The following is a 107,526-nucleotide window of genomic DNA, read 5'->3' as shown; positions in this document are numbered from 1 at the left end:
ATCCCCGACGGCGCGCCCGAGGACGCCATGGACCTCGTCCGGGAGTTCTACTGAATGCCACGAGCTACTCCGACGTCGCTCCGAGAGTCCGTATCGGTCGAAAACGTCGTCGCCTCGACCAGTGTGGGACAGGAACTCGACCTCGATAGCGTCGCGTTCGACTTGGAGGGAGTGGACTACGACCCTGAGGCGTTCCCTGGGATCGTCTACCGGACGGACGAACCCGATGCAGTCGCACTGATCTTCCGGTCGGGGAAGATCGTCTGCACCGGTGCGTCGAGTGTCGACGCGGCCCGTGGTTGCGCAGAGACCGTGTTCACGCGGTTCGAGTCACTCGACATCCGGACGCCGGCGGCCCCGGGCGTCACGATCCAGAATATCGTCTCCTCCGGTGACCTCGGGACGACGCTGAATCTCAATGCTATCGCTATCGGACTGGGGCTCCAGGCAGTCGAGTACGAACCGGAACAGTTCCCGGGTCTGGTCTACCGACTCGACGATCCCGACGTCGCCTTGCTGCTGTTCGGGTCGGGCAAGGTCGTCGTCACCGGCGGCACGGACCCGGCGGACGCGCCTACGGCGCTAGAAACTGTCGGCTCGGACCTCGAGTCGCTCGGGCTGCTCGATCGATAGCCCCATCGTCGCGCACGGTGTCCCCGCCGCCGACGGGAGAAGACCTTTTTACCGGTCCCCTCTTGACAGAAGTATGGGTCTCTTTCGTAGCGTCCAGGCGGTCACGGGAGCCTCGGGGACGGGTCCCGTCGACTGGACCGCGGTCGCCGAGGCGGCAAAAGCGTCGACCGAGCCTGGCTCTATCGCACTCTCGACTGAGGAACAGGAGGGGTACGCAGACGACGTGCGCGAGGCACGCGGCCGCATCCGCGAAGTGGCCGCCATCGACTTCGACGTACCCGAATCCATCGAGATCCAGAACCGCCACCACTGGATCGACGCCAACATCGACACCTTCCAGCGCGTGATGGCGCCGCTGGGTGACCAGGTCGGGCTGATTCCGGGCCTGGCTCGCATGGTCAACACCGGAACCATGTCCATCGCGCTCGCCTTCCTCGGCAACAACGTCCTGGGGCAGTACGACCCGCTCTTGCTCGCCGAGAGCGACGCCCACTCGCTGTACTTCGTCCACCCCAACATCGGCAAAGTGGCGACGATGCTCGACGTGCCCGAGCCACGCTTCCGGCGCTGGATCGCCTTCCACGAGGTCTCCCACGCCGCCGAGTTCGGGGCCGCCCCGTGGCTCGCCGACCAGCTCGAGGCCGACCTCCAGCGCGCGGTCGACGCGCTCGGCGAGGGCAGTCTCGACCGGGAGGCGCTGGGGAGTCTCGATACCACGATGACGGCCGTCGAAGGCTACGCGGAACTCGTGATGGATCGGGCTTTCGACGGGGAGTACGCCGATCTGCGACGGAAACTCGACGAGCGCAGACAGGGCCGGGGTCCCGTCTCGCAACTCGTGCGCCGACTGCTGGGGCTGGGGATGAAGCGTCGACAGTACGAGCGGGGCAAGCAGTTCTTCGAGACCGTCGCGGACGAACGCGGCGTCGAGGGTGCCTCTGCGGTCTGGGAGCGCCCCGAGAATCTGCCGTCCGACGCCGAACTCGACGACCCGCGCGCCTGGCTGGACCGCGTCCGCTAACTACCGGTTGCGCTGTTCTGTCCGCCGCTCGTCGCGGTCTTCGCTCTCGAACCGCCGTTCCAGGTGCCCTTCGGTCTCGGAGAGGCTGTCGGGGACCTCCTGATCGCGAAACCCGTCCGCGCTGGGGATGGCGAACCGCGTGAGGAGCGCGCCCAGCACGAGGCCGCCCACCACCGCGCCGGCCAGGACGACCGGACTCGGGTTACCCTGGAGCGTGATGAGCCCCGACGAAATGCCCACGAGGACGACGAAGCCGATCTTTAGCCGCCGGGTGAACGACGCGCGTTCGTCGTTCGAGACCGGTCCGACCATCAGACCTCACCTGCCGTGCTGACGTGCATCCCGACGAACTGCCACTCGGAGGGTGCTCCCGCCTGGTCGCGTCGTTCGAGCGTCCCGCTCCAGCGCGTATCGAACTCGTACTGAATCCCCCGCTCGGTGTCGGTCCAGTTCATTTCGACTGCGTCGCTGAACCAGGCGTGGCGCTCCCGTTCGGTTGTCCGAAGGGCGTGGCTCTCGACGGCCCAGTCGACCGTCGTTGCGGTCTGTTCGCGCAACCCCTCCCGGATGGCGTCGGTCCCGACCAGCCGTTCGGAGGTGCCGAACTTGACGACCGCGTCGTCGCCCGACTGCGCGCCGGCGAAGAACGGCCCGAGCGGTTCGCCGGTCCGGAGCGCGTCGTAGTACGACCGGATCGTGTCGGCGGCGTCCATGGCAGTGTGGTAGACGTGCGCGGACTTCAGTTGCAGGATTCGACCCGGGCCCCAGTCACAGCGAAAGGTTTATCGGCCAACTGGTCGCATGGGGCCGCATGCAGCGCCGTCGGAACGCGGTAGGGAGGGAACGATCGGGGCCGTCCGGTCGTGGATCGACCGCTATCGGATCGCGAGTTTCCTGCTCGTCACGTACGCGTTCACCTGGTCGATCCAGGCGGCACTGGTCGCGTTCGGGATGACCGCGTCGTGGACGCTCTCGATTCTCGTCGGGCTGGGCGGGTTCGGCCCCCCGGTCGGTGCCGCGGTCGTCGTCTGGGCCAGCGAAGGGAGTCTCCGAGCGTGGCTCTCGCAGTTTTTGGTCTGTCGGATCGGTGTGACGTGGCGGGCGGCCGCCCTGCTGCTCCCGCCTGCCGTCCTGGCCATCGGAAGCGCGCTGTTCGTCGCGACCGGTGGCCCCGTGGAGTTCGGTACGATACCGTTCGTCGGCATCTACCTCTTCGCGCTCGCCTGGGGAACCGTCTGGGGTGGCGGACAGGAAGAACTCGGCTGGCGTGGGTTCGTGGTGTCGCTCCTGCAGGAACGCGACAGCGCGTTCGTAACCAGTCTGCTCGTCGGCGCGGCGTGGGCGCTCTGTCATCTCCCATTGCTGCTCAACGCGAACACGACCCACGGCGGGTGGCCCCTCTCCCAGTAACTCGGCTGGACGAGTACCATCTTGGCAGGGCCGATCCTCTGGACCTGGATGTACAACGACGCCAGCGGGAGCGTGCTGGCCGTCGCGGTGTTTCACGCCGGGATCAACGCGATGGGGTCTACCACCCCGCGGACATGGCTGTACTGGCTCCCGACGGTGTCCCAGACCCGTGGCTGACCTTCCTCGCGGAGGGCACCGGCGCGATTCCGCTGGTCGGACTCGCCGTGCTCGTGGTCCTGCTCTACGGCCGGGACAGACTCGCGAACCGCCGGGTGCCAGGGTCCGAGGTGCTGGGGCTCGACCCGGAAACTGACTCGACTATCCAGTCCTCGAACACGACGACCAGTGAGTGAGTACGCTCGGCGTCCAGTGGAACTGCGACGCCGCGACGCCTGGCACCGTGTACGTTTCCGACGGGCGATAGATTTAATTTAATCAGATAGGTATAACGATCTGTGTACGATCTGACTGGATTCCAGCGCGATCTGCTGTACGTCATCGCCGGGTACGACGAACCGCACGGGCTCGCGATCAAAGACGCCCTCGAAGAGTACTACGAGGGCGAGATTCACCACGGCCGGCTCTACCCCAACCTCGACACCCTCGTCGAGAAGGGCCTCGTCGAGAAGGGGAAGAAAGACCGCCGGACGAACGTGTACAACGTCACCAAACGGGGACGTCGCGAGCTCGAAGCACGCCGTGAGTGGGAGGATCGGTACCTCGAAGAGAGCACGATCCGGGCGTAATCACCGGTACTCGATGTCGGTCACGCGACCCTGCCAGGCCTGGAACGCACCATCCGGGGGGTGCCACGTCACCTCCCCAGCCATCGGGACCGACACGCCCTGGCGTGTCGCGTAATCGTGCCAGTGCCCGGTCCAGGGTGTCGGTTCGTATCGGCCGTCGACACTCCGGTACCGTTCGTCGGCGTGGACGCTGGTCACCTCGTCGTCCTCGAACGTGAACGTGAGCGACGCGGTCACGCCGCCGTGTTCGACGGTCGCCCGCGCCGTCTCGTCGTCGATGCCCTCCCACTCGACACCCTCGTTTGGGAGGAGCGCCGTGGGGTACCAGACCGCTTCGGCGAGGTACCGTATCAGCTCGGCCTCCCGGAGCTCGGGGCTCGACCCGGCCGAGTCGATGGGCACCACGCCGAACAGCGAGACGCTCGCACCACTCTCGGCGTCGGCGAAGCGGTCTCGGACGCCGACCGAGACGAACGGCAGATAGCGGACGGTCGCGTCCCAGTAGAACCCGGGCGGGTCGACCGTGACGTGATGGGTCGCGGTGAACGGCTGCCACGGCGAGTCGGCGTCCCCCGGGCGCAACCGGCCGACCTGTCCGATTCGGGCGCCGTCGACGAACTCCTGGCCGGGTTGGAGGACGTTCGAGAAGTAGCCCCGCACTGGTTCCGGAAGGTCCGCCCAGTCGTCGGCCGAGACCGTCTTCCCGCGGTCGATCTCGGCCCTGTCGTGGAGGCGCTCGACGAAACGTACCAGCTCGCGGTCACGCCACCCCTTCGCAGCCAGGGCGGCTCCTGCCAGTACACCGGTGACGCCGACGGCTCCCCTCAGAACGCGCGCCAGTCGCATGGGGTCACCTCCGCGGCGACTTCCTAAAGGATGTCTCTCGGGCGCTCGCGTGGACCGAGCCCCCACCGCCTCGACCATCGATCTTGTCGCACGTTCCCACAGCTCACCGAAAACTTTTATTCCGTCCGACCTGTCGTGGAATCTGGTCTCCGATGGACAGACGGACCTATCTGGGGGCGCTCGGGGGAGCGTCCGTGTTCGGAGCGGGGAGCGGCATCGGCAGCGCGAACACCACATGGTGGTTCTCGGACCCGGAAGTCGAGACCGAGAGCGGCACCGTCGAGGGCGACGACGAGGGCGACGTGAACGCCTTCCGCGGGATTCCCTACGCCCATCAGCCGGTGGGTGAGCGGCGGTTCAGGCCGCCGGAGACGCCCGCGCCGTCGTGGGACGGCACCCGCGACGCCCACGACTACGGGCCACGGGCACCACAGCCCATCCTGGTTTCGGGTTTCCTGGGACTCGACGTCGGCAAATTCGTCGGTAGCGAGGACGGCTGCCTCAATCTGAACGTCTGGACACCCGAAGACGCCGACCCGGGCGAGAAACCCGTGATGTACTGGATTCACGGCGGCGGGTACAATTTCGGGAGCAACCGGTTCCCCGGCGGGGCGCTCGCCGAGGCCGGGGACGTGGTCGTCGTCGCGGTCAACTACCGCCTCAACGCGCTGGGCTTTTTTGCCCACCCCGAGGTGACGGCGGCGACCCCGTCGGCCCCGACCAACTTCGGCTACCTCGACATCCGCGCGGGGCTGGAGTGGGTCCAGCGCAACGTCGCGGCGTTCGGCGGCGACCCGGACAACGTGACCGTCTTCGGTGAATCCGCCGGCGGACACGCCGTGCTGACCCTGCTGACCGACCCCGAAGCCGAGGGCCTGTTCCACCGGGCGATCAGCGAGAGCGGCCCGATCAACGACCCGCTCTACGGGCTGGCGGAACTGGAGGCCCGCGGGACCGAAGCGGCCCGAGAACTGGACTGTACGGCCGGCAACACGCTCGCCTGTCTCCGGGAGGCAAAGCCCGCGGACCTGGCCGAGGCCTACGGCGTCGCGGGCGCACTCGCCAGCGAGGCCACCGGTGGGCAGACCCCCACAGTGGAACAGCCCGGGCTGATCTTCGGCGTCGACGGCGAGGTCGTCCGGGACCACCCCGCCTCGCTGATCGAGGACGGCGAGTTCCACGACGTACCCGTCCTGCTCGGTGGCAACGCGGAGGAGTACCAGTTCTTCCTCGAGTTCGCCGGCGATAGCGTGCCGGAGTCCGAGGCGGCGTACCGCGACCGCCTCCAGCGAGTCTACGGCGACTTCGGGGACCGGATCGTCGAGGCCTACCCCGTGAGTGACTCCGACTCCATCGAAGCGACCTACATCGACGTGAACACGGACGACTTCTTCCTCTGTTCGGACGTGGCGGTCACCGACGCCATCACCCGACAGGGCGGGACGGCCTACCGCTACCTGTTCGACGATACGCCCACCATCCCGGTGACGCTACTCTCCGAGGACCCCGGTGCGTACCACACCGCCGAACTCTCCTACGTGTTCGGGGAGACGGTCACCCAGCAGGGGCTCCCGACCGGTATCAACGGCCCGAGCGACTGGAAACTCCGCGACCGGATCCAGAGCTACTGGTCGAACTTCGCGGCCAGCGGCGATCCAAACGGAGCGCACCTGCCGGACTGGCCGACGGCGAACGAGACCCAGCGACGGGTCCGCCTCCAGGAGGACTCGATCACCGTCGAGACGGGAACCAGCGACGGCTGTGCGGTGATGCAGGATATCTACGGCTACCTCCGCTCGATCGGTCGTTGACTACTCGAACCCGCGGCTCACGGTGTCCTCGACCAGGTCGTCCAGTTCCGCGTCGAGCAACTCCTCGGCCTCCTCGAAGGTGGCCGAGAGGTCGTCGAGTTCCTCGGGGCGGTCGTCGAACTCGATGTCCGCGGGGCCGAACGCGGGGCTGTCCAGCGTCTCCATCACGTCGTCGAACAGCGCGTCCGGCGTCGTCGGGGCGTCGGCGTGGGCCTTGAGGACCTCCTCCAGTTCGGTCGCCTTGTCCTCGGCTTCGTCCTCCTCGATGGGCCGCTGGACACCGAAGCGGCCCGAATCCTCGCTGGGGAACAGGTCGTCGAGGTCCTCGTCGATGCGCCGGGCGACGCGGGTCCCGACGCCCTGGACCTCGAAGGGGTTCTTGGCGTAGGTCTTGAGCTGGTAGACGGCTGCGTCAGGGTGGCCGACGTACAGGTCCTCGCCGATGCCGCCGGCGCGGTCGCCACCCACGGCCCGCCAGCCGCCGGGGTCCGCGTCGCTCTCCACGACGTCCTCGAGGATGTCCTGCCAGTCTCTGACGCGCATAGCTACTCGATTCGTAGGGCTCGGCCGCCGAAAACGTGTCGATAGCCGGTGGCTCGCCGCCGAGTGATCACCCGAGGAGTCTGCCGCCCTCGGCCAGGTATCGCTGGTCGGCGAGCGCCACGGCGGCCTCGCCGGCCGAGACGTTCGCCGCGAAGTCGGCGTCGGCGCGGTACCAGCCCACGAACGCGCCCTCGCGGTCACGGAGCGAGAGTTCCAGCGCAGCCGTGTCCCAGTCCGCCGTCGCGGAGCCGTACGCAGCGACCACTTCCGAGAGCGCCGACCGCAGGCGCTCGCGGTCGCCGGCCGGCGCACGGACGGTCAGGAAGACGGTCCGGTTGCGTACCGACGCGCCCGCGACGTTCACCGCCGTCCGGTCGGCCGCGGTGTAGAAATCCGTCAACTGCCCGCTCCGGTCCGGATACTGTCCGTTCGGGCCCGTGCGTTCGAGCGTGGCCTGGAGTCGGTCGCCCAGTTCCGCCGCGGAGATGGTACCCTGAAAGTACTGCAGGGGCCAGGATGCAGGCATCCGGAAGCGCGCGAGCGCGCGACCGTCGGTGCCGACGGCCAGCGCGTCCAGTCGCGTGGTCGCCCAGGTCGAGTCGTTCCGCCAGGTCCGGTTGACGGTCCCGCCGTAGGCCAGGCCCAGCACGTACGCGTCCCGGAGCAGACGGCTGTCGTTCGAGACGTAGGTCACCCTGAACGCGCCGTTGGCCGTCGCCACCGATCGGACGGGGAACTGCGAGGTCGACAGTCCGTCGAGGAAGGCCCGGCCGCGCTCCGTGTCGGCGCTCGATGGCGGCGCGGGAGTCACGGCCGGCGGCGTCGGCGTTCCGTCGTCGCCGCCCAGATCCGGCGTCGGGAGCGGCGTCGGATCGCCGCCGAAATCACCGCTGGGGCCGCTACAGCCCGCCAGCACCAGCAAGATTGCCAGCGCACCCGCCGTAACCACGCGCCGAGCCCGTCGCATGATTCGGGGTAGCAGTCGGGTAATAAAAAGCCTGGCCGATCCCCCGTCGGTTTCAAGCCGCCCGGCCTCGCTCGGAGGCGTATGGAGTACGAGGTGGTGGACCTGGATGCGGTCGAGGAGATCGAGATGGCGGGGATCGACCAGTTCCCGGCCGGACACAAACAGCTCACCGCGGCGCTGGGCCTCGATGAGAGCCACGTCAACGTGTGGCGCTACGAACCCGGCGACGAGACGGCCTTTCACGCCCACCGTGAACAGGAGGAGGTGTTCTACGTCCTCGACGGCGAGTTCGAGGTGACGCTCGGCGACCCCGAGGACCCGGAGACCCGGACCATCGGTCCGGGGACGGCGTACGCCGCCGGGCCGGAGGTCGGCCACGGCCACGAGTACGTCGGTGACGACGAGGGACTGGTGCTGGCCATCGGCGCGCCGCCCGTCGACGATACCTTCCGCGACCCCGAGACGCTCTAGTCGTAGAGGGCGAACAGGAGGACGACGGCGGCCCCGAGCAAGGAGACGAGCGCGAGCAGGGGCAGGTCTGTCACCCGGACCCGCCAGACCGCGACGGCGGCGGCGACCGTCACCGCTCCGACGAGGCCCGTCGCGCCGACGTGGACCAGTTCCGTCCGTGCGGTCGTTCCCGTCCGTCCGACCTGCTCGCCGAGCGTGATGGCGTGTCTGGCGGCGTCCCACGCGGCGACGCCGGCGACGGTAGCGCCGAGGATTCCGAACAGGCCGCCGTCGCGGGTGATCCCGCTGAACAGGACGCCGACGAGGACGAGCCCGACGCCCAGCGTCGCGAGTCGCGTCTCCCAGCCACGCCGGACCGGGAGCAGTCCCAGGCCGAGGACGGCGAGACCGTAGAGCCCGGGGAGCAGCTCGGCGTCCCCGATCCGCCCGAGGTCGGCGGCGACGGACAGCTGAATCCCCCCGAGGACGAGCGCGAGGCCAGCCAGGAGCCGGATCACGGGAACCAGCCCCTCACGCCGCCTGAACCCGACGCCGAGGACCAGGAGACCGAGGACCACCAGCAGGATCGACCTGGTCTGTGCCGGCCCGGTCGCGACCAGCGCCACGCTACAGCCAGCCAGCGCGACCGCGAGGACGCTCGCGACGCTGGACGGTCGGTGATCGACCGGTTTTCGGTTCGGACGGTCGGTCCTGTGATCGGTCGCCAGTGACTCCTCGCTCCCGTCGACGGTCCCGCCGTCGGGTCGCAGTCTGCCAGTCATCGTTGCCACCGGTTCCGCGCCGCCGCCACGCTCTTGCGCAGTCGTTGGGCCGGGTCCCAGTCGACCACCCGGACGCCGCCGCGATGGAGCCGGTCGATCCGATTGCGACGCTCGACGGCCGCGAGCCGTTCGCCCGGCGAGTCTCCGCCGGTCACGTCCGGACTGACGACGGTGACCGACTGGCCCCTGGCGGCCTGCTCCATCGCGAAGCCGACGATCTCGTCGTCCGCCAGCGGCGTGAGCAGGAACAGCTGTGCGTTCCCGCCCAGCCGGGCGCTGAGTCTGTCGAACGGGTCCGGCTCGGCATCGTCTTCCGCGCGGGTCCGCTCCCAGTCGGGCGGTCGTGGGGAGAGCGACGGGTGGGTGAGCAGGAGGTGCCGGGCGCGGTCGGCGTGGTCTGAGCCGCGATCTGGGGGGAGCCAGCAGTCCGGGCCGCCGAGCGTCGCCACGCCCGCCCGTTCACCGAGGTCCCAGACCGATTCGAGCAGTTCCCGCGCGGCCGCGACGCTGTGGGAGACTGCGTGTGGCTCGCCGTGCTGGCCGCGGTAGGCGTCCGCTCTCGCGTCGATACAAACGGTCACCGAGACGCTTCGCTCCTGGCGGAACTCCAGGGTAGCCAGCGACCCAGTTTTGGCCAACTGTCGCCAGTCGATCCGGGAGCGGGCGTCGCCGGGATGGTACTCGCGCGTGTGATCGAACTCGACGCCCGCGCCGCTGGCGTCGGTCAGCACGCGCCCCGGATAGGGGTCGGTCGCGCCGTCGACCGGTGGTTCGGAGGGGGCACGGAGACACTCGATCTCGTCGACCGCCTCGACCTCGGTCTCGACCTCGTATTCGCCGCTGAGGTCGCGGGCGATGGCCGTCAGCGGTCGGAACCGGTGTGCGCCGTGTTCCGCCACGACGGCGTACGAGAAGGTTGTGGACTCCCCGGGCCGGAGCGCGGCGGTGTGGCGGGCGGTCCCGTCGACGACGGGCAACATCGCGGGCACGCCGTCGACCAACCGCAGGTCCGAGAGCCAGGAGTCCCCCTCGTTGGTCACGGTGACGGTGACGGTCACGGTCTCGCCGGGGGCCGGGTCGCGCTCGCTCAGGCGGCGGTCGACCGCCAGCGAGACTGCTGGCGGCGTCAGCAGGTGTGGGTAGACCGCGAAGCCGACGCCGACCGACCCGGCCAGCACGATCAGCGGTCGTTTGAAGAGGACGCCCAGCGCGGCTCCGAGCAGTGCCACCGCCACTAAGCCCCGCCAGTGGTGTGTCCGGCGCGTTCGGGTCACGACTCTCCCTCCGCGAGGTCGAGGACGGTGGCCACCGTCCGCTCGGCCCGGCGCTGGAAGCGCGACCCGCCGGGGAGCGCATCGACCAGCCGCGTGCCGAGCGACCCCGGGCCAACCTCGGACAGGAACGACGCGGCGGTGGGCTCGTCGGTCCACTCTCCCCTCGCCACGCGCTCCCGGGCGTCCGGCCTGGAGTGCCCCTCGGCCCGGACGAGTGTCTCGACGGCCGCCGTCCGGAGTCGGTCGCGGACGGCTGCGCGCTTCTCGCCCCGGAGGTGCGCTCTCGGCCCGAGGTCGCCCGCGATCACGCGGTCGATCTCAGCCCCAGGGGGGGTCCCGGCCGGGACCTCCTCGGTCCGGGGCGGCGTCGCGCCGTCGAAGCCCGAGATCGAACGGGCGGCCACGACGCCGAGGCCGGCGAGGACGACCAACGCCCCGACGCCCGCGGCCAGCAGGTAGTCGTGGCCGGGCCGGGCGAGCCAACCCGTCGAGCCGATCTCGGCCAGTCCGTCGAACAGGACCGCAGCGAGCGCCATCGCACCGAGCAAACCGCCGGCAAGGAGTGCGACGCGTCGTCCGGTCACGGTGACTCACCGTTGAGGCCGAGTCGTTTCCGTGCCGACCGGGCGCGACGACGGCGGTCGTCGGTCACCGGCTGGCCGCCGTAGCGGACGGCCTCGAAGTCGAGTCGGAGCCGTTCGATCTCGGTGCGGTCGAACCCGGCCTCGGCGGCCGCGTCGGCACACTCCCGGGTGGTCAGTGTCTCCGGTCGGTCCACGTCCAGGTCCGACAGGAGTTCGTCCCAGCTCTCGAACACGAGGTTGTCGTCGGCGGGTGGTCCGTCCGGGACCGGCCGCGGATCGTCGTCGGTCCCTGACTCGTCGGTCGCGAACAGCCCTCGGAAGCGGTTGCGATAGCGGTAGCAGAGCCACGCGGTCGCCGCGATCAGCGCGGCCAGGACGAGCAGTGTGAGCAGATCCACCAGCGTGAACCGCTCGCCGGGGACGAGGGACGTGCTGTCTCCGTCACCGCTGCCGCCGCTCCCGCGATCGCTGTCGCCGCCGGCGCTCTCGCCGGTCCCACCCTCGTCGCTCTCCGCGTTCCCCGCGCTGTCGTCGGCACCGCCGGAATCGTCGCCGTCGCGCTCGTCGCTCTCCGCTCGGTCGTCGCTCGATCCGTCGTCACCCTGGCTCTCGGCGCCGTCGCCGCCGACGGGCGCGGACGATCCGCCGTCGCCGCCGACGGGTGCGGACGATCGGCCGTCGCCCGCCACGGCGGCTTCGAGCTGAGCGAGGCCCTCCCCGGCGACGGGGATCACCTCGTAGTCCGGGTCGAGGGCGTCCGAGGGGTCGGCCGCCACCGACGAGGACAGCGTCGTGGCCGAGACACCGACCGCACCGAAACACGCGAGCGCCACCACCAGTGTCGTGAGTTGTGTCCGATTCATGTGGGCGGTTGCCCGGGTCGCGTGACCGCGGGCGTGTTCGTCGGTCAGTCCCGTCCAGTGCCCATTGTTATCCACCCTGTACCGTGCGCCAGCCCGTCGCAGCGGGGTGATCCCGCCCCGTAGTAAGCCCAGCGTACCGGGCCCGCGAACCGGTCGGTCGGGAGTCGCGAAGGGGGAGGGCTTTTGTTCGCTCGGCCGGTTCCCCCGCAAGTGCAACTCCGCGGACCAGTCGTCGAGGTCGGGGACTCCCGAACGGTCGAGACCAGTCGGGGTACCAGCGACCTCGCGGAAGTTCGAATGCGGCCCGATGGCGGCGCGAGCGACGCCGTGACGGTCACACTCTGGGGGAAGTGGGCCGAAACCACCGACTACCTCGACCCCGGGATGGACCTGCTGGTGACGAACGCCGAGGAAGACGAGTTCCGGGGCGAGATTCAGTACGCCACCCAGCGGGAGTCGATGGTCGTCGTGGACCCCGGGTTCCTCGTCGACGTGACCGACGTGCGCTCGTGGGTGCAGTGCCCCCGGATGTACTACCTCAACAAACTCTCCGGGCTGGAGCTGGCCTACCCTGTCGTCAAGGGGACCATCGTCCACGAAGTGTTCGGTGACCTCCTCCGAGGCCGGGACCTGGACGACGCTATCGACGAGCACGTCGCCGAGTCGGGCCTCGAACTCGGGCTACTGGACGAGGACCCCGAAGCAGTCGCCGCCGAAGTGCGAGATCACGCCAGCGCCATCGAGGCCTGGCTCCAGCAAGGGACGCTGACAGACACCGATCAGTGGCGCTCCGAGCAGACGCTCGTCAGCGAGACCTACGGCCTGAAGGGCCGGGCCGACGCCGTTCGCCGTGGCGGCCCCGTGGAACTCAAGACCGGGAAGAACACGAAGCGGGAACCCCGTTTCCAGGACAAGATCCAGGCGGCCTGTTACGCCCTCCTGCTCGGTGAGCAGGCCGTCGCGGACGGGGCGGCGACCGCCGCAGACGGCGGTGAGGGAGTCGATCCGACAGCCGGCGACCACGCCGCCGAAGCGCCCGACACCGGGACCCTGCTCTACACCAAGAACGCCGCCGTCGAACGGACCGAGGAGACGGGGGACCTCTCGCCGGCGAAGGAGTTCTCGCTCGGCCCCGGCCTCCTGAAGTTCGTCGTCCGCACCCGCAACGAGATCGCAGCGATGGAACACGATATGAGTGTCCCGACGGGCTTCGAGGCCGACGCCAAGTGTGAGTACTGCTTCGAGCAGGACACCTGCATGGCCGTCTCGGGCCGGCTCGACCAGGAATCGAAGGCCGGCCAGGTCGGCAGTCCCATCCCCGAGGACGAACGGGCGTACTTCGACCGATTCTACCGCGCCATCGAAGCCGAGCGCCGGGCGGTCCACCGCGAGTACACGAAGCTCTGGCGGCAGAGCGGCGAGGAACGGGCCGACGACGACCGTGCGCTGATCGACCTCGAACCCATCGGTCGGACCGAACGCGAGGGCGGCCGCTGGGAACTCCGGGCGAAAGGCACCGGTGCGGTCTCGAAGATCCGCGCGGGCGACGTGGTGCTGGCGAGCGACGGGCACCCGGTTCGCGGCCGGGCGGAGATGGCTCGCGTCGAGCAACTGGGCGAAGAGGTCGTCGTCACGACCGACGAACCCGTCGAGTTGCGGCGGCTGGACGTCTACCCCTCCGAGATCGGTACCGACCGGATGCTCACCGCGCTCCACGACGCCGTCCTCAAGCAGTCCCCCGAGAAGAAGGCGGTTCTATTCGGCCGCCGCGAGCCCGAGTTCGGGGAGGACGACACGGTCTACATCGACAACAACGAGGCCCAGAACGAGGCGGTCTCGCTCGCCGTTCGAGCGGAGGACGTGGCGCTGATCCACGGCCCGCCGGGCACCGGAAAGACCTACACCCTCGCCCGGACCGTGCGTGCGCTCGTCGAGCGGGGCGCGCGCGTCCTGCTCACCGCGTTCACCAACCGCGCCGTCGACAATGCCATCGAAGCCCTGGAGGAGCAGGGATACGAGGACATCGTCCGGGTCGGTACCGAGACCGGTGTCCGGCCGGACATGCAGGAGTACCGGCTCCCGGACAGCGGCGACCCGCAGGAACTGGCCGGCCAGCTCCGTGACGCGTCGGTGGTGGCGGCGACCACCGCGTCCTGTGGCTCGACGGTGATGCGCGAGCAGTCCTTCGACGTGGCGCTGGTCGACGAGGCCGGGCAGTTGACCGAACCGGCGACGCTCGCGGCCGTCTCCCTGGCCGAGAAGTCCGTCCTCGTCGGTGACCACCAACAACTCCCGCCGGTGGTACAGGCCGCCGACGATGACGACGACGGAGCCGCCGCGCCGCTCCAGACCTCCCTGTTCGAGCGGCTGATCGAAGCGTATCCCGACGCGGGGGTCATGCTCGACCGCCAGTATCGGATGTCACAGCGCATCCAGGCCTTCGCGTCCCGCGAGTTCTACGACGGACGGTTGCGCCCCGCGACGGGCGCGGTGGCGGGCCAGCGCATCGACGACCTCGACGGCGTCGAGATGGACGCTCTTCCCCCGACCCTCCGTGACTCGGTGGCGTTCGTCGACCCCGACGGACGGGCGCTGGGTAACACCAACCCAGTCGAGGCGGAATCGGTGGTCGAGACCGTCCAGTTCTACGTCGACGCGGGCGTGCCGCCCGAAGAGATCGGTGTCATCGCACCCTACCGCGCACAGGTCGCCGAGATCAACAAGCGCGCGCCGGCCGGCGTGACCGTCGACACCGTGGACCGATTCCAGGGATCCTCGAAGGAGGTGATCGTCGTCTCGTTCGTCGCCACCGACCGGCTCGACGGCCCCATCTTCGAGGACTACCGCCGGATCAACGTCGCCCTGACTCGGGCGAAGAAGGCGCTCGTCCTCGTGGGCGACGCCGACGCGCTCGGCACCGATCCGGTGTACGGCCGGATGGTCGAGTGGGCGCGCTGACGCCGGTAGGCTCTTTTCGCTCACCGACCCAGACCCGTCCATGTCATTCACGCTCCCGCTGGGCGAGGCCGAAATTTCCGTCTCGCTCCCGGACTGCGACGTGACCGTCGCGGACCCACCGGGTGGCGAGACGGTCGACGTACGAGGGGCGGCCGAGCGCGCCGTGGTCGATCCACACGGCCTGAAACTCGCCCGACTCGCGGACCCCGACGACCTCGTGACCGTCGTCGTGACCGACGTGACGCGCGCTACACCGGACGACGTGCTCGTGGACGTGCTCCTCGGCGAACTCGAACGTGCGGGCGTCCCCCGCGAGCAGGTCACCGTGCTGATCGGGCTCGGTCTCCACCGGCCGATGACCGACGACGAGATCGAGGCAGGGCTGGGCGAGCACGCCGACCTGGCGACGAATCACGACCCCGAGGACACTGTGCAGGTCGGGACCGTCGACGACTGCCCGGTCGAGGTCCACGAGCGCGTGGCCGACGCCGACCTCGTGGTCTCGACAGGGATGGTCGAACCCCACCAGTACGCGGGCTTTTCCGGCGGTGCCAAGACCGTCGCCATCGGTGCCGGGAGCGAGTCGCTGATCCGGTACACCCACGGCCCCGAGATGCTCGCCAACGAGGGCGTCCGCCTCGGCCGGGTCGCGGAAAATTCCTTCCGCGAGGCAGTCGACCGCGCGGGCGACGAAATCGGCCTCGACTTCTGTCTGAACGTGACCCACGGCCCGTCGGGCTTTCTCGGCGCGAGCGCCGGCCAGCCGCGAGAAGTGGTTGGAGACCTGGCCGCCGTCGGCCGAGAGGCCCTCTCGGTGCCGGTAAGCCAGGACTACGACGCCGTGATCGCGGGTGTCGGCGCGCCGAAAGACGCCAACCTCTACCAGACGACGCGGGCGGCGACCTACGTGGTGCTGGGCGATCGCAACCCCCTTCGAGCGGGCGGGCGCGTCGTGATTCCCGCCGTGCTCCCTGAGGGCGCGGGCGAGGGGACCGGCGAACGGCGGTTCTACGACCGGCTCGGCGGAGCAGAGAGCGCCGACGCGCTCTACGAGGAGATGCGGGCGGGCTACGAACCCGGGGCACAGCGGGCGTTCGTCGTCGCGCGGGCGCTCCGGGACCACGACGTGTACGTGACCGACAGCCAGCACCCCGGAATCGTCGAGGACTGTCTGATGCACGCCCGAGAGTCCGTCGCCGAGGCAGTCGACCCCGGGAGTGACGTGCTGGTCGTCCCGGACGCGCTGAACACGTTGCTGGTCGAAAGCGACGATTGAGTCCCCCGTTGCGGATCGAACGAACGCTCGACTGGACACTTATCTGCCACACGGGCGTGGTACCACTCATGATCCGAGATGCCCTCCAGCGACTGGGCGTCCGCCTGGGACTCACCGAAACGGCCGGGAGCGAGGACTCGGACGAGTCCGACGAGTCCAGATTCGTCCCGTCGGTCCTCGACGCGTCAGTGCGGGACGCTCACGCCAGTAGCAACACCGGCCTGGAGTCGGTGATCGCGCAGATGGAGGAGAAAGCACGCCTCCTCGAAGACCAGCGCCGGAACCGCTGACGCTCCCTCCGAATTCTAGAACGAATCCGACACGAGTACGGACCGACTCCGCTCCCATCCGAAAGGGAGTTCGGGCCGACCTCGAAAAATTGAATTTAGTTGAAACGTCCTCGATCGGCCTGCAACATGACGGACGACAGATTCACGCGACGGCGGATGGTGCAGGTGACGGGTGGAATCGCCGCAGTCGGCCTCGCCGGCTGTCTGGACAGCGGTGGCGGAGACGACGGTACGCCCACGGACGGCGGCGGTGGGGGCTCCGACGACGACACGATGGACGAGGAATCCACCGAAGACGACATGTCGGACGGCGGTGAGATGTCCGACGAGGACATGTCGGACGACGGCACGACCGAGGATAGCATGACCGAGAGTGGGATGGACGATGGAACGACCGACGACGACAGCGTGTCCGGTGAGACGACGACCGACGACGGGATGTCCGGCTGACTGGGTTCGTAGCGCCGTCGACGACGATTTCGGCGGAATATCGGGTGGTAACTGTGAGTTATCCGCAGTAGGTCCTGATTTCGACCGGTCAGGTCTGTCGGCCGAGATCGACGGCTGCGTCGGACTGGAGCCACGCGCGGGTGTTCTGGGAGTCGTAGATGACGACGGTACCGTCGGGTGCCTCTTCCTCGACGAACCGGCCCTGGTTTTCTCTTTGCTGCATCACTCGGAGGTAACAGACGGTGCCTATATGAGCTTAATCGAGGATTTCGAGACACGTCGACGGGATGACGTTGCCGGGGGCCCACTGATACCAGCCGGGGTAGCGTCCGCTTTCCTCGCTCTCGGGTAGACGGTGCCCGCCGGTGTCAGCGTACGTGAACGTTACCGCGGTTACCCGCCCGTGGTGACGCTCCGCTCCTCGTCGATCTCGTCGAGGACCCGTTCGTGGAACTCCTGGAGGACCTGGCTCTCGTCTTCCGCGAGGACCACGTCCGAAGCCATCAGCGTCGCCAGCCCGAACGCCCGCGGAGTGGGCGACTCCACCCGTCGGGTGACGATCTCGACGTCGCCCGCCTGCACGTCCCCGAGGACGCTCTCGATGGCTTCCACGTTGAGTTTGTCCGAGAGAATCTCCCGGTAGGTCTCCTCGATCACGGCGAAGTTCGGGAGGTCCTCGGCGAACCCGAGTAGCATGTCACTAGAGACCTGTTGCTGGCTGGCGGATTTCTCGTGGCCCTTGTAGCGCTTGAGGATCATCAGCGCGCGTGTCGCATTGATCCTGAAGTACCGTTTCAGGATATCGGTGCCGGCTAGGCTCGTCCTGAGGTCCGCGCGGACCGCCGTAGGGTCGACGTCTTCGAGCACACCCGCGAGGTCGACCTTCCGGTTGAGCGGCATCGACAGCGTGAACCCGTGATCCGCGACGGCGACCTGGACGTTGGCGTTGGCCGTCTGGGCCACCCGGTAGGCCAGCAGCCGCGAGAGGCCGTCGTTGAACCGCCGGCCGTAGTTCGAGTGAACGTAGTAGTGCCGTTCGTAGGACTCCCGGTCCATCTCGGTCTCGATCACGAGTCGCCCGTCCGTGCTGACGCTCTCGGGACCGGCGTAGGCCAACTGCTCTTCGTACATACGCGTGATGGCACGCACGCTGTCGTCCGACAGCGGGAACTCCCGGAGCCAGCGACGGACGGCCGCGGGTCCGTCGTCGGTCAGTCGGTCCACGAGGTCCCGCTGGAACGAGAGAATCTCTCGGCCCAGGTCGTACGACAGCGGGAGGCGTTCGGAGAACCACGACGGCACGGTCGGGCGGGCGTTCGTCCGATCGACGTAGACCTTCGAGCCGCGACGGTACTCGAACTCGAAGTTGCTTCCCCCGAGGACGAACACGTCGCCGGATTCGAGCGTGTCGAGGTACTCCTCGTCGAGCTGGCCGACCCACTCGTCGCCGTTCCGGGTGATCACGTCACAGGTGAACGAGTCCGGAATCGTCCCGATGTTGGTCATGTAGATGACCCGCGCGAGGCGGCCGCGCTTGCCGATCAGCCGTTCGCCGACCGGGAAGTCGTCGTAGTGGTACTCGCCGTCGGGCGGGTCGTTCTCGTCGCGCCACACCTTCGCGTACACGTTGCGGTCCTCCAACCCGTCGTAATCGGCCGTGAGGTAGCGGAGCAACTGCGCCCACTCCTCGTCGTCGTACTCGCGGTAGGGGTAGGCCCGTCGGAGGATGCCGTCGATCTCGCGCTCGGGCCGTGGCCCGTTGATCGCCATACCGTAGACGTGCTGGGCGGCCACGTCCTGGGCGTCCTCGGGGACGAACACGCGGTCGACGAACCCCTCCTCGGCCTTCTTCAGCATCACCGCGCACTCGACGAGTTCGTCGCGGTCGAGCGCGACGACCCGTCCAGTCACGGTCTCACCCAGCTGGTGCCCGGCCCGGCCGACCCGCTGGAGCAGGGCGGCGACGGACTTCGGAGAACCGACCTGGACCACCAGATCGAGGTCGGGCATGTCGATCCCCAGTTCGAGGCTCGTCGAGGTCGTCACCACGTCCAGCGCCCCGTCTTTGAGCATTTCCTCGACGCGCTGGCGCTCCTCCGTCGAGAGACTGCCGTGGTGACAGCCCGAGTTGTCCTCGTCGTAGTCGTCGTAGCGCTCCCGGAGGTTCTGGAGGACACGCTCGGCCCCCGACCGCGTGTTCGTGAACACGAGCGTCGTCGTGTGGTCCCCGATCAGGTCGTGGAGTTCCCGGTAGAACCGGTCGGTGATCAGGTCCCGCGGGGTGTTGATGAGGTCGTCGGTCGGGCAGGTCAACTCCACGTCGAACTCCCGGACGAACCGCGTGCCGACGATCTCGTAGTCCCGGCTGGCTCCACCAGGTTCGGCGCGACCGACCAGGAACTCCGCCATCGTGTCGAGCGGTTCGACGGTCGCCGAACAGCCGATCCGCGTGGGTGAAGTCTCCGCGAGCGCTTCGAGTCGCTCCAGCGACACCGAGAGGTGGGTGCCACGCTTGTTCTCGGCGAGGCTGTGGATCTCGTCGACGACGACGTGCTCCACCGTCCGGAGTTTCTCGCGGAACTTCGGTGAGTTGAGCAGGATCGCGAGCGTCTCGGGCGTTGTGTTGAGGATGTGGGGCGTCTCCTCCAGCATTTTCTGACGCTCGCTGTCGGGGGTGTCGCCGTGGCGGATCGCGTGGCGTATCTCCACGTCCTCGCCGCGGGCCGCCAGTTTCTCGGTGATCCCCGCCAGCGGCACCTCCAGGTTCCGGTGGATGTCGTTGGCCAGCGACTTCAGCGGGGAGACGTACAGACAGTAGACACTGTTTTCCAGTCCGCCGTCGCGGTCCCGGCGGAACAGTTCGTTGATGATGCTCAGAAACGCCGAGAGCGTCTTCCCGCTGCCCGTTGGCGACGCGACCAGCGCGTTCGTCCCCTCGTGGATCAGCGGGATCGCCTCCTTCTGTGGGGGCGTAAAGTACCCACCGTTCTGCGGGACGAACTCGCCGAACTGCTCTACCCACCACTCGCGGACCGCGGGTTCGAGCAACTCCAGCACGTCACCATCGTCGATCTCGACGGCCGCAGGATCGAAGTCGACGGATTCGGCGGCCAGTCGCTCGCGCTCTCCCATCCTGGCCTCCCTTAGGGCGAGGCTCTCAAGTCGGTTGTGACCGCACGGTGAAAGTGAAACGGCCGTCGCGGGAGACCCGCAGGGGGCACACGCGTGAAAGTATCGAACTACAACGACCGTTCCGGATAGATACACGACCGGTCGTCGAGGTCGACAGTACGTGCATCCACAGACCGGGTTCGGTTTGCCACGACGACGTGGGGCCGGGCGAGACGACGACGTGTGAGAGCTGTGGCGCCGCGATCCACGGACAGTGTGCCAGGTACGAACGGCGGTTCAACTGCCCGACTGTGCCGACGAACTGGACGTCGGTGCCGTCGACTTCTGAGGCCGGATGTGACCGGCGCCCCCGGACCTTTTTGCAGTGCGTGACGACTGGCAGGTATGCGCGTCACCTTTCTCGGGACCGGGAGCGCCATGCCGACCGGCGAGCGCTTCCAGACCGGCATCATGCTCGAAGCGGCGGGGGACCGTCTCCTGGTCGACTGTGGCAGCGGCGTCGTCCACGCGCTCTCGACCACAGACGTAGGCTACGAGGGAATCGACACCGTCCTCCTGACACACCACCACCTCGACCACGTCGCGGACCTCCTCCCCTTGCTGAAGGCTCGCTGGCTGGCCGGTGCGGAGTCACTCGAAATCGTCGGGCCGCCCGGCACGCCGGAACTCGTCGAGGACCTGCTCTCCGTCCACGAGTACATGCAGGACCGCATCGGCCTCACCCTTCGAAGCGTCGACGCCGGCGATGCCTTCGAGATTGCCGGCTTCACTGGCGACGCGATGGAGACTCGCCACTCGATGCCCTGCCTGGCCTATCGTCTCTCTCACACCGGCGACGGTTCGGAGGACACCGAACCGCCGGTGTTCGGCTACAGCGGCGACAGCGAGGCCTTCCCCGAATTGATCGACTTCTTCGACGGCGTGGCCGTCCTCGCACACGACTGCTCGTTCCCCGACGAGGTCGACGTGTCCAACCACCCGACTCCGGCCTCGTTGGGCGACGCGCTCGCGAGCGCGGACGCCGAGATCGGTCGCGTCTACCTCACCCACCTGTACCCACACACAGAGGGGAACCACGAGGCGATGCTGAACTCACTGGCCGACCGCTACGACGGCGACGTGCGCGTCGCCCGTGACGGCCTCTCCTTCGAGATCCGGTGACCGGGGCCCGGAAACCCATACGGAATTCGACATCGCGTGGTGGGTTATCGACACGTCCCCTCTCGATCGATCTATCAGGCGTGATAACTGCGCCGTGTCGTATTTATCCCGGAGAGTGGTCGGGGGCCGTAATGAGTGATAGCCTGCAGCCTGACCACGAAATGTCCGATTCGGATATACTCTCGGAGTCGGATCGCCGCGGCGTCGACGGTGGTAGTCTCGCCGCGGATATCGGGCTCGACGACACGGAGATCGACTGGCGCAAGGAGTTCACGGCTTTCGACGGAGCCACCGCCGCGACGCTGGAGGGGATGAGCGGCCTCTTCGAGGACTGCGCCGACGATCTCGTCGAGGAGTTCTACGACCACCTCACCGACTACGAGCGGACGGTCGAGATATTCGGTCGCTCCAGCAAGACCGTCGAGCAGTTGAAGACTACACAGCGGGAGTACCTCCTCGACCTCGGGCGCGGCGACTACGGGCAGGACTACTTCGAGCGCCGCGCGCGGATCGGCAAGATCCACGACATGCTCGATCTGGGCCCTCGTGTCTATCTCGGTGCGTACTCGATCTACTATCGGTCCCTCCTCTCGGAGATCGGCGAACGGGCCAAGGAAAACGCCACGGCATCGAGCGAGGGCGACGTCGAGGCCGCCGTCGACGACGCCGTCGACGAGGTGGTCGAGCGCACCCTCGCGCTCACGAAGATCGTCAATCTCGACCAGCAGGTCGCGATGGACACCTACATTCAGTCGTACAACCAGCGGGTCGAACGCGAGGCCGAACGCCGACGGGAACAGTCCCGGAAAGTGAGCCAGGACGTGGAGTCGCCGCTGACCGATCTGGAGACGGCCGCCGACGAGGTCTCGGGTAACGCCGACGACATCGACGCGCTCACCAGCGAACAGAGCGAGAACATGGACACGATCGCCGCCGAGGTCTCCGACATGAGCGCGACCATCGAGGAACTGGCGTCGACGGCCGACCAGGTGAAAGCCACGAGCGACGAGGCCGAGCGCCGCGCCGAGACCGGCCAGGAGTCGGCCAGCGACGCCATCGACGTGATGAGAGACGTGAGCGACTCCGCCGACACCGTCGCCGACGATCTCGACGACCTCCGTGACCGGGTCCGGGAGATCGACGAGATCGTCGACGTGATCGACGACATCGCCGACCAGACGAACATCCTCGCCTTGAACGCCTCGATCGAGGCCGCTCGCGCCGGCGAAGCGGGCGAAGGGTTCGCCGTCGTCGCCGACGAGGTGAAGAACCTGGCCGAGGAGTCACAGGCCAACGCCGCAGAGATCGAGACCATGGTCGGCCGGATCCAGGCCGACACCGAGGACACCGTCGAGGGACTGGCCGAGACGAACGAGCGCGTCGAGCGGGGGATCGAAGCCGTCGAGGCCGCGATGGCCGACCTGGAGGAGATCGCCGAGGCGGTCACCGAGGCCTCCCAGGGGATCCGCGAGGTCTCCGCCGCCACCGACGACCAGGCGGCCAGCGCCGAAGAGATCGCCAGTATGGTCGACGAGGCCGTCGAGCGTGCCCGCGACGTGTCGGCCGCCGCCGACGACATCGCGGCCACGACCGGCACCCAGGCCGAACGCGTCGGAGAGATCAGCGACGCGGTCGCGACCCTCACCGACGACCACTGATCAGACCCGATCCAGCGTGATCCAGAAGTCCGCCCCGCCCCGCTCGCTCCCGGTCACGTCGATGTCGCCGCCGTAGGACTCGGTGAGCGCCTTCGCGAACCCGAGGCCGAACCCGGTCCCGTCGCTGTCCTTGCTCTTGACACCCATCTCGAACAGTCGGTCGGCGACGTCGTCGGGCACGCCGCGCCCGTCGTCCGCGATGGAGACCGTAACCCGACCCTCGCGGGCGTCGGCCCGCTGGACGCGGACGTGGACCTCGCCCTCGTTGTGGACGGCGGCGTTGGTGAGGACGTTCGTGAACACCGAATCCAGTAGATCGCCCCCGTACACGCGCACGTCGAACGCCTCGGGGTCGAATTCCACCGTCAGCGTGTCGTACTGATCCCGGGCGTCGGCCACGACCGCCGAGAGGGTCTCCGAGAGCGACCGCGGCGTCGGCTCGTCCTGCCGCTCCAGCGTCGACACGAGGTCGCCGACGCGCCGGATCAGATCCATCGCACCCTCCGCGGTCCGGTGGACGCGCTCGGCGTAGTCTCCCCACTCGTCGTCGACGTTCTGTGCGATCTCGTCGGAGAACGCCGAGATCACCTGCAGGTCGTTGCCCAGGTCGTGGCGCAGGAGTCGGTCGTACATCTCGACCATCTCCTTGCGTTTCTCCAGGTCCCGACGCGCGCGCTCGAGTCGCTCCCGCGAGCGGATGTTCCCGATTGCCGTCGCCGCGTGTGTCGAGAGGATCTCCAGCGGCCGGACGACCTCGTCGCCGAACTCCTGGTTCTCCACGGAACGGGTCACGATGATCGCCACCACGTCGCTGGCGATGGTCGCCGGCACCGCCAGCGTCGCGCCGACGCCGTCTTCGGCCTCGCCGGCAGCCTCGCCGCTCTTGATCGTCGTTTCGCCGCTCTCGAAGGCCTCGTAGGCCACCGCGAGCGGTTCGTCCCCCGCCGAGACCGCGGGGTAGGTGCTGTGGACCACACGCAGGTCACCGTCGCGTACCTCGACGAACGTCGTGTAGGGGAAGCCAAAGAGCAGTGACACGGCCTCCAGGCTCAGCGAGACGACCTCCTCGACGGACTCGCAGTTGTTCAGCGCCTGTCCGTACTTGTTGAGGTCAGCGACCTGTGACGTGAAATCCGCCTCTTGGGAACCCATCTCTCGATCCGTATCGACTCGACCAACGGAATACCCCTTCAAAACGATTGCGACCGTAACAGATCAGGAAACGCCGCAGGGCACCGCCCGCACCGTCGCACTCACTCCAGCCGGTATCGCAACACCGCCGCGATCTCCCCGAGGTTCGCCAGTTGCATCCCGGGGTCGAACTCGCTGGAGAAGACCGTCACCTCGCCGCCCTGCTGTTCGACCGACTCGATCACGTCGTCCACGTCCACGTCCCACTCGCCCTCCCTGGCACGCTCCCGACGCAGGGCCTCGTCCAGCACGAGCAAGTGGTCGACCGCTCCGTAGTCGGCGGCCTTGGCGGTCTGTTCGGGCCCGTAGGCCGCCTTCTCACCCTGGCCGATCTGGTCCATCAACTCGTCGATGAGGTCCGCCTCCTCGGCGATGCGGGTCTGCTCCTGTACCTCGTCGACCGCACCGCGTTTGAGGACCTCGTGGACGCCGCGGTCGCCGACGCCGCTCGTGTCCACCGTGGTGATCAACTCGGCCACGTCGGGGTTCTCGTCCTCGATGTAGTCCAGCGCGTCCTGTTTGGTGAAGCCGGGGCCGGCGAGGATGATCGCGGCCACGTCCAGCCGCGCCAGCACGTCCGTCAGGTCCGAGAACAGTTCCTCGCGGGGGCGGGCGTACTCGCCTTTCCCCGTCGGGGCGGTGATGCTCGCACGCTCCTCCGTGCCGTACTGTGCGACGGTGTGGACGTAGGCCTGCCCCTCCTCGACCGTGGCGATGGCCACGTCGGGATTCTCGGAGGCCTCGACGGCCTCGTTCAGCCGTTCCAGCTGGTCTGACTTCCAGCGTTTCTCGACCTCCAGTTCGTCGCGCTCCTCGACGTTGAGGGTGTGGTGGTGGCCAAGCTGGTCCTCCCGAGAGGCGTCGACGATCTCGCCGCCGACCCGGAGGCGGTTGGCGAAGCGGGCGAACTCGACGGTCTCGACCGCGAGCGTGACGTACATGTGCTCGCGCTCGCCGCCCGTGTCGCGCATCTTGTCGTCGTTGCGCTGGATGCGCCGCGTCGTGTCCCCGCCGACGCGGTCGCCCGGTTCCAGCACGTAGGTGAGGTGCCACAGGTCGTCGAGCGTCTCCGGGACCACGGTGATCCGCTCTTTCCCGCCCTCGACCCGCACCCGGTCGGCGATACGCATACCTGTCCGTGTGGCGCTGTCGGGTAAGTGCCCTCCGGTTTCGGAACTCGCGGTGAAAATCGTCGTGCGATCCGTTCGGCCCGCTCAGTGCCGCGCGACCAGACTCGTCCGCTGGGTCACCGGGTCGATATAGGCGACCAGTGACTCGCCCTCGTCGCTCTCGATGTCGACGACCCAGACGCTGACCTGGCGTTCGACGCCCGTTATCTCGCCGTCGCCGCGGTCGCTCTGTGCCAGCGCCTCCTCGGCGAGTTCCCGCGCGTCCGCTTCGTCGGTCACCGTCTCGTCGGACTCGGGCAGGCGAACGGTCATCACCGGGCAGGTCGCGTGTCGGACCAGTCGCTCCGCGACGCTCCCGATGAGACGGCGCTGGACGCCCGACCGCCCGTGGGTCCCGGCGACGATCAGGTCCGCCTCGGTCTCCTCGGCGTAGTCGATGATTCCCGACGCCGGATCGCCCGTCCGGATCTCCGTCACCGTGTCGACCCCGTGGACCTGGGCCATCCGCTCGATGCGCTCGACCGCGCGCTCGCCTTGCTCTTCCAGTTCGTTCTCCGAGCCGGTGGCTTCCAGCAGTGAACTCGCCGTCTCGTCGACGACGTGGAGGACGTACACCGTGCTGTCGTACTGTTCGGCGAGGTCCAGCGCCTGCATGGCCACGTGGGCCGTCCCTGTACTCCCGTCCGTCGGAACCAGGATACGTTCGTACACGTGTGGACGAACGCGTTCGCTCCTTATATGCTCGCGACAAAGTTCTCAGTGGGCGGGAACTGTCCGCCCCGGGACACCGGCGGTGGTCGGGGACGCGCTCCCACCGCGTCCCGAAAGCGCAATCCGCGAGGGACGGTTCACACCACACGAATGATAGTGGCGTCGGGACCGATCGAGCGGATCGGCGGGCAGGTTCGCCGCGACCTCCGGGCGGACCCCTACCTCGTCGTGATCCTCCTCGTCGCCGCCCTCCTGGCTTGCTTCTGGGTATGGCACCGCGTCCCAAACTTCGTCACCTGGGACGAACGCGACCGCCTGCTCGACTCCCTCGTCGTCTACAGTTCCCTGATCGAGGACCCCAGTCTCGCTTCCCTCCGGGAGTCCGTCGCCTGGGGCCGGGCCCCCTTCGGGGCCACGTTCTACCTCTACACCCTCGCCGTCCTCCCGGTCGTCGTCCTCGCACTCCTCCTCGGCGAGGGCGGCGCGCTCGCCGGCGTCCACTCGCTGAACGTCGAGTACGGCTACTTCGAAACGTGGCAGGCGACGCCGGCCTGGATCTGGACCGGGAGCCTCGTCGCTACCCGACTGGTCAACGCCTGTCTCGCCGTCGGGTCGGTCTACTTGACCTACCGCCTCGGCACCGCCCTCCGGGACCGTGCGACCGGCCGCCTCGCCGCCGCCCTCCTCGCGGTGACCTTCGGCCTCGCCATGCTCGCCCACGAGGCCGGCGAGGACGTGCCCGCCCTCTTCGCCCTCCTGCTCGCGCTCTACCTGCTCGTCCGATCGGTCCAGACCGGCTCGCGCCGCCGGTTTCTCGAAGCCAGCGCCGCCGGCGGCCTCGCCGTCGCGTTCAAACTCACCGCCGGCCTGATCGTCCCCGTCATCGGCCTCGGGTACCTGCTCCGCGCCCGGCGCGACGATCGCCCGCTCCCGGACGCCCTCCGGCGGCCGCGCCTCCTCGTCGGCGGCGCGGCGACCGGCGCCGCCGTGATCGCGCTGGGCTTCCCGACGCTGCTCGTGGGGCACGTCGATCTCGTCATCGAACGCTTCGTGGGGCAGTCGGCGGGCCGCGCCGGTGTCGCCCTCGGGCCCGACGCGCCAACCTGGTGGTGGTTCCTCCGCGGCTACCTCGCCAGCTTCGGCCTCCCGCTCACCGCCGCCGGGATCGCCGGCGTCCTCGCGAGCATCGCCGCGCTCCGCCCCGGTTCGGGCGACCGCGCCACCGCCAGTCCAACGGACCGCGACGCTCGAATCCTGCTTCTCGCCCTGCTCGCCGCCTTCCTCGCCGTGCTCTCGGGCTGGCACGACGTTCGCCCCCACCACCTGCTCCCCACGCTTCCCCTCGTCGCCCTGCTGACCGCCGACGCGCTCGCCCGGTTCCGGGACCGCCGGCCTCCACTCGGCGGGCCGCTGATCGCCGTCCTGCTCGTCACGACCGCCGCCTTCGCCGGCGTCGGCGTGGCCGGTTACGCCACCACTCCGCGGGACGCCGCGACTGACTGGCTCGACCGCACCGCCCCCGAAAACGCCACCATGGCCACCTACCACCACGGGTTCGACGAGACCGCCGTCCCCCACCGGATGTCCGTCGCCCACCGCTGGGGCCCCGCCAGCCACGAGGACCGCAACGTCACCTGCCCCGAGTACGTGCAGCTCTCCTACGAGAACCTGCTGTACCTCCGGGACGTGCCCCCCGCCCAGCGCGAGGCTGGCGTCCGCCGAAACGTCTCCCGGCGTGCCGCGTACGTCCGCGGCCTCTTGGAGGGTGACTACGCTTACGAGGTCGCCGTCGAGTTCGGCCCCCGCCCGCCGAACTACGTCCCCCAGCGACCGACGCCCGGCTCGCTGGTCGACATCCTGCCGATGGGGCTCACCCCCCGCAACGACTTCTACGGCGACGAACAGGAACTCGGACCCGGCCAGTACGTGGTGATTCTGGTTCGGGATGGTGCGTGTTCGAAGCCGGTGCCGGCGTGGTAGGACAGTCCTCGCCTCCAGAGTCCCCCTCGGGCTGGGGCCACGACTCTTATCGACGCACCGCTGGGAGCGACCATCGCGGTCGGTCGCGCTCCCGATCGTCCTGTTCCAGCCTGACCAGTTACTGTCGATCAGTCATCTCGCGCGGAACCACCACGATCGAAGGACTCTGTTGTCACGGACGTTGTATTTCGTATACGACAGTCGTTTAACCTGTCAGCCTTGGGAAAGCGAACGCAAGTATAATATTCGGTCCATCCGGCAGGTTGTTAGGTAGATGGCCTGGCAACAGACTCCACATCTTATTCTCCTGTTTTTCTCTTCCGTGGTCGCCGCGGGGTGGGCACTGTACGGGGTCGGTCTGCTCCGTCGCTCGGAGCGACAACTCCACCTTGTCGCGTTCGTCGTTTTGAGTCTCGCCGCCGCCGAATGGTCGTTCGTGTACGCGTTTCAGGTGGCGAGCCAATCCCTCGGCACGAAGCTAGTGGCATACAGGCTCCTCCACGTCGGTGCTGTGACGGTCCCACCTGCGTGGTTGCTCTTTTCACTCGCTTACGCCGGGTTCGAGGACTGGATCACTCCCCGCACGGTCGCTGGAGTAGCCTTCATCCCAAGCGCGCTACTGATCGCGTTTCTGACCAATCCTGCGTCTATCGCGCTCACGGACGCGACGCTGGTGACGGTGGGCGACCTCGTTCTGTTGGAGACGGGGAACGGGCCGCTGTATACACTCCATCTGTCGTACAGCTACGTTCTGTTGTCGGCGGGTGGCTACATCCTGCTCCGGACCGCACTCAGACAGCACCACACGTTCAGAGGGCCATCCGCGTTGCTCCTGCTGGGCCTCGTGCTTCCGTTTCTCGTCAACGTACTCGAAGTCGCCGGCCTCTATCCACCCGACGGTGTCGGAATCAACTACACGCCAGCGTTGTTGGCGTTTTCGGCGTTCACCTTCGGTATCGCTGTCTTTCGCTACCGGCTTCTGGATCTGAAACCGATCGCGAGAGAGACGACCTTCGACAGTATGGACGAGGGCGTCGTCGTCCTCGACGACCGTGAACGCGTCGTGGACCTCAACCCGGCATCCCGCGAGATACTGGCCCTCGACGGGTACGTGGTCGGTCGCCCCGTCTCCGCCGTGGTTCCACGGTACGAAGAAATCTCGGATACCGAGACTGCTCACACCACACTCACTGTCGACCGTGGCGGCACCCGAACGTTCGTAGAGATGAGACGATCTCCGATCGTCACCGATGACTCTCTCGGCTGGATCGTCATCCTTCACGACGTGACAGCCCGCGAAGAGCACGTCCAGAAGATCGAACGGCAGAACGACCACCTCGACACGTTCGCGAGTGTCGTCGCCCACGATCTCCGGAACCCACTGAACGTCATTTCGATGCGTGCCGACCTCGCGAGAGAGACCGGCGAGGAGAGCCACTACGACGCCATCGGGAACGCAGTGACGCGGATGGACGAGCTTCTGAAAGGACTCCTGACGCTGTCACGTCAGGGCGACACGATCGCCGCTCTCGAACCCGTGGAGATCGATGGCGTCGCGGCCGACGCGTGGTCGGTCGTCGAAACCGACGCGGCAACGCTCACTGTCGATACGAAGATGCGGATCGCAGGCGACGCCGGCAGTCTCAATCAGGTGTTCGAGAATCTCTTTCGGAACGCGATCGACCACGTCGGGCCGGACGTCGCCGTGTCCGTCAGCGCAGTCGACGACGGTGCCGGGTTCGCTATCGAGGACGACGGGCCGGGCATTCCCGAGGAGGCACGTGCCGAGGTGTTCGAGTACGGGCACTCGACTGGTGGTGACGGCATCGGGATCGGACTCAATATCGTGCAACAGATCGTCGATGCCCACGACTGGACGATCCACGTCACGGAGGGAACTGAAGGCGGCGCTCGCTTCGAGATCCTCGGCGTCGACCTCGTCTCGTGACCTCGGACGCCCTGTCGGAAATCACAGCCGAACCGCTTTAGCAACGACGGGAAGGGCCGCCAGCGGACTGGTCGCAGCAGAATGCGCGGGACCGGATCCGAACCGGATGAAGACGTGCTCACTTCGTTGCGCGCGTCTTCCAGGGTTCGAATCCGCTGGCGATCGCTGTCGCTCACGAGTTGTTCGCGACAGCAATGCGCGGGACCGGATTCGAACCGGCGGACCCCTACGGGACAGCGTCCTAAGCGCTGCGCCTTTGGCCTGGCTCGGCAACCCGCGCGCACCCCCACTTTCGGACGCCTGCTTATAAACGTCACGAGCCGGACCGACCGCCCCCGAACGGTTTGCCAACTGACTTACGAGACGAACCGAAATCCCCGATCAAGAGATGCAGGGGGTGCTCTCCACGGTCCCGCGAACGCGGACCGACCTCCACGACTGGATCGAGACCCGCTGGTTCCCCCTCTTGCTCGGTGGCGCTATCGCCCTCCTCGTCGCAGGGACCGGCTACCAGTTCCTCGATCATCCCTGGTACGTCAGCGACGACTCCGCACTGTTCCAGCACGGCGGCTGGTACGTCACCCAGGGCGCGACCCCATACGTCGATTTCTGGGACCTCAAACCGCCGCTGATCTACGCCGTGACGACGCCGCTCGCTTTCTTTTCGGGCGGGAACGTGGCCGTCCTGCACGTCCTGAGCGTCGTCGTCGCCGCAGCGGCCATCGTCGCCGGCGTGACGTTCGTCGGCGTGATCAACTACCGACTCACCGGCGACGGCGTCGCCAGCCTGGCCGCCGGGTGGACGGTGTTCGTCGTCACGACGCTGTTCACCTACCCCTGGGCCGGCATCCGGCCGAAGTACATGGCGCTGTGTTTCGGCGCGCTCGCCCTGCTACTGGCCGTCGAAGACCGCTCCCTCGCGAGCGGTGCCGCCGCCGCCGCCACCGCCGGGTTCTGGCACCTCGGCGCGCCGCTGGCCCTGCTCGTGATCGCGATGGGCTACGCCGACGACGGTCGGCTGGGGCTCCAGCGTGCGCTCGCTGGGGGTGCGCTCGTGACCGTGCTCGTCGTCGCACCGTTCGCGCTCACCGGGAATCTCGTCCCCCTGTTCGTCGAGGTCGTCCTCACGCCGCTCTACGGCGCGGGGGAGTACTCGCTGGCGTCCCGGTTGCTGGAACCGATCTACGAGATCGGCTGGGGAATCGCTATCTTTCCGCTTGGCATCTACGGCTGGTTCCTGGCCAGTGACGGCGACTGGTCGCAGTACTGGTGGGTCGCGGTCGGCGGTATCGGCTACCAGGTCCTCTTTTTCGTCGAGATGGCCGGTGCCATCGACGCGGTCATGGCGGCACCCTTCGCCGCGCTCGGCGTCGGGGCGGTCGCCGCCGAGACGCGAACACCCTCACGCCGGGTCCTGTTGCTCGGACTCGTCGTCCTGCTCGTCGCGTCGAGTTTGCACTGGAACGAGGCCGCGACGACGCCCGTCCGGGACGAACTGGCGGACCTGCAGGAGTCGTTCGGGACCGTGGAGTACGGCCCGCTGGCTGACCGTCCGCCCGGTGTCCCCTCGATGCAGACGATCTACTGGGAACAGCGCCGGCCGGCCACCTGCCACTACCGGATGGACAAGAAACAACGAGCCTTCGTGTACGCGACCGGCGGGACCCTGCAGGAACCCACGTGTGGCCAGTGGCCGTTCGACGACCCGCCGCTCCCGTGGCTGGCCGACGCCGTGACGCCCTGGTGATTCAGGACAGTCGGTCCCTGATGGCGTCGGCGAGGCCGTCCGGGTCTGGGGCGACCGACTCGCCCATCTCGATCTCGTCGCCGACGACGAACTCCCCGCCGTCGATCACGCGGGCACAGATTCCGCCTCGGTCGTTTCCCAGTGACTTCGCAACCCCCTCCTCGCGCGCTACCTGCTCGACGTGCGCACAGGGTGGTCGCGGGCGCGTCCCCTCGAAGGTCGCCTCCCCGACGGTGAACCGCGTGTCGAGCAACTCGTGGACGTCGACGCCACGGGTCACCACGTTCCGGCGGTGGCGACCGTCGGTCAGGTCGATCCCCTCCCGTTCCCGGATGCGCTCGATGGCCTCGGCCTCGATCAGCGTCACTTCACACTCGTCGAACCCGGAGTAGTAGCCGGTGCCGCGCTGGTACCGGTCGCCGTCCAAGCCGCCGCGGACAGCTCGAATCTCCTCGACGGCCGCCACGGGAGCCGATCCCTCGTCGGTCACCCAGATCCGCTCGACGGTGCCTGACATAGGCCGTCGTAGGTGGCGACAGCGTTTATATTTCCGGCCGGTCAACGGACGAGTATGTATCGCGCCAGCGACGAGGTCGACAACGAGGAGTGGCTCGCCGAGCTGGAAGCGGCGGCCGACCGACTCGATCTCGACGACGAGGCGCGGACGCGAGCGGCCGATCTGTTCCTCTCGACGTTGCCCGACAGCGACCGCTCGAAGCGACCGACGATGGCTGCCAGTCTCTACGTCGCGACGCTCGTCACGAGCGACCGTCGCGCGCAGGGCGAGGTGGCCGACGCTGTCGGTGTCTCGCGACTCTCGGTCCAACAGCGGTGGAAGGAGTTGCTCGAACGCGCCGGGTTGGAGGCCCCGGACTGGTGAGTCAGGTTTCCGTCTCCCGTTTCGGCCGTCCGTCCCGGTCGGGCGTGAGATTCCCGTGTTCGTCGATCTCGCCCCTGACGATCCGCGTCGAGGAGATGATCTCGCCGTCGTCCGCGTAGACGTGGTCGACGACCTCGATCTCGAGGGGGTCGTCGCCGTTCTCGCGGCGGATTTCGTTGATGCGGCGACCGCCAGTCTCGGTCTCGGGGGAGACGATGAGCACGTCGAACTGTGATTCGGTGGCGATACCTGTGGGTTCGGTGAGCTGTCTGATCTCGTACTCGCGGTCGAACTCGTCGGCGAATGTTGAGAGTTCCGCGTCGAGGTCGCGTCGGCGTTGCTCGAACGTCCGGACGTGGCGATCCTCGTCGCGGGTCTTCGGTGCGAGTTCGTCGCTCGTGAGCCCGACGGTGACGTCACCGAGATCGAACGCGCGCTCGAAAAGCGCACGGTGCCCATCGTGTACGGGGTCGAACGTCCCGCCCAGCGCGACCTTCATATCTCTCGGCATGGTCCCCTCAGGGTTTAGTGGCTTCGGATTGCCCCGCCCCGACTGGTGTCACTGGTCCGATTCCTCGACGGTGATCGTCACCGGTTCGTCGGTCACGTCCGGCGATTCGGTCGGCTCCTCGTCGAGATGATCGTCCAGATTGAACACCGTGTTCAGCTCCGACTGTACGTCGCCCACGATGCTCGACACTAGTTCACTGGGCGCGATGGCGGTGTACTCGTAGGGATTGTTCCCAGCGCCCCCACTCTCGCGCTTGCTCCGGGTCACGCGCTCCTCGTCGTGGAGTTCCGCGAGCGCCTCGCGAACGGTACTCGGGTACAGGCCAGTGCCATCCGCGACTTCGTCGCTCGTACTGTCGGGATTCTGGCGCAGATAGACGTAGATCCGTGCCCGCGTCTCCGTGTCGAGGACCCAGGACAGCAGGTCGACCACGCCGTCGTCGAAGCGCTCGACCGCCCGGTCGCTCTCCGCTTCGAGTCGGTCGCGGACGGCCTCGTTGTCGGTTACGTCCAGCCCCTCTTCCTCCGGTTCGGATGGCCCGTCGTCTGTGGACATGAGTTGCTTCTATTCCGACGGAAGGAAGTTCCCGGGTAAAAATCCTTGGCTACAATTTCAGCGATCGGCAGAGTGCGTCCATCCCGTCCTCGTCGTGGAGTCGCCGCTGTCGCTCCGCGCCGCTCTCGGCGTCGTAGACCGCCCGTATCCCGCTCACGCCCAGACGCTCGCACTCGCGGTCGACGAGTTCGCCCAGGTCGACGGTCTCGGACAGGTCACGCGAGAGCAGTTCGGCCTCGTGACCGTGTCGGATCGCGCGCCACTTGTTCTCGTCCAGTGGCTCGCGTCGGTGTTTCCGGCCGCTCTCGCCGTCCTCGTAGCGCTCTGACAGATCCGTCACGAGCGCGTGGGTGTACTCGACGAACGCCATGACCGTCTCCTGGTCGGCCTGGCCGTCGGGCGCCCGCACTTCGACGGTGCCCAGTCCCGAGTGTGGGCGCACGTCGTACCAGAGTTCGCCACGGTCGTCGATCGACCCCGTCTCGACCATCGTGCGCTCGAACTCGTCGAACTCGGCGTAGGAGTCGAAGGTCGTCGGCACGCCCGTGTTCGGGAGTGCCTCGAAGATCTTCGCCCGCGCGGAGTGGAGGCCGGTGTCGAACCCGTTCCAGTACGGCGAGTTGGCCGACAGCGCCAGCATGATCGGCAGGTGCCAGCGGATCTCGTTTGCGACCCACACCGCCTTGTCGGCGTCGTCGACCCCGACGTGGACGTGCAGGCCCGCCGTCGTGTTCCGGTGTTGCGGGTACTGGATCCGGTCGAGTTGCGCCTGGTAGCGCGGCTTCTCTGCGTGTTCGAGTTCGCGCCACTTCGCGGCCGGGTGCAGCCCCGCCGCGGCGATGCCGTAGCCGTGGGCCTCGGCGTGGTCGACCAGTGCGGACCGCACGGCCGCCAGTTGCTCGCGGGCCTCGTCGAGGTCGTCGGCACCGATCGTCGGGGTCTGGGTCTCGACGACGCACTTGAACAGTTCGTGGTCCAGCCGGCCGTCCAGGATCTCCGGCGGGTCGCTCTCGTAGACGAGGTCGTCCGTGCCGGAGGTCGGCCGGTTCCGGTCGTCGACGACGAAAAACTCCTCTTCGATACCCAGCGTTCCCATCCGGGTGAACGTCTCGGAAGAGCCCCTCCGGTCCATCTTTCCGCGGGTTGGACTCCCCCCGGCTAAAACGTTCCCCTCCGGAACGCCCGGGGTTACACTCGCGTCACCGCGGTTCTCGGCGCGGCCGTGCCACGACACCGAGGTGGTCGGCGTGATACGGTTCCAGCCGCTCGCGCTCTAGCACCTCGTACCCCTCGGAGAGCGTCTCGACCACTTCGTCGAACACCGCCTCGGGATCGGCGGTCACGTCCTCGCTGCGGGCCTTCACTGCCATGAGGAGGCGACCGTCGTCGTGCAGGAACTCCCGGTTGGCCAGCGCCACCTCGGCCTGCCCCCGGGTCGCCACGTCCTGCACGACGACATCCACCGGCTCGACGACGTGGGCGTACGTCTCGGGCTTGCGTGCGTCTTTCAGTAACGGGAAGAGTCGGTCCCGGTCCTCGGCCACGCCCAGCAGGTCCCGCACGGGCCGGGGCGCGAACTCGACGGCGTAGGTCGGCCCCGCGAAGTCCGCGACGTGGCTCACCGTCGTCCCCGCGGCCGCGCCCAGGTAGAGGACCGTCTCACCGCCCGCGAGACCGGTGTCCATCCCGGTTTCGAGCATCGCGCCGAGCTTGGAGCGTCGCGGGTTCCAGTGTCGCCACCCCGCGCCGTCGGTCGGCTCGCCGTAGGCCGGCGGTCCCTGTGTCGCCAGGCCCGTCTCGCTACCGACGTCCCGGCGCTCGACCCCGTCGGGCAGGTCAGGCATCCTCACCCGCCCCCGCGCCGCCTGCCCGCGCCTGAATCGTCGCGATACGCTCGTCCAGTTCCGCTTCGAGTTCGGGCCGCCGGTCACCGCTGTAGTGGTCGATCCGCGCGGCGATGGAGAGCTTCCCCGCGAGTGCACGGGCCGCGGAGCCGCGGTCCGCTGGCCGGGTCCCTCGAACCGCGTCGTGGGTGTAGATGATCCCGTGTTTGGGCGACGGGGCGTCCCCGCGGAGGTGGGCGAAGAGGGCGTCTTCGGCCCCCAGCACCTGCACCGTTCCGCTGGGTTTCTTGGCCAGTGACTCCAGCCCGCCCGCCAGCGAGAGCAGGCGAGCGGCGAGGACGGGGCCGGCCAGCGCGGCGAGGTTCGGCGCGACCTCGGGCGTCGTCGTCTCCACGTACTCCCGGATGGCGTCGGCTTCTTCGTCGAGTGCGACGACCCGGCGGGCCAGCGAGACGGCCCGTCTGTCCCCCGCCCCTGTCGGATCGCGGTCCGTGAGTTCGCGGGCGTACTCGACGCCAGTGCCCGCATTCTCGAAGCGACTGCTCCCCCACTCCGCCACTCGCTCGGCGAGTTCGTTGGCCTGTCGCCGGCAGTCGTCCATCGCCCGCACGGCGTGGACGAGTTGCTGATCGACGGCCCCCTCGGCCTCCTCGACGGCCGCTCGCGCAGCGTCGAGCGTCGCGTCGCGGAGTCGGTCGTAGTAGTCGTCTTCGTCGGCCACGAAGCCGGTCTCGACGGCCAGCGCAGGCCAGTCGGCGGATGCGTCGGCGCGCCCGCCCCGTATCCGCCCCGCGGCTGTCTCTCGGTCCCCCGGATCGAGGTCGGCGAACCACGCGTCGTCGGTCATGCCCGGTCATCGGACCCCCGCGGCGGTAAAGCTTCGCGATGCGTGCCGGTCAGTCGGGCAGGACCCGCGTCGCAGCGTCCGCGGTCTCCTCGAACAGCTGACCCGCCCAGCCGACCGCGGCCCGGGAATCGTTCTCGACGACGCCACTGATCCCGTTTCTGCTACAGAGGATCAGGATGGCGGTCTGTTGCCCACCGTGGTCGAAGATGCCCAGACCGAACGGGAACGGCGCACCGGCCGTATATCGACGGACGTCCGACTCGGCGAGCAGGAGGGGGAGTTTCTCGCGGTAGCGTGACCGGAGACATGTCAGGACCGCCTGCGTGACCACGAGTTCCAGGTCGAGCCGGTGGTCCGCGACCCGCTCGTGACAGGCGTCGACGAGGTGTCCGAGGACGACGGGTGAGAATCCCCGGAACCGGTCGGCTGTCTCGACGAGGTCGAGGAGATGCTGCAGCGGGCGGTCGGGCTCGTGCGGCCTCGGCCGGACGACCTCCGCACCGTCGAACACGACGGCTTCGCCGCGGTCGCCCCCCGGGAACCGCGACTCGACGGCCGAAGCTTCGTACGCCCCCTCGATAGATTCCCAGAACGAGTTCCGGGCGGTACACAGCAGACACCCCAGTTCCGTCTGCCGGTACCCGTCGGGCGGCGACCGCTCGACGATGTCGAAATCGCCCAGTTCGTCGATAGCTCGGTCCACGGTCGAACGGGACACACCGACGGCGTCGCAGATCTCCGATTTAGAGCGCGGTTGCTCCCGCAAGGTGTCCAGCACATCCGCCCGCTTCGAGAGGACCGAAGCGACCTCGGTCGGCGACGGTCGTGACATGTACCGGCGTATTTCCCGCCGTGATAATAATTTTTCTACGCCAACCGTTCCTCGGCTCGACGACCGAGCGCTCCGTCGGCGCTCCGACAGACGTGCGTCAGACGTTTTCCTCACCACCTGCCGACGGTCGCCGGGTAGTGAGCGGTCCCCTCATCGACCGTTACGTTTCGACGTACAGTAACATAATATCAACGTAAGACACTGTTTCATCCGTGGTCACGATGGACGGTAATCACGACGATACGACAGACGACTGGTCTCGGTCCGGTCACGACGGACGCGGGGACGAGGCCGACCGGGTCGGCGGATTGTGGGAGACGATCGACGAATCGGGGGTCGCGTCCCGGCTCGTCCTCGACGCGGACACGCCGGGCGCGGTCGCGGCGATGTTTCCCGACGCGGCGACCCAGCAGCCGGACCGCGAGATCGACGTCGAGTGGTTGGCGGGGGACGCAGCCAACACCGTCGCGGTCCGAGCCCGTCGGACCGACGAGTACGCCCGGCTGCTCGACGTGGCTCGCAAACGCCGGAGTCGCATCCGCCCCATTCCGGAGACGACGACCGCCGCCCGGGTCACCGACGGTGAACGCGTCCGCACCGTCGTGACGTTCGACGTGGACACGTTGCAGGCCGAGACGGCACACCTCACCGTCAGCCGGCACCGTAACCGAGACAGGCGGCCGACGGCCACCCTGGAGTACACGACCCGGAACAACCGCGATCGGCCCGAAGCCGCCACCGTCTACCGCACGGAGGGCCAGGACCTCGACCTGACGGCCCTCGACGTGGCGCGCGCACTCACGACCGACCGAGACACCGACGGCGGGGCGGGACCCTCCACGGTGTCCTGTGACTGCTGTCGCGTCGCGGTTGGTCTCGTCCGCCGAGTCGGCCTCACTGCCCCGCTGACCTTCACGAGCTCCCTCCTCGGGCCGTCCGTCATCGGGCGGTTCGACACGCCCACCTTCGCCGCACTCGTCTCGCGACTCGACGATCCGGACGAACCGTCTTCGGCACGAGCCGTCTGTGAGCGGCCGGAGATCGGTCTCTGCCCCTGACCGCCGTTCCCGCTGGCTGCGAGAAGTCCACACTTTCTTTAGGCGATAGAGGGTAGCCTTGCCCATGCCAGGTGCCGATATCGAAGGCGTCGACCCGTTCCACCGGTTCGTGTTACTCTCGGTGATCGACCTACGGGCCCGTGACGACGTGCCGGTCCACTCGTTCGACGTGACCGGCGTCTGCGAAGATCTACTCGACGAATTCGACGAGCTCGACGAGATGGTGCCCGGTGGCGTCACGCGCCAGCGCGTCATCAACGCCCTCTCGGAGCTCGAATCCGCCGACCTCCTGGGCGAGAAACGCAAGGAGTCACCGACGGGGAAGGGCCGCCCGGCCTACGCGCTGGACATCGCCGAGGAGAACGTCCTCGACGCCCTCGCGGACGACGACCGGTTCGCGCCGGCCGTCGAGCGAATCCGCGATCGTCGCGAGTAATTGGTTGGGTCGATAATATTTTCTACTCGCCCGACGTTACTGAGAGGCATGGGAACGGTTCTGAGTCGGGTCCGTCGACCCGAATACACGGGGGAGAATCGCTGTGTGCCGTGTACGGTGGTGAACACCGTCATCGCGATCGTCTTGGCCGTCGCCGTCGGGTACGTCGTCACGACTGTCGCGGGGTCGGTCGTCGGCACCACCGCTGGCGGGATGGTGTTCACGCTCTCGGTCGCTGCTATCTACCTGCGGGGGTATCTGGTCCCCGGGACGCCGACGCTGACGAAACGCTACTTTCCGGAGCGGGTGTTGGCCTGGTTCGACAAGGCCGAGACCAGGACACGGACGAGTGGCCCCGCCGAACCCGAGGAGATCGACGTGGAGGCCACGCTCGTCGACGCGGGCGTACTGGAGGAGAAGTCCTACGGCGATCTGGGGTTGACGCCGGCGTTCGCCGCGGACTTCCGCGACCAGGTCGAGCGCGAGCGCGACGAGGAGGCCGACCGCGAAGCCCTCGCCGCAATCGTCGGCATCGACGCCGAGGACCTGGCCTTCGAGGAGTACGGCTCCGCCTTCGTCGCCCACGCCGAGGGGCAAAACGTCGGGCGCTGGGAATCCCGCGCTGCCTTCCTCGCCGACGTGGCTACGGGTCGGGTCCTCCCAGAGTACCACGACGGCTGGGACGACACCGATCCGGCCGGCCGCGGACAGTTGCTTGCCGGCCTCCGACTGTTCGTCGAGCAGTGCCCAGCCTGTGACGGACAGGTCCGGTTCGGCCAGGAGGTCGTCGAGTCCTGCTGTCGAACCATCGACGTGGTCGCCGTCACCTGCCAGGACTGTAACTCGCGGCTGTTCGAGGTCGACGCGTCCGACGTGGCCGCGGCTGCCTGACCCGTCTTCACGGCTCGATACCGATGACGTACCAGATTCGGCACAAACTGCCGTTCCGTAGTGACAAGTTTATGACCCACGGGTTTGCAGGGTACGTATGCGCGACGCGTACCTGATCGGGGCGGGCCAGTCCGATTACGGCTCGTTCCCGGGCGAGAGTTACCGGTCGCTGTTCCGCACGGCGTTCGAGAACGCCTGTGACAGCGTGCCGGCCGGTATCGAATCCGAGGACGTGGACGAGGCCATCGTCGGGACCCTCGGCGTCGGGGGCCGGCAGCTCGGCTTGCCCGGCCCCGCGGTGACCGAACACGTCGGCCTGCACGGCATCCCCGTCACGCGGGTCGAGAACGCCTGTGCCGCCTCGGGGTACTCGGTCCGGCAGGGCGTGCAGGCCATCCGGAGCGGGATGGCCGACGTGGTGCTGGCCAGCGGCGTGGAGATCATGACCGACGTGTCCGGCGACGCGGTGCGTTACTGGCTCGGCGTGTCGGGCGAAACCGAGTGGGAACGCCTCTCGGGCACCACGTTCGCCGGCGTCTACGCCCAGATGGCCAGCCGGCACATGCAGGAGTACGGCACCACCCGCGAACAGCTCTCCCACGTCGCCGTCAAGAACCACGAGAACGGCGCGAAGAATCCCCACGCCCAGCTGGGCTTCGAGTGCTCGCTGGAGGACGCGATGGGGGCGCCGACGGTCGCGGACCCCCTCAACCTCTATCACTGCTGTCCGACGACCGACGGTGCGGCCTGCGTCCTGCTTGCCAGCGAGGACGTCGTGGAGAACTACACGGACGATCCGATCCGGGTCGCCGGCGTCGGTGCCGGCAGCGACCGCGTGGGCCTGTTCCAGCGCGACACCTACACTGCCGTCCCGGCCTCCCAGTACGCCGCCGACCGCGCCTACGAGATGGCTGGCTACGGCCCGGACGACCTGGATTTCGCGGAGGTGCACGACTGCTTCGCCATCGCCGAGTTGATGGCCTACTCGGATCTGGGGCTCTGTGAACCCGAGGAGGCGGGCGAGTTCGTCGCCAGCGGAACGACGAAACGCGACGGCGAGATGCCCGTCAACACCTCGGGCGGCCTGAAATCGAAGGGGCACCCCATCGGCGCGACCGGGGCCGGACAGGTCGTCGAGGCGTTCAAGCAACTCTCCGGACAGGCCGGCGAGCGCCAACTCGACGACCCGCAGATCGGACTGACCCACAACGTCGGCGGCTCCGGCGGTGCGGCGGTCGTCCACGTCTTCGAACGAGGCCTGGGGGGTGATGCCGCATGAGCGACGACGGGATTCACGCCGTCGGTGCGTACGCGCCCGGACTCCGGGTCGCGGCCGAGGAGTTCGCGGAGGCCTGGGGGAGCTTCGAGGCCGCGGGCATCGAGACGAAGGCCGTGCCGGAGGCCGACGAGGACGCGCTCACGATGGGCTGGGAGGCGGCCCGGCGCGCGCTCGCCGCGGGCGACGTCGACGTTGCCGACGTCGACTGGCTCGGGTTCGCCACCACGAATCCGCCGATGGCCGAGGACGACCCGACCGTTCGGCTAGGCTCGTTCCTCGGCGTCGCCGACGACGTCACACGGCAGACGTTCACCGGGAGTACGCGGGCCGGCACCCGGGCGCTGTTCGCGGCGATGGACGCCGACACCGACGGGCTCGCGCTGGTCGTCGCCGCGGACTGCCCGCGGGGCGAACCGAGCGACGCCCACGAACACGCCGCCGGGGCGGGCGCGGCCGCCGTCCTCGTCGGACCGGACGCGCCGGCACCGGTCACCGACCGCGCGGAGTACGCCGAACCCTATCCCGGCACGCGGTTCCGGCGAGCCGGCCGCGGCGAGGTGGAAGGCATCGAGGTCACCAGCTACGACCGCGAGGCGTTCCGGGAGACGCTCGCGGGCGCGGTCGACGCCGTCGACGCCCCCGACGACCCCGACGCCGCGGCCGTCCAGGCCCCCGACGGCGGCCTGCCATACCGCGCGGCCGGTGCCATGGGGCTGGACAACGGGACGATCCACACCTGCGCGACGGTGCAGGACCTCGGCGACACGGGCGCCGCGAGCGTGCCCCTGTCGCTCGCGACGGCGCTCGCGGACGGCACCGAGACGGTGCTCGGCGTGGGCTACGGGAGCGGTGGCGGCGCGGATGCCTTCGTCGTCGAGGCGGGCGAATCCGTCCCCGCCGACCTGGCGCTGGACGGCGGCACCGATCTGACCTACGCCGAGTACCTGCGTCGCCGCGGCGACGTGACCAGCGGCGAACCGAACGGCGGCGCGGCGTACATCTCCGTACCGACGTGGAAGCGGTCGATCCCTCAGCGCCATCGCCTCGTCGCGGGCCGCTGTCCGGAGTGTGGCTCGCTGGCGTTCCCGCCGGAAGGAGCGTGCCCGGACTGCCGCTCTCTCGTGGAGTTCGAACCGGTCGAACTGCCCGATACCGGCGAGGTCGAGGCGGTCACCGCCGTCTCGCGCGGCGGGGAACCACCCGAATTCGCCGTCCAGCAACAGAAGAGTGGGGAGTACGGCGTCGCCATCGCGGCCTTCGAGGCCGACGGGGAGTCCGTCAGCATGCCCCTGCAGGTCGTCGGTGCGGAGACCTCGCCCGACGTTGGCGACCCGGTCGCGACCGTCGTCCGGCGGATCTACACGCAGGAGGGCGTGATCCGGTACGGGCGGAAAGCGCGCGTCGAAGACGGTGCGTAGGCCGGAAACTCTCGTAAACGTTTAACCCCTCGGACGCGCGGGTCTTGCCATGCGAGTCACAGTTATCGGCGCAGGGACGATGGGCGCCGGGATCGCCCACGTCTGTGCAGCAGCCGGCCACGACGTGAGCATCCGCGACATCGAACCGAACGTGGTGATGGACGCCATCGACACGATCACCAACCGGCTCAGCGCTGGCGTCGAACGCGGCTACCTCACCGCCGCGGAGAAAGAGCAGGCCGTCGACGACCTCGACGGGACGACCGACCTCGATTCCGCGCTCGAGGGCGCGGACCTCGTGATCGAAGCCGTTCCGGAAGATCTGGAGCTCAAACGCGAGACTTTCGCCGACACCGAAGACCACGTCGACGAGGAGACGATCATCGCCACGAACACCTCTTCGATGTCGGTCTCCTCGATCGCGGCGGCACTGAAACACCCCGAACGCTCGGTCGGCCTGCACTTCTTCAACCCGCCCCACAAGATGGGCCTGATCGAGGTCGTCCTGGCCGACCAGACCGACGAGGAGACCGCCGACCGCGCCGAGGAGTTCGTCGACGGCCTCGGGAAGGAGCCAGTCGTCGTCACGGACACGCCCGGGTTCGCGTCCTCTCGCCTCGGCGTCGCGCTGGGTGTCGAGGCCATGCGGATGGTCGAGAACGGCGTGGCCAGCGTCGAGGACATCGACGCCGCGATGGAACTCGGGTACAACCACCCCGTGGGCCCGCTCGAACTCACCGATCGCGTCGGGCTCGACGTGCGACTCGACATCTGTGAGTACCTCCACGAGGAACTGGGCGACCGGTTCGAGCCGCCCGAGATACTCCGCGAGAAAGTCGAGAAGGGCGACACTGGCAAGAAGGTCGGCCGTGGCTTCTACGTCTGGGAAGGCGGCGAACCGAAGGACGTGGCCGACGACGAGGACTACGACATCGAGGACGTGATCTGAGGCGATGGCGGACGCCGCGGAGGCCAGCGGCGACGAGTTCGAATCCGACGAGCGCCGTCGGCCCCGCGAGGGCGACGAATCGGACGACGAACCACCGACGCTGGGTGACCTGCTCGACGAACTCGACGAATACGAGGAGTCGTTGACCGACCCGGCCCGTCGGGAACGGATGCAGGAGATCATCGAGACCGCGACCGAAGTCGAAGAGCCCGCGGTGTTCGGCCGGACGATCGTCGGGTTCGACCGTGCGGACCTCGTGGAGGCGACGCTCGGCGCGCTCCTGTTCGGAATCCCGATGATGGTCGAGGGCGGCACCCAGGAGGTCGGCGCGTTCGTCGCCACTCGTCCGGTCTACCTCGTCGGGACCCTCGCCTTCGCCGTCGCGACGACGGTGGGTATCCTCTACGTCGCCGAGTTTCAGGACGTGCGGATCTACAAGCCGTTGCTGGGCTTCCTTCCCCGCCGCCTCGTTGGCGTGCTCGGCGTCTCGCTCCTGCTCTCGCTGGCGATGAGTACCGTCTGGGGTCGCGTCGACTGGGCGAACCCGTGGCTCGCGTTCTGTACCTGTGCCGTCGCGTTCGTCCCGATGGCCATCGGTTCCGCGCTTGGCGACATCCTGCCGGGTTCGTGAGGTCTGCCGTCCCGGGACACCCTGCCGGCGCCACGGCTACGCCTTTTGTTAAGGGTTATATGTCGGGCTGTCTTCGCGGTAGGTATGAGCGACACTCAGCAAAAGCGAAAACAGAAGTGCATCTCCTGCGGGATCAACATCTCGGGGACGAACGCGGCCGCGTTCAAGTGTCCGGACTGTGGCCATCAGATCTACCGATGCGCCAAGTGCCGCAAGCAGAGCAACCTCTACGAGTGCCCGGACTGCGGGTTCACCGGACCCTGAATCGCAACGGCAATCAACCCCCTGCTGCAATTCACTATCATGGGAAAAGTCGCAGCCAAGATCAAGGTAATGCCGCAGAGCCCGGACGTGGACCTGGACGCCCTGCAGGAACGTCTCGAACAGTCCCTCCCCGAGGGAGCCAAGATCAACGGATTCGAGCGTGACGACGTGGCCTTCGGCCTCGTCGCGCTGTTTCCGACCGTCGTCGTCCCCGACGACGCCGGCGGCACCGATGCCGTCGAAGAGGCCTTCGGCACCGTCGAGGGCGTCGAGTCCGTCGACGTCGACTCGGTCGGCCGTCTCTGACGCCGTCGCTCGCATTCTCGACACCGAAGCCCGATAGCGACGGCTGCCGCTCGCCGGTCCCACCGTTCCACCGACCGGCCCCGGTGTCGCTCCGTTATCGAGATCGATACTGTTCGACGAGTCGCCCGAAACGGGAGCTCGCCTGTCGGACGAGACCCCGCCGATCGATTATCAGACCACATAATGAGGGACGAACGCTTATTGTAATCGGTTGAGGAACGCTGACATATGGATTTCCGGCTCACACGATACCTCCCTGACCGCGTCCGCCGGACGTACATCCGGCAGTTCGTTTTTACTGTCGCGGTGATTCTCCTGTTGCTGGCGGTGGCGTTGCTCGGTGTCGTCGGCGTCCTCGGTGACGCCGAACAGCAGACCGTCTACGACCAGCTCGACACGGATACCGAGCGCAACAGCGGCGCGGTCGACCAGTGGCTCACGCAGTACCGGACCACCGCACGCACGGTCTCGACGTCCAGCTCGCTCGAGGCCGAACCTGGGCCGGCGTTACAGCGAGCCCTCGCGGACACGGAGTCGGGGTTAGCCGACGAGGTTAGCGCCGTCCACTACGTAGACCTCGACCGCGGGTCGGTCGTCGGGAGTACCGCCGATATCGCGACCGCGAGCATGCGGGTCCCCTGGATCACCCGGAACAGTTACGGCCTGGACGGTCCGGACGACGTGTACCTCTCACAGTCCTATCTCGTCGACGGGGAGCGTTACGCCGCGTTCGTCAGCCCCGTGCCCGGCGCGAACCACTCGGTCGCGGTCGAAGTCTCGGTCTCCGACTCCTTCGACTTCCAGAACCAGGTCAACGGCTCTCGCGTGACCGTGATGGACGGCAACGGGTTCATGCTGTACGACGCCAATCAGTCGTCGACGAACCTCTACAGGGGTGCCGGCGAGGAGCGGATTCTCACCAACACGACCGCCGAGGGAGCGATCTTCGAGGCCAACGGGACGGTCCTCAGCTACCAGCCGGTGCCGGGCACCGACCTCCTCGTGTTGATGCGAGCGCCCACCTCGGCCTACGCGGTCGGCTGGCAGTCGCTCCAGTATCTCGCGCTCATCTTCGGACTGGTCGCCGGGAGCATGTTCCTGCTGGGCTTCGTGATCGTCCGGCCCACGGCGACGTCGATCAACCGACTCGTCGACCGGGCAGAGTCCATCGAGAACGGCGACCTCGACGTGTCGATGGAGACGACCAGGAACGACGAGATCGGGACCCTCTTTGCCTCCTTCGCGAGCATGCGCGACTCGCTTTCCGACCGGATCGACGAGATAGAGCGCGCCCGCGAGGAAGCCCGTGCGGACGCCGAGGCCGCGCGTGACGAGGCCGAGGCCGCCCGCCGGGAGGCCGAGGAGTTCAACGAACATCTGGAGGCGACCGCCGACGAGTACGGGTCGGTGATCCGGGCCTGCGCGGACGGCGATCTCACCCGCCGACTCGACCCGGACGACGAGAGTTCGGCGATGGCCGAGATCGCCCGCGCGTTCAACGAGACGCTGAGCGATCTGGAGGAGACGGTCGCCCGCGTCCGGTCGTTCGCCGACGACGTGGCGGAGTCGACGACCCGTGCGGTGGAAGCGACGGAGTCTTCCCGTGAACGCAGTCGGACCGTCTCCGAGAGCGTCCAGGGGATCGCCGAGGACGCCGTCGAACAGAACCAGCAGCTCACCGGCGTCACCGACGAGATGAACGATCTCAGCGCGACCGTCGAGGAGGTCGCGGCCACGGCGAACACCGTCGCCGACCTGGCCACCGAGACCGAGGCCGCGGCCACCGAGGGGGCCGCGGCCGCCAGCGAGGCCGCCGCGGAGATGGCCGCCATCGAGACGGCCACCGAGGAGACCGTCGCGGACGTGCAGGCGCTCGACGACGAGGTCGACCGTGTGGCCGAGATCGTCGACCTGATCGACGACATCGCCGAGCAGACCAACGTCCTCGCGTTGAACGCCTCCATCGAGGCGGCCCACGCCGACGGGGACGGCGACGGATTCGCCGTCGTCGCCGACGAGGTGAAAGAACTCGCCGGACAGACACGGGAGGCGACCCAGGAGATCGACCACCTCCTCACACAACTGTCCGAACAGACCCGCGAGGCGGTCGCCGACATCGAGGCCATGCAGGACGACGTGGAGAGCGGCGTCGAGACGACCGAGGGTGCGCTGAACGCGCTCGAGGACATCGCCGACAAGGTCGAGCAGACGACCGACGGCGTCCGCGAGATCAGCGATGCGACCGACGATCAGGCGGCCTCTGCTCAGGAGGTCGTCTCGATGACCGACCAGGCCACCGAGGTGAGCGAACGGACCGCCGACCGCGCCGGCGAGGCGGCAGACACCGCGACGACGCAGGCCGATCAACTGGAGTCGGTGACCGAGACCGCCCGAACGATCGCCGATCAGGCCGCGGACCTTCGCGCGCTGATGGACGAGTTCACGGTCGACGCGACCGACGTGGCGGTCGACGCCGCGAACCCCGACCTGGCGACCACCGACGACTGACCGGAGACGCGCCCGGGGTCTCTCCGTCCGCACGAACGGGCAGCACCGGGTCTCCCACTGTGGCACGAACGGGTGGAGCCGGTAGGTGCGGAGCGACCCGTGAGCCGCCCGTGCCGTCGCTGGCGGCGGCGGAACGCACGTTTTATAAGCCCGACCACACAACCGACAGCCACGAATGCCCAATTCGCACGGTCCACTGAAGAAGACGCGCCACAAGCTGAAAAACGACCCCCGTGACCGGGGTACGTCCCCGCCCCAGCGGTCCGTCCAGGAGTTCGAGGCGGGTCAGAAGGTCCACCTTCGCATCGATCCGTCGGTCAACGACGGTCGGTTCCACCCGCGGTTCAACGGTCACACGGGAACCGTCGAGGGTAAGCAGGGGAAGGCCTACAAGGTCCTGATCGAGGATCAGGGCAAAGAGAAGACGATCATCGCAAAGCCCGCCCACATCAGCGTCCAGGAATGACGATCTTCAAGGAGAAGGTCGGCGAGGAGTACCTGACGCTCGCCGAGACCAAGGAGATCCTCGAGTCGCTCGAACGCGAGCGTGCCGCCGACGAGGATCGGGAGATGCGCTACGAACTGGCGCGGGCCATCGAGCACGTCAACCGGTTCGCCACGCTCGACCCCGAGGAGTCCCAGGAGTTCGTCGACGAACTGCTGGAACTGGAGAAGGTCGACGAGGCGACCGCCTACAAGATCGCCAACACGACGCCGAAGGACCGCGACGAGTTGCGCGCAATCTACGCCCAGGAACGGTTCTCCCTCTCGGGCGACGAACTCGACGACATCCTCGACGTCGTCGCGAAGTACGTCTGAGTGCCCCGTCGGCTGGGGCTTTTATGTATCCCGTCGCCGTATCGGCGTGCATGAGCGATTCCGAGAGCGGCGACCCGGCCGCCGACACGGAGCGCGAGACGGGTGTCGTCCTCGACTTCCTGCCACACGGGCGCACGGAGGACGACCGCCCACAGTACGAGAAGTCGCCGCTCGCGTACGTCCTGACCGAGTCCGACTTCGAGCTGTTCGAACTCCGGGTCGACGACGACGCGGACGTTCAGATCGGCGACCGAATCCCCGTCGAACGCGGTGCGGACAGCCCGGTCGAGCGTATCCGGACCATCGAGTACGAGGACCTCCCCAGCGGCGCGCGCTCGGAACTGGAGTACGTCGTCGAGGAGATCGTCACGACCAACGAGGGCCGGTTCGTCGACTTCTACAACGACGCCCAGCCGATCACCCTGCGACTCCACCAGTTGAACCTGCTGCCGGGGATCGGCAAGAAGCTCCGCAACAACATCCTCGACGAGCGCGACCGCCGCCCCTTCCAGAACTTCGAGGACCTCCAGGCTCGCGTCAGCGGCCTCCACAACCCCAGAGCGGTGCTGGTCGAGCGCGTCCTCGAAGAACTCCGTGAGGAGGACCTGAAATACCGGACGTTCGTCGGTACCGACGACCAGGACTGACACGTTTTTGGTCGGCGAGGTTCAGGTTCCGGCAATGACTGGTGGCCCCGCCGACGACGCGCCGACGCCCGGTAGCCGCGACCCCGACGCCCTGCTGGCCCGCGCCGGCGTGCGCGGCGACCCAGACCGGGATCAGCACTTCCTCGTCGACGACCGCGTCCTCGACCGTCTGCCGGGCTACGCCACCGAAATCGACGCCGACACGAGCCACGTCCTCGAAATCGGCGGCGGGACGGGCGCGCTCACCGACCGACTGCTCGCGGTCGCCGACCGGGTGACCGTGATCGAGCGCGACCGCGACCTCGCCGCCTTCCTCCGCGAGGAGTTCGTCGCCGAGATCGAGGGCGACCGGCTCACCGTGATCGAGGGCGACGCCCTCGACGTGGATCTCCCCGACTTCTCGCTCTCGGTCTCGAACCTGCCCTACGGCGTCTCTAGCGAGATCGCCTTTCGACTCCTGCCCCGTGACTGCCCGCTCGTGTTGATGTTCCAGCGGGAGTTCGCCGAGCGCATGGCCGCCGACCCGGCCACCGACGAGTACGGTCGGCTCTCGGTGACGGCCGGGCACTACGCCGACGTAGCGGTCGTCGAGACCGTTCCGAAGGAGGCGTTCTCGCCGCCGCCCGCCGTCGAGAGTGCCGTCGTCCGTGCACGGCCGCGGGACCCGGACTACGACGTGCCGGACGACGACTTCTTCCTCGATTTCGTCACGGCCGTGTTCACCCAGCGCCGGAAGACGATGCGCAACGCCGTCCGGAACACGGCGCACATCTCCGGCCTCGGTGATCCCGACGCCGTCGTCGACGCCGCCGACGAGGAGTTGATGGGGCGGCGCGCGGGCAAGGTCACGCCGGCGGAGTTCGCGGAACTGGCACGGCTGGCCTGGGAGGTGGGCGAGCCGTGACGCTCGCGGGGGCGGTCGTCGACACGATCCAGAACGTCCTCGACACGCGGACGCTCCGGATCCTCGCGACGATTCTGATCGTCGGAGCGTGGGCCGCGCTCTCGATCACGGTCAAACAGATGGGGCCTGTACTCCACGACAGACTCTCACTGAACAAGCCGCTCGTGGAGGGGGCACAGGCGGCGCTGGTCATCGTGGTGACCGTCGCGGCCGGGGCGCTGGTGACGATAATCTGGCGGGCGTCCGACGAAGCGGCGGGGGTGCTCGCACTCGTCCAGGCGGACCCGCGCTCGCTCGTCAGGCTGTTCATCACGCTCCTGCTGTTCGTGTTCGCGTACGCGCTGACGGTCCTCGTCAAGCGGATCATGAAGGACCTGTCCGAACAGCGGTCGGCCATCTCGATCCACCAGCGCGAGGTCGGCTACCACCTGGCACAGGTGAGCGTCTACCTCTTTGCGATCCTCGGCGCGTTCTCCATCTGGGGCGTCGACCTGAGCAACCTCCTGCTCGGGGCGGGGTTTCTGGGCGTCGTGGTCGGTCTTGCCGCCCGTCAGACGCTGGCCGCGGTGCTCGCAGGGTTCGTCCTGCTTTTCTCGCGGCCGTTCGACGTGGGTGACTGGGTGGTGGTCTCCGAGCGGGAGGGTATCGTCACCGACGTGACCATCTTCAACACCGAGATCAAGACGCCCGAAGACGAGTACGTCCTGATCCCGAACGACATCGTCACGAGCAACGCGGTCGTCAATCGGTCCCGCGCGGGCCGACTCCGGGTCGACGTGGAGGTCGGCGTCGACTACGAGGCCGACCCCAAACACGCCGCGTCGGTGGCGCAGGACGCGATGACGGAGCTCGACGAGGTGCTCGAAAAGCCCGACCCGCTCGTCGTCCTCCGGGAGTTCGGCGACTCGGCCGTCGTGCTGGAGTGTCGCTTCTGGATCGACGACCCGAGCGCGCGACGCGAGTGGCAGATTCGCTCGAGCGTCGTCGAGGCCGTCAAGACTGCGTTCGACCGGGAGGGGATCAAGATCCCTTTCCCCCAGCGGGAACTCATGGGCCGCGAGGAAGCGTCGGGACTCAAACTCGCCGGCGGCGAGCGGGCGGCGCTGTCCGCAGACGGTGACGTCGACGATGGCGAGACGGCCAGCGGGAGCGGTCGGGCCTCGCCGGACGGGGACGAACCGCCCGAAGCCGAGACGGACGGCGAGTCGCCGGAGGTCGACGAGTCGTGACCGACCTCGCCGAGCGCCGGGACCTGGAGCAGGTGTACCAGCCAGCGGAGGACTCGCGGTTGCTGGCGGACACTGCCGCCGAGCGGGTCCGGGAGGGGGAACTGGTTCTGGACGTTGGCACCGGGAGCGGCTACGCCGCGAGCGTGACCGCCGACGCCGGGGTCGACGTGGTGGGCGTGGACGTCAACCCACTCGCCTGCCGCGAGGCCCGCGCGAACGGCGTCCCGGTCGTGCAGGCCAACCTGACCGATCCTTTCCGGGACGCGGTGTTCGACTTGGTGGTTTTCAACCCGCCCTACCTGCCGACGCCGCCCGAGGACGAACGCGACGACTGGATGGAGTACGCGCTCTCGGGCGGCGAAGACGGCCGTGCGGTGATCGAACCCTTCCTCGACGACGTGGAACGCGTGCTCGCGCCCGGCGGTCGCGTGTTGCTCTTGCTCTCGACGCTCACGGGTCTGGAGGCGGTCGTCGAGTACGCTGGAGAGCAGGGGCTGGTCGCCGAGGAAGTCGCGGCGGAGAAACACCCGTTCGAGCGGCTGGTCGTGCTATCGATCGCGCCGGCCGACGTGGCGGACGAGCCGGCCTGATCCGGTCCTGTCGCTCGCCACGAACCACGTCGAAAAGAGCCGGGCTGGTCGAGCCCGAATCGGTCTCTCGCTACCCCCCGAAGACCGCTTACAGGAGGCCGCTGTTCAGGAGGAGCTCGGAGATCTGCTGCTGGAGCTCCGGCGGCAGTTTCTGGACGATCCCGATGAGGAATTCACGGATCGCCGACGAGAAGCCGCCGCTACCCCCTGTCTCTGCTGCTGCGGTTCCAACCCCGAACACCCCCGCCAGGACGGCGAGGATCGCTTTCATGGCAGTTCGTTTCATGCCACCCGTCACTATTCGGACCTGCAGGATAAGTAAGGCGATTAACCACTCGGATTTCCTGCAACAAAACTTATTTCACAAACTTCTACACGTAAAATAGTCTGCGCCGATCAGACAGTTCGATTGTCGGTGTGAGCGGTCCGTCTGCAACCAGGCACGACGGACCGCCGGTGTGACCTCGCCGCCGATCCGACCTCCGTTCGACCGTGTCTATATAACTACTAGACATCAAACCGATTAGCAAATATTAAAGGGCATCATTTCGTACGATGGTCCAATGTCAGAGGTAGTTACGACGACACCGGGATTGTTCCCGTTGCCCGACTGGGCGAAAGACGAGTTATCGGATCTGAAAGGCCACCAGAAGGCCGATCTGATCGACGGGAGCGAGGGAGGTGCTATCGAGGACGCTTACGAGCGTGTTCGCAGTGAGTACGTCGACCACCAGCAGTCGGCCGGCCTCGACCGGGTCGTCGAGGGGCAGGGCCGCTGGGACGACATGATCGCCCACCCGCTCGCGGTCGCCGACGCCGTCGAGACCCGCGGGATCGTCCGGTACTACGACAACAACAACTTCTACAGGGAGCCGGTCGTGACCGACGACCTCGCCGCGACCGGCGACGTGGCCGCCGAACTCGACGCCGCGAGCGAACGGGTCGATTCGGGTCTGCAGGCGGTTCTCCCCGGTCCCTACTCCCTGGCCGATCTCGCGACCGACGAACACTACGGTGACGACGGAGCCTTCCTCGACGCCGTGGCGGGCTTCCTCGCCGACGAGATTTCCGAGTTCCCCGACGTGGAGACGCTGTTCCTGCTCGAACCCTCCCTCGTCGAGAACCCGCCCGGAGACGGCGAAGACGAGCGCGCCAGCGAAGCCATCGACGCCGTCGCGGCGGCCGCCGACGCCGACGTCGTCGCCCACACTTACTGGGGTGCGCTGGGCGAGAAAGTCTACGCGCACCTGATGGACGCCGACGTGGACGCCATCGGCTTCGACTTCGTGGCCAACCACGAGGACAACGTCTACAACATCAGCGAGTACGGCACCAAGGACGACGTGGCGCTGGGCGTCGTCGACGGACAGAACACGCTGGTCGAAGGGCCCGACACCATCGCCGAGCGCATCGAGTGGGTCGACGACAACACTCCCGGAACGGACTTCGAGACCGTCTACGCGACGATCAACACCGAGACGTTCTACCTTCCGGCCAACAAGTACGAGGCGAAACTGGACGCGCTGGCCGCCGTCAACAAAGCGGTGATCTCCGCATGAGTTCCGACAGACATTCCGGTTCACTACGTTGCACGGGCTGTGACTATCGACGCCGTACTCGCATCACGGAGGTGACGCTCGCATGAGCGACACCCGAGAACAGTTCCGTCCGGAGAACCACCCGAACGATCACTTCCTGCTGACGACCGTCGTCGGCAGTTACAAGAAGCCCAAGTGGCTCGACCGCGCCCGCGAACTCCTCGAAGACGAGGACGCCAGTTTCGACGAGGACGACTGGCAGGAGGCCACCGACGACGCCGCCCGTCTCATCACCGAGGAACACGAGCGCACCGGGATGGACGTGATCTGTGACGGCGAGATGCGGCGCAACGAGATGGTGGAGTACTTCGCCCACCTGATCGAGGGTTACGAGTTCAACGGTCGAGTCAAGGTCTGGGGCCACAACTACTTCGACAAGCCCTCCGTCGTCGAGGAGGTCGAGTACGGCGAGGAGTGGCTCGTCGACGAGTTCGAGTTCACCGACTCGGTCTCGGAGCGCCCGGTCAAGGTCCCCATCACGGGACCCTACACCCTCGCGAACTGGTCGTTCAACGAGGTCTACGACGACGAGGAACAGCTGGCCTACGACCTGGCCGACCTCGTCAACGAGGAGATCGAACGGCTGGTCGACGCCGGCGCGACGTACATCCAGATCGACGAGCCCGCGCTCGCGACGACCCCCGACGACCACGCCATCGTCGGTGCCTGTCTCGACCGGATCGTCGACGAGGTCCCCGAGGACGTGCGCGTCGGCCTCCACGTCTGTTACGGCGACTACTCGCGCATCTACCCCGAGATGCTCGACTACCCGGTCGACGAGTACGACCTCGAACTCTGTAACGGCAACTACGAGCAACTCGACGTGTTCACCGAGCACGAGTTCACGAAGGACCTCGCGCTGGGCGTCGTCGACGCCCACGTCGCGGAGGTCGAACCCGTCGAGGAGATCAAAGAGAACATCGTGAAGGGCTTCGAGGTCGTCCCGCCGGAGCGACTCACCGTGTCCCCCGACTGCGGCCTGAAGCTCCTGCCCCGCGAGGTGGCCTACGGCAAGATGGAGAACATGGTCCAGGCCGCACGCGAGGTCGAGGAAGAACTCGACGCCGGCGAGATCGACGTGGGACTGGCCGCGCCGACGAGCGACTGACTCCGTTCCGTTTTTACCGCAGTCACGGATTGGATCCGGTATGGCGTCCCGTATTCGTGCCCTCCTTCGCCGTGTCCGCGCGCAGGTCGTGGACGACCTCCGGTCCGATCCGTACCTGCCCTTCATCGTCTTGCTCGCCGGCGTGTTGTGCAGCTTCTGGTTCTGGCACCGCATCCCCAACTTCGCCACCAGAGACGAGAAGAGCCGCCTGCTCGACGCGATGGTCCCCATGGGACGGATGCTCGCCGATCCCAGCGTCGAGACGCTCCAGCGGAGCGTCGAGTGGAGCCGGGTCCCGTTCGGCCCGACGCTGTACCTGTTCGGGCTGGCACTGTTGCCCGTCCTGCTCGTGTCCATCTTCACGGGCGATCTGTCGGCGTTCACCGAACTGGGCTATCCAGACCCCGAATTCGGCTTCTACCCGGCCTGGCACGCCACGCCCGAGTGGATCTGGACGTGGAGTCTCGTGTTCGTCCGACTGTTCAACGTCGCGTTCGCCGTCGGTGCGGTCTACCTTACCTACCGGCTCGGCACCGAACTCCGGGACCGCGCGACGGGGCGACTGGCCGCGCTCGTGCTGACGCTCACCTTCGGCTTCCTCACCATCGCCCACGAGGGCGGCGAGGACATGCCGGCGCTGTTTTTCTTCCTGCTGGCGCTGTACCTGCTCGTCCGCTACGTCCGGGCCGGCGACGGGACCGCTTTCTTCGCGGCCAGCGCAGCCGGTGGAGCCGCCATCGCGTTCAAGTTGACCGCCGCGCCCATCGTCCTCCTGATCGGAATCGGGTTCGTCCTGCGAGCCTGGGGGACCGAGGAGTCCACGTGGTCGGCGCTGTTCCAGCCGTGGCTGGTCGTCGGCGGCGCGTTGCTGGGGCTGGTCGCCATCCTCGCTGGCTACCCTACCTTCCTCGTCGGCGGCGTGGACCTCGTCCTCGAACGGCTGTTCGGGCAGTCGGTCGCGAGAGGGAATCGCGTCACAGGGCCGACCGCGCCGGTCTGGTGGTGGTTCCTGCGGGGGTACTTCAGCGCTCTCGGCCTGCCGCTTTTCGTCGCGGCCCTGCTCGGCGTCGTCGCCAGCCTCGCTACCCTCCGGGACCGCGCGACGGACACGGCCGCCTACGTCCTGACGGTCCTGCCGCTGGGAATCTATCTGCTGTTGTTCTCGCGCTGGCACGACTTCCGGGTCCACCACCTACTGCCGACGTTCCCGCTGATCGCACTCCTGCTAGCGCTCGCCCTGATCAGGGTGCGCGAGCGGAACCCGAACGTCGGGACGCCCGTGATCGCCCTCCTGCTGATGACGACGGGCATCTATGCCGGAATCGGCGTCGGTGGGTACGCCTCGATGCCGCGCGACCAGGCGACCGCGTGGCTACAGGACGACGCCGACGAGAACGCCACGATGGAGGTCTACCGGCGTGACTTCCAGGATGCCGCCATCCCACACGACATGCGGATCAACCATCTGTTCGGACAGGAGACCGACCGCGAACAGGCGGCGATCGTCGACTGCCCCGAGTACGTCCAGCTGGGCTATCGCGACCTGCTGTACCTGAAAAATGGCACGTACTACCGCAACGGCGAGGACCAGCGTGAGTACTTCCGTGAACTCCTCTCCGGTGAGTACAGCTACCGCATCGTCGCGGAGTTCGGGCCACGCCCGCCGAACTTCGTTCCCGACCGGCCGACGCCGGGGTCGCTGACGGACCTGTTCCACGTCGGGCTGGTCCCACAGACCGACCAGTTCGCCGACGAGCAGGAACTCGCGGAGAACCAGTACACCGTGATCCTCCAGCGGGAGGGCGAGTGCGGGTACGGGCGGTTCCCGCCGTTCTGAGACGTGGGGGCCCGTCCTACCGATCCGGCGCGAGCGACGACACGTCGACCTTCAGCGTCGGGTACCAGCCAGCGACCGCGGGGAGGTAGGTCCCCAACACGCGGTCGATCAGGATGACTGGAACGATCACGTCGCTCGGAACCCCGAGCGCGACGAAGACGGCGGCCGCCGTCGCCTCCGTCACCCCGACCCCGCCCGGCGTGAGCGGGAGGAGCGTGACGCTGTAGGCCGCTACGAGGACGAGCGGGACCAGAATCGCGGGCTCGAATCCCGACCCGAAACCCCACAGCAGGAGCAGGACGCGCAGACCGGGTGCGAGGACCAGCGCGCCGAGCCACCCCGCCCCGTAGTGGGTCCAGATGCGTGGATCCGTCGTCAGCGCGCGGAACGAGACGGTCGACGCGGTCGTGAATTCGAGGACGTTCCGCAGGCGCTCTGCCAGCCCGGGGCCGACCCGGGGGACGCGAGCGACCAGCGCGGCGATCCCCTCGATCAGCCGGTCCAGGAATTCGAGGTTCATCCCCGCGAGCAGCACGAATCCGCCAGCGGCGACGTAGAGGCCGGTGGAGAGGCCGACCAGCGCGAGCAGGCCCCACGGGAGCCGGTCGAAGACGAAACCCACGCCGAGCAGCGCGACGATACCGTAGTAGACTGCGTAAATGCCCGTGTGGACGCCGGCCGTCGCCGTCGCGTCGGCGTAGCTGATCCCGGTCTGACTCCGGATGACGAAGGGCGCGGCGACTCGGCCCGAGAGCCGCGAGGGGAGCAACTGGTTGACGAACTTCACGATCAGGTCGGCGCTGGCGGCGTCCCGGTAGCGCACGTCCCCGAACGGCCGGCTCACGACGTACCAGGTGTAAAAGCGTGCCAGCAGGCCGGCGACGCTCACTGCTAGCACGGCCAGCACCGTCGCGGCGTCGAGGTTCCCGAGCAGGTCGAGGACGTTCCCGACGTCGATCTGACTCACCAACCAGGCCAGCGCGGCGATGCCGACCGCGTACTGCACGAGTGTGATCGCGACCCCGCGACGGGTGCGTTCGGACACGCTAAGGCTCCCCCAGTTCAGTATCGGTGGTTCCGGCCGCGCCGGCCGGGTCGGTCGCGATGCTGTCCGCGACCACGGACCGAGCGGTCGTGAACGCGAAGTCCTGATCGAGGATGCGCTCGATCGCCCGGCGCATCCACTCGCCGGTGTGGTAGTAGACGCGACTGGGGACCCCCTCGACGGCGGGGAGGTCGACCAGTTCCCACGGGTGGACGTACAGGACCGGCGTGATCCCACGCCGGGCGAGCAGTTTCATCCCGAGGATGGTGTACCGCGGGCCGAAGAAGCGAATCCAGGTGCCCGTCAGCGGGAGGCGCAGGCCCGGCATGACGCTGACGGGCAGTTCGGCAAGTCCTTCGGGGGCGTCCGGATCGACCGCCGTCGCGGGCGCGGGTCGGTGGAGGTCGAACTCGCCGCCGTACCAGCCCGGAATCGCCCGGCTCGGGACGACACTGGAGTCGTAGCGGTAGCCCGCCTCGGAGAGTGCCGCGAACTGGTTCGGGCCGATGTCGAACGACGGTGCGCGAAAGCCCGTCACCGGTTCCCCGGTGACCCGTTCCAGAACCTCCTTCGAGCGGGCGATCTCCTCGCGACAGTCGGCGGGTGACAACTCCGAGAGGTGGCGGTGCGTGTGGGTGTGCGAGCCGATCTCGAACCCGGCGTCTGCGAGCGCGGTCACGGCGTCGGGGAACTGTTCGGCCATCCCGGAGACGACGAAACAGGTCGCCGTGGCGTCGTGCTCGCGGAGGGTCTCGCGGAAGAACTCGCCGCCAGCGAGGCCGACGCCGGTCGCGGCCATCTCCCCCGAGGCCGACCGGTAGGCCGGGGTCTGAGAGAACAACTCGACGTCGATGGAGAGGACGGCGCGGTGGCTCATGATCTCCCTCCGCGTGGTCGGGACCGTGGCTGGTGAGACGGACGGGTCGAAGGCGGCGGCTGGAGGGGTGCGAGCGGCGAGGCGTGGGCGACGACGGGCACTGGTGAAGTGGCCCGGGTCGGCTCACTTCAACCTGTCGTTGTCCCGGGTTCGCGGGCGCCGTGGCGGGGTTCTCACCTCGAATGCGGACGGAAAGACATAGTTGCGTCCGTATCGTCGACTCGGGCATGACACGGACGTTCGTCGTGGGCCTCGACGGGGCGAGCTGGCGGTTGCTCGACCCCTGGATCGAGGCCGGCGACCTCCCGAACCTCGCCGCCCTCCGCGAGGCATCGGCCTGGGCACAGCACCGGAGTTGCCTGCCGCCCGTGACCTTCCCCAACTGGAAGTGCTACTCCTCGGGCAAGGACCCCGGTGGGTTCGGCGTCTTCTGGTTCGAGCGGATCGACCTCGACGAGGGCGTCATCGAGGTCGTCAACGGCGGCGACTACGACACCGCCGAACTGTGGGACTACCTCAACGACGCCGGGCAGACTGCCGGCGTCGTCAACATGCCGACGATGTACCCGCCCCGCGAAATCGACGGCCCCGTCGTCGCCGGCGGTCCCGACGCCGTCGAGGGCGAGTACCGCTCGATCACCTCCGGGTACACCGCCCCCGAGTCGCTGGCCGACGACCTCGAAGCCCGCTTCGACTACCGCGTCCACCCCGACCCACTCCTCTCCTCGAACGAGGAACGCGGCGCGGAAGTCGAGGCCATCCTCGACCTGCTCGACGAGCGCTTCGAGGTCGCCGTCGCGCTGTTCGAGGAGGAGGACCTCGATTTCATGCACGTCACCCTCTTCTACCTGAACGTCATCCACCACTTCTTCTGGGACGAGGAGCCGAGCAAGCGCGCCTGGGAACTCGTCGACGAGTGGGTCGGCCGCCTGCAGGAGCTGGAGGACACCAACCTCGTCCTCGTGTCCGATCACGGCTCGGCGGCGACCCAGACGGAGTTCTACGTCAACGAGTGGCTCGCCGAGAACGGCTACCAGGCCCGCACCCAGACCGTCGACGGCCTGCTCAAGCGGGTCGGCATCGACCGCGAGACCGTTCTCTCGGTCGCCAAACGCGCCGGCGCGGTCGACTTCCTCGCGAACGTCATTCCCGAGCGCATCCAGGCACTGGTCCCACAGAGCGCCGGGCTCAAACGCTCCCGGAAACTGGAGGCCATCGACCTCGACCGGACGCAGGCCGTCGCCAGCGCCCAGGGGCCGATCTACCTCAACCCCGACTTCGAAACCGAATCGGTCCGCGAGGAGTTGATGGCCGACCTCGCCGCCGTCGAGGACGAGCACGGCCGGATCTTCACCGACGTGTACCGTGGCGAAGAGGTGTACGAGGGCCCGTACGTCGACGACGCGCCCGGGATCGTCGTCGATCAGCGACCGGGCGTCCACGTCAACGACGGCGTCGGCGGCGGGACGATCCAGACCGGCCCGGACCGCTGGGCCGCCGAGAACACACCCAACGGCATCTTCCTGGCGACTGGCCCGGACTTCGCCGAGACGGGGCAACTCGACGACATCAGTATCCTGGACATCGCGCCGACTCTGCTGGTCGCCAGCGGGTGTGCCGTGCCCGAGGACATGACCGGCGAGGTCCTCGACATCTTCGCCGACGACCGTGACTGGGATCGGCGCGAACCGATCACGCTGGCCGACGAGGACGACAGCCGTGACGACGAAGAGGTCGCGGAGCGGCTGAAGCAACTGGGCTACATGGAGTGAACAGCCGCCGGGTCGCACCCCGTCCGCCCGGTCACTTTTCAAGACCGACCGCGTAGTTCGCCGGCATGGACACGGAGGTAGCTCCGGCGGTCGCGGACATCGCCGCCGAGATCGCCGCGATGGATATCCGTGGGGCGGCGACCATCGCCGACGCCGCGGCCGAGGCCCTCGCCATACAGGCCAAGGAGAGCGACGCCGAGACGGCCGCGGCCTTCCGCACCGAGATGCACGCGGCCGCGGGTGTTCTCTACGACACGCGTCCGACCGCCGTCTCGCTCCCCAACACCCTCCGGTTCGTGTTCCAGAGCATGGACGGCACGACCGTGGAGGGGCTCCGCCAGTCCGCCGTCGACGCCGCAGAGCGGTTCCAGACCCAGCTCGACCGCGCCCAGGACGACCTCGGCGAGATCGGCGCCAACCGACTCCGCGACGGCGACACCGTGATGACCCACTGCCACTCGACGGACGTGCTGGCCTGCGTCGAGGCCGCCCTCGACCAGGGCAAGGACCTCTCGGCCGTCGTCAAGGAGACCCGGCCACGAAATCAGGGCCACATCACCGCCGAGCAACTCCGGGAGTGGGACGTGCCCGTGACGCTGATCGTCGACAGTGCCGCCCGCCGATACCTCGACGACGTGGACCACGTCCTCGTGGGGGCCGACTCCATCGCCGCCGACGGCTCCGTCATCAACAAGATCGGGACCAGCGGGCTCGCGGTGTCGGCCCGCGAGCGGGGCGTCCCGATCATGACTGCGGCCCAGACTATCAAACTCCACCCGGGGACGATGACCGGTCACACCGTCGAGATCGAGATGCGCGACGAGGCCGAGGTCGTCGACCCGGGCGATCGCGACGAGATCGGCGATATCACCGTCGAGAACCCCGCGTTCGACGTGACGCCGCCCCGACACGTGGACGCCATCGTCACCGAGCGCGGCCAGTTCCCGCCGGAGAGCATCGTCACGCTGATGCGCGAGTTGTTCGGCGAGACCTCCGAACGACCGTGGGAGGCGCCGGTGTGAGGAGGACACCGTGGTGCGCGTGATCTGTGCCGGGCACGTCAACTGGGACGTGACGCTCGCCGTGGACCGACTGCCCGGAGCCGACGGCGAGGCGACCATCACCGACCAGTCCCAGTCCCCCGGCGGGAGCGCCTGTAACGTCGCCACCGGCCTGACCGCATTGGGGAGCGACGCCGCGATCCTGGGCAGCGTCGGCCGGGACGAACACGGCCACCTCGCGGTCCGGGCGCTCGACGCGGCCGGCGTCGACTGCACACCGCTGGTGACCGCCGACGCCGAGACCGCGGTGAAGTACCTCGTCGTCGACCCCGACGGCGAGGTTGCGGTGCTGGGCAACGAGGGTGGCAACGAGGCGTTCGATGCCGAGGACCTCGAAGCGGCCACGCTCGCGGCCGCCGACCACCTCCACCTGACGAGCCAGGATCCGGCGACCGCCGCCACGCTGGCCGACCGCGCCCACGACCACGGTCTCCGCGTGAGTTTCGATCCCGGGCGTCGCATCGATGCCCGGGATTTCACCGTCCCGCTCGCCCGGGCAGATCTGGTGTTCGTCAACGAGCGCGAGGCGGCGACGGCCATCGAGGATCACTTCGGTCCGGCGGACGGTCTCGACAAAACGGTGGTCCTCAAACACGGCGCCGCGGGCGCGGAGGTCCTGACACCCTGTGGCCACTACGCGAGCCACGACGGGTTCCCGGTGGCGGCCGTGGACACGACCGGCGCTGGCGACGCCTTCGCCGCCGGCTTTCTGACCGTCTGGTTCGGCGACGCGAACCCGGACTACGACCGCTGTCTCGCGGTCGCGAACGCCTGTGGTGCGCTGGCCGCGGGTGAGCGCGGCCCGGCCGCGCCGCTGTCCTGGGACCGGATCGACGCCCTGCTCGACGGCTAGTTCACCGCGGCGTCTCCGTCCCCCACTTCTCGATGGCCGTCGCGAGTTCGGGTACCTCGTCGGCTTTCGCCTCGATGTCCTCGCCCGCAGCGGCCGCGTCGACCGCCGCCCTGAGCGCCTTCGCACCGGCGTGAGTGCCGTCGGGGTGCCCGTGGACGCCCCCACCGGCCTGGACGCAGACGTTCGTCCCAACCCGGTCGATCAGTTCCGGCACGAGGCCGGGGTGGAGGCCGCCCGACGCGACCGGAAGCACGTCGTTCAGGCCGTGCAGATCCGTGTAGAGCCACTCGTTGATCCCCGCCGTGTCCTCGTTTTCGAGTTTGCCCAGGTCGGCGGTGCCGGTGTGGAGCTGGTCGGCCCCGCAGAGCCGGCTGACCTGTGCGAGCACGCGCATCGACACGCCGTGGTCGGGGATGCGGTCGAACGCGGCGTGCATCGCACGGTGGGCGTGAATGGCGAGCCCGTGCTCGTCGCAGCGCTCACGGACGCGCTGGACCGCCGACCAGCCACAGGTCACCACGTCCACCATGACGTACTCGCCACCGTGTTCGGCAACCATATCGACCCGTTCGAGCATCCGCCGGGTGTCGGCGGTGACGTTGACGAGATACGACTTCTTCTCGCCGGTTTCGTCCTCGGCGCGGTCGCGCTGGGCCAGCGACTCCGTGAGCCGGTCCGCGAAGGGGTTGAAATCCTGATCGGTCAGGTTCTCGTCGTCTTTCAGGAGGTCCAGCCCGCCGGTCCAGGCCTCGTATCCGATCTGTGCGTGCTGATCGGTCGAGAGTCCGACCTTGGGTTTGGGGACCGTCGCGGTGATCGGCCGGTCGCCGGCGTCGAAGATCTCCTCGCGGACGCTCGTCCCGAACTGTGGGCCCGGGAAGGTGGTTGCGAGCGGCTCGGGCCAGTCACAGTCCAGCAACCGGATGCGCTCGACGGCTTTCATCCCCATGATGTTCCCGGCGATACACGAGAGGACCTGCGCCATGTTGCCGTCCTCGAACAGCGCGTCGGGATAGGCCACCGTGATCCGGCCGTCGTCGATCGCGCAGGCCGTCGCCGAGAGGTCGGTGATCGACCCCTCGGCCTGGAGCTCGGCCCAGGTGCCGTTCGAACTCTCGGAGGCGACGCGGCCGGCGGCGTCGGTCATGTCCATGTCGCTGGCCGGGTCGACCGCGAACGTACAGACCAGCTCCGAGTCGCGGGGCTCGTAGTCCAGGTCGAGGAAGTCCTCGTAGTTGATGCCGGGCATGCCACGACCTTGACCGGCGTAGACCCTTAAACTGCCGCCGGATAGCGGTCCGGGCCCGTCGAAATGCTGTCGGGAGCCGAAACGTGTAAGACGCCGGTTGGTGGAACGTGCAAGTACGATGACTACCGCGCCCGCGGTCCGCGTCTCGCGCATGCTCGATCAGATCGACGATCCGGAGCGGGCCACCCTGCTGCGCGGACTCTGGCGGATCTACCAGCTCGGCCGGCGCGTCGCACATGCCTACCGTGCCTACCTCTCGCTCGTCGAGCGTCTCCTCTCGACGTTCGTCACGACCGTCGTCTGTCTCGTCGAGGCGTCCATCGACATCTTCACCGAGTGATTTTCGTCCCGCCGACCCCTCACAGCGTCAGGAGCAGTGCCACCGCAAGCGCCACCGGTGCGGCGTAGATACACCCGACGATCACCAGACTCGCCCGATCCTCGCGGAAACTGAGCCAGTGACCCGCCAGGACCGACAGCACCGCCACGATTCCGATCACCGTCCAGTGCGTCGTGAAACCAGTCGTCCCGGTCAGCGCGAACACGGCGATCAGGGCCGCGCCGGCCGTCGCCACGTAGTCGAAGGCACGCTCCCGCCGGACGGCCGCGCCGACCAGCGCGGCCAGCATCGGCCCGCCGAGAACGAGTCCCACCAGCACCGGGAACACCGAGCCGCCGCCGACCGCCAGCGTCGCCGTCCCGCGCTCGTCGTCGAGCAATCGCTCGCGCCGACGGTCGCGCATACCCCCGCTATCGGGCGGGCCTTGAAATAGTTACTGCCGGCGCTGGCCCGTTCGCGAGTTGCCCGACGGGCGGGGCTGTCGCTCCCGACCGGTAAATACGTGAAGAGGTGGTGGCGATCCGTTAGACGTCCTCGTACACCCACTCGGCGTCCGACTTCTCCCAGTCGACCAGTTCGTCCTCGTCGAAGAACAGGTCGATCTCCCGTTCGTTCGCGCCGGGATCCTCGTGGTCGGAGCCGTGGATGACGTTCTGTCCGAGGTCCAGCCCGAGGTCACCGCGGATGGTGCCCGGCTGTGCCTCGGCGGGGTCGGTCGTCCCCATCATCTGTCGGACCTGTCGGGTGGCGTCGGCGCCCTCCCAGACCATGGCCATCACCGGACCGGCGGTGATGAACTCGACCAGGCCGTCGAAGAAGGGCTTGTCCTCGTGTTCGCCGTAGTGCTCGTGGGCGAGCTCTTCGTCGATCTGCATGAACTTCGCGCCGGCGAGCTTCAGACCGCGCTCTTCGAGGCGGCCGATGATCTCGCCGATCAGGCCGCGCTGGACGCCGTCGGGCTTGACCATCACGAACGTGCGCTCGTCGTGACTCATCTATGCCTCGGCCTCCTCCTCTTCGGCCTCGTCCTCGTCGGCTTCGTCGTCTTCGGCCTCGTCCTCGTCAGCGTCGGCGTCCTCGTCGACGGCCTCGGCGGACTCGGCGTCCGCGTCGGCGGCCGCTTCCTCGGCACCTTCGCCTTCGGGGCCGGGGACGGCGTCGGACTCGGCGTCTTCGAGGTCGGGGGCCGCACCCGTGTCCTCGACGACGTCGGCCTCGGTTGCCGCCGCGTCCTCGGGCTCTTCCTCGGTTTCGGGCTCGTCGGGTTCGTCGGCCGTCTCGGCGGCGCGCTTGCTGCCGGCGGCGCGGCCGGCCTCGGTCCAGCCCATGTCGCGGGCTTCGCGGCCGAGGTCGGCGTTCTTCTCGCACTTCGAGGAGCAGAACATGACGGTCGTCCCGTCGTTCTGCACGAACATGGTGCCCGTGCCGGGTTCGATGTCGTCGCCACAGAAGTCACATTCGCGGGTTCGTGGCATTATTGTCCTCCGATCTGGTCGGCCTCGCGGGCCGTCTCCCGGAGCTGGAGCACGTCGCCCTCGCGGACCGGGCCGAGGACGTTCCGGGTGATGATGCGGCCCTGATTCTCGCCCTCGCGGATGCGACACTTGACCTGCATGGCCTCCCCGTGCATCCCGGTTCGGCCGACGACCTCGATGACCTCCGCGGGCGTCGAGCCGCCGTCGCCTTCAGTTTCTTCTGCGCTCATATCGAGTCACCTACTGGAGGTCCTCGAGCTTCTGGGCGATGTCGTCGACGTCGCCGCTGGCCTCGCCGGCCGTGACGATGGCCGCCGCGGCACTGCCGACCTCCAGCCCGGCCGCGTGACCCACGTCGGACTGGGACTCGACGAACAGATAGGGCACGTCCTTCTCGGCGGCCAGCTCCGGCAGATGCATGACGATCTCCTCGGGCTGGACGTCCTCGGCGACGAAGACGAGGTCTGCGTTCCCTCGCTCGACGGCCTTGGTCGTCTCGTTTGTCCCTTTCTTTACAACTCCTGTGTCCCGTGCGACCTCCAGAGCCTCGAGGGCGTCCTCGGCGAGGTCGGCTGGGACGTCGAAATCGACGTATACTGACATTGGTATTCACCTCCCGCGCGTGGGCTCGCGCTCCCCCGCCTGAGAGTCCACCGAACGTCCGTGCCGGCGGACGGCAAAGTCCTGAGAGGCTAGGAGCATCATCAACCCCGCGCAGGCTGTATCCCTTCATTGGCTATCCCCTGCTAAAAGCGCTTTCGATGCCGCCACAACCGTGTCAGGCGTCCGCATATCGGATCCGAGCCAGTTGCCGTCGAATCAGCCAGCGGCCGCGAATTCTGACAACACGTCGATACGCTCGCAGGCCCCCGCCACCAGTTCCCCGACGATCTCGGCGGCCGGCCGGACCTCGTCGGTCAGGTCGACGCTCTGACCGGCGTACATGGCCATCTTATCGACGGCACCCTCCACGTCCGCGATCGGCGGATCGTCGTCGTACCGCTCGACCGGGTGCCCGTTCCCGTACCGGGCGACAGTCTCGCCTTCGCCCGGGCGCTCGCCGACCGGCGGTTCACCCGCCTCGGTCCAGTCGGCGTACGTGTCGTTTTCGAGCGTCCGGTGGGGCTGTCCGGGCCAGCCACCGTCGTACAGCTCCGACCGGACGGCTTCACGCGCGCCGGCATCCGTCACCGCCTGCTGGTACGCCCGGTGTGCCTGGGACTCGGTGGCCGCGACGAACCGCGTCCCGAGCCACGCGCCGTCCGCGCCCAGCGCCAGCGCCGCGGCCAGTCCGCGCCCGTCCGCGATACCACCGGCCGCGACCACCGGTACCTCCTCGCCCGCCACGTCGGCGACCGCCGGCACCAGCGGCATCGTCGCCACGTCGCTCTGGACGTGGCCGCCGGCCTCCCAACCCTGGCTGACCAGCACGTCCACGCCGGCCGCGACGGCCTCGCGCGCCGCCTCGGCGCTCCCGACGGTCTGTAACACTGTCCCCCCGGCGTCGTGAACCTGTTCGACGTAGGGCGCGGCGTCGCCGAAGGAGGAGGAGACGACCTCCGCGCCCGCGTCGAGGCAGGTCGTCAGGTGGTCCTCTGTCGCGTGGATCGTCGTGTCCGGATCGAGGACGAGGTTCACGCCGAACGGGCGATCCGTGCGCTCGCGGGTCGCCGCGATCACCGACTCCGTGGCATCGAGGCCGAGCCAGCTGACCGCCAGCGTCCCGAGCCCGCCAGCCGCCGAGACGGCGGCCGCGAGATCGGGACAGGAGACACTGCCGATTGGGGCCTGGACGACCGGGACCTCGATGTCGAGCCGATCACAGAGCGGCGTTCGTACCGTCGACATGGCCGTCCTTCCGAGGCCGAACAGTTGAGTGTTCGGGCGATCGGAGCCACGCGACCGTCAGACACAAGCCGGCTGCCCGTCGATGAGGCGTATGCTCGACGGCGTCGTCGGTCCCCTCCGTGACGAGGCCCGCGAGACCGACGAGCGCCGCCTGCTGGTTCTCGCGGGCGACCCGGACCGGACACGCCGGGCGGCCGGCGACGCCCTCGACGCCGCCGCCATCGACCGGTCCGACGCGACGCTGGTCGGCCCCGAACCCGCGCTCGACTGCGAACACCTTCCGCCCGAACGCTCCGCGGACTTGCTCGGCACCACCCGCGAGGCCGTCGTCCTCGACATGCACGCGGCCTGCCGGCCCAACACCATCGGCCGGGCCGTCGGCGTCGTGGACGGCGGCGGCCTCCTCGTCCTGTTGACGCCGTCACTGGACACCTGGCCCGACCGCCGCGACGGGTTCGACGAGGGACTGGCCGTCCCACCCGCGGACCTGTCGGCCGTCACCGGCCGCTTCCGCCGGCGTCTGGTGGAGACGCTCCGGACACACCCCGGGATCGCCGTCGTCGACGCGGACGCCCACCGGGTCGAACGCGACGGCCTGACGGATCCACCGCCGGTGGTGGCCGGCGGTGGCGTCTCGCTCCCCGACGCCCGGACCTTCCCCGATGCCGTCTACGAGGCCTGCTTGACCGACGATCAGGCCGACGCAGTGCTGGAACTCGAACGCCTGCGCGAGGCCGGGCAGGCGGTCGTGATCGAGGCCGACCGCGGACGCGGGAAGTCGAGCGCCGCGGGTCTGTCCGCCGGCGCGCTCGCACTCGCGGGCGAGGACGTGCTGGTGGCGGCACCCGCGTACCGTAACGCCGCCGAAGTCCTCGAACGTGCCCGCGAGCGCCTCACCGCCGCGGACGCCCTCGCCTCCGTCGACGACCCCGACACGCCACACGAACTGACTGCCCCGGACGGGTCGGTCCGTTTCCGGCGGGCGGCCGACGCGGCCGACGGGCCCGGCCTCCCCGGCGATCCCGACGCCGTGATCGTCGACGAGGCGGCCGCGCTCCCGGTCCACGTCCTCGACTCGTTCCTCGACGCGCCGGCGGTGGCGTTCGCGACGACCGTCCACGGCTACGAGGGCGCGGGTCGGGGCTTCTCCGTGCGCTTTCGCGACCACCTCGACCAGACCGATCACGACGTCGGCGAGATCCGGATGACCGAGCCGATCCGGTACGCGGCCGGCGACCCCGTCGAAGTGTGGGCCTTCCGCGCCCTCTTGCTCGACGCCAGTCCGCCGGTCGAGCCACTCGTCGCGGATGCCCAGACCGAGACCGTGGAGTACGTCACGCTCGACGCCGCGGACCTCGTGGCCGACGAGACCCTGCTCCGGGAGGCGTTCGGCCTGCTCGTGCTGGCGCACTACCGGACCGAACCCGACGACCTGGCCCGACTGCTGGACGCGCCGAACGTCGCCGTCCGCGCGTTGTTGCACGACGGCCACGTCGTCTCCGTGGCGTTGCTGGCCCGCGAGGGCGGCCTCGACGACGAGACGCGTGCGAACATGTACGACGGGGCTCGTATCCGGGGGAACATGCTCCCGGACGTGCTGACGACACAGCTCCGGGACGAGTCGGCCGGCGTCCCGGTGGGCTACCGCGTCCTCCGGATCGCCACCCACCACACGGCCCGGTCGCGCGGGCTGGGGTCGCGCCTGCTCACGGAGGTCCGGGCGGAGTTCGCGACCGACGTGGACTGGCTGGGCGTCGGCTACGGCGCGACCCCCGAACTGCTGGCCTTCTGGGCCGCGAACGGCTACGCTCCCGTGCACCTCTCGACGACGCGTAACGACGAGAGCGGTGAGTACTCCGCGCTGATGCTCGACCCCACGAGCGACGCGGGGGCCGATCTGTTCGCGCGCCACGCAGACCAGTTCGTCGCACGCGTCGGTGACGTGCTGGCCGACCCGCTCACCGATCTCGACCCGGACGTGGCGCGGGCGACCCTCTCGGCACTGCACAGAGACGCGGACCCCGAACTCGCCGACTGGGAGTGGCGACAGGTCGCGAGCGCGGCCTTCGGTCCGGGCCTGTTCGACATGGCACCCGGCCTCTACCGCCGCCTGGCCGTCACGTACTTCACCGCCGACGTGGATCTCACCCTTACACCCCGTCAGGAGCGACTGCTCGTCCTGAAGCCCCTCCAAGGCCGGCCCTGGGACGCCGTTGCGGCGACGCTCGACTACCACTCGACGGCGGAGGCGATGCGCGCGCTCGGTGACGCACTGGAACCGCTCGTCGACGAGTTCGGCCCGGACGCGGCACTGACGGAGGCCGACCGATACAGATGACCGGACCCGGACTCACGACCGTTCTCGGCACGGACCTGGTGGTGTGGCTCGCGATCGGCCTGGCGCTCGTCGGCGTCCTGGGGACGCTGATCCCCCTCGTCCCCGGCGCACTGCTCTCGCTCGGGGGTGTCTACCTCTACTGGTGGTCGACGGGGTACACCGACCCCGGCCTGCTCGTGCTGGTGGCGCTGACCCTGCTGGGGCTGTTGATCGTCGTGGTCGACTGGTTCGCCGGCGCGGTCTCGGCGAAAGTCAGCGGTGCAGGGAATCTGACGACGGTGCTCGCCGGCGTCGCCGGCTTCCTGCTGTTTTTCGTCGCCGGCCCCGTGGGAATCTTGCTCGGCGTCGCCGGCATCGTCTTTCTCGTGGAACTGCGTCGGACCGGCGATGGCCCGGCCAGCGCACGAACGGCCGTCTACACGACCGTCGGGATGCTCGCGAGCACCGTCGCGCAGTTCCTGCTGACGACACTGCTCGTCCTCGGATTCCTGCTCGCCATTCTGATCTGAAGCCGCGTTGTTTACGATCGGGGCCGAACCGTTGACATCACTGGACGATAGGTCGGACGAATGTCGGTAGTCCCGTCGTTCGGCCACCGAACAACGGACGAAATTTGTACATGGCGGAAAATATTTGTGAGGGCGAACCGTTTTCCGAAATGTCAACAGTTACCACGGGTCGAGGGCGTCGGGGAGTCGGCGCCGTCGCACTCGCCTCGGGATCACAATGTCAGGGAACTCGTTACGACGGAGCATCGAGGTCGAGTACTGGGTCGTGGACGCGGACGGGCGGCTGGTCGAACCGGGCGATCTCGTGACCGCGTCGCCAGGCGTCGAACGGGAGTTCGTCGAGCCGCTGCTGGAGATCAAGACGACACCCTGTGAGACGACCGCGGCGTTGCGTCGCGAGTTGTTCGAACGGATCGGCGCTGTCCTCCGGCAGGCAGAGGGGACGGGGAAGCGTCTGGTGCCGCTGGCGACACCGATCCGCGAGGGGGTGATCCGTGATCGGCCCAGCGAGCGGACCAGGATCCAGGATCGCATCCTCGGCGACGACTTCGAGTACGTTCGCCACTGCGCGGGCACGCACGTCCACGTGGAGCAGTCGCCCGGCCACGAGGTCGACCAGTTGAACACGCTGATAGCGCTCGACCCCGCGCTGGCGCTGGTCAACTCCTCGCCGTACTTCCGTGGCCGACACCTGGCCGCCGGCGCTCGGTCGAAACTGTACCGCTGGCTGGCCTACGACGACCTCCCACACCAGGGGCGGTTGTGGCGCTACCTCGACGAACGCGACCAGTGGACGCGGCGACTGGAACGGCGCTACGAGGAGTTCGAGCAGGCGGCCAGCGACGCGGGCGTCGACCGTCACGCCGTCGCGGCGAACTTCGATCCGGAGAGTGCCATCTGGACACCCGTCCAGTTGCGGGACCGGTTCGGGACTGTCGAGTGGCGGTCGCCGGATACCGCTCTCCCCAGCCAGGTCGTCCGCCTCGCCGACGCGGTCGCCACAGTCGCGACGGACGCCGCGGACACACCGGTCCGTATCGGCGACGACGCCGGCCGCGTGACCGACGCGGAGATCGTCCTGCCACCGTTCGAGACGGTGATCGAACACGTCAACGCGGCCATCCGGGACGGACTGGACTCCGACGCCGTCCGGTCCTACCTGGAACGTCTGGGATTCGACGTCGGGTCCTACGAGCCGCTCACGCACGCCATCGACGGCGAGGGGACGGTCACGCCGGAACAGGCACGACGGCACCGGCTCGAACAGGCGGACCGACTCGAACGGGACGTTCGACAGACGCCGGTGGTCGGCGACGACTGAACGACCGCACACCGGCTTCGAAGTGCGATGCCGTCCGCTACCGGACGAACGATGAGGGTGGCCGATCAACCGTCGAGTATGCCTACCTGTTCGGCGGCCGACTGCGAGGCGTCGGCCGCCGTGGAACTCCACATCCCCTGGGACGAGAACCGGCTGGTGTGTGCCGGCCACGCACGGGTCTGGGCGCAGAAAGACGGTGTAGTCGCCGATCCGCTCGACGATGCCGACCTCTAGAGGTCGATCTCCATCATCACTTCGTCGATGTAGTCGCCGTCCAGCCTGTAGTGGTCGTGGCGGCGGGCCTCCTCCTCCCAGCCGTGCGCTTTCAGGAACTCGATCGCGGCCTCGTTGGTCGAGGGCACGCTGTTGTAGATGCGCTCGTAACCCTGCTGTGCGGCCCATTCGAGCCCGCGCTGGAGGAGGTGGCTCCCGATACCGTGTTCCCGGTACTCGTCGAGGACGCCGACGGTGAGTTCCGCCGTGTGGGACAGCTTCTCCATCTCCGGGTGTTCGAGGTGGACCCAGCCGACAACGTCGTTCTCGACGCAGGCGACGAAGAACATCCGTGACTCCAGTTCGTTGTGCCGGAGGAGAACCTCCTCGTGGTCGATCATGTCTGCGACGCTCTCGGCGACCACGTATGTCCCCGCGTCGATGGCCGACCGCATCACACCGACGATCCCGGTCATGTCCGCCTGTCGAGCCTGCCGGATGGTGTACTCGATCGCGTCTTCTTCGTACTCCTCCTCGGCAGCCTCGTCGTAGGCGATCTGGAGGTGTCCCGCGTCGGTTTCGGCGAGTATCCCGTCGCGTTTCAGGATCGCTACGTGGTGCCCGAACTCCCGTGCCTCCATGTTCAGGGCGTCACGCGCCTGCGCCTGCGAAACGTCCCCGTGACTCTCGATGTACTCGTAGACGTCTCTGCGCCCGCGGTGACCGAACTCTAACTGTTCTGTGAGTTCCATGAGGTGCGTTACCACGCCACGCTACTTAACTGTTCGTCAACTGGGAGGCTGTGGCCGCCGCTGTCGCCCGCGATTAATCGATCCGATACAGGGGTTGGATTTAATACGGACAGGTTCGTGATGCCACACGATTTGCCGTAGACATCGGCCGTGTGAAATCGTGATGGACGAACGACACCGCTCTGGGACCGACCTGTCTGCCCGCCCGATCCGGGTCTTGCACGTCGACGACGACCCGGCGTTTCTGGACCTGGCCGGTGAGATGCTGGACCGGACGGACGAACCGATCGACGTGACGACCGAGACCGATCCGCGGGCCGCGCTGGACCGACTCGACGCGTCGCCGTTCGACTGTGTCGTCAGCGACTACGATATGCCCCAGATGGACGGCCTGGAGTTTCTCCGACGTGTCCGCGAGGAGCATCCACAACTCCCGTTCGTCCTCTTCACCGGCAAGGGGAGCGAGGAGATCGCCAGCGAGGCCATCTCCGCGGGCGTGACCGACTACCTCCAGAAGGGACCACGGGAAGATCAGTACGCGCTCCTGGCGAACCGGATCGCCAACTCGGTCGAACACCACGTCGCGGAACGCGAGATCGACGAGACGCGGACGCGGTTCTCGAAACTGCTCGAACACTCCGCCGACTACATCTTCATCATCGACGTCGAGGGGACCCTGACCTACGTCACGCCGTCGGTCGAGCGGACCCTCGGGTACGACCCGGCGGAGATAACGGGCGAGAACGCCTTCGACTTCCTTCACCCCGACGACGTGGAGCGGATTCGGGCCGAACTGGTCGACGTTCTGGAGTCCCCGGACACGGAGAAGACGGTCGAACTCCGGACGAAACACCGTGACGGCTCATGGCGCTGGGTCGAGATCCGGGCACGGAACCTGCTCGACGATCCCTGCATCGAGGGCATCGTCGGCAACGTCCGCGACGTGACCGCCCGGAAGGAGAGTGAGGCGGAACTCGACTGGCACCGGTCGGTCATCCGGAGCATGGACGAGGGCGTCTACGTCCTCGACCGGGACTACCGGTTCCGGTTCATAAACTTCCGCGCCGCACACACCGTCGACCTCTCGGCACAGGCCTGGATCGGCGAACACGTCTCCTACCTCGACGAGGTCGGCATCTTCCCCGATTCGGCCGTCGCCGACGTCCAGGCCGCTGTCGACGACATCGCCGCCGGCGAGCGCGACGAGGTCAGACTGGTTCTCGAACCCACCGTCCCCCCGTCGACGGAGTTCCTGGACCTGCGGATCCGGCCGCTGGAGACCGACGACGACGACGACGACGACACCGAGTTCATCCTCGCGACGACCCGTGACATCACCGAACGGAAGCGCAACGAACTCGATCTGGAACGCAAAAACGAACGCCTGGAGACGTTCGCCTCTGTCATCAGCCACGACCTCCGCAACCCGCTGGAGACCGTCTCGACCTCGCTCGACCTGCTCGACGACAGCGTCGAGAGCGACCACCTCGACCGGAGCCACCGCGCCGTCGACCGCATGGAACGACTGATCGACGAGGTGCTGACGCTGGCACGCGAGGGCAGAACTATCGACGACCCGTCGCCGGTGTCGCTCGCCAGCGTCGCCCGCGACCGCTGGGCGTCGATCCCGACCGACGATGCGACCCTCGTGGTCGACACCGACGCGCACGTTCTCGCCGACGTGGGACGACTCGAACAGTTGCTGGAGAACCTCTTCAGAAACGCTGTCGAGCATGGTGCTGGCCACCGGACAGAGTCCGACGACGCCACCGAACCCGCCGACGGAGCCGTGACGGTCCGACTCGCGTCGGTCGCTCCCGGGCACGGTACCGAGGATGGCGGGCCGGCGTCCGATTCGGACTTCGGGTTCGTCGTCGAGGACGATGGCCCCGGCATCCCGCCCGAACAGCGCGACCGTGTCTTCGAGATGGGGTACTCCACGACCGAGGACAGCCCGGGACTGGGACTCACTATCGTCGACGACATCGCGCAGGCCCACGGCTGGTCCGTCACGGTGACCGAGAGTGACACGATTCCGGAGACTGACGACGAGCAGCCGTCGTCCGGTGGGGGTGCCCGCTTCGTCTTCGACGGCGTCGAGACCGTCTGAGTGGGTCGCCGTCGGACGGCGGCCCCGGTGGCGTCACTCGTAGGTGTACCACAGCGCCCAGGCGATCAGCACGCCCTGGAAGGGGAGGCGAACCCAGCGGCCTAGTCCCGGTTCCGCGATGGCCGCCGGCGCACCCTGGATCACCACGCCGGAGGTCGCCATGTAGACGTTCGCAGGAAAGACCGCCAGCAACAGAGCGACCAGTCCCCAGGCCGCGACCCGGCGAGTCCGTGGGAAGATCACGCCGATCCCGAGGCCGATCTCCGCAACCCCGGAGAGGTAGACCAGCGCCGTGGCTGCCGGTAGCTGTGGCGGGACGATCTGGGCGAACAGGTCCGGCACGACGAAGTGAAGCACGCCGGCCACGACGTAGATCGCTCCCATCACGTAGACGAGCGACGTCTTCACCCGCGACAACTCGTAATTCTGCGTGGACATATGCTCGCTCGTATCTGTTCGGGCTTTGATCCTTCGCATCGCCGCGAAGGGGGCCCCAGCACGTCCGGACACGACCGAGCGGCCCGTCAGCCGTCGACCGTCGCCCCGCGCTCCGGGACACCCGTCAGCATCGCCGCGACGTCTTCGACGTTGTGGGTGTCGAGCAGGAGTTCGGCGGCCGCCCGGACCGTCGCGTCGAGGTCGGTCTCGACGCCGTAACAGGCCGTGTACAGCGAGAGGTAGCCGTTCATCGCCTCGTGCAACAGGTCGAACTCCCGCTCGGAGAAGCGCACGCCCCAGTCGCTGGCCCGGGCGTCGACGTAGATCATCACCGCCGGCCCCAGTCCCTCCCGGCAGTAGTCCATCGCCCGCTCCGGTGCCGGCGGATCGGCGGGCGGGTCGAACTCGTCGCGGTCCGTCCGGTACTGCTCGACGATGGACTCGATCCGGGCGTGGTACGAATCGGTTTCAGTCATCGCGAACGGGGAGCTCAGCCCTGTTCGAACTCCACGCCCTTGCCGCCGGCGGGGTGTTCCCACTCCGTATCGGCGACGATGGCGCAGGTCCCACACTCGACGCAGGGCTGTGTGTCCAGGCTCACGAGGTGTTCCTCGTGGCCGTTGGTCTTGACTTTCTCGTCGCGGTAACAGCCCCCGCCGAAGTCCTTCGCGCTGACCGGACAGGCCGACACTGCGGCCCCGCTGGCCGCGAATGAGTTGTCCCGCAACTCGATGTGCGGGTCGCCTACGTCGTAGGTCAGGTCGCCGATGCGGTCGGCCAGGTCCGGCGGTTCCACGTCGTTTTCCTCCCGGACCGGCGTCCCGAGGGCCTCCGCGATGGCCGTCGGCGCGGTCACGTACGGCGTCCGCGTGTCGGGCATGACCGACATCACGAACGGTGAGTTGAACGCCCGCCTGAGCAGGCCCAGCCGGTCGGCCGCCTCGATGCCCAGTCGCCCGAGCGGCGAGTCGACGAGCGAGTCGGTCACCGACGCCACCGCACCGTTCTCACCGACGGCACTCGCCACCGTGTACCGGGTCGGCCGGAGCTTCGCCATCACGCCCTCGTCGCGGAGTTTCGTCTCGTAACGCTGGCCCGCCTCCCCGGGCCGACCGCGGGTCTGGGCCTCGCTGAAGGCCTCGGCGGCCAGCGCACCTGCCGACACCGCGTGGTTCATCCCCTTGATGATCGGCCCCTGCGCCTGCATCTGCCCGGCGGCGTCGCCGACGAGCATGAGCCGGCCCTGGTGTGGCGATGGATTGGCCGCCTTCTTCGAGTCCGGGACGAGTTTCGCCCCGTACTCCAGTTCCTCGTACTCGCCCTGGAGCCACTGGTCCAGCAGTGGGTGGGTCAGCAGGGCATCCAGGAGTTCGTGGGGTTCGGCCGCCTCCGCCACCAGCGAGTCCAGATGGAAGACGGTCCCGATGGACAGCGAGTCGTCGTTGGTGTAGAGGAACCCGCCGCCACGGACACCCTCGAACAGGTCGCCCGAGAACAGGTGGGCCACGCCCTCGTCCTCGTCCACGCCGAACCGCTCGGCGATGGCACTCGCCGGCATGTCCACGATGGCCTTGACGCCCTGGAACCACTCCTCGGGATCCTCCCAGTCCATCAGGCCGGCGTCCCGGGCCAACTCGGAGTTGACGCCGTCGGCAGCGATGATCGCGTCGGCTTTGATCGGGTCCAGTTCCTCGCAGGTCACGCCGACGATCTCGCCGGCCTCCCGGAGCAGGCCGTCGACCCGGACGCCCGTCAGCAAGCCGCCGCCCGTCTCGCGGGTCATCTCGTGGACCCGACCCTCCAGCCAGGAGTCCATGTGTCGCCGGAGGACGGCGTCGGACCACGTCGTGTCGTGTTCGTGGAGATCGGTCAGGTCGATGGTCTTGACATTCCGTCCGGCCACGTTGTGGAGGTAGTACTCCGTGACGGGTCGCTCGCTGGCCTCCGACCGGAACTCGGGGAACAGGCCGTCGATGGTGTACGGTGCGGACTCCTCGGCGTAGATGAGCCCGCCCGAGACGTTCTTCGAGCCGGATTCGACCCCTCGCTCCAACACGAGGGTCTCCACGCCGTTCTGTGCGAGTGTCGCCGCCGCGGCCGCGCCGCCGGGACCGGCTCCCACGACGACGGCTTCGTAGTGTTCGTAGTCGTCAGTCATCGGATGCACCCCCTGCCAGCGCTTGGATGTCAAGTTCGCCTTTCTCCAGGGAGTCGATCAGCTCCGGCAGGATCTCGAACAGATCTCCCTGAACGTAATAATCGGAGAACTCGACGATGTCGGCGTCGGCGTCCGTGTTGATCGCGATGATCGTGTCCGACTCGTCCATGCCGACCTTGTGCTGGACGGCCCCGGAGATCCCCGCCGCGATGTACACGTCGGGTTCGACGACTTGTCCGGACTCCCCGATCTGTCGCTCCTCGGTCACGTACTGCTCGACGTGACCCGCGAACTGGTAGGAGGCCGTGATGACCCCCCGCGAGAGACCCAGATCAGCCGCCTCGAACTGGTCGACCAGGTCGAGTCCGAGTTCGATCCCCTCGGTCGGGTCCTCCCCGATCCCTCGCCCCAGTGCGACGACGACCTCGTTGCCCGTCAGGTCGACGCCGCCCTCGAGCTGGTCGTAGTCGGTGACTTCGACCTTGAACCAGTCGTCTTCGAGGGGCATCTCGTGTTCGATCACCTCGCCCTCGCGCTCGGGGTCGGGCCCGGGCACGTCGAAACTCCCCGGGATCACCGAGGCGCCCTGCGGGTGGAACTCCCGGCCGGGCTTGTCCAGACAGAGGATCGTCGAGTACTCGAACCCGGAGAAGTCCGGGCGCTTCATGTGAAGGACGCGCTGGAACTCGACGGTCTCGCCGGGCTTGCCCGTCTTCGCCGGATTGGAGATGTCCGCGGCCTCGATGAACAGGTCCGAACAGTCCGAGGCCAGCCCGGAGTCGAATTCCGCCTGGGCCAGCGCCGAGAGGTCCCGCCCGTTGTTCGTCGCCGGGAACACGGTGTACCGGGGTTCGTCGTAGTCGCGCCAGTCGTCCTCCTGGCGGTCATCGCGCCCGTACGGGTGGCCGCCGTTGCGCGCCATGTCACAGAAGATCCGGGTGTACGGCGTGTGTCGGAACCGGCCGAGGCGCTCGTCTTCGAGGTAGATCACGCGGTCGGCCCCGTAGGCGACGCACTCCTCGGCCAGCTCGCCCACGCCGTCGCCGATCAGCACGGCGACGACCGACTCGCTCTCCCCGTATTCGTCGTTGTACTCGTCCATCAGCCCGCGGGCCTTCCCGAGCATCTCCTTGGACACGTCGATCAACTGGCCCTGCTGGGTCTCACAGTAGACCCACATGTCCCGGTAGTCGCCGTCTTCGAGCGCGCGAACGTGCTTTTTGTCCGCCGTCGGGTGATCGAGGTCGGGATACTTCTCCTCGGGGTCCTCGACGACCACGTCCTCGTCCTCGCTCTCGTGGTCGCTGTCCTGCAGGGTGTCGAGCCGACCCTCGATCTGACTCTTGGCGGTCTTGCGGTCCTGGCCGTCTCTCTCGCGCTCGAGGAGGTCTTCGAGGACGTCGATATCCTCGATGTCCCGGACCATGTTCGCCACGTCGGCGACGGTCATGTCGTCCAGGTCGGCGTCGCTCGGATCGACGTCCTCGTCCTCGCCCGCGACCTTTTCTAGGCGGTCCTCGATGAGCGTCTTCACTGGCGCGCGGTCCTCGCCGTCTTCCTCGGCCGCCAGCATCTCGCGCAGTTCGTCGGCGTCGTCGACGTCTTTGATCTTCGGTCCGAGGTCCGCGATCTCGTGGTCGGTGGGATCGATCTCCATTGTCAGTCAGCCCCCGCGTACGGTTCGAGTTCCTCGAATACGTCCGCCATCGCCCCCTCGTCGCTCGGGTCGACCATCGTCGCCTCCCGTTCGGGGGGGGCCTTCGGGATCGGGTCGACGCCGGCCACGATGGTCGGCGACCCGTCCAGTCCGATGAAGTCCGGATCGAGGTTCAGTTCTTCCTGGTCGTACACCTCCAGGTGGTCCTCGAAGTTCTCGGCTCGCTTCTGGGTCTCGGCCCGGAGGTCCTTGTGCCGGAGCCGGTGCTCGGCCTTTCGATACGTGGGCTCGAACTCCGGGTCCGCGACGACGAAACACGGCAGCGGCGCTTCGACGGTCTCGATCTCCTCCACGTCACCCTCGACGAGGCGCTTGGCCCGTAGGGTCCGCTCCTCCTCGTCGATGTCCAGCGCGACGACGTGGGTGACGATGGGCCAGTCCTGGCACCAGCAGGTCTGAGGGCCGGTGTGGCCCGTCTCCCCGTCGGCAGTCTTGAAGCCTGCGAACACGACGTCGGGTTCCTCGTCGAGGTGATCGATGCCCGTCGAGAGCGTGATCGACGTGGCCCAGGTGTCGGCCGCACCCATCTCCCGGTCCGAGCAGAGATAGAGGTCGTCGGCGTACACATCGGCCATCCCCTCCTGCAGGACCTCCTTGTACCCCGGCGGGCCCATACTCATCAGCGATACGGTGCCGCCGTGACGAACCTTCGTCTGGAGTGCCGCCTCCAGCGCGTGCTTGTCGTTCGGGTTCATCACGGTCGGTGTCTTCCCGCGCTCGAGGTGCCCGTCCTCGTCGAACGACACCTGTCCCTCCCTGAAGTCCGGAACGCCTTTCGTAAGTACCAGTGTGTGCATAGGTATCACACTATTTGGGTGAACATCACTACCACTGTCGTCCTGGTATTTTGCTATTGTGCTTTTTCTAAGATTTTACAGGTATCTGGAGGGCAAATGGCCACTATCCAGAGGCGGAAAATCGCGGCGCCGGCGGGCAGTCGGCAGGCGGTGGGCGGTCAGATACGGCCCGCGCGCCCGGGGTCCACGTCGATAGCGTCGACCGGGCAGACGTCGACACAGAGCATGCAGTCGATACACTGCTCCTCTTTGGCCGGGTCGGCCTTGATCTCGCTCTCGGGATGGTCGGGTGTGTCGACCCACTCGAACACGTCGACCGGGCAGTCTTCGAGACACGCACCGTCCGCGAGACAGATATCGAAGTCGACAGCGACGTGTGTCCCGTGGATTCCCAGCTCTTCGGGTTCGTCGACTGGCCCCCACACGGCGTGGCCGTCGTGGTCCTCCACTTTCTCGCGGTTCTGCTCGAACTCGGGATCTATGGCCATTGGTACCTATGCCCACCTGCGCCGGGGAACTACTTAAAAGTTGGACCGAACACCCGGTCAGGGATGGGCGTAGTACGCCACCGTCTCGTCGCCGTCGTGACGATCCACTCGCGCGAAGCCGATCCGCTCGAACTGGACCATCGCGTCGGGGTCGTAGTCGGTGATGCCGGGTTCCGCGTGTCCCGACACGTCCCCGTCCATCGTCCGGAGCCGGAGGGGCTGGCTCTCCGTTGCGGGCACCCAGTGGATCACGTCCACGTCGCCGTCACGCACCACGTCGATGTCGTCGTCGGTGAATTCGAGGGTGTCGGCCTCGCGGCGGACCGGTCCGAAGCCCTTCAACCAGACGCGTTCGCCATCGGCCGGGGCGTCGTCGGGTTCCAGCAGGACGGCCTCGTCCACGGGGATCGACCGCTCGCCGCGGTCCTCGTGGTCCGGGTGAACCGGCGGCTGCCCGGCGTCCGGGCCCCCCTCCACGGCGAACGCCTGCCCGTCCCGGACGAAGAAGGTCCGGTCGGTCTCGTCGTCGATCAGTTCCCGATTGTTGGCGTAGATCGACGACATCGCCAGGTCGACGTTCGAGGTCGAGGTCCCGAGTTCGACCATCGCGTCGACGATTGCATGGCCGCGGATTCCGCGCCGCCGGAGACTGGCGAGCGTCGGCGCGCGCGGGTCGTCCCAGCCGTCCAAGTCGCCGGCGTCGACCTTCTCCTTGATCGTCGACGTACTCATCGACACGTCGTAGGCGTCGACCTGCACGTGGCCCCAGTGGATCACTTCGGGGTAGTCCCAGTCGAAGTAGTTGTAGACGAAGCGCTGGCGCTTGGCCGAATCCTGCAGGTCGATCCCGCGGATGATGTGTGAGATGCCGGTGAGGTGGTCGTCGATCCCGCTCTGGAAGTCCAGCATCGGCCAGCACCGGTACTCGCTGGCTTCCTCGCGCGGATGGGGCGTGTCGATCATCCGGAAGGCCACCCAGTCCCGGAGGGCGGGGTTCTTGTGTTCGATGTCGGTTTTCACGCGTAGGACCTTCTCGCCCGCCGAGTACTCGCCGTCGATCATGGCCTCGAACTCCTCGCGGGTCGTCTGGGGGTCTCTGTCTCGGTGCGGGCAGGCCTCTCCCGAGTTTTTCATGTCGGAAAACTCGCCCTGCGGGCAGGAGCAGGTGTACGCGCCGCCGAGGTCGATCAACTCGCGGGCGTGGTCGTAGTAGGTCTCCAGACGGTCGCTGGCCCGGATCACCTCGTCGGGCTCGAAGCCCAGATATTCGATGGCGTCGAGGATCTCGTCGTAGGCGTCCAGGTCGGGCCGTTTGGTCTCGGGATCGGTGTCGTCGAAGCGGACGACGAAGCTCCCGTCGTAGCGCGCCTTGTACGTGCCGATGACGGCGGGCATCCGGGCGTGGCCCAGGTGCCACGGGCCGTTCGGGTTCGGGGCGGCCCGGAGTCGGATCTCGTCGTAGTCGTCGGCGTTCGGGAGGTCCGGGAGGTCGTGCTCGTCTTCCTCGTCCTCGGCGTCGAGTTCGGCCACGAGGTCGGGATCGAGTTCTTCGAGGCGGTCGCGGCGCTCCGCGGTCGACATCCCCCCGATCTTGCCGACCACGGGGCCGATCACCTCGGGAATCTCGTCGCCGTGTTCGCGGAACTCGGGGTTCTCGCCCATCAGCGGCCCCATGATCGCGCCGACCTGTGGGTCGCTGTCGTGTTTCAGGGCGTTGAAGAGGGCGTTTTTCTCTGCCTCCTCTTTGACTCGCTCGCGTACCTCGTCGTCCATTTTGTGGAGACTCCGGCGCGCCCCCTCAAAACTCCGCCGTTCCGTCCCCGCTCACAGCTCGATTCGCTCGCCGTCCTCTGGAATTGCCACTCCGTCCACCGCCGCTGCCAGATCCTCCCGGGTCGCGAGACAGTGGTTGATCGCCTCCATGTGGTCTGCGATCACCGGCACGTCGTCGGCGACTGCGCCCCGAACCTCGCCGACATCCTCGGGCGTCATCGTGATCGGCTCGCCCTCGACGAACTGGGCCGCGCCGGCGTTGACGACCACCGCGTCCGGGGCGTGGGCGTCGATGGTCTCGGGCACCGCGTCGTACCACACCGTGTCGCCCGCGAGATAGATCGTTCGAGCGCCGTCGAGGACGTAGCCCGACGACGGCCCCATCTGTTCGGCGAGGTCGCCGTGTCCGTGGCGGGCTGGTGTCCGTGTCACCTCGATGCCTTCGAAGGATACGGTGCCCTCGACCGGTCGGACGTCGGTGAACCCGTCCTCTCGGAAGTCATCGACTTCCTCGGGCTGGCAGAGGATAGGGACGTCCGAGGGGAGCTGGTCGGCCGCCGCGTCGTCGAAGTGATCCCGGTGGCGGTGGGTGACGAGGACGGCGTCGTAGCTCAATTCGACGTCCGGGAGGTCCACGAGCGGGTTCTCGCGGTCGTTCGGCGAGTTCGGGATCGGTGGAATCTCGCCCGGTTCGCTCAGCATCGGGTCCACGAGAAACGTGGTGTCGTCGAGGTCGAGCAGGAGTGTGGCGTGTCGCAGAAGCTGGATCGCGGCCATACCACCCGGCCGGGCGGGACCGACATAACTCTCGGGGTGGTTTCAGAGGTAGTCCCTGAGGATTGCGCCGAAACCCGCCGCGCCGATACGGAACGCCACCACCCCGCCGATGCCCGTCAGGGTCAACCCGCCGTTCAGCGCGCCCGCGACCAGCAGCGGCTTCAGCCACCCGTCGTCGGCGTCGATCAGCCGCGTCGCGATAGTGAGGAAGGCGATGGCCGAGCCCACGCCCCACACCAGCAGCAGGGCGAGAAACAGCACGATGGCGACGGGAATCCCGATCAGCGAGAACAGCAGGGCGACGAAGAGGATCACTGCCAGCACGAGGGAGAGCACCCCGTAGACGACCGAACCGACTGGTTCGTCCCGGAGGGTACCCATCTTCGACTCCGTGTACTCCGGCGCGATCGCGACCATGATCGCGCCGACGACGAGCGTGAGCACGAACGCGCCTCCCGCACTGGAGGCCACTCCGGCCGCCGGGTCGACGTTCACGTTCAGGCCCGGATTGCCCGGTCCACCGCCAACCGCTCCGAACTGGAGAACGGCCCACCCCAGCACGCCTGCGACGTCGATCATACGACTCCCAACACCAGGTGTGGGTGAAAAGCTGTCGGCGATCTGCCACCATTGCGCGCGCCCCTGGTTCAGCCCTGCCAAACCCGGAGTCCGCGGTCCGTGCCAGCGCCGACCGCGAGGCGTCCGTCCGGGAGCGTGACGCCGGCGAGGTTCGAAGTGAGCGGTGCGTCGAGGGCGAACTGCCAGTCGGTCCTCGCCCCCTCGGCCGTCCGCTCGACGACGAACAGAGTGTCCCGGCCCACGGCGGGGACGAGCAGCTCCACGGTTCCGTCGCCGTCGAAGTCGCCGGCGAGCGCCTGGTCCGTGTTGTACGAACCGTACGTGTGGCTCTCGACGTTGGGGTATTCCGCGACGATCGACAACTGACTGTCGTCGAGTCGGTAGAATTCGACGACGTGGTCGACGTGTGGTTTCTGCGTCACCGCGAGTTCCGGTCCCTGACCGGCAAAAGGTGCGACCGCGAGCTGGTGTCGCCACCCCGGACCGTATATCGGTCCCCTGGCCCGTCGTCGGCCGTCCCGATCGTAGACCGCGATCCGTGCACCGTTCTCGCTGTCGGCGACAGTCACGATCACCTCGGGCTCTCCGTCGCCGTCGAGATCGGCCACCATCGGTGCGAGTCCCTCGATCACCTCCGGCGGCCCCACACGCGTTCGGGCGGTCACGTCGGGGACCGAGGCGTCGAAGAAGACGATACTGCCTCCCTCTTCCTGGTTCCCGAGGGCTCCGTGGCCGTACCGGTTCGTCGCGTCCCCCAAGAGCGCGTAGTCGCTCCCGCCGACGTGGACGATCCGGCCGTCGGGCAGGGCGGACACGGGGAAACGCCGAACCCCCGACTCGCCGCGTAACACCAGGTCACCGTCGCCAGCGATCGAGAGAATCCCGGCCTCGGTCACGACCGGATGCGTGCGGTTGGCCGTCACGCTTCCACCGCGAAGCACCGACGATCCCTCGTCGGTCGAGTACGAGAGCGGCGGCATCCCCGCTGGCAGGGCGCGGTGGGACTCGATTTCCGTCGCCTCGCCGTCCGCGACGCGATAGGTGGTCGCGTCGTCGAGCACGCCGACGACCGTCCAGAGACTCCCCATCTCGCCAGGGAGAGCCACCAACCACGTCGGGCGCGTCTCGGTCTCGAGTGTGATCGGCTCGACGCCGTGGACGTCGCCCGATCCGTCGAGGACGCGGTTCCCCGAAGGCTGGACGTGCGTGTAGCCGTACTGGCGATCGGGCGAGAGCGTCGCCGAGGTCGGTGTCGGCGTGGGCGTGTTCCCGAACAGAGCCCCGGAACAGCCCGCGAAACCGACTGCGGCCCCCAGCCCAGCGAGGACTCCCCGTCGGCTGCGGCGGTACATACCGAAACCTCGGTGGATCGAACAATAAGGGTATGCACGGCTGCGACCGGATCGGCGGGTCAGTACTCCCGTTCGATCAGGTAGTCGGCGATGCCGCCCAGCAGGTCCCGGCTGTGGTTGTCCGGCAGCACTTCCAAGTTCGACTTGCCGCTGTCGATGAGGCCGTGGGCGGTTTCGCGGGCGTACTGGATACTGCCGGCGTCACGCAACTCGCCGACGGCGGCCTCGATCTCGGCTTCGTCGACCGCTTCCACGGTGTCGGCGTCGACCAGGCCGTCCACGTCGACACCGTTTTCGCGTGCGTGCAGCGTCACCAGTGTCTTCTTGCCTTCGATGAGGTCGCTGCCGCGCTGTTTGCCGAGTTTCTCACTCGGCGTCGTCAGGTCGAGCAGGTCGTCCTGAATCTGAAACGCGCGTCCGATGTCGAGGCCGTAGCCGTAGAGCGCGTCGACGGCGTCGTCGTCGCCCAGCAACATGGCGGGGACGCTCGCGGCCGCGGCGTACAGCACCGCGGTCTTGAGCTCCACCATGTCCAGGTACTCGTCGGGTTCGACGGCGCTACGGGACTCGAAGTCGATGTCGAATGCCTGGCCCTCACAGATCTTCGTACAGGTCGTCGCCAGTTCCGACAGCGCCCGGACCGACCGCTCGGCGGGTGCGCCGGTTTCGAGCATGACCTCGAAGGCCTTCGAGTAGAGCGTGTCGCCCGCGAGAATCGCGGTTTCGAGGTCGTACTCGCGGTGGACTGCCGGCACGCCACGACGCATGTCGTCGTCGTCCATGATATCGTCGTGGATGAGGGTGAACGACTGGATGATCTCGATGCTGACCGCCGCCGACATCACGTCGACGGGGCCGTCCGGAGCGGGGAAGGCGTGGTAGTCCTCGCCGAGCGGGTCGGCGTCGGCGATGGCCTCCGCGGCCAGGAGGAGGATGGTCGGGCGCAGGCGCTTGCCGCCCGCGTCCAGCAGGTACCGAGACGCCTCGTAGAGGCGCTCGGGGCGGATGATCGGAAGCTGGTCGGGGATGGCGTCGTTGACCAGGTCCCGACGCGTGATGATCGCCTCCTCGACGGCCGCCTGATCCGCGCGTGGGGTCGTCATTCTTCGACGAGCGTGATCAGGTTCCCGTTGCGCGTGACGTGGAGGTCACGCCCGAGGTTGTACCCCATGTTCTCCGCGAGGTCCACGTACGGTGCGAAGCCCTTCATGTCCTGGTGGGCCGGGATGATGTGCTGGGGCTGGAGCGTGTCGATCATCTCGTAGTGGCCCTCCTCGCGAAGGTGGCCCGACACGTGGATGTCGTCGTAGATACGCGCACCCTGCATGCCCAGCAGTTTCTCGCTCTGGTAGCGCTGGCCCTCGTTGGTCGGCTCCGGGATGACCCGGGCCGAGAACAGGACCTTGTCGCCGTCTTCCAGTTCGTAGGGCGTCTCGCCGCGGCCCATCCGGGTGAGCATCGCGCGCGGCTCGCCCTGGTGGCCCGTGACGATGGGCAGGAAGTTCTCCTTGCCCTCGTTCATGATTCGCTTGAACGTCCGGTCGACGGACTTTCGGTGGCCGTACATCCCCAGGTCGTCCGGGAAGTCCACGAAGTCCAGGCGTTCCGCGGTCCCGGAGTACTTTTCCATCGAACGGCCCAAGAGGACGGGCTGGCGGCCGATGTCGTCGGCGAACTCGACGAGCGAACTCACACGGGCGATGTGCGAGGAGAAGGTGGTCGCCACGATGCCGCCGTCGTAGTCCTCGATGCTGTACATCACGTCCTTGAGGTGGCGACGGGCCACCGACTCGGAGGGCGTGCGGCCCTTCCGACCGGCGTTGGTACAGTCCTCGATGTAACAGAGGACACCGTTGTCCTCGCGGGCGATCTCCCGGAACCGCTTCATGTCGATGGGGTCACCGATCACGGGGGTGTGGTCCATCCGCTTGTCCAGCCCGTAGACGATGGACCCTTCGGGCGTGTGGAGGACGGGGTTGATCGCGTCGATGATGGAGTGGGTGACGTTGACGAACTCCAGTTCGTTGCGCTCCCCGATCTGCATCGTCTCGCCCGCACTCATCTTCTGGAGGTCGTTCTCGACGCCGAACTTCTCCTCGCCCTTGATCTGCTGTTTGACGAGTTCGATGGTAAAGGGCGAGGCGACGATGGGTGCGTCGTACCGGTGGGCCAGCTTGGAGATGGCACCGATGTGGTCGAGGTGGCCGTGGGTCGGCACGATGGCCTTCACGTCACCTTCCAGGTCGGACATGACCCGGTCGTCCGGGATCGCGCCCATGTCGATCAGATCCAAACTGTGCATCCGCTCGGTTTCGACGTTGTCGTGGATCAGAACCTTCGAGAGGTTCAGACCCATGTCGAAGACGACGACGTCGTCGCCCGCTCGCACCGCAGTCATCTGCCGGCCGACTTCCTCGTAACCGCCGATTGTCGCAATTTCGATTTCCATGGTTGTGTCGCCGAGACGGGCCCCGCGGAGACGGACGACTCGCGGTGACCGGCAAACACGCGATTCTGGTCCGAAAGCTAACGACTCCCGACCGCCGACTGATTCCGTGCGGCCACGTGCCAGAATCTGGCCCGCGTCGCGCGTCGACGGACGGGAGTCGGTCCCGTTCCGGACACACCGAACCGCTCGATGTGTTGCCGGCCGCCGCGTCCGAGTCCGGGCGGCCGTGCGCTCGGTTATCCAGCCCTTCGGCACCCGCTATTAAAACTGTTGGGTTTGGACACCCCTCCCCGTCACTGGCGGCCGCGTCACTCCATCGGCGACTGGTGGAGCAGGTGGCCGCCGTCGACCACGTAGTAACTCCCCGTCACGTAGTTCGCGGCCGGACTCGCCAGGAAGAGGACGAGCGGCACGCAGTCCGCCGGTTCGCCGAACCGATCCGCGGCCAGGTCCTCCAGCAGTTGCTCGGGTAGCGACCCGCCGACCGCGCCGGCGATCCCCTCGGTCTCGATGATCCCCGGCGCGACCGTGTTCGCGCGAATCCCGAACTTGGCCCACTCGCTGGCCAGTGACTGCATCAGGTTGTGGACGCCCGCCTTCCCCGCGCCGGAGTGGGCGTGGTAGGGCGCGCCGAACTCCGAGTTCGTCGCCCCCATCGAGACGATCGATCCACCGCCGTTCTCGATCATGTGCTCGCCCACCGAGAACGAACAGTAGGCCGTCCCGTCGAGGATAGTCCCCACGACCGACCGCCAGCCGTTGGCCGACAGTTCCTCGGTCGGCGTGACGAAGTTCGCCCCCGCGTTGTTGATCAGGATCGTGACCTCGCCGAGCTCGTCGATCACCGTCTCGGTCATCGCGTCCACTTCGTCCTCGTCGCGCACGTCGACGGTGGTCGCACAGGCGTCCTGCCCCCTCCCCTCGACCGCCTCGGCCACCGGCTCCAGGTGGTCCATGTTCCGGCTCGCGACCGCCACGTCCGCCCCGTGATCGGCCATCGCCAGTGCGATCTCCTTCCCGATTCCCGTCCCACCACCGGTGATCAGCGCCGTCTCGCCCGCTAACAAGTCCTCGGCGTACACGTCCGTACTCGGCGGCGTCGGATCGAACCCTGTCATCCCCTACATGCCCGACCAGACACGGTAAATGCGTTTCTAATTCCTTGTGATACGTTTCCACGGCGCAGGAAACGATAAACGGGTGGCTGGTTCTTGTCGTTCGGAAACAGTTAACACACTACTCGTCGTCGCTGGCCTATGATCGATTTCTCCCTGACGGAGGAGCAACGGGCCGTCCGACGGACAGCGCGCGAGTTCGCGGAGAACGAGATCGAACCGGTCGCCCGGGAACACGAGGAGAGCGGCGAGTGGCCGGAGGCGGTCTGGGAGCGGGCCGTCGACGCCGGGCTGATCGGCGTCTCGATCCCCGAAGAGTACGGTGGCGCGGGGATGGGACAGATCGAGGCCTCGATCTTCGCCGAAGAGATCGCCCGCGCGGACGCCGGGATGCTCGCGGCCATCGGCACCGAGTTCGGCACCCGGATGATCGCCGAGTACGGGACCGAGGCACAGAAAGAGTGGATCCTCGAAGGAATCACCTCGGGTGAACTGATCGGCGCGCTCGGCAACACCGAACCGGATCACGGCAGCAACGCCGCCGGTATCGAGACGACCGCGCAAAAGGAGGGAGACGAGTACGTCGTCGACGGGGTGAAGACGTTCATCACACACGGTTCCATCGCGGATTACGTCCTCACGATGTGTCGAACCGGTGTCGAGGGCCACGCCGGCATCTCCGCGATCATCGTCGAGACCGACCGCGACGGGTTCACGGTCGAGTCGAACATCCACAAGATGGGCTGGAACGCGTCCGACACCGCCCAGTTACGGTACGACGGGGTGCGCGTCCCGGAAGAGAACCTCGTCGGCTACGAGGACGCCGGGTTCTACCAGCTCATGGAGTTCTTCGAGGAAGAACGGGTCGGTATCGCAGCCCAGGCGCTGGGCATCGCACAGCGGTGTCTCGACGAGGCCGTCGAGTACGTCGGCGAGCGCACGCAGTTCGACCGGGAACTCGAAGAGTTCCAGGCCGTCCAGCACACGCTCGCGGACATGGCGGTGAAAGTCGAGAACGCCCGTCGGCTCACCTACGACGCCGCTGCACGCATCGACCGAGACGAGAAACCCACGAAGCTCGCCAGCATGGCGAAACTCTACGCCTCCGAGGTCGCCGAGGAAGTCGCCAGCGACGCCATGCAACTCCACGGCGGCAACGGCTACACCCGCGACTACCCGGTCGAACGCCAGTACCGCCACGCGAAACTCTACCAGATCGGTGAAGGCGCCAGTGCGATCCAGCGCAACATCATCGCCAAAGAACTGCTCGACCTGTGAGCACAGGCAGGCCGAGACACGATCAGAACTCGGTGAAGATTTCAAATATATTTATATAGCATAATAGACAATACTTCGTATCTGGTTGTCGTCGTGTTCGACGGGAACGGCGAAGACAGATCGTAGGTAGACGATGATAGACGCACACAGCGGACAGCAGCAGCGGTGTGGGGAGCGAACAGCGTGGTCGGTCCGGAGCGGGATACCGTCGGAGCACGGGAGACTAGACGCGAGGGACGTTCGATGAGCGGCGGCGACTCTCCCGCTGGCCCGATCACGCGTCGTCGCGCACTCCAGACGGTCGGCGTTGGCGGTGCGCTCGCGCTCGCGGGCTGCATTCACGACGACCCACCGTGCCGGGACCGCCACGTCGATCTGAGTACGGGGAGCACGAACTTCGTCCCGGACGCGTTCGGTGTGACGGACACCGACTGGCGAGTCACGAGTTCACCCGACGGCACCACGGGCCAGGCGATCAGCGTCCAGCCGGTCAGTCAGTGGGTCACGCTCAGCAGCGCCAACTGGATCGATCCCTACGGGACTGGCGGCTGGCCGACGACCGTGGACCCGGTCGGAACCTACGTCTACGAGATCGACTTCGAGGTGCCCGACACCTGGACGGAGGGGCAGTGTCAACTCCGCATCCACGACTGGTCGGTCGACGACCAGGCGACCCTCGAACTCGAGGACCAGTCCGGGACGACCCAACTGGACCAGGGCGCGGGACACACGACGCTGAAAGGCCCGATATTCCAACCGGTGACCGCCGGCCAGTACACGCTCCGTGCGAGGGTCCGAAACGACCAGACCGTCTCCGGGTTGCTCGTCGACGCGGACCTGTTCTGTGACTGCGACGCCCCCGTCGACGACGGTACCTGTGACCTCTCGATCAGGAAAGAGCACTCGGGCGAAACGGTGTCCTACGGCGACACGACCGAGTTCCAGATCACCGTCTGTAACGACGGCGACGGCCGGTGTGAAGACACCGTCACCGTCGAAGACGAACTGCCGAGCGGTACGACCTACACCGGCGTCTCCGGGAGCGGCTGGACCGCGACGGTGTCCGGTGGCACCGTCACCGCCGAACACTCCAACGCGAACGGACTGGCTCCCGGTGCCTGTCTCCCGACGCTGACCGTCGAGGTCGAGGTCGGCCCGATGGACGAGGCCGGGGACGTGCTGGAGAACTGTGCGACCGTCCAGCAGGGCGACGGCGACGCGGCCTACAAGGAAGCCTGCATCAGGGTCCCGGTCGGAGAGCCCACCGACGGGAAGTGCGACCTCTCGATCACCAAGCGTCACGACGGGACGGCGGTCGTACCCGGTGACACGACCGAGTTCCAGATCACCGTCTGTAACGACGGCGACCGCCTCTGCCGCGGTCTGGTGACGGTCGTCGACGACCTGCCGAACGGCGTCAGCTACGTCGGAGCCACCGGCACTGGCTGGAGCGTCAGCGAATCCGGCGGCGTCGTCACCGCCGAACACCTGAACAGCAGCGGATTAGCACCCGGCGACTGCCTGCCGACCGTCACCATCGAAGTCGCGGTCGGCTCGACGGACGAGACGGGCGACGCCATCCGCAACTGCGCACACCTCGAGTACGAGGACGCCGACGCCACCAACGACCGGGACTGCGTTCAGGTGCCGGTCGACCCCGACGGTGGGGACGACGGCGAGTGCGACCTCTCGATCACCAAGCGACACGACGGCGACACCGTCGCTCCGGGCGACACGACCGAGTTCCAGATTATCGTCTGCAACGACGGCGACGGCACCTGTGTCGAACCCGTCCGCGTCGTCGACGAACTGCCCGGCGGGACCAGCTACGTCGGAGCCACCGGCACTGGCTGGAGCGTCACGGAGAACGGCGGACTCGTCGAGTTCGGGCATCAGAACACCGGCGGCCTGGCACCCGGCGACTGCCTGCCGACCGTCACCATCGAAGTCGTGGTCGGCCCGACGGACGAGACGGGCGACGCCATCCGCAACTGCGCCCGACTCGGAGGCGACGATGCCGACCCGAACGACGACCGGGACTGCGTCCAGGTCCCGGTCACCCAGTCGAACGTCGGCTGTGACGGACTGGAAGTCGAGAAGGTCGCACCGAACCAGTTCACCTACGGCAACCAGGGGACCTACGAGATCAGGGTCTGCAACCCGACCAGACAGCAGTGTGAGAGCGGGATCAGAGTGACCGACGACCTCCCGGACGGCATGACGTTCGTCTCCGGAAGCGGTAGCGGCTGGAGCGTCTCCGTGACCAACGGCCTCGTCACCGCGACCCACCCGAACACCGGTGGGCTCGCTCCCGGGGACTGTCTCCCGGTGCTCACGCTGATCGTCGACGTCGCACCGGCCAGCCAGTTCCCAGGCGGCTCCGACGGCGTGCAGAACTGCGCCCGGCTCACCGTCGACGGGACCGTGATTAACGAGGACTGTCTCAACCACGTAATCACGAACTAGAGAACACCCGGAGGGTGGCACCGACCGCGCCTCCGCCCCACAGGGACAGGACACGGCCACGCCAGCTTCGCCCACTGGACGGTGCCTGAAACGTGACGCCGTCCAGAGGCCGGGATCGTTTCTGCCACCGAAACACTGCGACGGTGCAGTTCAGTCGTCCTTGAGGTCGCTCTCGTCGAGCGGCTCCCAGTCGCCCGGCTCGTCGGTGGCGTCCTCGACCTCGCCCTCCTCGATGGCGTCGTCGATGATCGTGTGCCCATCCTCGTCGAGGTCCTCTTCCGCTTCCTGCTCGAACGCACGGTCGATCACGTCGGCTTTCGCCATCTCCGAGGGATCCTCGTCCACGTCCGAATCGTTCTCGGGCGCGGTGAACGTGTCCTCGACCTCGGTGTCGCCCGCTGTGGACTCACCACGGTCGTCCGCCGACGGCACCGCGTCGTCCCCCTCCAGCCTCTCGTCTGTGGCGGGTTCGTCCGGCACGTCCTCCGCGGCTTCCGCCGTCGCCTCGTCTCCGGCAGGTTCGTCCTCGGCCCGTGTGTCACCGAGGCCGCTCCCGGTCGCCTCGCTGACTGCCCGGTCGATGTCCTCCGGCGTCGGTGGCTCCCCGTCCGCCGGGGCCGGTTCGCCCGCGGTCGTGTCCTCGCCCGCCTTCACGCCAGTCTCGGGAGCTGACGTGATCGGGTCCTCGTCCGATCCCGCGACCGGATCCGCAACCGCCTCGTCGTCGTCCACGTCCTCCTCGACGGGCGTCGTCGCAGTGCTGTCCCCCGTCGAGTCCCAGTCGTCACTGGCGTCCGTCGATTTCGAATCCGGCCCGGGATCGGCCACGTCGTCCCCGGCGGCGTCGGCGGTCGGTTCGGACGACGGCTGGGTCTGTCCGGGCTTTTTCGTCGGTTCGTCGACCAGGTCCACCGAATCCGGCTCGACCGTCCCGACGTCCGACTCCGTCGTCTCGGCCGCCGGCTCGGGCTCGGTCGCGGCGGGTTCGGCCTCCGTCGGCGAGTCGGCCGCGATCGGACCGGTGTCCGGCCGATTCTCGCGGTCGAATATCGACCCCGAGTCGGACTCCGACTCCCCGGTCGTCTCGGAGTCGGCCGACTCCGGCGTTGCGACCGCCGACTCGGCGTTCTCGACGCCGGCCGTGACGCTGTCCGCGATCAGCTTGTGAATCAGCCCGACGGTCCCGGCGTAGAGGACCACGACGCCGGCCAGTCCGAAGAATCCGCCGGCGGCGAGCATCGCCGGCTGGCCGACAGCCAGGAGCGGTCCCCGTAACGTCAGCTCGCCACCGGTCGCCAGCAGGCCCCCCAGGGCGAACAGGGCGCCGCTGACCACCAGCAGACCGAAGACGAGACCGACCGTCCTGAAGCCGTATCTCGCCCCGTCTACGATTCTCACAGTTGTCATGTCGCTGTTGTTGGTAACAATCCCCAATAAGAGTACGCCACGTTTCGGGCGGCGCGAGGCCACGCCGTGGGCAGGTCTCCAGTTACACTCCGGTTCGACTGCCTATCACCGAAGAGAGGGGTCGTCGTTCGCTAGGACTCGTCGGGGTCGCCCCCGGCCACCAGTGTGCCCGGTCGCTCGCCGTCGAAGAACGCGTCGAGGTCGTCCAGCGCGAAGATCGACGCCGGCGTCCCCAGATCCAGCAGCGTCCGGACCTTCGCGGCCATCCCACCGGTCACGTCCGCGGCGTCGCTCCCGCCTAGCACCGCGGCCACGTCCTCGAACGCGTCGATTCGATCGATCACCGCGTCCTCGGCGTCGAGGACACCAGGTACTGCCGAGCAGAGCCCCACGCTGTCGGCGTCGAGGCCGGTCGCCAGCGCCACGACGAGTTCGTCGCCGCTGACAATGGTCGCGCCCGCTCCCGCGTGGGCGAGAACGTCCCCGTGCAAGACCGGGACGAACCCCTCCTCGAGCATCGTCTCGACCTGTCCGGTCGGCAGTTCGAGTCCCCCGCCGGCGTCCCGCACGCCGGCCGACAGCGGGTGGACCGGAACCGCCGGGACGCCCGCGTCGGCGAGTGCCTCGACTATCGCGTCGTTCAGTCGCTGCATCGCACCGTGAATCTCGCGCACGGCCGTCGGGTCCGTCGTCCCGTCGGTCCGGGAGACACCGTGGCGCGTCGCGTAGTGGTGGCCGAAGCTCCCGCCGCCGTGGACGACCACGACTTCCTCATCGGCCGCGGCGACCGCCCGTGCCGCGCGCTCGATGGCCGCCCCGTCGAGCGTCTCGGGCTCGTCTTTCTCGGTGACGACGCTCCCGCCGAGTTTGACGACGACCGTCATCGTTGGTCCACCCGCACGCCGTCGGTGTCAAGTTCCGCCCGGAACGTCTCCGCACAGCCCGGCGTGTACGACAGTGCGGTCCGCGCCTCCTCGGTCTCGTCCAGCACGACGATACAGCCGCCACCGCCGGCCCCAGTCAGCTTCGCCCCCAGCGCATCGGACTCCCGGGCGGCCCACACCATCTCGTCCAGCGACCGCGAGGAGACGCCCAGCGCCTCCAGCAACCCGTGGTTGAAGTCCATCAACCGACCGAGTTCTTCGAGGTCACCCGCTTCGAGCGCTCGCTCGCCCTGCCGGACCAGATCGCCGATGGTCTCGACGGTGTCGGCCGCGAAGGGATACTCCTCTTTGAGTCGACGAACGCCTGCGACGAGTTCGCCTGTGTCCCCGGCCCCACCGTCGTACCCGATGACGAACGGGAGCGTGGGTACGTCCTGGATGGGCTGGCAGTCCTCCCCCTCGATCCGGACCGCGCCGCCGACCGCGGAACAGAACGTGTCCGCCCGCGAGGCCTGTCCGTCCTGGACCTCGTACTCGACCTCGTAGGCACGCTCGGCGATCTCTCTGGACGACAGTTCGACGCCCAGCTCGCGGGTCGCCGCGTCGATGCCCGCCACGACCACCGCCGCCGAGGACCCCAGTCCCGCGCCGAGCGGGATCTCGCTCTCGATGGTGATGTCGAAGCCCGCGTCGGGCCGCCCGGCGGCGTCACGGGCCTGTTCGGCCGCCGCGTCGACGTAGCCCACGGCCGCCTCGACCAGCGCCTCGGGTACGTCCACGTCGGCCGAGGCGTCCGCCGCGCCGTCGTACTCCACGGTGAACCCGTCGAGCGTGAGGTCGGTGGAGTGGACCCGTAGCGCGCCGTCGTCGCGTTCCTCGACGGTGACGCGCGCCCGTCGCTCTATCGCGCACGGCACCGCCGGTTCCCCGTACACCACCGCGTGCTCCCCGAAGAGATAGACCTTCCCCGGTGCGCTGGAAACGACCATATCCGCCCATTCCACTCTCGGGTAATGGAACTACCGGGTTCAGAGCACGTCTTCGGTGTAGAGGTACTCCCCGACGTACCCGCCCAGCGCCGACAGGCCGACGATGATGGCCGACACGAACGCGAACGCGAACAGGGTGATGATCAGCCCGATACCCCCGGCCATCATCGCGCCGCGACCGCCGAAGATCGAGAACAGTCCGAGGACTCCACCGAAGAAAAACAGCCCCAAAATCAACGGCACGAGTGCGATCAGGCCGGCCAGCGTGCCCACGCGCACGCCGTCGCGCTGGTTCAGGTACCCGGCGACTGCTCCGCCGAGGATCGGCGAGAAGCCAGTGAAGGAGAGCACTATCGTCACGACACCACCGATCAGGGCGTTCATCGTCGAATCGTCGGCCATACGTCCGGCCTCGACGGCGTGAACCAAAGGTCTTGAGGGGGTCCAGAGCCGAGCAGGTGGCTCCGTCCCACGGAAGTCACCGAAGTCCCGCTCTCGGAACCCTCGCCGAGACAGCCCGGCACACGTCTTCGCGACGGACTCACCTGCGGATGAGGTACACGAGAGCCATACCCACGAAGCCGACGACGGGGTAGACGTACGTCGGCGCGCTGAGTGGCACGTCCGATGGGACGAGTACCGGGATGAATGCGACGAGCAGCATGAAACCGTACGCGGAGACTGCGCCGGAATTGATTCGGCTCAACACCGACCCGGAGTCGCTTGCCTCCTCGTCGACGTCGTCGACGGTTCGGTAATTGTCGGTCTGGTAGCTGTACCAGATCACCCCGACACCGCCGAAGACGACGGCCAGTCCCAGCGCCTTCTTGGCCAGTTCGAGCGTCGCGTTCCCGAACGGGCCGAAGAAGAAAAACATCACGAACCCCATCAGAACGAAGTTGAGTCCCGCGATGAACTCGATACTCGTGAAGAAATCGGACGACGGTGAATGCTCAGACATATTCTCTCGTTTTGTACCGTGGTAAAAAGTGTGGGCGTCTCGACGCCACGCGTGTCGACCGCGGGCCGTGGCCGTCTCACGACCCGAGCACGTAGCTCGCATCGAAACTGGCGGCGTACGTCACCGTCGTGTGTACGCGCCGTCGGTCTGTGTTGGATTCGCGTGTACGGTCTGCACACTCGTCGTCCGAAAATCGCTAAAACGAAACGTCGGTCGCGCCGGAATTCAGAGTTCGCTCTCGAAGTCCTCGAGCGCGTAGGCCGGTTCGGCACCACGGCGGTCGAGCGTCTCGTTGGCCAGCAGCCAGTAGACGACCGACAGGGCCTTGCGACCCTTGTTGTTCGTCGGGACCACGAGGTCGACGTTGCTCGTCTGGTTGTTGGAGTCACACATCGCGATGACCGGGATGCCCACGGTGATGGCCTCCTTGACGGCCTGGGAGTCACCGATGGGGTCGGTCACGACCACGACGTCGGGCTCGATGTAGCCCTCGTAGTCGGGGTTCGTGAGTGTGCCCGGGATGAACCGCCCGGTGCGTGCGCGAGCGCCGATGGCGTCCGCGAACTGTTCCGCCGGGAAGCGACCGTACTGGCGCGAGGAGGCCACGAGGATCTGCTCGGGGTTGTAATCGCCCAGGAAGTCCGCGGCCGTCCGGATGCGCTGGTCGGTCATCGAGACGTCCAGCACGTACAGGCCGTCGGTCCGGACGCGGTGGATGAACCGCTCCATGTCCTTGGTCTTCTGCTGGGTCCCGATGTGGACACCGGCCGCGAGGTAGTCCTCGACCGGGATGAGGAGGTCCGCCTCGTCGTCGGGCATGACGTCCTCGTCCAGTCGCGGGTCCTCTTCCGCTTCCGCTTCGGCGGCCTCCTCGGCCGCCTCCTCTTCACCCGACTCGGCGTCGGGGGTCTGTTCCTCGTCGTCGGCCTCGGCGACGTCCGTGTCGGGATCGGGCTCCGGCTCCGCACCGGACTCGCCGGTCGGCTCCGGGTCGACCTCCGACTCGGCGGCGTCGAGACCCTCTTCTTCGTTTCCACTCATGCGTTGTCCTCGATTCTGATCAGTTCGTTCAGCTTCGCGGTGCGCTCGCCGCCGACCGTGCCCGTCTTGATGAACGGCGCGTCGGTCGCCACGGCGAGGTGTGCGATCGTCGCGTCCTCGGTCTCTCCGCTCCGGTGGGAGACGACCGGCTCGTACCCGTTCTCGACGGCCAGTTCGATGGCGTCGAAGGCGTCGGTCAGCGTGCCGATCTGGTTGGGCTTGATCAGGATGCTGTTGGCCGCACCCTGCTCGATCCCCTCGGCGAGCCGGTCCGTGTTGGTCACGAACAGGTCGTCGCCACAGATTAGCGTCTCCGCGCCGACTCTCTCGGTCAGGTCGGCGAACGCCTCGTAATCGTTCTCGTCGAGCGGGTCCTCGACGTAGACGAGGTCGTACTCGTCGACGAGGTCCGCGATGTAGTCGATCTGTGCGGCCGTATCGCGGGTCCGCTCGCCGTAGCTGTAGACACCCTCGTCGGCGTCGTACAGCTCGGCACCGGCCACGTCCAGGCCCATCCGGACCTCGAACCCAAATTCGTCTTCGACGCGTTCGGTGGCCTCGGCGACGATCTCGAAGGCCTCGGCGTCGTCCACTGACGGTGCCCACGCGCCCTCGTCACCCTTCCCGGCCGCGATGTCGCGGCCGGTCAGGATGTCGTGGACTTCCTGGTGGACCGCCGCGTTGGCGAACACCGCGTCCACGACGCTCGGCGCGCCGACGGGCGCGGCCAGGAACTCCTGGATGTGGGTCGCGTCTGCGGCGTGTTCACCGCCGCCGACGACGTTGCCCAGCGGCACCGGGAAGTTCCGCCCCCGGAACGCACCGCCGAGATGCTGGTAGAGGGGGATCCCCTGCGTGTCGGCACCGGCCTTGGCCGCGGCCATGCTGATCGCGACCGCGCTGTTGGCCCCGATCTTCGAGAAGTCGTCCGTGCCGTCGGCACCGTGCAGCGCCTGGTCGACGCCGCGCTGGTCGCCGGCGAAGACTTCGCCGACGAGTCGCGGGACGGCCAGTTCTCGGGCCTTCGCGATGGCCTCCGCTGGCTCCAGTTCGATGGCCTCGTACTCGCCCGTGGACGCGCCGCTCGGTGCGGCCGCACGGCCGAAGCCGCCCGAGTCCGTGGTCACCTCCGCCTCGACCGTCCCGTTGCCGCGGGAGTCGAGGATCCGTCGGAGGGACACGTCGGCGATTAGCGTCACTGTTCACCCCGCCTGACGGTGAACGGCAGGACGCCAGCGTCGTACTCCTCGGCCGCGATGAGGATCGGCTGGGTCTGGTCGGTGTCGATGAGCACCGGTGCGCCGTAGGCCACCTGCAGCGCTCGCGCGCCGATGATGCGTGCCTTCTCGTATCTGTTGTCCTGTCCTGCCATGTGTCACTGATACGGTGCCACGATGTCGACGAGGTCCTTGTGTGAGACGAGCATGCGGCGACAGCAGTGTCGCTCCACGCCCAGCTCGTCGAGGACCATCTCGGGGTCCTCGCCGTCCTGGGTGCGGGCCTTGAACTCCTCCCAGTGTTCGCCGACGACGTTACCACAGGTGAAACACCGGACCGGTACCATCATACTTGAATCACCTCAGCGGTAGGACTTCTGGTAGCGCGCCCGAGCGCCCGGGCCGCCCCACTTCTTGGGTTCGGTCTGGCGCACGTCGTTGACCAGCAGCGACCGGTCGAACTCCATGTAAGCGTCCCGCAGTTCCGCGTCGTTGTGGAACTGGACGAGCCCGCGCGCGATGGCGGTCCGGACTGCGTCCGCCTGTCCGGAGGTCCCGCCGCCCTCGACCTGCACGTCGATGTCCACGTCGTCGCGCAGGTCGTCGTCGGCGATCCGGAACGGTTCCAGCATCTTCAGCCGCGACAGCTCCGGCTCGACGAGTTCGACGGGCTGGGAGTTCACCCGAACCCGACCCTCGCCGTCGGTGACCGTCGCGCGTGCGATGGCCGTCTTCTTCTTGCCTGACGTGTTAGTTACCATGTGACGTTCGCTCCGAGTTCTTCGCTGACCTCGCCCAGCTGGACGAAGTTGATGTTCGAGAGCCGATCCAGCGACGTCCCCTCGACGACGTCTGCGTCCTCGTCGTGGGGGTTGCCGATGTAGACACGGACGTTCTCGAATGCCTCGCGCCCGCGATCCTTCTTGTAGGGCAGCATGCCGCGGATCGCGCGCTTGAAGATGCGGTCGGGCTGTTTCGGGTAGTACGGCCCCCGGTCCGAGCCCAGATCGCGTCGCTTCCGGTACGTCTCCATCGTGTCCTCGGCGTTGCCAGTGATGACTGCCTGTTCGGCGTTGATCACGGCCACGCGCTCACCGTCGAGCGCGCGCTGGGCCACCTCGCTGGCGACCCGACCGAGGATGCAGTCACGTGCCTCGACGACGACGTCCGCGTCGAATTCTGCGATACTCATCGAATCACCCGTACGTCGCCGCCCTCGGGGTTGCGTTCGAGTGCCTGTTCTAGCGTGATGCTCTCGCCTACCTGGTCGATCTTGGTCTCGGCCGTGCCGGAAAAGTCAACGGCGGCGACCGTGACGTCCTTCTGCAGGACGCCGCTGCCCAGGACCTTCCCGGGCACGATCACTGTCTCGTCTTCCTGGGCGTACCGCTCGATGCGGCCCAGGTTGACTTCGGCGTGCGTGCTTCGCGGCTTCTCCAGCCGGTCGGCCACGTCGCCCCAGACCTCGCCGCCCGAGTTCCGGGCGGTCGACTTCAGGTCGGCGATGAGACTACTGAGTCTCGGGTTCGTCTTACTCATATCCTACCTCCGAAGAAGTGTGTCTGCTCGCTTTTACGACTCGTCGGTCGTGACGAGCCGAACAATGCAGGGAGCAGGATTTGAACCTGCGGACCCCTACGGGACAGCGCCCTGAACGCTGCGCCGTTGGCCTGACTTGGCTATCCCTGCGCGCATGTGTCAGTTCCGACTGCCCCTTCAAACCGCTTTCGATTGCCCACCGGTCGGCCCGGCCGCTCTTCAGGGGACGGGAGGCGTCATGTCGGTGTGCTGGGGCAGTGTCGTTCATTATAGCTGTACCGCGTCCTTCAGTTCGCTCGCCCGGCCGTGAATCGTGTCCACCGCCTGTGTCACCAACTCGTCGACCGACATCGAACCGTCGGTCTCGACGTGGAACACGAACGCGTTGGGAACGTCGTGGACTTCGACTTCCTTGCCCGGGTACCGCTGGGTCAGGTCGTGGTCGAACTCCTCGGTCGGAATCAACTCGCCGTCCTCCTCGATGACCCCACGCAGGATGTGGGGATCGTCGTCGCCGTACTCGTCGGCGTCGCCGACGATCTCGACGGTCTGGAGGTGACGGTAGCCGACCGCCACGCCGCCCTGGTGTTTGGCGTGTTCCCGACCTACGTCGTAGACGGCGTCGGCCTCGACCTCCAGGCGCTGGGGGGTCTCCGAGCCCTCCGGGTCCTTGAGATCGATGATCGGGACGTTCTTGTCAGCCGGCTCGACGCGGTCGTCGGTGCTGACCAGGTCGCCCGAGTAGGCGGTACCCGGTCCCTCGACGTCCAGCGCGAGCGTGACCGTCTCCCCGATCTCGTAATCGTCGGGCGTGGTCAGCGGGACCAGCCCGAGCCGGAGCGCGATCTGCTCGTCGAACATGACCGACGAGTTCTCGATGACACGCACCTCGTCGATCGAGAGGGTCGGCACGTCGGCGATCATCGCCCGCCGGATCCCGTTCGCGAACGCGGGGCTCACGTCGCGCACGAGGAATCGTGCTTCGCGGTCGCGGTCGCCCCGGTCGATGAACTCCACGTCGTAGTCCGGTGCCATGTTAGAATCCGCTGTTCTTTGGGCCGCGCGTGCCGTCGTGCGGGATGGGTGTCACGTCCTCGATACGACCGATCTCCAGGCCGGCTCGGGCCAGCGCGCGGATCGTCGCCTGCGCGCCCGGGCCGGGATTCTTCTGCTGGTTCCCACCGGGACCGCGCACGCGAACGTGGACGCCTTCGACGCCCTGCGCGAGGACCTGCTCGGCCACCGTCTCGGCCATCTGCATGGCCGCGTAGGGCGAGGCCTCGTCGCGGTTCTGTTTGACGACCGTCCCGCCGGAGGATTTCGCCAGCGTCTCCGCGCCGGTCTGGTCGGTGATCGTGATGATCGTGTTGTTGAACGATGCGTGCACGTGGGCGATGCCCCAGATGTCGTCTTTGCCTTCTGTCATGTTACTGTTCCTCCGCGCGTTCGGGGTGGAGTTCGTCCGTCAGCGGACTCGTACTGTCGAACCCGACGGCGTCGCCTTCCGCGACGGCGACCTTCCGCGAGGGCTCGGTGACGCGGCTCCCTTCGACCGTGACGTGGCCGTGAACGATGAACTGCCGCGCCTGCTTGGCCGTGTTGGCCAGGCCCTTGCGGTAGACGACGGTCTGGAGACGCCGCTCTAGCACGTCGGTCACGTCCAGCGACAGGATGGAGTCCAGGCTGTCCTCTTCGTCGAGGATGCCGTACTTCTTCAGCCGAGCCAGGAACTCCTGGCTCTCGGCGGCTTCGGCGTCACCCTGGGTGGCACCGAGCAGCTGGCGGGCCTCGCGCCGGTAGGAACGCAGTTCCGACTGGGCGCGCCAGAGCTCCTCTTTGTTCTTGAGTCCGTAACGAGCGACGAGGTCGTGCTCGTCGGCGATACGTTCACCCTGGAAGGGGTGGTTCGGCGTCTCGTAGAGTTTGGTCTTCGTTCCGAGTGGCATTATTCCTCACCGCCCTCTTCGGCGGCCTCCTCGGCCTGTTCTTCCTTGATCGCCTCGACGTTGACGCCGATAGTCCCCTCGGTACGACCGGTGGACTTCGTGCGCTGGCCACGAACCTTCTGCCCGCGCTTGTGGCGGACACCCCGGTAGGAGTCGATCATCTTCATCCGGTTGATGTCCTGCCGACGAGTCATGTTGAGTTCGTTGCCGGTCTCGTGGGTCGTCTCCCCCGAGAAGTAGTCCGACTGGTGGTTGGTCATCCACTCGGGCACCTCGTCGGCGAAGCCTTCGACGAGATCGACGATCTCCTCGATCTCCTCGTCTTCGAGCTTGCCGAAGACGTCCCGACGGTCGATGTCCGTCTTGTCGGTGATGATCCGGGCGGCCCGGTGTCCGATACCGTTCATGTCTGTCAGTGCTCGCTCGACGGACTTCGTCCCGTCGAGGTCTGTCTGTCCGATACGGACGAAGTAGCGGATGTCCTCCTCTTCCTCCGCGTCCTCGTCCTCGGGTGGGTCTTCTGCACTCATGTGTAACCGTTGTCGGTGAGCGTCGTGGCGGGGATTCGAACCCCGGAGGCTTGACGCCACAGAGTTAGCAACCCTGCGCCTTGGGCCAGACTTGGCTACCACGACCCGCTTGCCTGTTGTATCTTCGCCCGCGAGACACCGCATCTCCGTCGGACTCGGGGCCCGCTGCCCCTACACGATCTGTACTCTCCCGTATTGCCAGGGTCTATTTAAACGCAACGGAAGCGTCCCGAAGCACGCGAACGGGACCGGCGGTCGGCGTGTTCTCGATCCGACCGTGGATGTGATAATCGGTGTTCCTGGATGCCCCCACGAGGTACCGTTTCCAGGTCCTACGAACCGGGGGTCGTCCGGGGGGACGGCGACCGAACCTGTCTTTTGAGGGAGTGGTATTTTGTGCGCTCGACTGAAAGAATCGGGCGATGAAGGGGGCTCGACTGGGGCTATCGATAGCGCTGGCGACCGTACTCGCCGCCCGGGGGCGATGACGACCCCTCGTTCGGGGCGCGAGCGTGGCTGGCTGCAGACCGCCGTCTCTTCGCTACCGAGACCGGTCCGACACACGCTCTCGCTCCAGGTGCGGGCAGTCCAGTTTCTGACCGACCTGCCGTCGCTCGCGGCGCTGCACCTGGCCGTCGGCGTCCTCGCGTCGGTCGCGCCAACGTTTCTCACGTCGGTCGAACTGCTCGTGGCCAAGTTCGTGAGCGCCTGTCCCGTCCTGGCGGTGACCTACCTCGCCGTGGCCGACTGGACCGACACCGATCCACAGTCGCCGATCTCGTTCGTCCAGGGGACCGTCGTGGGCTCGGCCGTCGTCGCGGTTCCGCTCCTGCCGATCACGCTCACGACGCTGGGCCTGTTCGCACTACTCGGCGGGGACGTCGCCACCTTCGTTCCCGGAGTCTGGACCACCGGCCTGCTCGAACTGTACCTGGTGCCGTTGTACCCCCTGTTGCTCTACCTGCTGGTGTCCTCGACGCTGATCGTTCCCGCGGCAGTGATCGACCGTGCCCGGCCGACGTTCGCCGGTAGCCTCGGCTGGAAGGCAGTCAGCCAGGCCCGCTGGACCGTCGTCGGCGCGTTGCTCGCCACTGCCCTGGTCGCGGGTCTGCTCCTCGCGGCCATCGTCGGCCTCTTCGCCGCGCTGGACTGGCTCTCGGCCGGAAGCGCGCCGACGCTCGATTTCGGGTTCGCGCGGCGTGTCGTCTACGAGGTGTGCAAGTGGCTGTTCGTCGTGATGCTCGGTCTGCTGTACGTGGATCGACGACCACGGGAACGGGACGGCGTCGCCGGCCGATAGCGGCCGACGTGGTGATCACACGCCGATGTACTCCTCGTTGATCCGCCACTCGCCGTCGTCGTCTTTGATCATGTACTCCCCGTAGTACGGGACCCGCTCGTGGACGGTCTCGCGGAACGCCTCTCTGATCTCCGGCCTCGTCATCTCGCCCATCGACCGCAGGTCGTCGTTCCGGTTGAGACAGCCCTTGAGATATCCTTCGTGCGTCACGCGCACGCGATGGCAGTTCGCACAGAAGTCGGCGTTCCCGACGGGATCGACGATCTCGACCATGCCGCCCTCGTCGTCCTCGGGAGCACCGTCGGACGAGTCCGACGAGGTCCCGCTCGACTCGCTCGCGGGATTCCCCCCGACCCAGTAGCGCCGCCGATCGTGCATCTCCCGCTGTTCGACGTGGTCGGCCTGCTCTTCGAGCCAGTCGTGGACCCGCTGGATGTCGACGGCCCACTCCGGCCGCCCGGCGAGTTCGGGCATGTACTCGATGAGCTGGAGCTGGAGCCCATCGTTCGCCGCCACGTGATCGACCATCTCCGGGACGTACCCCGCGGTCTGTTCGAACACGACCATGTTCAGCTTCACCGGCTGGAGCCCGGCGTCCAGAGCCGCCTCGACGCCCTCGATCACCGCCTCGTACTCGCCGCTCTGGGTGACGCGTGCGAACGCCTCCTGGTCCAGGGCGTCCTGGGAGACGTTCACCCGGTCGAGACCGGCGTCGACCAGATCCGGGGCGCGGCCGGGGAGATAGGTGCCGTTGGTCGTCAGGGAGGTCTCCATCCCGTCGGGGGTGCGCCGGACGATCTCTTCGAGGTCGTCCCGGAGCATCGGCTCGCCGCCGGTGAACTTCACTGCCTCGACGTCGAACTCCCGGGCGACCTCCAGAAACCGGACCACGTCGTCGGTACTCATCTCGTCGTCCCGTGGCTCCATCGGCCCGCGCGTGTCGCCCAGTCCCTCGTTGTGGCAGTAGACGCAGTCGAAGTTACACCGGTCCGTCAGCGAGACACGGACCCCGGTCACCTCGCGCCCGAACTGGTCGACCAACATACCCCACTCTGGGATAGCCGCGTGCTTAAATCCGCTGACGAACGCGGGGGACGTGTAACCAATAGTAGTTACACTCGCCCCTGATTGGTTCCCGAGTTCACAATCCTTATCGCCGCGCCGGCCCCTCAGTGGGGGTATGAACGAAGCCGACATCCGGGACCGGCTCCGGAACGTGACCGACCCCGACCTGGGCGACGACATCGTCTCACTCGGGCTGGTCAACGACATCACCGTCGACGGCGAGACGGTCCACATCTCGCTGGCACTCGGGGCACCGTACTCCCCGACAGAGACGGCCATCGCCAACGACGTGCGCGAGGTGCTGGCCGACACCGACCTCGACGTCGACCTCTCGGCGGCCGTCGACAGCGGCATCGATCCCGAGGAACAGGTCCTGCCCAACGTCGAGAACATCATCGCCGTCGCTTCGGGGAAGGGCGGGGTGGGCAAGAGTACCGTCGCTGTCAACCTCGCCGCTGGTCTGTCCCAGATGGGTGCCCGCGTGGGTCTGTTCGACGCCGACGTGTACGGCCCCAACGTCCCGCGGATGGTCGCCGCCGAGGAACGCCCCAAGGCCACCAAAGACGAGAAACTCGTCCCGGTCGAGAAGTTCGGGATGAAGCTGATGAGCATGGACTTCCTGGTCGGCGAGGACGACCCCGTCATCTGGCGCGGCCCGATGGTCCACAAGGTCCTCACCCAGCTCTGGGAGGACGTGGAGTGGGGCGCGCTCGACTACATGGTGATCGACCTCCCGCCGGGGACGGGCGACACCCAGCTCAGCATGCTCCAGACCGTCCCGGTCACGGGCGCGGTGATCGTCACGACCCCACAGGACGTCGCCGTCGACGACGCTCGCAAGGGGCTGGAGATGTTCGGCAAACACGACACGCCCGTCCTCGGCATCGTCGAGAACATGGCCTCCTTCCAGTGTCCCGACTGTGGCTCACAGCACCACATCTTCGGCGAGGACGGCGGCCGCGAGTTCGCCGACGAGTCCGACATGCCCTTCCTCGGATCTATCCCGCTCGACCCCCGCGTCCGCGAGGGTGGCGACGACGGCGAACCCACAGTACTCGACGACGAGTCCGAAACGGGCGACGCCCTCCGTGAGTTCGCCGGCGAAGCCGCCGACATGCAGGGCATCGTTCACCGTCGCGGCCTCTCCATCGAGCGGTCGACGCCGGAACACGACCACGAACACGAGCACGACCACGCGCACTGACGGCGGACTGGTCGGGGCCCTGAGGGCGACCGCTCAGTCGTCGGCCGCGACCGCGTCGTCGGCCGAGAGGTCTTCGAGCGCCCAGGTGATGACACGGGCCTCGACCAGATCACTGACCTCGACGTGGTCGTCGTCCTCGTACTCCTCGATCACGCGGCGACTCTCCTCGCGCATCTCCCGTTCCAGCGGTCGCTGGTCGGGTTCGTCCCGTACGTCGTTCAGCAGCGCCTCGAAGTCCTCGCGGAGGTCGAAGTCCGCGCGAGCGGCGTTGCATCGCGAGAGCGGGCTCATCCCGGCGTCGAGGACGAGATCCACGACGGTCTCCCAGTCGCTCTCACAGAAGTAGATCGACACTTCCCCCACGATGTCCTGCCAGGCGATGGGCCCGCTGTTGTCGAGTTGCTGGACGGCGCGAGGCGGCAGGTCCAGCCGCGACTCGGTGTCGGGGTTCCCACACAGGCAACAGGGCTTCTCCGTCTTCCCCGTGTACATAGTTGTCCGTAAGGGATCGACTGGCTTGTGTCTGTTCCATCCGAATTCGACTCGCGACCGACGCGACTGACAAGGTTTTAATCGCCGGCACCGGGACTCGGAGGTATGAACACGGCCGACCGTCTCGACCTCCTGACGCGCTACACCGAGGAGGTCGTCACCGAGGACGAACTGGAGGAACTGCTCGACGGGGAGCCGACGGCGTACATCGGCTACGCCCCCACCGGCGAGATGCACATCGGCCACTTCACGACGATCCGGAAACTCGCGGACTTCCAGCGCGCCGGCGTCGACGTCACGGTGTTGATCGCCGACCTGCACGCCCACCTCGACAGCGAGAAGAGCCCGTGGGACCTGCTGGACGCCCGCAGCGAGTACTACGAGGAGTCGATCCGCGCGATGCTCGATTCGGCCGGCGGCGACCCCGAATCCATCGACTTCGTCCGTGGCATGGACTTCCAGCTCGACGAGGAGTACACCATGGAGATGTACCGGATGGCCGCCGAGACCACCGTCTCCCGCGCCCAGCGGGCCGGCAGCGAGGTCGTCCGCGAGAGCGAGAGCCCGAACCTCGGCGGGCTCATCTACTCGCTGATGCAGAATCTCGACGTGAAGGCGCTGGACGCCGACATCGCCTACGGCGGGATCGACCAGCGGGGCATCTACATGCTCGGCCGCGAGATCCTCCCCGACCACGGCGGCGAGGCCCCGGTCTGCCTGTTTGCCCCCCTGCTCTCGGGTCTCTCCGGCGGGAAGATGAGCGCCTCAGACGCCACCTCGAAGATCAACCTCACCGACGACCCCGAACAGGTCGAGGAGAAGATCGACGGCGCGTACTGCCCGCAGGGCGAGGTCGAGGACAACGGCGTGCTGGAGTACGTCCGCTTCCTGATCTTCCCGATCCTCGAGGAGCGCGAGGAGACATTCGTCGTCGAACGCCCCGAGGAGTACGGCGGCGACCTCGCGTTCGAGGACTACGACGACCTCGAAGCGACCTACGTCGAGGGTGAGCTCCACCCGCAGGACCTCAAGAACGCCGCCGCGGGCTACGTCGACGAAGCCATCGCGCCGATCCGCGAGCGCCTGACCGACCGGCCGGAACTGCTGGCCGACGCGTACCCGGAGAACTACGAGTAGTCCGTTCCTGCACCGCTCAGACCGCGTCGGGGCCGCGCTCGCCCGTCCGGATCTGGTAGGCCTCGGCCACGTCGAGAACGAACACCGTCACGTCGCCCGTCTCGCCGGTGTAGGCGGCGTCACAGATCGCCTCCGCGACTGCCGACCAGGGCACGTCTGCGAGGACGCACTCGAGTTTCACTTTCTCGTGGAGATCGACGGTGTACTCTTCGCCGCGTCACTGCCCTTTCTTGGCGGGCTGGCTACCGCGCCCGCGCACGTTCGAGACCGTCAGCGATGGCGCGCCGACTTCCGCCAGCGCCTGCTTGACTTCGTTCAGCCGTTTCGGTCGGACGTAGGCCACGATCATCTCGATGTCGCGGTCGTCGCTCGTGTCGTCGGTCACGGCCGAACGGATCAGTCTGCGGTGGCGGGCTCGGTTTCGGGGTCCGTCTCTGGAGCCAGCCACTCGTCGGCCCAGGTCTCGATCTCGTCGAACACTGGGCACAGCGACGCGCCCTTGTCAGTCAGCGTGTAGAACGTCGCCACCGGTGCATCCTCTTCGAGTCGGCGCGAGACGAACCCCATCTCCTGGAGGTCGTCGAGCACTCGCGAGAGCGTCCGGGAACTCGCGCCGGTCGACCGCTTGAGTTCGTTGAACCGCTTCTCCCCCTCCCGGAGGTCGTGCAGGACGACGAGCCGCCACTGTGACCCGATCTGCTCGATCGACCGCACGATGGGGCAGGCGTCGGGATTGTCTTCCGCTGTCATCGATGTCACCTACTAACAGTACTGTCCGGGAACGAATATATAGGTTCGCATTGTTACCAGATACTGCGATGAAATCAGATATCAAAGTGAAACCGGGTATCGAAACGCAACTGCTCTCGGTCACGGAGGTGCTGCGCTGATGGTGTTCGACACCGTCGGCGCCGGCGTCGCGCTCTTGCTCGCCCGGGTACTGTTCGGCGCTGTGCTGGCGTTCATGGGACTCACCCATCTGCTGAACGGCGAGGAGATGGTCCCCTACGCCGAGTTCAAGGGGATTCCGTTCCCCGGACTGGCCGTCCCGTTCAGCGGCGGGCTGTTGCTGTTCGGCGGCCTCGCCATCGCGCTCGGGGCCTATCCGGTCGTGGGTGCGGGCGCGCTCGCGGCCTTCCTGCTCGTGGCGACGCCGACGAT

General features: G+C 67.6%; 116 protein-coding genes, 3 tRNA genes and 1 pseudogene (1 of these 120 only partly in view). 52 read left to right on the top strand and 68 right to left on the bottom strand.

Translation table 11 applies throughout. From position 1 onward, the window contains the following. Positions 1–54: 54 nt before the first annotated feature. Both EAF64_RS18990 and EAF64_RS18985 read left to right on the top strand, forming a co-directional pair. Positions 55–633 carry a TATA-box-binding protein gene (locus EAF64_RS18990; RefSeq protein WP_129070554.1) on the top strand — a complete coding sequence of 193 codons (579 nt, stop codon included), beginning with the start codon at positions 55–57 and terminating at the stop codon, positions 631–633. A 73-nt stretch (positions 634–706) separates the two neighbouring features. Further along, entirely contained in the window at positions 707–1,654 is a 948-nt protein-coding gene (locus EAF64_RS18985; RefSeq protein ID WP_129070553.1) for a zinc-dependent metalloprotease, read from the top strand. Here the strand turns inward: EAF64_RS18985 and EAF64_RS18980 are convergent, their stop codons facing one another. Then, entirely contained in the window at positions 1,655–1,966 is a 312-nt protein-coding gene (locus EAF64_RS18980; protein ID WP_129070552.1) for a hypothetical protein, read from the bottom strand. Further along, positions 1,966–2,367: a nuclear transport factor 2 family protein gene (locus EAF64_RS18975; RefSeq protein ID WP_129070551.1), complete on the bottom strand. Its 402-nt coding sequence runs from the start codon at positions 2,365–2,367 to the stop codon at positions 1,966–1,968. The genes EAF64_RS18980 and EAF64_RS18975 overlap by 1 nt, the downstream gene beginning before the upstream one ends. A gap of 88 nt (positions 2,368–2,455) precedes the next feature. On the opposite strand from EAF64_RS18975, the gene EAF64_RS18970 reads away from it, so the two are divergent. The 4 genes from EAF64_RS18970 (at position 2,456) to EAF64_RS18960 (ending at position 3,810) form a co-directional block, all read left to right on the top strand. Further along, positions 2,456–3,064 carry a CPBP family glutamic-type intramembrane protease gene (locus EAF64_RS18970; RefSeq protein WP_129070550.1) on the top strand — a complete coding sequence of 203 codons (609 nt, stop codon included), beginning with the start codon at positions 2,456–2,458 and terminating at the stop codon, positions 3,062–3,064. Positions 3,065–3,085: 21 nt separating this feature from the next. Then, entirely contained in the window at positions 3,086–3,241 is a 156-nt protein-coding gene (locus EAF64_RS21215) for a hypothetical protein (protein ID WP_193767766.1), read from the top strand. Beyond that, on the top strand, positions 3,199–3,417 hold the full coding sequence (locus tag EAF64_RS18965) for a hypothetical protein (protein ID WP_129070549.1): 219 nt from the start codon (positions 3,199–3,201) through the stop codon (positions 3,415–3,417). The genes EAF64_RS21215 and EAF64_RS18965 overlap by 43 nt, the downstream gene beginning before the upstream one ends. Positions 3,418–3,519: 102 nt before the next feature. Continuing rightward, on the top strand, positions 3,520–3,810 hold the full coding sequence (locus EAF64_RS18960) for a PadR family transcriptional regulator (RefSeq protein WP_129070548.1): 291 nt from the start codon (positions 3,520–3,522) through the stop codon (positions 3,808–3,810). On the opposite strand, the gene EAF64_RS18955 is transcribed toward EAF64_RS18960, so the two are convergent. After that, positions 3,811–4,656, bottom strand: coding sequence for a DUF6920 family protein (locus tag EAF64_RS18955; protein WP_227739064.1), 846 nt, complete (start codon positions 4,654–4,656; stop codon positions 3,811–3,813). A gap of 152 nt (positions 4,657–4,808) precedes the next feature. Between EAF64_RS18955 and EAF64_RS18950 the strand changes: the two genes are divergently transcribed. Further along, on the top strand, positions 4,809–6,467 hold the full coding sequence (locus EAF64_RS18950; RefSeq protein WP_129070547.1) for a carboxylesterase/lipase family protein: 1,659 nt from the start codon (positions 4,809–4,811) through the stop codon (positions 6,465–6,467). Here the strand turns inward: EAF64_RS18950 and EAF64_RS18945 are convergent, their stop codons facing one another. Both EAF64_RS18945 and EAF64_RS18940 read right to left on the bottom strand, forming a co-directional pair. Then, positions 6,468–7,010 (bottom strand): hypothetical protein, encoded by a 543-nt coding sequence (locus EAF64_RS18945; RefSeq protein ID WP_129070546.1) that lies wholly within the window; start codon positions 7,008–7,010, stop codon positions 6,468–6,470. A 67-nt stretch (positions 7,011–7,077) separates the two neighbouring features. After that, complete coding sequence (locus tag EAF64_RS18940; protein WP_129070545.1) at positions 7,078–7,977, bottom strand: hypothetical protein; 900 nt, start codon at positions 7,975–7,977, stop codon at positions 7,078–7,080. Positions 7,978–8,058: 81 nt separating this feature from the next. Here EAF64_RS18940 and EAF64_RS18935 point away from each other — a divergent pair, with 81 nt between their 5' ends. Next, complete coding sequence (locus EAF64_RS18935; protein ID WP_129070544.1) at positions 8,059–8,448, top strand: cupin domain-containing protein; 390 nt, start codon at positions 8,059–8,061, stop codon at positions 8,446–8,448. Here the strand turns inward: EAF64_RS18935 and EAF64_RS18930 are convergent. Genes EAF64_RS18930 through EAF64_RS18915 form a run of 4 tightly spaced genes read right to left on the bottom strand, consistent with a single transcriptional unit; the run spans position 8,445 to position 11,930 of the window. Next, a complete protein-coding gene (locus EAF64_RS18930) occupies positions 8,445–9,209 on the bottom strand; it encodes a DUF7519 family protein (protein WP_129070543.1) in 765 nt (254 codons plus the stop codon). The genes EAF64_RS18935 and EAF64_RS18930 overlap by 4 nt on opposite strands. Beyond that, entirely contained in the window at positions 9,206–10,438 is a 1,233-nt protein-coding gene (locus tag EAF64_RS18925) for a DUF58 domain-containing protein (protein ID WP_227739063.1), read from the bottom strand. Before EAF64_RS18925 ends, EAF64_RS18930 begins: the two co-directional genes overlap by 4 nt. Positions 10,439–10,479: 41 nt before the next feature. Then, positions 10,480–11,067 carry a DUF7269 family protein gene (locus tag EAF64_RS18920; protein WP_129070541.1) on the bottom strand — a complete coding sequence of 196 codons (588 nt, stop codon included), beginning with the start codon at positions 11,065–11,067 and terminating at the stop codon, positions 10,480–10,482. Beyond that, positions 11,064–11,930, bottom strand: coding sequence for a DUF4129 domain-containing protein (locus EAF64_RS18915; RefSeq protein ID WP_129070540.1), 867 nt, complete (start codon positions 11,928–11,930; stop codon positions 11,064–11,066). The genes EAF64_RS18920 and EAF64_RS18915 overlap by 4 nt, the downstream gene beginning before the upstream one ends. 210 nt (positions 11,931–12,140) lie before the next feature. On the opposite strand from EAF64_RS18915, the gene EAF64_RS18910 reads away from it, so the two are divergent. The 4 genes from EAF64_RS18910 to EAF64_RS18895 all read left to right on the top strand — a co-directional run bounded on the left by EAF64_RS18910 (position 12,141) and on the right by EAF64_RS18895 (position 16,904). Beyond that, positions 12,141–14,888, top strand: a complete 2,748-nt coding sequence (locus tag EAF64_RS18910) for an AAA domain-containing protein (RefSeq protein ID WP_129070539.1) — start codon at positions 12,141–12,143, stop codon at positions 14,886–14,888. Positions 14,889–14,928: 40 nt separating this feature from the next. Further along, a complete protein-coding gene (locus tag EAF64_RS18905; protein ID WP_129070538.1) occupies positions 14,929–16,164 on the top strand; it encodes a lactate racemase domain-containing protein in 1,236 nt (411 codons plus the stop codon). Between the two features lie 68 nt (positions 16,165–16,232). Then, positions 16,233–16,454: a hypothetical protein gene (locus EAF64_RS18900; RefSeq protein WP_129070537.1), complete on the top strand. Its 222-nt coding sequence runs from the start codon at positions 16,233–16,235 to the stop codon at positions 16,452–16,454. A 126-nt stretch (positions 16,455–16,580) separates the two neighbouring features. Continuing rightward, positions 16,581–16,904 carry a hypothetical protein gene (locus EAF64_RS18895; protein WP_129070536.1) on the top strand — a complete coding sequence of 108 codons (324 nt, stop codon included), beginning with the start codon at positions 16,581–16,583 and terminating at the stop codon, positions 16,902–16,904. Positions 16,905–16,992: 88 nt separating this feature from the next. Here EAF64_RS18895 and EAF64_RS21650 read toward each other — a convergent pair whose 3' ends face one another. Together EAF64_RS21650 and EAF64_RS18890 are read right to left on the bottom strand one after the other, a co-directional pair. Then, positions 16,993–17,127 (bottom strand): DUF7331 family protein, encoded by a 135-nt coding sequence (locus EAF64_RS21650; protein ID WP_267899445.1) that lies wholly within the window; start codon positions 17,125–17,127, stop codon positions 16,993–16,995. Between the two features lie 170 nt (positions 17,128–17,297). Next, positions 17,298–20,036, bottom strand: coding sequence for an ATP-dependent helicase (locus EAF64_RS18890; RefSeq protein WP_129070535.1), 2,739 nt, complete (start codon positions 20,034–20,036; stop codon positions 17,298–17,300). Between the two features lie 384 nt (positions 20,037–20,420). Here EAF64_RS18890 and EAF64_RS18885 point away from each other — a divergent pair, with 384 nt between their 5' ends. After that, positions 20,421–21,197, top strand: coding sequence for an MBL fold metallo-hydrolase (locus EAF64_RS18885; RefSeq protein ID WP_129070534.1), 777 nt, complete (start codon positions 20,421–20,423; stop codon positions 21,195–21,197). A 131-nt stretch (positions 21,198–21,328) separates the two neighbouring features. Further along, positions 21,329–22,855 carry a globin-coupled sensor protein gene (locus EAF64_RS18880; RefSeq protein ID WP_227739062.1) on the top strand — a complete coding sequence of 509 codons (1,527 nt, stop codon included), beginning with the start codon at positions 21,329–21,331 and terminating at the stop codon, positions 22,853–22,855. Here the strand turns inward: EAF64_RS18880 and EAF64_RS18875 are convergent, their stop codons facing one another. The 3 genes from EAF64_RS18875 to EAF64_RS18865 form a co-directional block, all read right to left on the bottom strand. Then, positions 22,856–24,007: a sensor histidine kinase gene (locus EAF64_RS18875; RefSeq protein WP_129070533.1), complete on the bottom strand. Its 1,152-nt coding sequence runs from the start codon at positions 24,005–24,007 to the stop codon at positions 22,856–22,858. Positions 24,008–24,108: 101 nt separating this feature from the next. Then, the gene (locus EAF64_RS18870) at positions 24,109–25,176 is read right to left on the bottom strand and encodes an mRNA surveillance protein pelota (protein WP_129070532.1); all 1,068 of its coding nucleotides are present in this window, start codon (positions 25,174–25,176) and stop codon (positions 24,109–24,111) included. Positions 25,177–25,260: 84 nt separating this feature from the next. After that, a complete protein-coding gene (locus EAF64_RS18865; protein WP_193767765.1) occupies positions 25,261–25,887 on the bottom strand; it encodes a universal stress protein in 627 nt (208 codons plus the stop codon). A gap of 150 nt (positions 25,888–26,037) precedes the next feature. Between EAF64_RS18865 and EAF64_RS18860 the strand changes: the two genes are divergently transcribed. Then, complete coding sequence (locus EAF64_RS18860) at positions 26,038–27,867, top strand: ArnT family glycosyltransferase (protein WP_129070530.1); 1,830 nt, start codon at positions 26,038–26,040, stop codon at positions 27,865–27,867. A 274-nt stretch (positions 27,868–28,141) separates the two neighbouring features. After that, complete coding sequence (locus tag EAF64_RS18855; RefSeq protein ID WP_129070529.1) at positions 28,142–29,815, top strand: sensor histidine kinase; 1,674 nt, start codon at positions 28,142–28,144, stop codon at positions 29,813–29,815. Between the two features lie 195 nt (positions 29,816–30,010). On the opposite strand, the gene EAF64_RS18850 is transcribed toward EAF64_RS18855, so the two are convergent. Next, positions 30,011–30,095: transfer RNA gene (locus EAF64_RS18850), tRNA-Leu, on the bottom strand. A 108-nt stretch (positions 30,096–30,203) separates the two neighbouring features. Here EAF64_RS18850 and EAF64_RS18845 point away from each other — a divergent pair. Continuing rightward, a complete protein-coding gene (locus EAF64_RS18845; RefSeq protein WP_129070528.1) occupies positions 30,204–31,562 on the top strand; it encodes a DolP-mannose mannosyltransferase in 1,359 nt (452 codons plus the stop codon). A 1-nt stretch (position 31,563) separates the two neighbouring features. Here EAF64_RS18845 and EAF64_RS18840 read toward each other — a convergent pair whose 3' ends face one another. Beyond that, on the bottom strand, positions 31,564–32,079 hold the full coding sequence (locus tag EAF64_RS18840; protein ID WP_129070527.1) for an MOSC domain-containing protein: 516 nt from the start codon (positions 32,077–32,079) through the stop codon (positions 31,564–31,566). 54 nt (positions 32,080–32,133) lie between these two features. Between EAF64_RS18840 and EAF64_RS18835 the strand changes: the two genes are divergently transcribed. Continuing rightward, a complete protein-coding gene (locus EAF64_RS18835) occupies positions 32,134–32,442 on the top strand; it encodes a transcription initiation factor IIB family protein (RefSeq protein WP_129070526.1) in 309 nt (102 codons plus the stop codon). Position 32,443: 1 nt separating this feature from the next. On the opposite strand, the gene EAF64_RS18830 is transcribed toward EAF64_RS18835, so the two are convergent. From EAF64_RS18830 to EAF64_RS18805, 6 genes are all read right to left on the bottom strand, one after another. Then, on the bottom strand, positions 32,444–32,941 hold the full coding sequence (locus EAF64_RS18830) for a phosphopantetheine adenylyltransferase (protein ID WP_129070525.1): 498 nt from the start codon (positions 32,939–32,941) through the stop codon (positions 32,444–32,446). Between the two features lie 60 nt (positions 32,942–33,001). Then, a complete protein-coding gene (locus tag EAF64_RS18825) occupies positions 33,002–33,508 on the bottom strand; it encodes a winged helix-turn-helix domain-containing protein (RefSeq protein ID WP_129070524.1) in 507 nt (168 codons plus the stop codon). 49 nt (positions 33,509–33,557) lie between these two features. Next, entirely contained in the window at positions 33,558–34,640 is a 1,083-nt protein-coding gene (locus EAF64_RS18820; RefSeq protein ID WP_129070523.1) for a glutamate--cysteine ligase, read from the bottom strand. Between the two features lie 67 nt (positions 34,641–34,707). Then, positions 34,708–35,352, bottom strand: coding sequence for a fibrillarin-like rRNA/tRNA 2'-O-methyltransferase (locus tag EAF64_RS18815; protein ID WP_129070522.1), 645 nt, complete (start codon positions 35,350–35,352; stop codon positions 34,708–34,710). After that, the gene (locus tag EAF64_RS18810; protein ID WP_129070521.1) at positions 35,345–36,199 is read right to left on the bottom strand and encodes an NOP5/NOP56 family protein; all 855 of its coding nucleotides are present in this window, start codon (positions 36,197–36,199) and stop codon (positions 35,345–35,347) included. Before EAF64_RS18810 ends, EAF64_RS18815 begins: the two co-directional genes overlap by 8 nt. A 49-nt stretch (positions 36,200–36,248) precedes the next feature. Further along, positions 36,249–37,031: a helix-turn-helix transcriptional regulator gene (locus EAF64_RS18805; protein WP_129070520.1), complete on the bottom strand. Its 783-nt coding sequence runs from the start codon at positions 37,029–37,031 to the stop codon at positions 36,249–36,251. A gap of 221 nt (positions 37,032–37,252) precedes the next feature. On the opposite strand from EAF64_RS18805, the gene EAF64_RS18800 reads away from it, so the two are divergent. The 16 genes from EAF64_RS18800 (at position 37,253) to EAF64_RS18725 (ending at position 50,960) form a co-directional block, all read left to right on the top strand. Then, positions 37,253–38,089 (top strand): hypothetical protein, encoded by an 837-nt coding sequence (locus EAF64_RS18800; protein WP_129070519.1) that lies wholly within the window; start codon positions 37,253–37,255, stop codon positions 38,087–38,089. Between the two features lie 64 nt (positions 38,090–38,153). Next, positions 38,154–38,525 (top strand): hypothetical protein, encoded by a 372-nt coding sequence (locus EAF64_RS18795; protein ID WP_129070518.1) that lies wholly within the window; start codon positions 38,154–38,156, stop codon positions 38,523–38,525. 48 nt (positions 38,526–38,573) lie between these two features. Beyond that, positions 38,574–39,416: a hypothetical protein gene (locus tag EAF64_RS18790; RefSeq protein ID WP_129070517.1), complete on the top strand. Its 843-nt coding sequence runs from the start codon at positions 38,574–38,576 to the stop codon at positions 39,414–39,416. A 97-nt stretch (positions 39,417–39,513) separates the two neighbouring features. Beyond that, positions 39,514–40,695, top strand: a complete 1,182-nt coding sequence (locus EAF64_RS18785) for a thiolase domain-containing protein (RefSeq protein WP_129070516.1) — start codon at positions 39,514–39,516, stop codon at positions 40,693–40,695. Beyond that, the gene (locus EAF64_RS18780) at positions 40,692–42,113 is read left to right on the top strand and encodes a zinc ribbon domain-containing protein (RefSeq protein WP_129070515.1); all 1,422 of its coding nucleotides are present in this window, start codon (positions 40,692–40,694) and stop codon (positions 42,111–42,113) included. The genes EAF64_RS18785 and EAF64_RS18780 overlap by 4 nt, the downstream gene beginning before the upstream one ends. A gap of 49 nt (positions 42,114–42,162) precedes the next feature. Next, the gene (locus EAF64_RS18775) at positions 42,163–43,062 is read left to right on the top strand and encodes a 3-hydroxyacyl-CoA dehydrogenase family protein (RefSeq protein WP_129070514.1); all 900 of its coding nucleotides are present in this window, start codon (positions 42,163–42,165) and stop codon (positions 43,060–43,062) included. A gap of 4 nt (positions 43,063–43,066) precedes the next feature. After that, positions 43,067–43,693 (top strand): DUF2391 family protein, encoded by a 627-nt coding sequence (locus tag EAF64_RS18770; protein WP_129070513.1) that lies wholly within the window; start codon positions 43,067–43,069, stop codon positions 43,691–43,693. An 84-nt stretch (positions 43,694–43,777) separates the two neighbouring features. Continuing rightward, the gene (locus EAF64_RS18765; RefSeq protein WP_092663026.1) at positions 43,778–43,957 is read left to right on the top strand and encodes an HVO_2753 family zinc finger protein; all 180 of its coding nucleotides are present in this window, start codon (positions 43,778–43,780) and stop codon (positions 43,955–43,957) included. Between the two features lie 39 nt (positions 43,958–43,996). After that, positions 43,997–44,263 (top strand): elongation factor 1-beta, encoded by a 267-nt coding sequence (locus EAF64_RS18760; RefSeq protein WP_129070512.1) that lies wholly within the window; start codon positions 43,997–43,999, stop codon positions 44,261–44,263. Positions 44,264–44,491: 228 nt separating this feature from the next. Next, on the top strand, positions 44,492–46,771 hold the full coding sequence (locus tag EAF64_RS18755; protein WP_129070511.1) for a methyl-accepting chemotaxis protein: 2,280 nt from the start codon (positions 44,492–44,494) through the stop codon (positions 46,769–46,771). 175 nt (positions 46,772–46,946) lie between these two features. Further along, positions 46,947–47,237 (top strand): 50S ribosomal protein L21e, encoded by a 291-nt coding sequence (locus EAF64_RS18750; RefSeq protein WP_129070510.1) that lies wholly within the window; start codon positions 46,947–46,949, stop codon positions 47,235–47,237. Next, positions 47,234–47,590: an RNA polymerase Rpb4 family protein gene (locus tag EAF64_RS18745; protein WP_129070509.1), complete on the top strand. Its 357-nt coding sequence runs from the start codon at positions 47,234–47,236 to the stop codon at positions 47,588–47,590. The genes EAF64_RS18750 and EAF64_RS18745 overlap by 4 nt, the downstream gene beginning before the upstream one ends. Positions 47,591–47,640: 50 nt before the next feature. Beyond that, a complete protein-coding gene (locus tag EAF64_RS18740; protein ID WP_129070508.1) occupies positions 47,641–48,237 on the top strand; it encodes a DUF655 domain-containing protein in 597 nt (198 codons plus the stop codon). 34 nt (positions 48,238–48,271) lie between these two features. Next, positions 48,272–49,141 carry a 16S ribosomal RNA methyltransferase A gene (locus EAF64_RS18735; RefSeq protein ID WP_129070507.1) on the top strand — a complete coding sequence of 290 codons (870 nt, stop codon included), beginning with the start codon at positions 48,272–48,274 and terminating at the stop codon, positions 49,139–49,141. Further along, positions 49,138–50,370, top strand: a complete 1,233-nt coding sequence (locus EAF64_RS18730) for a mechanosensitive ion channel family protein (protein WP_129070506.1) — start codon at positions 49,138–49,140, stop codon at positions 50,368–50,370. The genes EAF64_RS18735 and EAF64_RS18730 overlap by 4 nt, the downstream gene beginning before the upstream one ends. Then, positions 50,367–50,960 (top strand): HemK2/MTQ2 family protein methyltransferase, encoded by a 594-nt coding sequence (locus tag EAF64_RS18725; RefSeq protein WP_129070505.1) that lies wholly within the window; start codon positions 50,367–50,369, stop codon positions 50,958–50,960. Before EAF64_RS18730 ends, EAF64_RS18725 begins: the two co-directional genes overlap by 4 nt. 88 nt (positions 50,961–51,048) lie before the next feature. Here the strand turns inward: EAF64_RS18725 and EAF64_RS18720 are convergent, their stop codons facing one another. Continuing rightward, on the bottom strand, positions 51,049–51,246 hold the full coding sequence (locus EAF64_RS18720) for a hypothetical protein (protein WP_129070504.1): 198 nt from the start codon (positions 51,244–51,246) through the stop codon (positions 51,049–51,051). 277 nt (positions 51,247–51,523) lie between these two features. Here EAF64_RS18720 and EAF64_RS18715 point away from each other — a divergent pair, with 277 nt between their 5' ends. The 3 genes from EAF64_RS18715 to EAF64_RS18705 all read left to right on the top strand — a co-directional run bounded on the left by EAF64_RS18715 (position 51,524) and on the right by EAF64_RS18705 (position 55,503). After that, the gene (locus EAF64_RS18715) at positions 51,524–52,519 is read left to right on the top strand and encodes a 5-methyltetrahydropteroyltriglutamate--homocysteine methyltransferase (protein WP_129070503.1); all 996 of its coding nucleotides are present in this window, start codon (positions 51,524–51,526) and stop codon (positions 52,517–52,519) included. Positions 52,520–52,601: 82 nt separating this feature from the next. Next, on the top strand, positions 52,602–53,666 hold the full coding sequence (locus EAF64_RS18710) for a methionine synthase (RefSeq protein ID WP_129070502.1): 1,065 nt from the start codon (positions 52,602–52,604) through the stop codon (positions 53,664–53,666). Positions 53,667–53,706: 40 nt separating this feature from the next. After that, positions 53,707–55,503 (top strand): ArnT family glycosyltransferase, encoded by a 1,797-nt coding sequence (locus EAF64_RS18705; protein ID WP_129070501.1) that lies wholly within the window; start codon positions 53,707–53,709, stop codon positions 55,501–55,503. Between the two features lie 16 nt (positions 55,504–55,519). Here EAF64_RS18705 and EAF64_RS18700 read toward each other — a convergent pair whose 3' ends face one another. Both EAF64_RS18700 and EAF64_RS18695 read right to left on the bottom strand, forming a co-directional pair. Then, entirely contained in the window at positions 55,520–56,548 is a 1,029-nt protein-coding gene (locus EAF64_RS18700) for a lysylphosphatidylglycerol synthase transmembrane domain-containing protein (RefSeq protein WP_129070500.1), read from the bottom strand. Between the two features lies 1 nt (position 56,549). Continuing rightward, positions 56,550–57,425: a polysaccharide deacetylase family protein gene (locus EAF64_RS18695; RefSeq protein ID WP_129070499.1), complete on the bottom strand. Its 876-nt coding sequence runs from the start codon at positions 57,423–57,425 to the stop codon at positions 56,550–56,552. A 227-nt stretch (positions 57,426–57,652) separates the two neighbouring features. Here EAF64_RS18695 and EAF64_RS18690 point away from each other — a divergent pair, with 227 nt between their 5' ends. The 3 genes from EAF64_RS18690 to EAF64_RS18680 all read left to right on the top strand — a co-directional run bounded on the left by EAF64_RS18690 (position 57,653) and on the right by EAF64_RS18680 (position 61,111). Next, positions 57,653–59,197 (top strand): alkaline phosphatase family protein, encoded by a 1,545-nt coding sequence (locus EAF64_RS18690; RefSeq protein WP_129070498.1) that lies wholly within the window; start codon positions 57,653–57,655, stop codon positions 59,195–59,197. Between the two features lie 65 nt (positions 59,198–59,262). Then, positions 59,263–60,219: a ribose 1,5-bisphosphate isomerase gene (locus EAF64_RS18685; RefSeq protein WP_129070497.1), complete on the top strand. Its 957-nt coding sequence runs from the start codon at positions 59,263–59,265 to the stop codon at positions 60,217–60,219. 10 nt (positions 60,220–60,229) lie between these two features. Continuing rightward, positions 60,230–61,111: a carbohydrate kinase family protein gene (locus EAF64_RS18680; RefSeq protein ID WP_129070496.1), complete on the top strand. Its 882-nt coding sequence runs from the start codon at positions 60,230–60,232 to the stop codon at positions 61,109–61,111. 1 nt (position 61,112) lies between these two features. On the opposite strand, the gene rbcL is transcribed toward EAF64_RS18680, so the two are convergent. Next, positions 61,113–62,360 carry a type III ribulose-bisphosphate carboxylase gene (gene rbcL / locus EAF64_RS18675; protein WP_129070495.1) on the bottom strand — a complete coding sequence of 416 codons (1,248 nt, stop codon included), beginning with the start codon at positions 62,358–62,360 and terminating at the stop codon, positions 61,113–61,115. A 118-nt stretch (positions 62,361–62,478) separates the two neighbouring features. On the opposite strand from rbcL, the gene EAF64_RS18670 reads away from it, so the two are divergent. After that, positions 62,479–62,700 carry a hypothetical protein gene (locus tag EAF64_RS18670; RefSeq protein WP_129070494.1) on the top strand — a complete coding sequence of 74 codons (222 nt, stop codon included), beginning with the start codon at positions 62,479–62,481 and terminating at the stop codon, positions 62,698–62,700. A 19-nt stretch (positions 62,701–62,719) separates the two neighbouring features. Here EAF64_RS18670 and EAF64_RS18665 read toward each other — a convergent pair whose 3' ends face one another. From EAF64_RS18665 to EAF64_RS18640, 6 genes are all read right to left on the bottom strand, one after another. After that, positions 62,720–63,103 (bottom strand): hypothetical protein, encoded by a 384-nt coding sequence (locus EAF64_RS18665; RefSeq protein WP_129070493.1) that lies wholly within the window; start codon positions 63,101–63,103, stop codon positions 62,720–62,722. Positions 63,104–63,224: 121 nt separating this feature from the next. Further along, positions 63,225–63,695, bottom strand: coding sequence for a nucleoside-diphosphate kinase (gene ndk / locus EAF64_RS18660; protein ID WP_129070492.1), 471 nt, complete (start codon positions 63,693–63,695; stop codon positions 63,225–63,227). After that, entirely contained in the window at positions 63,696–64,175 is a 480-nt protein-coding gene (locus tag EAF64_RS18655) for a 50S ribosomal protein L24e (RefSeq protein ID WP_129070491.1), read from the bottom strand. Next, positions 64,175–64,405 carry a 30S ribosomal protein S28e gene (locus EAF64_RS18650; protein WP_129070490.1) on the bottom strand — a complete coding sequence of 77 codons (231 nt, stop codon included), beginning with the start codon at positions 64,403–64,405 and terminating at the stop codon, positions 64,175–64,177. The genes EAF64_RS18655 and EAF64_RS18650 overlap by 1 nt, the downstream gene beginning before the upstream one ends. A gap of 10 nt (positions 64,406–64,415) precedes the next feature. After that, positions 64,416–64,778 carry a 50S ribosomal protein L7Ae gene (rpl7ae, locus tag EAF64_RS18645; RefSeq protein ID WP_129070489.1) on the bottom strand — a complete coding sequence of 121 codons (363 nt, stop codon included), beginning with the start codon at positions 64,776–64,778 and terminating at the stop codon, positions 64,416–64,418. Positions 64,779–64,994: 216 nt separating this feature from the next. Next, positions 64,995–66,023: an NAD(P)H-dependent flavin oxidoreductase gene (locus EAF64_RS18640; protein WP_129070488.1), complete on the bottom strand. Its 1,029-nt coding sequence runs from the start codon at positions 66,021–66,023 to the stop codon at positions 64,995–64,997. A 91-nt stretch (positions 66,024–66,114) separates the two neighbouring features. Here EAF64_RS18640 and tmcA point away from each other — a divergent pair, with 91 nt between their 5' ends. The 4 genes from tmcA (at position 66,115) to EAF64_RS21210 (ending at position 70,425) form a co-directional block, all read left to right on the top strand. Continuing rightward, positions 66,115–68,361, top strand: a complete 2,247-nt coding sequence (tmcA, locus tag EAF64_RS18635; protein ID WP_227739060.1) for a tRNA(Met) cytidine acetyltransferase TmcA — start codon at positions 66,115–66,117, stop codon at positions 68,359–68,361. Continuing rightward, the gene (locus EAF64_RS18630; RefSeq protein WP_129070486.1) at positions 68,358–68,870 is read left to right on the top strand and encodes a DUF456 domain-containing protein; all 513 of its coding nucleotides are present in this window, start codon (positions 68,358–68,360) and stop codon (positions 68,868–68,870) included. Before tmcA ends, EAF64_RS18630 begins: the two co-directional genes overlap by 4 nt. Before the next feature lie 217 nt (positions 68,871–69,087). Next, positions 69,088–70,191, top strand: a complete 1,104-nt coding sequence (locus EAF64_RS18625; protein WP_129070485.1) for a glutamate-cysteine ligase family protein — start codon at positions 69,088–69,090, stop codon at positions 70,189–70,191. 78 nt (positions 70,192–70,269) lie between these two features. Further along, positions 70,270–70,425 (top strand): hypothetical protein, encoded by a 156-nt coding sequence (locus EAF64_RS21210; RefSeq protein ID WP_193767764.1) that lies wholly within the window; start codon positions 70,270–70,272, stop codon positions 70,423–70,425. Here EAF64_RS21210 and EAF64_RS18620 read toward each other — a convergent pair. Further along, a complete protein-coding gene (locus EAF64_RS18620; RefSeq protein WP_129070484.1) occupies positions 70,422–71,156 on the bottom strand; it encodes a GNAT family N-acetyltransferase in 735 nt (244 codons plus the stop codon). The two genes, EAF64_RS21210 and EAF64_RS18620, sit on opposite strands and share 4 nt — an antisense overlap. Before the next feature lie 163 nt (positions 71,157–71,319). Between EAF64_RS18620 and EAF64_RS18615 the strand changes: the two genes are divergently transcribed. Next, positions 71,320–73,266: a PAS domain S-box protein gene (locus EAF64_RS18615; protein ID WP_129070483.1), complete on the top strand. Its 1,947-nt coding sequence runs from the start codon at positions 71,320–71,322 to the stop codon at positions 73,264–73,266. A 33-nt stretch (positions 73,267–73,299) separates the two neighbouring features. On the opposite strand, the gene EAF64_RS18610 is transcribed toward EAF64_RS18615, so the two are convergent. From EAF64_RS18610 to EAF64_RS18550, 13 genes are all read right to left on the bottom strand, one after another. Continuing rightward, on the bottom strand, positions 73,300–73,704 hold the full coding sequence (locus EAF64_RS18610) for a DoxX family protein (protein ID WP_129070482.1): 405 nt from the start codon (positions 73,702–73,704) through the stop codon (positions 73,300–73,302). Positions 73,705–73,790: 86 nt separating this feature from the next. After that, positions 73,791–74,180: a hypothetical protein gene (locus EAF64_RS18605; RefSeq protein ID WP_129070481.1), complete on the bottom strand. Its 390-nt coding sequence runs from the start codon at positions 74,178–74,180 to the stop codon at positions 73,791–73,793. Positions 74,181–74,194: 14 nt separating this feature from the next. Further along, positions 74,195–75,862: an FAD-dependent oxidoreductase gene (locus tag EAF64_RS18600; RefSeq protein WP_129070480.1), complete on the bottom strand. Its 1,668-nt coding sequence runs from the start codon at positions 75,860–75,862 to the stop codon at positions 74,195–74,197. Continuing rightward, a complete protein-coding gene (locus EAF64_RS18595) occupies positions 75,855–77,519 on the bottom strand; it encodes an electron transfer flavoprotein subunit alpha/FixB family protein (RefSeq protein WP_129070479.1) in 1,665 nt (554 codons plus the stop codon). The genes EAF64_RS18600 and EAF64_RS18595 overlap by 8 nt, the downstream gene beginning before the upstream one ends. 2 nt (positions 77,520–77,521) lie before the next feature. Continuing rightward, entirely contained in the window at positions 77,522–78,376 is an 855-nt protein-coding gene (locus EAF64_RS18590) for an electron transfer flavoprotein subunit beta/FixA family protein (RefSeq protein ID WP_129070478.1), read from the bottom strand. 158 nt (positions 78,377–78,534) lie between these two features. Then, complete coding sequence (locus EAF64_RS18585; RefSeq protein ID WP_129070477.1) at positions 78,535–78,864, bottom strand: 4Fe-4S dicluster domain-containing protein; 330 nt, start codon at positions 78,862–78,864, stop codon at positions 78,535–78,537. Between the two features lie 57 nt (positions 78,865–78,921). Further along, positions 78,922–80,637: a glutamate--tRNA ligase gene (locus EAF64_RS18580; RefSeq protein ID WP_129070476.1), complete on the bottom strand. Its 1,716-nt coding sequence runs from the start codon at positions 80,635–80,637 to the stop codon at positions 78,922–78,924. 51 nt (positions 80,638–80,688) lie between these two features. Further along, positions 80,689–81,414, bottom strand: coding sequence for an MBL fold metallo-hydrolase (locus EAF64_RS18575; protein WP_129070475.1), 726 nt, complete (start codon positions 81,412–81,414; stop codon positions 80,689–80,691). 42 nt (positions 81,415–81,456) lie between these two features. Next, positions 81,457–81,993 carry a hypothetical protein gene (locus tag EAF64_RS18570; protein WP_227739059.1) on the bottom strand — a complete coding sequence of 179 codons (537 nt, stop codon included), beginning with the start codon at positions 81,991–81,993 and terminating at the stop codon, positions 81,457–81,459. Between the two features lie 68 nt (positions 81,994–82,061). Beyond that, positions 82,062–83,345, bottom strand: coding sequence for a hypothetical protein (locus tag EAF64_RS18565; protein ID WP_129070474.1), 1,284 nt, complete (start codon positions 83,343–83,345; stop codon positions 82,062–82,064). Between the two features lie 59 nt (positions 83,346–83,404). Further along, on the bottom strand, positions 83,405–84,448 hold the full coding sequence (idsA3, locus tag EAF64_RS18560) for a geranylfarnesyl diphosphate synthase (protein WP_129070473.1): 1,044 nt from the start codon (positions 84,446–84,448) through the stop codon (positions 83,405–83,407). Continuing rightward, positions 84,445–85,794, bottom strand: a complete 1,350-nt coding sequence (locus tag EAF64_RS18555; RefSeq protein ID WP_129070472.1) for a ribonuclease J — start codon at positions 85,792–85,794, stop codon at positions 84,445–84,447. The genes idsA3 and EAF64_RS18555 overlap by 4 nt, the downstream gene beginning before the upstream one ends. Before the next feature lie 308 nt (positions 85,795–86,102). Continuing rightward, complete coding sequence (locus EAF64_RS18550) at positions 86,103–86,912, bottom strand: SDR family oxidoreductase (protein WP_129070471.1); 810 nt, start codon at positions 86,910–86,912, stop codon at positions 86,103–86,105. Between the two features lie 138 nt (positions 86,913–87,050). Between EAF64_RS18550 and EAF64_RS18545 the strand changes: the two genes are divergently transcribed. Further along, a complete protein-coding gene (locus EAF64_RS18545; protein WP_394345757.1) occupies positions 87,051–88,187 on the top strand; it encodes an acyl-CoA dehydrogenase family protein in 1,137 nt (378 codons plus the stop codon). Positions 88,188–88,430: 243 nt separating this feature from the next. Then, complete coding sequence (locus EAF64_RS18540) at positions 88,431–90,653, top strand: DUF11 domain-containing protein (RefSeq protein WP_227739058.1); 2,223 nt, start codon at positions 88,431–88,433, stop codon at positions 90,651–90,653. A 150-nt stretch (positions 90,654–90,803) separates the two neighbouring features. Here EAF64_RS18540 and EAF64_RS18535 read toward each other — a convergent pair whose 3' ends face one another. From EAF64_RS18535 to EAF64_RS18450, 18 genes are all read right to left on the bottom strand, one after another. After that, entirely contained in the window at positions 90,804–92,060 is a 1,257-nt protein-coding gene (locus EAF64_RS18535; RefSeq protein WP_129070470.1) for a hypothetical protein, read from the bottom strand. Between the two features lie 131 nt (positions 92,061–92,191). Beyond that, the gene (locus EAF64_RS18530; RefSeq protein WP_129070469.1) at positions 92,192–92,944 is read right to left on the bottom strand and encodes an isopentenyl phosphate kinase; all 753 of its coding nucleotides are present in this window, start codon (positions 92,942–92,944) and stop codon (positions 92,192–92,194) included. Further along, on the bottom strand, positions 92,941–93,933 hold the full coding sequence (gene mvk, locus EAF64_RS18525) for a mevalonate kinase (protein ID WP_129070468.1): 993 nt from the start codon (positions 93,931–93,933) through the stop codon (positions 92,941–92,943). The genes EAF64_RS18530 and mvk overlap by 4 nt, the downstream gene beginning before the upstream one ends. Positions 93,934–93,972: 39 nt before the next feature. Beyond that, a complete protein-coding gene (locus EAF64_RS18520; RefSeq protein WP_129070467.1) occupies positions 93,973–94,335 on the bottom strand; it encodes a DUF5518 domain-containing protein in 363 nt (120 codons plus the stop codon). 139 nt (positions 94,336–94,474) lie between these two features. Beyond that, entirely contained in the window at positions 94,475–94,894 is a 420-nt protein-coding gene (locus tag EAF64_RS18515; protein WP_129070466.1) for a hypothetical protein, read from the bottom strand. Between the two features lie 225 nt (positions 94,895–95,119). After that, positions 95,120–95,935, bottom strand: a complete 816-nt coding sequence (rpsB, locus tag EAF64_RS18510; protein ID WP_129070465.1) for a 30S ribosomal protein S2 — start codon at positions 95,933–95,935, stop codon at positions 95,120–95,122. Next, complete coding sequence (gene eno / locus EAF64_RS18505; protein WP_129070464.1) at positions 95,932–97,134, bottom strand: phosphopyruvate hydratase; 1,203 nt, start codon at positions 97,132–97,134, stop codon at positions 95,932–95,934. The genes rpsB and eno overlap by 4 nt, the downstream gene beginning before the upstream one ends. Continuing rightward, positions 97,131–97,307: a DNA-directed RNA polymerase subunit K gene (locus tag EAF64_RS18500; protein ID WP_129070463.1), complete on the bottom strand. Its 177-nt coding sequence runs from the start codon at positions 97,305–97,307 to the stop codon at positions 97,131–97,133. The genes eno and EAF64_RS18500 overlap by 4 nt, the downstream gene beginning before the upstream one ends. 3 nt (positions 97,308–97,310) lie before the next feature. Then, positions 97,311–97,502, bottom strand: a complete 192-nt coding sequence (locus tag EAF64_RS18495; protein ID WP_092692413.1) for a DNA-directed RNA polymerase subunit N — start codon at positions 97,500–97,502, stop codon at positions 97,311–97,313. A 12-nt stretch (positions 97,503–97,514) separates the two neighbouring features. Further along, the gene (locus EAF64_RS18490) at positions 97,515–97,913 is read right to left on the bottom strand and encodes a 30S ribosomal protein S9 (RefSeq protein WP_129070462.1); all 399 of its coding nucleotides are present in this window, start codon (positions 97,911–97,913) and stop codon (positions 97,515–97,517) included. Beyond that, a complete protein-coding gene (locus EAF64_RS18485) occupies positions 97,907–98,344 on the bottom strand; it encodes a 50S ribosomal protein L13 (RefSeq protein WP_129070461.1) in 438 nt (145 codons plus the stop codon). The genes EAF64_RS18490 and EAF64_RS18485 overlap by 7 nt, the downstream gene beginning before the upstream one ends. Beyond that, on the bottom strand, positions 98,341–98,691 hold the full coding sequence (locus EAF64_RS18480) for a 50S ribosomal protein L18e (RefSeq protein WP_129070460.1): 351 nt from the start codon (positions 98,689–98,691) through the stop codon (positions 98,341–98,343). The genes EAF64_RS18485 and EAF64_RS18480 overlap by 4 nt, the downstream gene beginning before the upstream one ends. 65 nt (positions 98,692–98,756) lie before the next feature. Further along, a tRNA-Leu gene (locus EAF64_RS18475) sits at positions 98,757–98,841 on the bottom strand. Positions 98,842–98,958: 117 nt separating this feature from the next. Continuing rightward, positions 98,959–99,726, bottom strand: coding sequence for a DNA-directed RNA polymerase subunit D (locus EAF64_RS18470; protein WP_129070459.1), 768 nt, complete (start codon positions 99,724–99,726; stop codon positions 98,959–98,961). A gap of 1 nt (position 99,727) precedes the next feature. Beyond that, on the bottom strand, positions 99,728–100,117 hold the full coding sequence (locus EAF64_RS18465) for a 30S ribosomal protein S11 (RefSeq protein WP_129070458.1): 390 nt from the start codon (positions 100,115–100,117) through the stop codon (positions 99,728–99,730). Position 100,118: 1 nt separating this feature from the next. Beyond that, positions 100,119–100,637 carry a 30S ribosomal protein S4 gene (locus EAF64_RS18460; protein WP_129070457.1) on the bottom strand — a complete coding sequence of 173 codons (519 nt, stop codon included), beginning with the start codon at positions 100,635–100,637 and terminating at the stop codon, positions 100,119–100,121. Continuing rightward, on the bottom strand, positions 100,637–101,167 hold the full coding sequence (locus EAF64_RS18455) for a 30S ribosomal protein S13 (RefSeq protein ID WP_129070456.1): 531 nt from the start codon (positions 101,165–101,167) through the stop codon (positions 100,637–100,639). The genes EAF64_RS18460 and EAF64_RS18455 overlap by 1 nt, the downstream gene beginning before the upstream one ends. Before the next feature lie 20 nt (positions 101,168–101,187). Then, positions 101,188–101,272, bottom strand: a tRNA-Ser gene (locus tag EAF64_RS18450). 379 nt (positions 101,273–101,651) lie between these two features. On the opposite strand from EAF64_RS18450, the gene EAF64_RS18445 reads away from it, so the two are divergent. Then, positions 101,652–102,467, top strand: coding sequence for a hypothetical protein (locus EAF64_RS18445; RefSeq protein WP_129070455.1), 816 nt, complete (start codon positions 101,652–101,654; stop codon positions 102,465–102,467). 15 nt (positions 102,468–102,482) lie between these two features. Here EAF64_RS18445 and moaA read toward each other — a convergent pair whose 3' ends face one another. Continuing rightward, complete coding sequence (gene moaA, locus EAF64_RS18440) at positions 102,483–103,511, bottom strand: GTP 3',8-cyclase MoaA (protein ID WP_129070454.1); 1,029 nt, start codon at positions 103,509–103,511, stop codon at positions 102,483–102,485. Positions 103,512–103,647: 136 nt separating this feature from the next. On the opposite strand from moaA, the gene EAF64_RS18435 reads away from it, so the two are divergent. Continuing rightward, positions 103,648–104,736 (top strand): Mrp/NBP35 family ATP-binding protein, encoded by a 1,089-nt coding sequence (locus tag EAF64_RS18435; RefSeq protein WP_129070453.1) that lies wholly within the window; start codon positions 103,648–103,650, stop codon positions 104,734–104,736. A gap of 33 nt (positions 104,737–104,769) precedes the next feature. Here the strand turns inward: EAF64_RS18435 and EAF64_RS18430 are convergent, their stop codons facing one another. After that, positions 104,770–105,228 carry a hypothetical protein gene (locus tag EAF64_RS18430; RefSeq protein ID WP_129070452.1) on the bottom strand — a complete coding sequence of 153 codons (459 nt, stop codon included), beginning with the start codon at positions 105,226–105,228 and terminating at the stop codon, positions 104,770–104,772. Between the two features lie 105 nt (positions 105,229–105,333). On the opposite strand from EAF64_RS18430, the gene EAF64_RS18425 reads away from it, so the two are divergent. Further along, positions 105,334–106,365, top strand: a complete 1,032-nt coding sequence (locus tag EAF64_RS18425) for a tyrosine--tRNA ligase (RefSeq protein WP_129070451.1) — start codon at positions 105,334–105,336, stop codon at positions 106,363–106,365. A 16-nt stretch (positions 106,366–106,381) separates the two neighbouring features. On the opposite strand, the pseudogene EAF64_RS18420 reads toward EAF64_RS18425, so the two are convergent. Continuing rightward, positions 106,382–106,714 (bottom strand): annotated as a pseudogene (locus EAF64_RS18420) (P-II family nitrogen regulator). A gap of 47 nt (positions 106,715–106,761) precedes the next feature. Then, positions 106,762–107,115, bottom strand: coding sequence for a winged helix-turn-helix transcriptional regulator (locus tag EAF64_RS18415; protein WP_129070558.1), 354 nt, complete (start codon positions 107,113–107,115; stop codon positions 106,762–106,764). A 139-nt stretch (positions 107,116–107,254) separates the two neighbouring features. On the opposite strand from EAF64_RS18415, the gene EAF64_RS18410 reads away from it, so the two are divergent. Beyond that, positions 107,255–107,526: the 5' portion of a DoxX family protein gene (locus EAF64_RS18410; protein WP_129070450.1), read on the top strand. It continues 148 nt past the right edge of the window; the window shows 272 of its 420 coding nt (coding positions 1–272); its start codon is at positions 107,255–107,257; its stop codon lies off the right edge, out of view.

Origin of the sequence: Halorientalis pallida (assembly GCF_004118325.1) — an archaeon.
GTDB classification, from domain to species: domain Archaea; phylum Halobacteriota; class Halobacteria; order Halobacteriales; family Haloarculaceae; genus Halorientalis; species Halorientalis pallida.
This window is presented reverse-complemented; position numbering and strand designations above follow the sequence as displayed.

Bases quoted from the DNA above. Each gene is read 5' to 3' on its own strand.
- EAF64_RS18990 (WP_129070554.1), top strand. From the start codon at position 55: ATGCCACGAGCTACTCCGACGTCGCTCCGAGAGTCCGTATCGGTCGAA.
- EAF64_RS18985 (WP_129070553.1), top strand. From the start codon at position 707: ATGGGTCTCTTTCGTAGCGTCCAGGCGGTCACGGGAGCCTCGGGGACG.
- EAF64_RS18980 (WP_129070552.1), bottom strand. From the start codon at position 1,966: ATGGTCGGACCGGTCTCGAACGACGAACGCGCGTCGTTCACCCGGCGG.
- EAF64_RS18975 (WP_129070551.1), bottom strand. From the start codon at position 2,367: ATGGACGCCGCCGACACGATCCGGTCGTACTACGACGCGCTCCGGACC.
- EAF64_RS18970 (WP_129070550.1), top strand. From the start codon at position 2,456: ATGGGGCCGCATGCAGCGCCGTCGGAACGCGGTAGGGAGGGAACGATC.
- EAF64_RS18965 (WP_129070549.1), top strand. From the start codon at position 3,199: ATGGCTGTACTGGCTCCCGACGGTGTCCCAGACCCGTGGCTGACCTTC.
- EAF64_RS18955 (WP_227739064.1), bottom strand. From the start codon at position 4,656: ATGCGACTGGCGCGCGTTCTGAGGGGAGCCGTCGGCGTCACCGGTGTA.
- EAF64_RS18950 (WP_129070547.1), top strand. From the start codon at position 4,809: ATGGACAGACGGACCTATCTGGGGGCGCTCGGGGGAGCGTCCGTGTTC.
- EAF64_RS18945 (WP_129070546.1), bottom strand. From the start codon at position 7,010: ATGCGCGTCAGAGACTGGCAGGACATCCTCGAGGACGTCGTGGAGAGC.
- EAF64_RS18940 (WP_129070545.1), bottom strand. From the start codon at position 7,977: ATGCGACGGGCTCGGCGCGTGGTTACGGCGGGTGCGCTGGCAATCTTG.
- EAF64_RS18935 (WP_129070544.1), top strand. From the start codon at position 8,059: ATGGAGTACGAGGTGGTGGACCTGGATGCGGTCGAGGAGATCGAGATG.
- EAF64_RS18930 (WP_129070543.1), bottom strand. From the start codon at position 9,209: ATGACTGGCAGACTGCGACCCGACGGCGGGACCGTCGACGGGAGCGAG.
- EAF64_RS18915 (WP_129070540.1), bottom strand. From the start codon at position 11,930: ATGAATCGGACACAACTCACGACACTGGTGGTGGCGCTCGCGTGTTTC.
- EAF64_RS18905 (WP_129070538.1), top strand. From the start codon at position 14,929: ATGTCATTCACGCTCCCGCTGGGCGAGGCCGAAATTTCCGTCTCGCTC.
- EAF64_RS18900 (WP_129070537.1), top strand. From the start codon at position 16,233: ATGATCCGAGATGCCCTCCAGCGACTGGGCGTCCGCCTGGGACTCACC.
- EAF64_RS18895 (WP_129070536.1), top strand. From the start codon at position 16,581: ATGACGGACGACAGATTCACGCGACGGCGGATGGTGCAGGTGACGGGT.
- EAF64_RS21650 (WP_267899445.1), bottom strand. From the start codon at position 17,127: ATGCAGCAAAGAGAAAACCAGGGCCGGTTCGTCGAGGAAGAGGCACCC.
- EAF64_RS18890 (WP_129070535.1), bottom strand. From the start codon at position 20,036: ATGGGAGAGCGCGAGCGACTGGCCGCCGAATCCGTCGACTTCGATCCT.
- EAF64_RS18885 (WP_129070534.1), top strand. From the start codon at position 20,421: ATGCGCGTCACCTTTCTCGGGACCGGGAGCGCCATGCCGACCGGCGAG.
- EAF64_RS18880 (WP_227739062.1), top strand. From the start codon at position 21,329: ATGAGTGATAGCCTGCAGCCTGACCACGAAATGTCCGATTCGGATATA.
- EAF64_RS18875 (WP_129070533.1), bottom strand. From the start codon at position 24,007: ATGGGTTCCCAAGAGGCGGATTTCACGTCACAGGTCGCTGACCTCAAC.
- EAF64_RS18870 (WP_129070532.1), bottom strand. From the start codon at position 25,176: ATGCGTATCGCCGACCGGGTGCGGGTCGAGGGCGGGAAAGAGCGGATC.
- EAF64_RS18860 (WP_129070530.1), top strand. From the start codon at position 26,038: ATGATAGTGGCGTCGGGACCGATCGAGCGGATCGGCGGGCAGGTTCGC.
- EAF64_RS18855 (WP_129070529.1), top strand. From the start codon at position 28,142: ATGGCCTGGCAACAGACTCCACATCTTATTCTCCTGTTTTTCTCTTCC.
- EAF64_RS18845 (WP_129070528.1), top strand. From the start codon at position 30,204: ATGCAGGGGGTGCTCTCCACGGTCCCGCGAACGCGGACCGACCTCCAC.
- EAF64_RS18840 (WP_129070527.1), bottom strand. From the start codon at position 32,079: ATGTCAGGCACCGTCGAGCGGATCTGGGTGACCGACGAGGGATCGGCT.
- EAF64_RS18835 (WP_129070526.1), top strand. From the start codon at position 32,134: ATGTATCGCGCCAGCGACGAGGTCGACAACGAGGAGTGGCTCGCCGAG.
- EAF64_RS18830 (WP_129070525.1), bottom strand. From the start codon at position 32,941: ATGAAGGTCGCGCTGGGCGGGACGTTCGACCCCGTACACGATGGGCAC.
- EAF64_RS18825 (WP_129070524.1), bottom strand. From the start codon at position 33,508: ATGTCCACAGACGACGGGCCATCCGAACCGGAGGAAGAGGGGCTGGAC.
- EAF64_RS18820 (WP_129070523.1), bottom strand. From the start codon at position 34,640: ATGGACCGGAGGGGCTCTTCCGAGACGTTCACCCGGATGGGAACGCTG.
- EAF64_RS18815 (WP_129070522.1), bottom strand. From the start codon at position 35,352: ATGCCTGACCTGCCCGACGGGGTCGAGCGCCGGGACGTCGGTAGCGAG.
- EAF64_RS18810 (WP_129070521.1), bottom strand. From the start codon at position 36,199: ATGACCGACGACGCGTGGTTCGCCGACCTCGATCCGGGGGACCGAGAG.
- EAF64_RS18805 (WP_129070520.1), bottom strand. From the start codon at position 37,031: ATGTCACGACCGTCGCCGACCGAGGTCGCTTCGGTCCTCTCGAAGCGG.
- EAF64_RS18800 (WP_129070519.1), top strand. From the start codon at position 37,253: ATGGACGGTAATCACGACGATACGACAGACGACTGGTCTCGGTCCGGT.
- EAF64_RS18795 (WP_129070518.1), top strand. From the start codon at position 38,154: ATGCCAGGTGCCGATATCGAAGGCGTCGACCCGTTCCACCGGTTCGTG.
- EAF64_RS18790 (WP_129070517.1), top strand. From the start codon at position 38,574: ATGGGAACGGTTCTGAGTCGGGTCCGTCGACCCGAATACACGGGGGAG.
- EAF64_RS18785 (WP_129070516.1), top strand. From the start codon at position 39,514: ATGCGCGACGCGTACCTGATCGGGGCGGGCCAGTCCGATTACGGCTCG.
- EAF64_RS18780 (WP_129070515.1), top strand. From the start codon at position 40,692: ATGAGCGACGACGGGATTCACGCCGTCGGTGCGTACGCGCCCGGACTC.
- EAF64_RS18775 (WP_129070514.1), top strand. From the start codon at position 42,163: ATGCGAGTCACAGTTATCGGCGCAGGGACGATGGGCGCCGGGATCGCC.
- EAF64_RS18770 (WP_129070513.1), top strand. From the start codon at position 43,067: ATGGCGGACGCCGCGGAGGCCAGCGGCGACGAGTTCGAATCCGACGAG.
- EAF64_RS18765 (WP_092663026.1), top strand. From the start codon at position 43,778: ATGAGCGACACTCAGCAAAAGCGAAAACAGAAGTGCATCTCCTGCGGG.
- EAF64_RS18760 (WP_129070512.1), top strand. From the start codon at position 43,997: ATGGGAAAAGTCGCAGCCAAGATCAAGGTAATGCCGCAGAGCCCGGAC.
- EAF64_RS18755 (WP_129070511.1), top strand. From the start codon at position 44,492: ATGGATTTCCGGCTCACACGATACCTCCCTGACCGCGTCCGCCGGACG.
- EAF64_RS18750 (WP_129070510.1), top strand. From the start codon at position 46,947: ATGCCCAATTCGCACGGTCCACTGAAGAAGACGCGCCACAAGCTGAAA.
- EAF64_RS18745 (WP_129070509.1), top strand. From the start codon at position 47,234: ATGACGATCTTCAAGGAGAAGGTCGGCGAGGAGTACCTGACGCTCGCC.
- EAF64_RS18740 (WP_129070508.1), top strand. From the start codon at position 47,641: ATGAGCGATTCCGAGAGCGGCGACCCGGCCGCCGACACGGAGCGCGAG.
- EAF64_RS18735 (WP_129070507.1), top strand. From the start codon at position 48,272: ATGACTGGTGGCCCCGCCGACGACGCGCCGACGCCCGGTAGCCGCGAC.
- EAF64_RS18720 (WP_129070504.1), bottom strand. From the start codon at position 51,246: ATGAAACGAACTGCCATGAAAGCGATCCTCGCCGTCCTGGCGGGGGTG.
- EAF64_RS18715 (WP_129070503.1), top strand. From the start codon at position 51,524: ATGTCAGAGGTAGTTACGACGACACCGGGATTGTTCCCGTTGCCCGAC.
- EAF64_RS18710 (WP_129070502.1), top strand. From the start codon at position 52,602: ATGAGCGACACCCGAGAACAGTTCCGTCCGGAGAACCACCCGAACGAT.
- EAF64_RS18705 (WP_129070501.1), top strand. From the start codon at position 53,707: ATGGCGTCCCGTATTCGTGCCCTCCTTCGCCGTGTCCGCGCGCAGGTC.
- EAF64_RS18695 (WP_129070499.1), bottom strand. From the start codon at position 57,425: ATGAGCCACCGCGCCGTCCTCTCCATCGACGTCGAGTTGTTCTCTCAG.
- EAF64_RS18690 (WP_129070498.1), top strand. From the start codon at position 57,653: ATGACACGGACGTTCGTCGTGGGCCTCGACGGGGCGAGCTGGCGGTTG.
- EAF64_RS18685 (WP_129070497.1), top strand. From the start codon at position 59,263: ATGGACACGGAGGTAGCTCCGGCGGTCGCGGACATCGCCGCCGAGATC.
- rbcL (WP_129070495.1), bottom strand. From the start codon at position 62,360: ATGCCCGGCATCAACTACGAGGACTTCCTCGACCTGGACTACGAGCCC.
- EAF64_RS18670 (WP_129070494.1), top strand. From the start codon at position 62,479: ATGACTACCGCGCCCGCGGTCCGCGTCTCGCGCATGCTCGATCAGATC.
- EAF64_RS18665 (WP_129070493.1), bottom strand. From the start codon at position 63,103: ATGCGCGACCGTCGGCGCGAGCGATTGCTCGACGACGAGCGCGGGACG.
- ndk (WP_129070492.1), bottom strand. From the start codon at position 63,695: ATGAGTCACGACGAGCGCACGTTCGTGATGGTCAAGCCCGACGGCGTC.
- EAF64_RS18655 (WP_129070491.1), bottom strand. From the start codon at position 64,175: ATGCCACGAACCCGCGAATGTGACTTCTGTGGCGACGACATCGAACCC.
- EAF64_RS18650 (WP_129070490.1), bottom strand. From the start codon at position 64,405: ATGAGCGCAGAAGAAACTGAAGGCGACGGCGGCTCGACGCCCGCGGAG.
- rpl7ae (WP_129070489.1), bottom strand. From the start codon at position 64,778: ATGTCAGTATACGTCGATTTCGACGTCCCAGCCGACCTCGCCGAGGAC.
- EAF64_RS18640 (WP_129070488.1), bottom strand. From the start codon at position 66,023: ATGTCGACGGTACGAACGCCGCTCTGTGATCGGCTCGACATCGAGGTC.
- tmcA (WP_227739060.1), top strand. From the start codon at position 66,115: ATGCTCGACGGCGTCGTCGGTCCCCTCCGTGACGAGGCCCGCGAGACC.
- EAF64_RS18630 (WP_129070486.1), top strand. From the start codon at position 68,358: ATGACCGGACCCGGACTCACGACCGTTCTCGGCACGGACCTGGTGGTG.
- EAF64_RS18625 (WP_129070485.1), top strand. From the start codon at position 69,088: ATGTCAGGGAACTCGTTACGACGGAGCATCGAGGTCGAGTACTGGGTC.
- EAF64_RS21210 (WP_193767764.1), top strand. From the start codon at position 70,270: ATGCCTACCTGTTCGGCGGCCGACTGCGAGGCGTCGGCCGCCGTGGAA.
- EAF64_RS18620 (WP_129070484.1), bottom strand. From the start codon at position 71,156: ATGGAACTCACAGAACAGTTAGAGTTCGGTCACCGCGGGCGCAGAGAC.
- EAF64_RS18615 (WP_129070483.1), top strand. From the start codon at position 71,320: ATGGACGAACGACACCGCTCTGGGACCGACCTGTCTGCCCGCCCGATC.
- EAF64_RS18610 (WP_129070482.1), bottom strand. From the start codon at position 73,704: ATGTCCACGCAGAATTACGAGTTGTCGCGGGTGAAGACGTCGCTCGTC.
- EAF64_RS18605 (WP_129070481.1), bottom strand. From the start codon at position 74,180: ATGACTGAAACCGATTCGTACCACGCCCGGATCGAGTCCATCGTCGAG.
- EAF64_RS18600 (WP_129070480.1), bottom strand. From the start codon at position 75,862: ATGACTGACGACTACGAACACTACGAAGCCGTCGTCGTGGGAGCCGGT.
- EAF64_RS18595 (WP_129070479.1), bottom strand. From the start codon at position 77,519: ATGGAGATCGATCCCACCGACCACGAGATCGCGGACCTCGGACCGAAG.
- EAF64_RS18590 (WP_129070478.1), bottom strand. From the start codon at position 78,376: ATGCACACACTGGTACTTACGAAAGGCGTTCCGGACTTCAGGGAGGGA.
- EAF64_RS18585 (WP_129070477.1), bottom strand. From the start codon at position 78,864: ATGGCCATAGATCCCGAGTTCGAGCAGAACCGCGAGAAAGTGGAGGAC.
- EAF64_RS18580 (WP_129070476.1), bottom strand. From the start codon at position 80,637: ATGGACGACGAGGTACGCGAGCGAGTCAAAGAGGAGGCAGAGAAAAAC.
- EAF64_RS18575 (WP_129070475.1), bottom strand. From the start codon at position 81,414: ATGGCCGCGATCCAGCTTCTGCGACACGCCACACTCCTGCTCGACCTC.
- EAF64_RS18570 (WP_227739059.1), bottom strand. From the start codon at position 81,993: ATGATCGACGTCGCAGGCGTGCTGGGGTGGGCCGTTCTCCAGTTCGGA.
- EAF64_RS18565 (WP_129070474.1), bottom strand. From the start codon at position 83,345: ATGTACCGCCGCAGCCGACGGGGAGTCCTCGCTGGGCTGGGGGCCGCA.
- idsA3 (WP_129070473.1), bottom strand. From the start codon at position 84,448: ATGACGACCCCACGCGCGGATCAGGCGGCCGTCGAGGAGGCGATCATC.
- EAF64_RS18555 (WP_129070472.1), bottom strand. From the start codon at position 85,794: ATGGAAATCGAAATTGCGACAATCGGCGGTTACGAGGAAGTCGGCCGG.
- EAF64_RS18550 (WP_129070471.1), bottom strand. From the start codon at position 86,912: ATGACAGGGTTCGATCCGACGCCGCCGAGTACGGACGTGTACGCCGAG.
- EAF64_RS18545 (WP_394345757.1), top strand. From the start codon at position 87,051: ATGATCGATTTCTCCCTGACGGAGGAGCAACGGGCCGTCCGACGGACA.
- EAF64_RS18540 (WP_227739058.1), top strand. From the start codon at position 88,431: ATGAGCGGCGGCGACTCTCCCGCTGGCCCGATCACGCGTCGTCGCGCA.
- EAF64_RS18535 (WP_129070470.1), bottom strand. From the start codon at position 92,060: ATGACAACTGTGAGAATCGTAGACGGGGCGAGATACGGCTTCAGGACG.
- EAF64_RS18530 (WP_129070469.1), bottom strand. From the start codon at position 92,944: ATGACGGTCGTCGTCAAACTCGGCGGGAGCGTCGTCACCGAGAAAGAC.
- mvk (WP_129070468.1), bottom strand. From the start codon at position 93,933: ATGGTCGTTTCCAGCGCACCGGGGAAGGTCTATCTCTTCGGGGAGCAC.
- EAF64_RS18520 (WP_129070467.1), bottom strand. From the start codon at position 94,335: ATGGCCGACGATTCGACGATGAACGCCCTGATCGGTGGTGTCGTGACG.
- EAF64_RS18515 (WP_129070466.1), bottom strand. From the start codon at position 94,894: ATGTCTGAGCATTCACCGTCGTCCGATTTCTTCACGAGTATCGAGTTC.
- rpsB (WP_129070465.1), bottom strand. From the start codon at position 95,935: ATGAGTGGAAACGAAGAAGAGGGTCTCGACGCCGCCGAGTCGGAGGTC.
- EAF64_RS18500 (WP_129070463.1), bottom strand. From the start codon at position 97,307: ATGGCAGGACAGGACAACAGATACGAGAAGGCACGCATCATCGGCGCG.
- EAF64_RS18495 (WP_092692413.1), bottom strand. From the start codon at position 97,502: ATGATGGTACCGGTCCGGTGTTTCACCTGTGGTAACGTCGTCGGCGAA.
- EAF64_RS18490 (WP_129070462.1), bottom strand. From the start codon at position 97,913: ATGGTAACTAACACGTCAGGCAAGAAGAAGACGGCCATCGCACGCGCG.
- EAF64_RS18485 (WP_129070461.1), bottom strand. From the start codon at position 98,344: ATGAGTATCGCAGAATTCGACGCGGACGTCGTCGTCGAGGCACGTGAC.
- EAF64_RS18480 (WP_129070460.1), bottom strand. From the start codon at position 98,691: ATGAGTAAGACGAACCCGAGACTCAGTAGTCTCATCGCCGACCTGAAG.
- EAF64_RS18470 (WP_129070459.1), bottom strand. From the start codon at position 99,726: ATGGCACCGGACTACGACGTGGAGTTCATCGACCGGGGCGACCGCGAC.
- EAF64_RS18465 (WP_129070458.1), bottom strand. From the start codon at position 100,117: ATGACAGAAGGCAAAGACGACATCTGGGGCATCGCCCACGTGCACGCA.
- EAF64_RS18460 (WP_129070457.1), bottom strand. From the start codon at position 100,637: ATGCCACTCGGAACGAAGACCAAACTCTACGAGACGCCGAACCACCCC.
- EAF64_RS18455 (WP_129070456.1), bottom strand. From the start codon at position 101,167: ATGAGTGCAGAAGACCCACCCGAGGACGAGGACGCGGAGGAAGAGGAG.
- EAF64_RS18445 (WP_129070455.1), top strand. From the start codon at position 101,652: ATGACGACCCCTCGTTCGGGGCGCGAGCGTGGCTGGCTGCAGACCGCC.
- moaA (WP_129070454.1), bottom strand. From the start codon at position 103,511: ATGTTGGTCGACCAGTTCGGGCGCGAGGTGACCGGGGTCCGTGTCTCG.
- EAF64_RS18435 (WP_129070453.1), top strand. From the start codon at position 103,648: ATGAACGAAGCCGACATCCGGGACCGGCTCCGGAACGTGACCGACCCC.
- EAF64_RS18430 (WP_129070452.1), bottom strand. From the start codon at position 105,228: ATGTACACGGGGAAGACGGAGAAGCCCTGTTGCCTGTGTGGGAACCCC.
- EAF64_RS18425 (WP_129070451.1), top strand. From the start codon at position 105,334: ATGAACACGGCCGACCGTCTCGACCTCCTGACGCGCTACACCGAGGAG.
- EAF64_RS18415 (WP_129070558.1), bottom strand. From the start codon at position 107,115: ATGACAGCGGAAGACAATCCCGACGCCTGCCCCATCGTGCGGTCGATC.